80 protein-coding genes (2 of these 80 only partly in view) are annotated in these 115,343 nt (G+C 73.4%); 43 read left to right on the top strand and 37 right to left on the bottom strand.

Features of this window, described 5'->3' with window-relative positions:
• The 8 genes from ACIP82_RS04915 to ACIP82_RS04880 all read left to right on the top strand — a co-directional run.
• Positions 1–1,057: the 3' portion of a DUF885 domain-containing protein gene (locus tag ACIP82_RS04915; protein ID WP_400650910.1), read on the top strand. 656 nt of this gene lie to the left of the window's left edge; 1,057 of the gene's 1,713 nt are visible here — the last part of the coding sequence; its start codon lies off the left edge, out of view; the stop codon is at positions 1,055–1,057.
• A gap of 290 nt (positions 1,058–1,347) precedes the next feature.
• Positions 1,348–1,704: a DUF5132 domain-containing protein gene (locus ACIP82_RS04910; RefSeq protein WP_400650908.1), complete on the top strand. Its 357-nt coding sequence runs from the start codon at positions 1,348–1,350 to the stop codon at positions 1,702–1,704.
• Positions 1,705–1,896: 192 nt separating this feature from the next.
• The gene (locus tag ACIP82_RS04905) at positions 1,897–4,191 is read left to right on the top strand and encodes an ATP-binding cassette domain-containing protein (protein WP_400650905.1); all 2,295 of its coding nucleotides are present in this window, start codon (positions 1,897–1,899) and stop codon (positions 4,189–4,191) included.
• Between the two features lie 108 nt (positions 4,192–4,299).
• Positions 4,300–28,449 (top strand): non-ribosomal peptide synthase/polyketide synthase, encoded by a 24,150-nt coding sequence (locus ACIP82_RS04900; RefSeq protein ID WP_400650902.1) that lies wholly within the window; start codon positions 4,300–4,302, stop codon positions 28,447–28,449.
• 3 nt (positions 28,450–28,452) lie between these two features.
• Positions 28,453–28,668, top strand: a complete 216-nt coding sequence (locus ACIP82_RS04895) for an MbtH family protein (protein WP_400650899.1) — start codon at positions 28,453–28,455, stop codon at positions 28,666–28,668.
• Positions 28,669–28,678: 10 nt separating this feature from the next.
• Positions 28,679–29,959 (top strand): cytochrome P450, encoded by a 1,281-nt coding sequence (locus ACIP82_RS04890; protein WP_400650897.1) that lies wholly within the window; start codon positions 28,679–28,681, stop codon positions 29,957–29,959.
• Positions 29,960–29,991: 32 nt separating this feature from the next.
• On the top strand, positions 29,992–30,729 hold the full coding sequence (locus tag ACIP82_RS04885; protein WP_400650894.1) for an SRPBCC domain-containing protein: 738 nt from the start codon (positions 29,992–29,994) through the stop codon (positions 30,727–30,729).
• Between the two features lie 33 nt (positions 30,730–30,762).
• Positions 30,763–30,951 (top strand): hypothetical protein, encoded by a 189-nt coding sequence (locus ACIP82_RS04880; RefSeq protein ID WP_363612521.1) that lies wholly within the window; start codon positions 30,763–30,765, stop codon positions 30,949–30,951.
• Positions 30,952–31,022: 71 nt separating this feature from the next.
• Here the strand turns inward: ACIP82_RS04880 and ACIP82_RS04875 are convergent, their stop codons facing one another.
• On the bottom strand, positions 31,023–32,237 hold the full coding sequence (locus tag ACIP82_RS04875; RefSeq protein ID WP_400650891.1) for a Dyp-type peroxidase: 1,215 nt from the start codon (positions 32,235–32,237) through the stop codon (positions 31,023–31,025).
• A 70-nt stretch (positions 32,238–32,307) separates the two neighbouring features.
• Between ACIP82_RS04875 and ACIP82_RS04870 the strand changes: the two genes are divergently transcribed.
• Positions 32,308–33,654 carry a right-handed parallel beta-helix repeat-containing protein gene (locus tag ACIP82_RS04870; protein WP_400650889.1) on the top strand — a complete coding sequence of 449 codons (1,347 nt, stop codon included), beginning with the start codon at positions 32,308–32,310 and terminating at the stop codon, positions 33,652–33,654.
• Positions 33,655–33,802: 148 nt separating this feature from the next.
• On the opposite strand, the gene ACIP82_RS04865 is transcribed toward ACIP82_RS04870, so the two are convergent.
• The 5 genes from ACIP82_RS04865 to ACIP82_RS04845 form a co-directional block, all read right to left on the bottom strand.
• The gene (locus tag ACIP82_RS04865) at positions 33,803–34,597 is read right to left on the bottom strand and encodes a hypothetical protein (RefSeq protein ID WP_400650887.1); all 795 of its coding nucleotides are present in this window, start codon (positions 34,595–34,597) and stop codon (positions 33,803–33,805) included.
• A 124-nt stretch (positions 34,598–34,721) separates the two neighbouring features.
• Positions 34,722–37,511 carry an SdrD B-like domain-containing protein gene (locus tag ACIP82_RS04860; RefSeq protein ID WP_400650884.1) on the bottom strand — a complete coding sequence of 930 codons (2,790 nt, stop codon included), beginning with the start codon at positions 37,509–37,511 and terminating at the stop codon, positions 34,722–34,724.
• Between the two features lie 205 nt (positions 37,512–37,716).
• Positions 37,717–38,448, bottom strand: coding sequence for a PIG-L deacetylase family protein (locus ACIP82_RS04855; protein ID WP_400650882.1), 732 nt, complete (start codon positions 38,446–38,448; stop codon positions 37,717–37,719).
• 472 nt (positions 38,449–38,920) lie between these two features.
• Complete coding sequence (locus ACIP82_RS04850) at positions 38,921–39,232, bottom strand: hypothetical protein (RefSeq protein WP_400650881.1); 312 nt, start codon at positions 39,230–39,232, stop codon at positions 38,921–38,923.
• Complete coding sequence (locus ACIP82_RS04845) at positions 39,160–39,579, bottom strand: hypothetical protein (RefSeq protein ID WP_400650879.1); 420 nt, start codon at positions 39,577–39,579, stop codon at positions 39,160–39,162. The genes ACIP82_RS04850 and ACIP82_RS04845 overlap by 73 nt, the downstream gene beginning before the upstream one ends.
• A gap of 218 nt (positions 39,580–39,797) precedes the next feature.
• Here ACIP82_RS04845 and ACIP82_RS04840 point away from each other — a divergent pair, with 218 nt between their 5' ends.
• Complete coding sequence (locus tag ACIP82_RS04840) at positions 39,798–41,114, top strand: tetratricopeptide repeat protein (RefSeq protein WP_400650876.1); 1,317 nt, start codon at positions 39,798–39,800, stop codon at positions 41,112–41,114.
• A gap of 294 nt (positions 41,115–41,408) precedes the next feature.
• On the opposite strand, the gene ACIP82_RS04835 is transcribed toward ACIP82_RS04840, so the two are convergent.
• Positions 41,409–41,882 carry a GNAT family N-acetyltransferase gene (locus tag ACIP82_RS04835; protein ID WP_363608337.1) on the bottom strand — a complete coding sequence of 158 codons (474 nt, stop codon included), beginning with the start codon at positions 41,880–41,882 and terminating at the stop codon, positions 41,409–41,411.
• A gap of 81 nt (positions 41,883–41,963) precedes the next feature.
• Entirely contained in the window at positions 41,964–45,977 is a 4,014-nt protein-coding gene (locus ACIP82_RS04830; RefSeq protein ID WP_400650869.1) for an AAA domain-containing protein, read from the bottom strand.
• 222 nt (positions 45,978–46,199) lie between these two features.
• On the opposite strand from ACIP82_RS04830, the gene ACIP82_RS04825 reads away from it, so the two are divergent.
• The 4 genes from ACIP82_RS04825 (at position 46,200) to ACIP82_RS04810 (ending at position 49,251) form a co-directional block, all read left to right on the top strand.
• On the top strand, positions 46,200–46,466 hold the full coding sequence (locus tag ACIP82_RS04825; protein ID WP_400650866.1) for a hypothetical protein: 267 nt from the start codon (positions 46,200–46,202) through the stop codon (positions 46,464–46,466).
• A gap of 123 nt (positions 46,467–46,589) precedes the next feature.
• Positions 46,590–48,227, top strand: a complete 1,638-nt coding sequence (locus ACIP82_RS04820) for a phytoene desaturase family protein (RefSeq protein ID WP_400650864.1) — start codon at positions 46,590–46,592, stop codon at positions 48,225–48,227.
• A gap of 64 nt (positions 48,228–48,291) precedes the next feature.
• Positions 48,292–48,765: an SRPBCC family protein gene (locus ACIP82_RS04815; protein WP_400650861.1), complete on the top strand. Its 474-nt coding sequence runs from the start codon at positions 48,292–48,294 to the stop codon at positions 48,763–48,765.
• Positions 48,766–49,077: 312 nt separating this feature from the next.
• Positions 49,078–49,251 (top strand): CsbD family protein, encoded by a 174-nt coding sequence (locus ACIP82_RS04810; RefSeq protein ID WP_363608347.1) that lies wholly within the window; start codon positions 49,078–49,080, stop codon positions 49,249–49,251.
• A 227-nt stretch (positions 49,252–49,478) separates the two neighbouring features.
• Here the strand turns inward: ACIP82_RS04810 and ACIP82_RS04805 are convergent, their stop codons facing one another.
• The 3 genes from ACIP82_RS04805 to ACIP82_RS04795 form a co-directional block, all read right to left on the bottom strand.
• Entirely contained in the window at positions 49,479–50,033 is a 555-nt protein-coding gene (locus tag ACIP82_RS04805; protein WP_400650858.1) for a hypothetical protein, read from the bottom strand.
• An 83-nt stretch (positions 50,034–50,116) separates the two neighbouring features.
• Positions 50,117–50,671 (bottom strand): hypothetical protein, encoded by a 555-nt coding sequence (locus tag ACIP82_RS04800; protein ID WP_400650857.1) that lies wholly within the window; start codon positions 50,669–50,671, stop codon positions 50,117–50,119.
• 204 nt (positions 50,672–50,875) lie between these two features.
• Positions 50,876–51,928 (bottom strand): AI-2E family transporter, encoded by a 1,053-nt coding sequence (locus ACIP82_RS04795; RefSeq protein ID WP_363608353.1) that lies wholly within the window; start codon positions 51,926–51,928, stop codon positions 50,876–50,878.
• 365 nt (positions 51,929–52,293) lie between these two features.
• Between ACIP82_RS04795 and ACIP82_RS04790 the strand changes: the two genes are divergently transcribed.
• A complete protein-coding gene (locus ACIP82_RS04790; protein WP_400650855.1) occupies positions 52,294–52,434 on the top strand; it encodes a hypothetical protein in 141 nt (46 codons plus the stop codon).
• Positions 52,435–52,444: 10 nt separating this feature from the next.
• Positions 52,445–52,909 (top strand): ATP-binding protein, encoded by a 465-nt coding sequence (locus ACIP82_RS04785; protein ID WP_363608356.1) that lies wholly within the window; start codon positions 52,445–52,447, stop codon positions 52,907–52,909.
• A 312-nt stretch (positions 52,910–53,221) separates the two neighbouring features.
• Here the strand turns inward: ACIP82_RS04785 and ACIP82_RS04780 are convergent, their stop codons facing one another.
• Positions 53,222–53,545, bottom strand: coding sequence for a plasmid stabilization protein (locus ACIP82_RS04780; protein WP_400650853.1), 324 nt, complete (start codon positions 53,543–53,545; stop codon positions 53,222–53,224).
• Positions 53,546–53,817: 272 nt separating this feature from the next.
• Between ACIP82_RS04780 and ACIP82_RS04775 the strand changes: the two genes are divergently transcribed.
• The 3 genes from ACIP82_RS04775 (at position 53,818) to ACIP82_RS04765 (ending at position 56,135) form a co-directional block, all read left to right on the top strand.
• Positions 53,818–54,735: a SigB/SigF/SigG family RNA polymerase sigma factor gene (locus tag ACIP82_RS04775; RefSeq protein WP_400650850.1), complete on the top strand. Its 918-nt coding sequence runs from the start codon at positions 53,818–53,820 to the stop codon at positions 54,733–54,735.
• 93 nt (positions 54,736–54,828) lie between these two features.
• On the top strand, positions 54,829–55,143 hold the full coding sequence (locus ACIP82_RS04770) for a hypothetical protein (protein WP_400650848.1): 315 nt from the start codon (positions 54,829–54,831) through the stop codon (positions 55,141–55,143).
• Positions 55,140–56,135, top strand: coding sequence for an iron-containing redox enzyme family protein (locus ACIP82_RS04765; RefSeq protein ID WP_363608363.1), 996 nt, complete (start codon positions 55,140–55,142; stop codon positions 56,133–56,135). Before ACIP82_RS04770 ends, ACIP82_RS04765 begins: the two co-directional genes overlap by 4 nt.
• Here ACIP82_RS04765 and ACIP82_RS04760 read toward each other — a convergent pair.
• Positions 56,109–56,345 (bottom strand): CDGSH iron-sulfur domain-containing protein, encoded by a 237-nt coding sequence (locus tag ACIP82_RS04760; RefSeq protein ID WP_400650845.1) that lies wholly within the window; start codon positions 56,343–56,345, stop codon positions 56,109–56,111. The genes ACIP82_RS04765 and ACIP82_RS04760 overlap by 27 nt on opposite strands.
• Positions 56,329–56,985, bottom strand: coding sequence for a HemK2/MTQ2 family protein methyltransferase (locus ACIP82_RS04755; protein ID WP_363608365.1), 657 nt, complete (start codon positions 56,983–56,985; stop codon positions 56,329–56,331). The genes ACIP82_RS04760 and ACIP82_RS04755 overlap by 17 nt, the downstream gene beginning before the upstream one ends.
• A 204-nt stretch (positions 56,986–57,189) precedes the next feature.
• Between ACIP82_RS04755 and ACIP82_RS04750 the strand changes: the two genes are divergently transcribed.
• The 5 genes from ACIP82_RS04750 (at position 57,190) to ACIP82_RS04730 (ending at position 65,352) form a co-directional block, all read left to right on the top strand.
• On the top strand, positions 57,190–57,483 hold the full coding sequence (locus ACIP82_RS04750; protein WP_363608367.1) for a helix-turn-helix domain-containing protein: 294 nt from the start codon (positions 57,190–57,192) through the stop codon (positions 57,481–57,483).
• A gap of 149 nt (positions 57,484–57,632) precedes the next feature.
• On the top strand, positions 57,633–58,820 hold the full coding sequence (locus tag ACIP82_RS04745; protein WP_400650843.1) for a YbdK family carboxylate-amine ligase: 1,188 nt from the start codon (positions 57,633–57,635) through the stop codon (positions 58,818–58,820).
• Between the two features lie 1,167 nt (positions 58,821–59,987).
• On the top strand, positions 59,988–61,877 hold the full coding sequence (locus ACIP82_RS04740) for a stealth family protein (protein ID WP_400650841.1): 1,890 nt from the start codon (positions 59,988–59,990) through the stop codon (positions 61,875–61,877).
• 113 nt (positions 61,878–61,990) lie between these two features.
• The gene (locus ACIP82_RS04735; RefSeq protein ID WP_363608373.1) at positions 61,991–63,997 is read left to right on the top strand and encodes a hypothetical protein; all 2,007 of its coding nucleotides are present in this window, start codon (positions 61,991–61,993) and stop codon (positions 63,995–63,997) included.
• A 149-nt stretch (positions 63,998–64,146) separates the two neighbouring features.
• A complete protein-coding gene (locus ACIP82_RS04730) occupies positions 64,147–65,352 on the top strand; it encodes a sensor histidine kinase (protein WP_400650837.1) in 1,206 nt (401 codons plus the stop codon).
• Positions 65,353–65,421: 69 nt separating this feature from the next.
• Here the strand turns inward: ACIP82_RS04730 and kdpC are convergent, their stop codons facing one another.
• The 5 genes from kdpC to ACIP82_RS04705 all read right to left on the bottom strand — a co-directional run bounded on the left by kdpC (position 65,422) and on the right by ACIP82_RS04705 (position 70,258).
• Positions 65,422–66,060, bottom strand: coding sequence for a K(+)-transporting ATPase subunit C (gene kdpC, locus ACIP82_RS04725; protein WP_363608377.1), 639 nt, complete (start codon positions 66,058–66,060; stop codon positions 65,422–65,424).
• Positions 66,061–66,134: 74 nt separating this feature from the next.
• On the bottom strand, positions 66,135–68,264 hold the full coding sequence (kdpB, locus tag ACIP82_RS04720; protein WP_400650834.1) for a potassium-transporting ATPase subunit KdpB: 2,130 nt from the start codon (positions 68,262–68,264) through the stop codon (positions 66,135–66,137).
• Positions 68,264–69,925 carry a potassium-transporting ATPase subunit KdpA gene (gene kdpA / locus ACIP82_RS04715; RefSeq protein ID WP_400650831.1) on the bottom strand — a complete coding sequence of 554 codons (1,662 nt, stop codon included), beginning with the start codon at positions 69,923–69,925 and terminating at the stop codon, positions 68,264–68,266. The genes kdpB and kdpA overlap by 1 nt, the downstream gene beginning before the upstream one ends.
• Position 69,926: 1 nt before the next feature.
• Positions 69,927–70,016: a K(+)-transporting ATPase subunit F gene (gene kdpF / locus ACIP82_RS04710; RefSeq protein ID WP_363608383.1), complete on the bottom strand. Its 90-nt coding sequence runs from the start codon at positions 70,014–70,016 to the stop codon at positions 69,927–69,929.
• Positions 70,013–70,258 carry a hypothetical protein gene (locus ACIP82_RS04705; protein WP_400650827.1) on the bottom strand — a complete coding sequence of 82 codons (246 nt, stop codon included), beginning with the start codon at positions 70,256–70,258 and terminating at the stop codon, positions 70,013–70,015. The genes kdpF and ACIP82_RS04705 overlap by 4 nt, the downstream gene beginning before the upstream one ends.
• 199 nt (positions 70,259–70,457) lie before the next feature.
• Here ACIP82_RS04705 and ACIP82_RS04700 point away from each other — a divergent pair, with 199 nt between their 5' ends.
• Both ACIP82_RS04700 and ACIP82_RS04695 read left to right on the top strand, forming a co-directional pair.
• Complete coding sequence (locus tag ACIP82_RS04700; protein WP_363608387.1) at positions 70,458–71,648, top strand: AI-2E family transporter; 1,191 nt, start codon at positions 70,458–70,460, stop codon at positions 71,646–71,648.
• 235 nt (positions 71,649–71,883) lie between these two features.
• Complete coding sequence (locus ACIP82_RS04695) at positions 71,884–75,390, top strand: S8 family serine peptidase (protein ID WP_400650824.1); 3,507 nt, start codon at positions 71,884–71,886, stop codon at positions 75,388–75,390.
• A gap of 54 nt (positions 75,391–75,444) precedes the next feature.
• Here the strand turns inward: ACIP82_RS04695 and ACIP82_RS04690 are convergent, their stop codons facing one another.
• Positions 75,445–75,852 carry a DUF190 domain-containing protein gene (locus tag ACIP82_RS04690; RefSeq protein ID WP_363608391.1) on the bottom strand — a complete coding sequence of 136 codons (408 nt, stop codon included), beginning with the start codon at positions 75,850–75,852 and terminating at the stop codon, positions 75,445–75,447.
• Between the two features lie 321 nt (positions 75,853–76,173).
• Here ACIP82_RS04690 and ACIP82_RS04685 point away from each other — a divergent pair, with 321 nt between their 5' ends.
• The gene (locus ACIP82_RS04685; RefSeq protein ID WP_400650821.1) at positions 76,174–77,412 is read left to right on the top strand and encodes a styrene monooxygenase/indole monooxygenase family protein; all 1,239 of its coding nucleotides are present in this window, start codon (positions 76,174–76,176) and stop codon (positions 77,410–77,412) included.
• Positions 77,413–77,455: 43 nt separating this feature from the next.
• On the opposite strand, the gene ACIP82_RS04680 is transcribed toward ACIP82_RS04685, so the two are convergent.
• Both ACIP82_RS04680 and ACIP82_RS04675 read right to left on the bottom strand, forming a co-directional pair.
• A complete protein-coding gene (locus tag ACIP82_RS04680) occupies positions 77,456–78,316 on the bottom strand; it encodes a universal stress protein (RefSeq protein WP_363608395.1) in 861 nt (286 codons plus the stop codon).
• Between the two features lie 106 nt (positions 78,317–78,422).
• Positions 78,423–79,292, bottom strand: a complete 870-nt coding sequence (locus ACIP82_RS04675; RefSeq protein WP_363608397.1) for a universal stress protein — start codon at positions 79,290–79,292, stop codon at positions 78,423–78,425.
• Between the two features lie 288 nt (positions 79,293–79,580).
• Here ACIP82_RS04675 and ACIP82_RS04670 point away from each other — a divergent pair, with 288 nt between their 5' ends.
• Positions 79,581–79,709, top strand: coding sequence for a hypothetical protein (locus tag ACIP82_RS04670; RefSeq protein ID WP_400650817.1), 129 nt, complete (start codon positions 79,581–79,583; stop codon positions 79,707–79,709).
• A 72-nt stretch (positions 79,710–79,781) separates the two neighbouring features.
• Positions 79,782–80,255: a pyridoxamine 5'-phosphate oxidase family protein gene (locus tag ACIP82_RS04665; protein WP_400650815.1), complete on the top strand. Its 474-nt coding sequence runs from the start codon at positions 79,782–79,784 to the stop codon at positions 80,253–80,255.
• Between the two features lie 82 nt (positions 80,256–80,337).
• On the opposite strand, the gene ACIP82_RS04660 is transcribed toward ACIP82_RS04665, so the two are convergent.
• Positions 80,338–81,957 carry an MFS transporter gene (locus ACIP82_RS04660; RefSeq protein WP_363608401.1) on the bottom strand — a complete coding sequence of 540 codons (1,620 nt, stop codon included), beginning with the start codon at positions 81,955–81,957 and terminating at the stop codon, positions 80,338–80,340.
• A 242-nt stretch (positions 81,958–82,199) separates the two neighbouring features.
• Here ACIP82_RS04660 and ACIP82_RS04655 point away from each other — a divergent pair, with 242 nt between their 5' ends.
• Entirely contained in the window at positions 82,200–82,409 is a 210-nt protein-coding gene (locus ACIP82_RS04655; RefSeq protein ID WP_363608403.1) for a hypothetical protein, read from the top strand.
• 81 nt (positions 82,410–82,490) lie between these two features.
• Here ACIP82_RS04655 and ACIP82_RS04650 read toward each other — a convergent pair whose 3' ends face one another.
• The 9 genes from ACIP82_RS04650 to ACIP82_RS04610 form a co-directional block, all read right to left on the bottom strand.
• Entirely contained in the window at positions 82,491–83,465 is a 975-nt protein-coding gene (locus ACIP82_RS04650; RefSeq protein WP_363608405.1) for an SDR family NAD(P)-dependent oxidoreductase, read from the bottom strand.
• A gap of 477 nt (positions 83,466–83,942) precedes the next feature.
• Entirely contained in the window at positions 83,943–84,677 is a 735-nt protein-coding gene (locus tag ACIP82_RS04645; protein ID WP_363608407.1) for an alpha/beta hydrolase, read from the bottom strand.
• A 536-nt stretch (positions 84,678–85,213) separates the two neighbouring features.
• Entirely contained in the window at positions 85,214–86,728 is a 1,515-nt protein-coding gene (locus ACIP82_RS04640; protein WP_363608409.1) for an FGGY-family carbohydrate kinase, read from the bottom strand.
• Positions 86,725–88,383, bottom strand: coding sequence for a glycerol-3-phosphate dehydrogenase/oxidase (locus ACIP82_RS04635; RefSeq protein WP_400650809.1), 1,659 nt, complete (start codon positions 88,381–88,383; stop codon positions 86,725–86,727). Before ACIP82_RS04635 ends, ACIP82_RS04640 begins: the two co-directional genes overlap by 4 nt.
• A gap of 66 nt (positions 88,384–88,449) precedes the next feature.
• The gene (lsrF, locus tag ACIP82_RS04630; protein ID WP_363608413.1) at positions 88,450–89,337 is read right to left on the bottom strand and encodes a 3-hydroxy-5-phosphonooxypentane-2,4-dione thiolase; all 888 of its coding nucleotides are present in this window, start codon (positions 89,335–89,337) and stop codon (positions 88,450–88,452) included.
• Positions 89,338–89,388: 51 nt separating this feature from the next.
• Entirely contained in the window at positions 89,389–90,399 is a 1,011-nt protein-coding gene (locus ACIP82_RS04625) for an ABC transporter permease (protein ID WP_400650805.1), read from the bottom strand.
• The gene (locus ACIP82_RS04620) at positions 90,396–91,355 is read right to left on the bottom strand and encodes an ABC transporter permease (RefSeq protein WP_363608417.1); all 960 of its coding nucleotides are present in this window, start codon (positions 91,353–91,355) and stop codon (positions 90,396–90,398) included. The genes ACIP82_RS04625 and ACIP82_RS04620 overlap by 4 nt, the downstream gene beginning before the upstream one ends.
• Positions 91,348–92,967 carry a sugar ABC transporter ATP-binding protein gene (locus ACIP82_RS04615; RefSeq protein WP_363608419.1) on the bottom strand — a complete coding sequence of 540 codons (1,620 nt, stop codon included), beginning with the start codon at positions 92,965–92,967 and terminating at the stop codon, positions 91,348–91,350. Before ACIP82_RS04615 ends, ACIP82_RS04620 begins: the two co-directional genes overlap by 8 nt.
• A gap of 26 nt (positions 92,968–92,993) precedes the next feature.
• Entirely contained in the window at positions 92,994–94,112 is a 1,119-nt protein-coding gene (locus ACIP82_RS04610; protein WP_400650802.1) for an ABC transporter substrate-binding protein, read from the bottom strand.
• A gap of 274 nt (positions 94,113–94,386) precedes the next feature.
• On the opposite strand from ACIP82_RS04610, the gene ACIP82_RS04605 reads away from it, so the two are divergent.
• Complete coding sequence (locus tag ACIP82_RS04605; RefSeq protein ID WP_363608423.1) at positions 94,387–95,124, top strand: GntR family transcriptional regulator; 738 nt, start codon at positions 94,387–94,389, stop codon at positions 95,122–95,124.
• A 10-nt stretch (positions 95,125–95,134) separates the two neighbouring features.
• On the opposite strand, the gene ACIP82_RS04600 is transcribed toward ACIP82_RS04605, so the two are convergent.
• Together ACIP82_RS04600 and ACIP82_RS04595 are read right to left on the bottom strand one after the other, a co-directional pair.
• Positions 95,135–95,290 (bottom strand): hypothetical protein, encoded by a 156-nt coding sequence (locus tag ACIP82_RS04600; RefSeq protein ID WP_400650798.1) that lies wholly within the window; start codon positions 95,288–95,290, stop codon positions 95,135–95,137.
• Positions 95,291–95,409: 119 nt separating this feature from the next.
• Positions 95,410–97,752 carry a collagenase gene (locus tag ACIP82_RS04595; RefSeq protein ID WP_400650796.1) on the bottom strand — a complete coding sequence of 781 codons (2,343 nt, stop codon included), beginning with the start codon at positions 97,750–97,752 and terminating at the stop codon, positions 95,410–95,412.
• 654 nt (positions 97,753–98,406) lie between these two features.
• On the opposite strand from ACIP82_RS04595, the gene ACIP82_RS04590 reads away from it, so the two are divergent.
• The 6 genes from ACIP82_RS04590 to ACIP82_RS04565 all read left to right on the top strand — a co-directional run bounded on the left by ACIP82_RS04590 (position 98,407) and on the right by ACIP82_RS04565 (position 105,548).
• Positions 98,407–99,516: an aminotransferase class V-fold PLP-dependent enzyme gene (locus ACIP82_RS04590; protein ID WP_400650793.1), complete on the top strand. Its 1,110-nt coding sequence runs from the start codon at positions 98,407–98,409 to the stop codon at positions 99,514–99,516.
• 101 nt (positions 99,517–99,617) lie between these two features.
• The gene (locus tag ACIP82_RS04585) at positions 99,618–100,955 is read left to right on the top strand and encodes an ABC transporter substrate-binding protein (protein WP_400650790.1); all 1,338 of its coding nucleotides are present in this window, start codon (positions 99,618–99,620) and stop codon (positions 100,953–100,955) included.
• On the top strand, positions 100,952–101,878 hold the full coding sequence (locus ACIP82_RS04580) for a sugar ABC transporter permease (protein WP_363608431.1): 927 nt from the start codon (positions 100,952–100,954) through the stop codon (positions 101,876–101,878). The genes ACIP82_RS04585 and ACIP82_RS04580 overlap by 4 nt, the downstream gene beginning before the upstream one ends.
• Complete coding sequence (locus ACIP82_RS04575; RefSeq protein WP_363608432.1) at positions 101,875–102,708, top strand: carbohydrate ABC transporter permease; 834 nt, start codon at positions 101,875–101,877, stop codon at positions 102,706–102,708. Before ACIP82_RS04580 ends, ACIP82_RS04575 begins: the two co-directional genes overlap by 4 nt.
• 14 nt (positions 102,709–102,722) lie before the next feature.
• On the top strand, positions 102,723–104,474 hold the full coding sequence (locus ACIP82_RS04570; protein WP_400650786.1) for a glycoside hydrolase family 36 protein: 1,752 nt from the start codon (positions 102,723–102,725) through the stop codon (positions 104,472–104,474).
• 54 nt (positions 104,475–104,528) lie between these two features.
• Positions 104,529–105,548 (top strand): LacI family DNA-binding transcriptional regulator, encoded by a 1,020-nt coding sequence (locus ACIP82_RS04565; RefSeq protein ID WP_400650783.1) that lies wholly within the window; start codon positions 104,529–104,531, stop codon positions 105,546–105,548.
• A 56-nt stretch (positions 105,549–105,604) separates the two neighbouring features.
• Here ACIP82_RS04565 and ACIP82_RS04560 read toward each other — a convergent pair whose 3' ends face one another.
• On the bottom strand, positions 105,605–106,411 hold the full coding sequence (locus ACIP82_RS04560) for a DeoR/GlpR family DNA-binding transcription regulator (protein WP_400650780.1): 807 nt from the start codon (positions 106,409–106,411) through the stop codon (positions 105,605–105,607).
• Between the two features lie 185 nt (positions 106,412–106,596).
• Here ACIP82_RS04560 and galT point away from each other — a divergent pair, with 185 nt between their 5' ends.
• Positions 106,597–107,748 carry a galactose-1-phosphate uridylyltransferase gene (galT, locus tag ACIP82_RS04555; protein WP_363608439.1) on the top strand — a complete coding sequence of 384 codons (1,152 nt, stop codon included), beginning with the start codon at positions 106,597–106,599 and terminating at the stop codon, positions 107,746–107,748.
• A 55-nt stretch (positions 107,749–107,803) separates the two neighbouring features.
• Positions 107,804–108,934 carry a galactokinase gene (gene galK, locus ACIP82_RS04550; RefSeq protein WP_400650778.1) on the top strand — a complete coding sequence of 377 codons (1,131 nt, stop codon included), beginning with the start codon at positions 107,804–107,806 and terminating at the stop codon, positions 108,932–108,934.
• A gap of 60 nt (positions 108,935–108,994) precedes the next feature.
• Here galK and ACIP82_RS04545 read toward each other — a convergent pair whose 3' ends face one another.
• Positions 108,995–109,681 (bottom strand): ScbR family autoregulator-binding transcription factor, encoded by a 687-nt coding sequence (locus ACIP82_RS04545; RefSeq protein WP_363608443.1) that lies wholly within the window; start codon positions 109,679–109,681, stop codon positions 108,995–108,997.
• Positions 109,682–109,917: 236 nt separating this feature from the next.
• Here ACIP82_RS04545 and ACIP82_RS04540 point away from each other — a divergent pair, with 236 nt between their 5' ends.
• Both ACIP82_RS04540 and ACIP82_RS04535 read left to right on the top strand, forming a co-directional pair.
• Positions 109,918–111,000, top strand: coding sequence for a ScbA/BarX family gamma-butyrolactone biosynthesis protein (locus ACIP82_RS04540; protein ID WP_400650775.1), 1,083 nt, complete (start codon positions 109,918–109,920; stop codon positions 110,998–111,000).
• A gap of 417 nt (positions 111,001–111,417) precedes the next feature.
• Positions 111,418–112,092: an HAD family hydrolase gene (locus ACIP82_RS04535; protein ID WP_400650772.1), complete on the top strand. Its 675-nt coding sequence runs from the start codon at positions 111,418–111,420 to the stop codon at positions 112,090–112,092.
• 13 nt (positions 112,093–112,105) lie between these two features.
• On the opposite strand, the gene ACIP82_RS04530 is transcribed toward ACIP82_RS04535, so the two are convergent.
• On the bottom strand, positions 112,106–112,687 hold the full coding sequence (locus ACIP82_RS04530; RefSeq protein ID WP_400650769.1) for a TetR family transcriptional regulator: 582 nt from the start codon (positions 112,685–112,687) through the stop codon (positions 112,106–112,108).
• Positions 112,688–113,074: 387 nt separating this feature from the next.
• Here ACIP82_RS04530 and ACIP82_RS04525 point away from each other — a divergent pair, with 387 nt between their 5' ends.
• Positions 113,075–114,235: an IS701 family transposase gene (locus tag ACIP82_RS04525; protein WP_400650766.1), complete on the top strand. Its 1,161-nt coding sequence runs from the start codon at positions 113,075–113,077 to the stop codon at positions 114,233–114,235.
• Between the two features lie 289 nt (positions 114,236–114,524).
• Positions 114,525–115,343 carry the 5' portion of an acyl-CoA dehydrogenase family protein gene (locus tag ACIP82_RS04520; RefSeq protein WP_363608453.1) on the top strand. It continues 390 nt past the right edge of the window, so the window shows 819 of its 1,209 coding nt (coding positions 1–819); the start codon lies at positions 114,525–114,527; its stop codon lies beyond the right edge, outside the window.

Here is a 115,343-nt window from a genome sequence, read left to right as displayed (position 1 = left end):
CCTGCTCGCCGTCCTCGACGACCCGGCCCACCTGCGCGAGGCGCCGCAGGCCGTCGGCTGGGCGCAGTACGCGGGCGGGGAGGAGGCGTACCGGGAGTTCGTCCGGACTCACAGTGGGGGCGACACGCCGCCCGAGCGGCTCCACGAGCTCGGCCGCGAGCAGTGCCGGGAACTCGCCGAGCGGATGCGGGAGGTCCGCACGGCCCTCGGATTTCCGGGCCCCGAGGGCGAGTTCCACGAGCGGCTGCGCACCGAGCCCCGTCTGTACGCCCGGACCCCCGAGGAGGTCGAGGCCCGCTACCGCGGCCACCTCGACCGGCTCGCCCCGCTGCTGCCGCGCTGGTTCGCCGTGCTGCCGGCCGCGCCGTACGGACTGGCGCGGCTGGATCCGGCGCTGGAGGCGGGGATGACCTTCGGATACTACGAGCAGCCGACTCCGGACGTCCCGGTCGGACGCTACCGCTACAACGGTTCGGACGTGGATCGGCGCTCGCTCCTGGGCGCGGCGTCCTTGATCTACCACGAGCTGGCTCCCGGGCACCACTTCCACCTCGCCCGGCAGGCAGAGGACCTGGAACTGCCGCAACTGCGCCGCGAGGTAGCCGAGTTCACGGCTTTCAACGAGGGCTGGGCGGAGTACGCGGCCGGTCTGGGCTGGGAGATGGGCCTCTACGACGACCCGTGGGACGCGTACGGGCGCCTCGCGCAGGAGCGGTTCACCGCGCAGCGCCTCGTCGTCGACACCGGGCTCAACCTCGGGACGATGAGCCTGGCGCAGGCGCGGGACTTCATGCGCGCCAACTCCACCGAGGCGGACGACCAGATCGTCCCGGACCTGCTGCGCTACTCGACGGACCTGCCCGGGCAGGCGCTCTCCTACCGGGCGGGCTACCTGGAGTTCGGCCGGCTGCGGGCCCGGGCCGAGAGCGGGCTCGGAGCGGGCTTCGACGTACGGGCCTTCCACGAGGCGGTGCTGGGCGGGGGAGGGCTGCCGTTCCCGGCCCTTCGGCGGAGGGTGGCGCGCGAACTCGGCAATCCTCAGCAAGTAGGAAAATAGGCCCATAGGTTTGAATATGTAGGCGGCGGCCTTTACTGCTCAAGCAGGCCAAGATCACTCGCATGAGTGAAATCGGCCGGGACTGTTTGGTCTCGGTGGGCATGGCTCGACTACGGTGGCGAGAGAGTGGGCGGCGGACCCCGGCGATAAGGAATTCGGCCCAGTGGGCCCCGGCAGGGGAATAGTGAATTCCGGAAATGGGTACCTCTGTCCGCCCGGCTGTGCGCTGCTCCGGTGTTCGCAGTGCCCGGGATCCCTGTCATACGTATGCGTGAAGAGGATGGAGCATCATGCCGCCCGTAGTACCGCCCTTCCTGGTTGGCCTCATCGTCGCGCCACTGGCCAAGCGCCTGCTCAAACCGCTGGTGCGCGGTGTCGTCAAGACATCCGTCGGCCTTGCCATGGAGGTGAAGAAGGCGGCCCATGAGGCCGGAGAGAACATCCATGACCTCGCGGCCGAGGTGGCCGCCGAGATGGTGGCGGCGCAGATCGCCGCCGGTGACGTCGCGGCCCCCTCGGGGGACGGCCGGCGGGCCGCCGAGGCCGGCACCCCGAACGGTGAGAAGGACGACCCCGCCGACCGGACCGAGGGCGACGCGAGGACCTCGAAGATCCGTGCGACCGCCGGTGCCGGAAAGGCGCACTGACGGCCTGGCCTGCGGCCCGGGCCGCCGTGCGGGTGAGTATTTCTACCGGACCCGGAGAAATGCGCCTGCGCGGCGGCCGGCCGACGGCCTGTCGGCTGGACCATTCCCCCCTCCAGACTTTCCGATTCGTCATATGTTCCCCGTCCGATCCGTGACGGCTTCCGCGACTTCCGCAAACAGGTGATCGTACACATGCCATCTCTGCTGGGTGCCTCAGTCGGACATCGCTCCGTAGAGGTGGACGTGCGCCCGCGCTCGGTCATTCCGGGCCGTCAGCGCTGGGACGTCAAGCCGGTCCTCGGGCGACCCCAGGTGGCCGAAGTCCTCGTCGCGGCCCTGCGGCGCATCCCGGGGATCACCGAGGCACAGGCCAGCCCGATCACCGGAGGGGTCCTCGTCCGGCACGACGCGCGGGTGAAGGCCGCCGACGTCGGTCGGCTCGTCCGCGGAGCGGTCACCCTGGTCGTGGAGGGCACCGGCGGAAGGGCGCGGACGCCGCAGACCCGGCCCGCCGTCGAACCGGCCCCGCGGGCGGAACGCGGCGCCGGGGGCCCCGTGCTCGCCGTCGGGGGCGGCCTGGCGGCCGGAGTCGCCCTGATCCGGGGGTCGGCGGTGACCAGGCAACTGGTCGCGCTGGGCGGTGTGGCGACGGCGACCGTGACGGTCCTCCGGAAGGCCTGGCGCAGGACGGCCGACGAGACCCGGGAACTGACCGGGGACGGATCCGCCCGCCACCCCCTGCTGGAGATCGTCGGACCGCACCGCCGGCGGCTCTACCGCGCTGCCGCGCTCTCGGTCGCCTGCCAGGTCTCGGAGATGGCGCTCGGCACCTTCCTCGGCTGGACCGCGCTGGTGCTCATCAAGGGCCGGGCCGCGCCGCTGGTCGGCCTCGGCCTGACCACCGCCTCCGCCCAGCTCTGGGGCCTGGCGGGCCTGGTGTCCGTGGCCTGTGCCGCGGTGGCGGCCCTCTCGTACACCTCCAGCCTCCAGTGGCGCGGGCTCGGCCAGGACATCCAGCACGACTGGCGCAACCGGACGTACCAGCACGTGCAGCACCTCGAACTGCGGCACCTGGAGGGTGAGCGGACGACCCGGGTCGCCGGCACGCTCACGGAGGACGTCGGTCAGCTCGGCACCTTCTTCGCCACCTCCGCGAACGACGTGCTGCAACTGGGTACCAGCCTGGCCCTCCTGGTGCCGGCGTTCCTGCTGCTGGCACCGCAGATCGCCTGGATCGCCTTCCTGCCCATCCCGGTCATCGCCTGGCTGTCGTTCCACTACCAGGAGAAGGTGGCGGAGGACTACGCCGTTTCCGGCGAGCGCCGGGCCAGGCTGCACAGCCAGCTGGTCAACACGCTGGAGGCCGGAGCCACCGTCAAGAGCTTCTGCACCGAGGGCTACGAGGCGGATCGCATCGACCGGCTGAGCGAGGAGGCCCAGGAGAGCAGCCGGCAGACCGACCGGAGCGCGATCCGCCACGCCGAGATCGTCCGGGTCTGCACGACCAGCTCCATGGCCGGCACCCTGCTGCTCGGCGGCCTCTCGGTGCTCAACGGGACCCTGCGGTTCGAGGTGTTCAGCCCGCTGATCGGACTGCCCCAGATGGTGCTCCTGCGGATGAGCCGGCTCGGTGGCATCGCCGACCAGTACCAGCGCACGCTGGCCGCCTACGACCGGGTCAAGCGGCTGCGCGAGCTGCCCGTCGAGACCGACGGCACCGGCGGACCGCTCGACATGGAGAAGGTGCGCGGGGAGATCGTCCTCGACGAAGTGACCTTCGCCTACCCCGGCCGCCCCCCGGCGCTGGAGGACCTCTCGCTGACCATCCCCGCCGGGCGGACCACCGCCATCGTCGGCGCCACCGGCTCCGGCAAGACGACGATCGCCAAGCTGCTGATGCGCTTCCAGGACGCGGAGTCCGGCAGCGTGCTGCTCGACGGGCGGGACGTACGTGACCTGCCGCGGCGGGACCTGCGCGAAGCGATCGGGTTCGTCGCCCAGGACCCGTTCCTGTTCGACGGCAGCATCGCCGACAACATCCGCTACGGCAGCTTCGAGGCCTCCGACGAGGCCGTGGTCGAGGCGGCCGCGACGGCCGAGGCGCACACCTTCATCGCGACGCTGCCGGACGGCTACGACACGCTGATCGGCGAACGCGGCGCCGCGCTCTCGGGCGGCCAGCGGCAGCGGATCGCCCTGGCCCGGGCGATCCTCAAGGACTCGCCGGTCGTCATCCTGGACGAGGCCACCTCCGCCGTCGACAACGAGACCGAGGCCGCCATCCAGCGGACGCTCCGGAGCTTCGCCGTCGACCGGACGGTGATCGTGATCGCCCACCGGCTGTCCACCGTCCGCCACGCGGACCGGATCTTCGTCATGGACAAGGGCGGCGTCGTGGCCGAACAGGGCACCCACGACGAGCTGCTCGCACAGCACGGGCTCTACGCGTCCCTCTGGCACCTCCAGGCCGGCGAACTCGCCGCCTGACCGTAGGGAACAGCGCCACCCACGTCGCCGACCGCGTGACAGTACCGCGGTCGGCGCGACGCCGCGCGCCCTGCCACCAAGCCTGCTCACACCTTCGGAGGTACCCCCATGTCCCGTCGTGAGGGCGATGCCCTTCCCCTGACAGCGGCCCAGTACGAGATCTGGCTCGCCGAGCAACGTGCCCGGACGGCGATCCCGGCCTACCGCATCGGCGAGTACCTGGAGATCCACGGGCCGGTCGACCCGGAGCCGTTCGAGACCGCGCTGCGCCTGGTCGTCGACGAGGTCGACGCCCTGCACGTGGGCTTCGTCGAGGACGGCGAGGGCCCGCACCAGGTCGTCCGCGAGCACACGGAGTGGAAGCCCGCGCAGGTCGACGTCAGCGGGGAGGCCTCGCCGCTCGCGGCGGCGCGGGAGTGGATGGACCGGGACCGGCTCCGGCCGCTGGACCTCGCCCGCGACCCGCTCTTCAGTTACGCGCTGATCGCGCTGGCACCGGACCGGTTCGTCTTCTACCAGAGCTACCACCACCTGGTGATGGACGGGTTCGGGTACACCATCGTCGGACGTCGCGTGGCACAGGCGTACACGGCGCTCGTCGAGGGGCGGCCGGTGCCGCCGTCCCCGTTCGGCTCGCTGGACGAGCTGATCGCCGGCGACGCGGCATACCGCGGCTCGGAGCAGTACATCGCCGACCGCGCCTACTGGACCGGGCGGTTCGCCGACCGGCCGGCACCGGCCCGGCTGTCGGACCGCCTGCCGGGCGGTCCCTCCGCCCAGTTCCGGCGCACTCCGCCGGCCGGACCACTGCGCCCCGGGGCGCTGCGCGACGCGGCAGAACGGACGGGTGTCCGCTGGTCCCGCGTCGTGATCGCGGCGACGGCGCTGTACGCGCACCGGCTGACCGGGGCCCGGGACGTGGTGCTGGGCCTGCCCGTCACCGGCCGGGGCGCCGACCCGGTACTGGCGGCGACGCCCGGTGCGGTGTCGAACCTCGTGCCACTGCGGCTGTCGGTGCGGCCGGACCTGCCGTGGTCGGAACTGGTCGAGCAGGTGGACCGGGAGGTCGCCGCCGCGCTGGCGCACCAGCGGTACCGCAGCGAGGACCTGCTCCGGGAGCTGGGGCAGTCCGGCACGATCGAGACGGCGTTCCCGCTGATCGTCAACATCATGTCCTTCGGCTCCGAGCCGAGTTTCGCCGGGCGGCCCGCCACGGTGTACGCCCCCCTGGGTACCTCCGCCAACGACCTGGCGATCTGGGCCGTGGGCGGGCGCAACGAGTACGGTCCGAAAATCGAGCTCGGGGCCTACGCGGAGGTGTGCACGGCGAAGGAACTCATCGACCACCAGCGGCGGTTGCTCGCGCTGCTGGGCACCCTCGCGGACTGCGACCCGCAGGAGGCGGTCGGCCGCATCGGCCTGATCGGGGCCGACGAGCACGGCGAACTGCTGGCCCTCGGCACCGGCACGATGACGGAAGCCCCCGCGGCCCTGCTGCCCGAGCACTTCCGGGCACGGGTGCGCGAGACGCCGGACGCGGTCGCGGTGGTGTCCGGCGAGGAAACGCTGACGTACGCCGAACTCGACGCACGGGCCAACCGCCTGGCGCACGCCCTGATCGCCCGGGGCGCCGGGGCCGAGCGGTCGGTGGCGCTGGCCCTGCCGCGCTCGGCCGGGCTGGTGGTGGCGATCCTGGCCGTGCTGAAGACCGGGGCGGCCTGCCTCCCGGTGGATCCGGAGCACCCGGCCGCCCGGATCGCGTATCTGCTCGACGACGCCCGGCCGGTGCTGCTGGTGACCGACTCCCGCACCCGGGACCGGCTGCCCGGGGCCGGCCCCGTCGAGCGGCTGGTGCTCGACGACCCGGAGACGGCCGCCCTGCTCGCCGAAGGCCCGGCGGCGGACCCGGCGGTGGCCGTCGACCCGCGCCACACCGCCCAGCTCGTCTACACCTCCGGCTCCACCGGACGGCCCAAGGGCGTGGCGTCGACGTACGGCGGCCTGGCGAACCTCTTCGCCCACCAGTGGCGGGAGCTGTTCCAGCCGCTGCTCGGGGACCGGGCACGCGTGGCGCTGACCACCTCGACGGCGTTCGACGCCTCCTGGGACCAGCTGTTCGGCCTCTTCGCCGGACACGAACTGCACATCCTGGACCTGGAGACCTGGGCGGACCCGGACGCCTTCGTCGACTACGCCGTGCGGCACCGGATCGACTTCGTCAACGCCACCCCGTCGTACCTGCAAGTCCTGCTCTCCCACGGCCTGTTGAGCAACGGCGAACACCGCCCGGCGGTGGTCGTGGCGGGCGGGGAGGCCGTCCCCGACCGCCTGTGGGAGCAACTGCGGGAGGCCGACGGGGTGGCCTGCTTCAACTTCTACGGGCCTTCCGAGTGCACCGTCGACGCGGCCGTCGCGCCGGTGGCGTCGAGCCCGCGCCCGGTGATCGGCCGTCCGGTCGCGGGCGCCCGGCTGTACGTGCTGGACACCGCGCTCCGGCCGGTGCCCACCGGGGTGCCGGGCGAGCTGTACATCGCCGGTGCGGGCCTCGCCCGCGGCTACCTCGACCGGCCGGGCCTGACCGCAGGACGGTTCGTCGCCGACCCGTACGGACCGGCCGGTGCCCGCATGTACCGCACCGGCGACCGGGTGCGGTGGGGCGCGGACGGCCGGCTGGAGTTCCTCGGCAGGGTGGACGACCAGGTGAAGATCCGGGGCTTCCGGATCGAGCCGGGCGAGATCGAGGCCGCGCTCGCCGCCCATCCCCGGGTCGCGCAGACCGCCGTGGTGGCACGGACCGACGACGAGGTCCGGCTGGTCGCCTATGTCGTACCGGCCGCCGGGGCGGCCCCGCGCTCGGCCGAGCTGCGCGAATACCTGCGCGAACGGCTGCCGGAGCACCTGGTGCCCGGCGCGTTCGTGCTGCTGGACGGGCTCCCGCTGACGCCCACCGGAAAGCTCGACCGCCAGGCGCTCCCGGCCCCCGGTCCGGTGCCGGTGACCGCTGGGCGGGCCCCGCGCACCGCGGCCGAGCAGGTGCTCGCGGGCCTCTTCGCCGACGTCCTCGGCGTGTCCGGGGTCGGAGTGGACGACAGCTTCTTCGACCTCGGCGGGCACTCGCTGCTGGCCACCCGACTGATCGCCAGGGCCCGCTCGGTGCTCGGTGTGGAGCTGGCCCTGGCCGACCTGTTCGACGCACCGACCGTCGTGGGCCTGGCGGCGGCCGTGGACGGGGCCGGCCGGGCGCGGCCCGCGCTGGGGCGGCACGAGCGGCCCGACACGGTGCCGCTGTCCTTCGCACAGCGCCGGCTCTGGTTCCTGCACAGCATGGAGGGGCCCAGCGCCACCTACAACGTGCCGCTGGCACTGCGGCTCTCCGGGGATCTCGACCAGCGGGCCCTGGAAGCCGCGCTGGCCGACGTCGTCGAGCGGCACGAGAGCCTGCGCACCGTCTTCCCGGTGGCCGACGGCGAGCCGTGCCAGCGCGTGCTGGACCTCGACGACGCCCGGCCCCGGCTGCGCGTCACCGCGGCCGAAGCGGACGAACTGCCGGAGCGGCTGGCCGAGGCGGCCCGGCACGGCTTCGACCTGGCGGCCGAACCCCCGCTGCGGACCGAGCTGTTCGAGCTGGGCGCGGACGAGCACACCCTGTTGCTGGTGGTGCACCACATCGCCGGCGACGGCTGGTCGATGGGCCCGCTGGCGCGAGACCTGACCGCCGCGTACGCGGCACGGGCGGCGGGCGGGAAGCCGGAGTGGGCGCAACTGCCCGTCCAGTACGCCGACTACACCCTCTGGCAGCGGGAGCTGCTCGGCGAGGAGACCGACCCGGACAGCCTCCAGGGCCGACAGCTCGCCTACTGGTCGGACCGGCTCGCGGGACTGCCGGAGCAGACCGAGCTGCCCTTCGACCGGCCCAGGCCGGCCGCGATGTCCTTCCGGGGGGCGCAACTGCCGGTCCGGCTCGACGCCGAACTGCACCAGGGCCTGCGCGAGCTCGCCAGGGACGGCGGCGCCAGCCTGTTCATGGTGCTCCAGGCCGGGCTGGCCGCCCTGCTCGGCAAGCTCGGCGCCGGCACCGACGTGCCGATCGGCACACCGATCGCCGGGCGCACCGACGAGGCCGTGGACGACCTGGTCGGCTTCTTCGTCAACACGCTGGTGCTGCGCACCGACCTCTCCGGCGACCCGACCTTCACCGAACTGCTCGGCCGGGTACGGGCCGGCGCGCTGGCCGCGTACGCCCACCAGGACCTGCCCTTCGAGCAACTGGTGGAGGCGGTGAACCCGGCCCGGTCGCTGTCCCACCACCCGCTCTTCCAGACCATGCTCGCGCTGCAGAACGCGCCCACGGGCAGCTTCGACCTGCCGGAGCTCCGGGTGACCGGCGACCTGGTCGGCACCGGTACGGCCAAGTGCGACCTGACCTTCATCCTGACCGAACGGCCCGGCGAGGACGGCCTGTCGGGCGTGCTGGAGTACAGCACCGACCTGTTCGACGAAGCCACCGCGGCCGACCTCGTCGAGCGCTGGCTGCGGCTGCTCCGGGCCGTGGCCGCCGAACCGGACCGCCGGATCGGCCGGCTCGACGTGCTGTCGCCGGAGGAACTGCGCGAGCTGCTGCCGTCCGGTGCCGGTCCTGCCGATCACGCCCCGGAGAGCACCATCACCGCGCTCGTCGAGGAGCGGGTGCGGGCGAACCCGGCCGCGGTCGCGGTGGTGTGCGGCGACACCGCGTTGACCTACGGCGAGCTGAACGCCCGTGCCAACCGGCTCGCGCACGCGCTGATCGACCGGGGGGTGGGGCCGGAGCGGCTCGTCGCGCTGGCGCTGCCGCGCTCGGCCGAGCTGGTGGTCGCCGTCCTGGCCGTGCTCAAGGCCGGCGCCGCGTACCTGCCGGTGGACCCGCAGTACCCCGCGGCCCGGATCTCCTACCTGCTCCAGGACGCCTGCCCCGCCCTGCTGCTGACGACGAGTCAGATCAGTGAACTGCCCGGCGCGGAGTCCGTGGACCGGCTCCTGCTGGACACCGCCGACCTGGACGGGCTGCCGGACGAGGACCCCGGCATCGACGTCGGTCCGGGCCACCCCGCGTACGTCATCTACACCTCGGGGTCCACCGGCAACCCCAAGGGCGTGGTGGTCCCGCACCGGAACGTGGTGCGGCTGTTCGGTACCACCAGGGAGCTGTTCGCGTTCTCCGCCGAGGACGTCTGGACCCTCTTCCACTCCTACGCCTTCGACTTCTCGGTCTGGGAACTGTGGGGCCCGCTGCTGTACGGCGGCCGGCTGGTGGTCGTGGACTACGAGACCAGCCGCTCGCCCGGACGGTTCCTGGAACTCCTCGCCCGCGAGCGGGTGACGGTGCTGAACCAGACGCCGTCCGCCTTCTACCAGTTGATGCAGGCGGACGAGGAGGCGCCGGAGACCGGCCGGCTGCTCGCCCTGCGCACGGTGGTGTTCGGCGGCGAGGCGCTGGAGCCCGCCAGGCTGGCGGCCTGGTACGAACGGCACCCGGACGACGCGCCGCTGCTGGTCAACATGTACGGCATCACCGAGACCACCGTGCACGTCACCTACGCCGCGCTCGACCGGTCGGTCGCGACCGCGGGGGCGGCCAGTGTGGTCGGTGCCGCCATCCCCGACCTGCGCGCCTACGTGCTGGACGCCCGGCTGCGGCCGGTGGCCCCGGGCGTAGCGGGCGAACTGTACGTCGCGGGCGCCGGGCTGGCACGCGGCTATCTGAACCGGCCGGGCCTGACCGCCGGGCGGTTCGTCGCCGACCCGTACGGGCCGGCGGGCAGCCGCATGTACCGCAGCGGCGATGTGGTGCGCTGGGCCGGGGGAGGCAGCCTGCGGTTCGTCGGCCGGGCGGACCAGCAGGTGAAGGTGCGCGGCTTCCGGATCGAGCTCGGCGAGATCGAGGCGGCGCTGGCCGCGCACCCCGGCGTCGCCCAGGCCGCGGTCCTCGCCCGGCAGGACCGCGCCGACGACACCCGGCTGGTCGGATACCTGGTGCCGAGCGCGGGCCTCGCCCCGCGCTCGGCCGAGCTGCGCGAGTACCTGCGCGAGCGGCTTCCGGAGTACATGGTGCCCTCGGCGTTCGTGGAGCTGGACGCGCTGCCGCTGACCACCAACGGGAAACTGGACCGCCGGGCGCTGCCCGCACCGGAACTCGTCTCGGCGGGATCGGCGGGGGCCGGCCGCGCGCCGCGCACCCCGCAGGAGCAGATCCTCTGCGAGCTGTTCGCCGAGGTCCTCGGGGTGGCCGAGGCCGGGGTGGAGGACAGCTTCTTCGACCTCGGCGGGCACTCCCTGCTCGCCACCCGGCTGGCCGCCCGGGTCCGCGCGACCCTCGGCGTCGAGCTGGAGCTGCGCACCCTGTTCGAGTCCCCGACCCCGGCCACGCTGGCCGCCGCCCTCGCGGGCGCCCGCCGGGCCCAGCTGGCCCTGGCGCCGTACCTGCGGCCGGAGAGGACCCCGCTGTCGTTCGCCCAGCGCCGGCTGTGGTTCCTGCACCAGCTGGAGGGCGCCAGCGCCAACTACAACATCCCGCTGGCCTGGCGGCTGTCCGGACCGCTCGACCGCGAGGCCCTGAAGGCGGCGCTGGCGGACGTGGTGGCCCGGCACGAGAGCCTGCGGACGCTCTTCCCGGCGGTGGACGGCGTGCCGTACCAGCGGGTGCTGGACGTCGTGGCGGCCCGCCCCCGGCTGCACCTGAGCCGGACCACCGAGGCGGAGCTGGACGGCGTCCTGGCCACGGCGCTGGCCTGCCGGTTCGACCTGGAGACCGATCTGCCGCTGTACGCCGAGCTGTTCGAGCTGGCGCCGGACGAGCACGTCCTGCTGCTGGTGGTGCACCACATCGCGGGCGACGGCTGGTCGCTCGGCCCGCTGGCGCAGAACCTGACCGCCGCCTACGCGGCGCGCCGCCGTGGTGAGGAGCCGTCGTGGGAGGCGCCGGCGGTCCAGTACACGGACTACACGCTGTGGCAGCACGAACTGCTGGGCGACGCCGCCGACCGGGACAGCCTGTTCGCCCGGCAGGCGGGCTACTGGACCGGGCAGCTGGCCGGCCTGCCGGAGCAGATCCAGCTGCCCACCGACCGGCCCCGCCCCGCGGTGGCCTCGCACCGGGGCGACTTCGTGCGGACCGGGCTGGACGCGGAGCTGCACCGCGGCCTGCGCGAGCTCGCCCGCACGCACGGCACCAGCCTGTTCATGGTGCTCCAGGCGGGGCTCTCCGCCCTGCTCACCAAGCTGGGCGCGGGCGAGGACATCCCGGTCGGCAGCCTGATCGCGGGCCGCACCGACCAGGCGCTGGACGAGCTGGTCGGGTTCTTCGTCAACACGCTGGTGCTGCGCACCGACACGAGCGGCGACCCGACCTTCGCCGAACTGCTCGGCCGGGTCCGGGACACCTCGCTGGCCGCGTACGCCCACCAGGAGCTGCCGTTCGAGTACCTGGTCGAGGCCCTCAACCCGGCCCGGTCGCTGTCGCACCACCCGCTGTTCCAGGTCATGCTGGTGCTGCAGAACGCCCCGAGGGCCGACTTCACCCCGCCCGGGCTGGAGACCGGCGAGGTCAAACTGACCACGACCACCTCCAAGCTCGACCTGATCTTCTCGATGTCCGAGCGGCACGCCGAGGACGGTACCCCCGAGGGGATCGACGGATTCGTCGAGTACGCCTGCGACCTGTACGACCGGGCGACCGTCGAGACGGTGATCGAGCGCTGGGTGCGACTGCTCGGAGCGGCGGTCGCCGACCCGCGGCGGCGGCTCAGCCGTCTCGACCTGCTCTCCGCCGGGGAGCGGCGCGCACTGCTGCCGGGGCCGGTCCCCGCGGAGACGGCCGGCTCCACCGGTCTGCCCGCGTTGTTCGAGGCCCGGACGCGGGAACGGCCGGACGCGGTCGCCGTGGTGAGCGGTGACCGCACCCTCACCTACCGGGAGCTGAACAGCCGGGCCAACCGGCTGGCCCACGCGCTGATCGGGCGCGGGGTGGGGCCGGAGCAGCTGGTGGCGCTGGCCCTGCCGCGCTCGGCCGACCTGGTGGTGGCCGTCCTCGCGGTGCTCAAGACCGGCGCCGCGTACCTCCCGGTCGACCCGGACTACCCGGCCGCCCGGATCGCCCACCTGCTCGACGACGCCCGGCCCACGCTGCTCCTGACGGACCGCCGGACCGGTGACCTGCCGGGCGCGGAGGGGGTCGACCGGCTCGTCCTCCACACCGCCGACGGGTCGGACGGGTCGGACTGGCTGGATGGGCTGGACGGGCTGCCGGACGGCGACCCGGGTGTCGTGGTCGCGCCCGAGAGCGCCGCCTACGTCATCTACACCTCCGGCTCCACCGGGAAGCCCAAGGGCGTGGTGGTCCCGCACCGGAACGTGGTGCGGCTGTTCGGTACCACCAGGGAGCTGTTCGCGTTCTCCGCCGAGGACGTCTGGACCCTGTTCCACTCCTACGCCTTCGACTTCTCGGTGTGGGAGATCTGGGGCCCGCTGCTGCACGGCGGACGGCTGGTCGTGGTGCCGTTCGACATCACCCGCTCACCGGAGCGCTTCCTGCGCCTGCTGGCCGACGAGCGGGTGACGGTGCTGAACCAGACGCCGTCCGCCTTCTACCAGTTGATGCAGGCGGACGAGGAGGCGCCGGAGACCGGCCGGGTGCTCGCCCTGCGCACGGTGGTGTTCGGCGGCGAGGCGCTGGAGCCGGCCAGGCTGGCGGGCTGGTACCGGCGCCACCCGGACGACGCGCCGCGCCTGGTCAACATGTACGGCATCACCGAGACCACCGTGCACGTCACCTACGCGGAACTGGACGGCACGCACACCGCCGGCCCGGCGAGCGTCATCGGCACCCCGATCCCCGACCTGCGCGCCCAGGTGCTCGACGCGTACCTGCAGCCGGTGCCCCCCGGGGTCGTCGGCGAGCTGTACGTGGCCGGCCCCGGGCTGGCGCGCGGCTATCTGAACCGGCCTGGCCAGACCGCCGGGCGGTTCGTCGCCGACCCGTACGGGCTGCCGGGCACCCGCATGTACCGCAGCGGGGACCTCGTCCGCCGACGCGCGGACGGGGGACTGGAGTACGCCGGCCGGGCGGACGACCAGGTGAAGGTGCGCGGCTTCCGGATCGAGCTCGGCGAGATCGAGGCGGCCCTGGCGGAGCACCCGCAGGTCCGCCAGGTCGCGGTGATCGCCCGGCAGGACCGGGCGGACGACACACGCCTGGTCGCCTACCTGGTACCCACGGCCGGAGCGGACGCCGGGCCGGACGCGCTCCGCGCCCACCTGCGCGAGCGGCTGCCGGACCACATGGTGCCGGCCGCGTTCGTCGCCCTCGACGCCCTGCCACTGACCGTCAACGGCAAGCTCGACCGGCGCGCCCTTCCCGAGCCCGACACCACCGGGGCCCCGGTCGGCCGGGCACCGCGCACCCCGCAGGAACACGTCCTGGCCGGGCTGTTCGCGGAGGTGCTGGGGGTGGCCCGGGTCTTCGCCGACGACGACTTCTTCGACCTCGGCGGGCACTCCCTGCTCGCCACCCGGCTGGTCGCCCGCGTGCGCGCGACCCTGGGCGTGGAGCTGGAGCTGCGGAGCCTGTTCGAGACCCCGACGGTGGCCGGGCTGGCCGCCGGCCTGGGCGGGGCCGGCCGGGCGCGGCTCGCCCTGGGCCGCGCGGAGCGACCCGACCGCGTTCCGCTGTCGTACGCGCAGCGGCGGCTGTGGTTCGTCGACCAGTTGGAGGGGGCCGGCGGGATGTACCACATCCCGCTGGCCTGGCGGCTGACCGGCGATCTGGACCAGGACGCCCTGCGGGCGGCGCTCGGGGACGTCGTCGCCCGCCACGAGAGCCTGCGCACGGCCTTCCCCCAGGTCGACGGAGTGCCGTACCAGCTGGTCCTGGACGCCGGGACGGCCCGGCCGCTCCTGCCCGTCACACGGACCGACGAGGCGGGCCTGCCCGAGGCGCTGACCGAGGCGGTGGGACGCGGATTCGACCTGGCGGCCGAACCGCCCGTGCGCGCCGAGCTGTTCCGGCTGGCGCCGGACGAGTACGTGCTGCTGGTGGTGATCCACCACATCGCGGGCGACGCCTGGTCGCTGGGCCTGGTGTCCGCCGACCTGTCCACCGCGTACGCGGCGCGTCTGCGCGGCGAGGAACCGCGCTGGGCGGACCTGCCGGTGCAGTACGCCGACTACACCCTGTGGCACGACCGGCTGCTCGGTGACCGGACCGACCCCGAGAGCCTGTTCGCCCGGCAGGCGGGCTACTGGACCGGGCAGCTGGCCGGTCTGCCGGAGCAGATCCGGCTGCCCGCCGACCGGCCCCGCCCCGCGGCCATCTCCAGCCGGGGCGGACACCTCGCCGTCGAGCTGGACGCCGAGCTGCACGAAGCGCTCGTCCGCCTCGGCCGGGAGCGTGGCGCCAGCCTGTTCATGGTGCTCCAGGCGGGGCTCTCCGCCCTGCTCACCAAGCTGGGCGCGGGTGAGGACATCCCGGTCGGCAGCCTGATCGCGGGCCGGACCGACGAGGCGCTGGACGAGCTGGTCGGGTTCTTCGTCAACACGCTGGTGCTGCGCACCGACACGAGCGGCGACCCGACCTTCGCCGAACTGCTCGGCCGGGTCCGGGACACCTCGCTGGCCGCGTACGCCCACCAGGAGCTGCCGTTCGAGTACCTGGTCGAGGCCCTCAACCCGGCCCGGTCGCTCTCCCGCCAGCCGCTGTTCCAGACGCTGCTCGCGCTGCAGAACGCGCCGCGCTCCGCCTTCGACCTGCCCGGCCTCACCGCCGAGATCATGCTGGTGCAGTCGCCCACCGCGATGTTCGACCTCTCCTTCCACCTGGTGGAACGCGGCGGCACCGGCGGGGCGCCGGAGGGCGTCATCGGCCACATCGAGTACGCCACCGACCTGTTCGACCGGGCCACGGTGGAGGCACTGCTCGCCCGCTGGCTGCGGCTGCTCGCGGTGGCGGCGGCCGAGCCGGACCGGCCGCTGAGCCGGATCGACGTCCTCACCGCCGAGGAACGGCACGAGCTGCTGGTCGCGCGCAACGACACCGGGTGCCCGGCGCCCACGGCCGGCCTGCCCGCGCTGTTCGAGGCCTGGGCCCGGGCCACCCCGGACGCCGAGGCGGTGGTGTTCGAGGAGACCGTGCTCACGTACCGGGAGCTGAACGTCCGGGCCAACCGGCTGGCCCACGCGCTGATCGCGCGCGGGGTGGGGCCGGAGCAGATCGTCGCCCTGCGCCTGCCGCGCTCGGCGGAGCTGGTGGTGGCCGTCCTCGCGGTGCTCAAGACCGGCGCCGCGTACCTCCCGGTCGACCCGGACTACCCGGCCGCCCGGATCGACTACATGCTGACCGACGCGCGGCCGGCCGTCGTGCTCGACGACCTCGCGGCCGTCGACGCGCCCGGGGCGTACCCGGACACCGACCCGTCGGTGGTGCCGGACGCCCGACACCCGGCGTACGTCATCTACACCTCGGGCTCCACCGGCCGGCCCAAGGCCGTGGTGATGCCCTCCGGCGCCCTGGCGAACCTGCTGCACTGGCACCACCGCGCCGTCGGCGGCGAAGCGGGCACGCGGACCGCCCAGTTCACCGCGCTCAGCTTCGACGTCTCGGTGCAGGAGATGCTGTCCGCGCTGCTGTTCGGCAAGACCCTGGTGGTGCCGACCGACGAGCAGCGCCGCAGCGCCGAACTCCTGGTGCGGTGGCTGGAACGGCAGCGGGTGGCGGAGCTCTTCGCGCCGAACCTGGTGGTCGAGGCGCTGGCGGAGGCGGCCGAGGAACACGGGCGGGACCTGCCGGACCTGCGGCTGATCGCGCAGGCGGGCGAGGCGATGCGGCTGGGCGGCGGCCTTCGGCGCTTCCAGGCCCGCAGGCCCGGCCGCGTACTGCACAACCACTACGGCCCGGCCGAGACCCATGTGATCACCGCCTTCCCGCTGCCGGCCGACCCCGCCGACTGCCCGCTGCCGGTGCCGATCGGCCGCCCGATCGCCAACAGCCGGGTGTACGTGCTGGATCCGGCCCTGCGGCCGGTCGCCCCCGGCGTCACGGGCGAGCTGTACCTGGCCGGGGCCGGGCTGGCGCGCGGCTACCTGAACCGGCCGGGTCTGACGGCGGGGCGGTTCGTCGCCGATCCGTACGGGCCGGCGGGCACCCGCATGTACCGCACCGGGGACCTGGTCCGCTGGCGCGCCGACTGCGAGCTGGAGTTCGCCGGCCGGGCGGACCATCAGGTGAAGGTGCGCGGCTTCCGGGTCGAACCCGGCGAGATCGAGGCGGAGCTGGCCGCGCACCCCGGCGTGGCCCAGGTCGCGGTGCTCGCCCGCGAGGACCGGCCGGGCGACACCAGGATCGTCGCCTACGTCGTGCCCTCGGCCGAGACCGGGACCACGGCGCCGGCGCTGGCGTCGTACCTGCGCGAGCGGCTGCCGGACCACCTGGTGCCGTCGGCGTTCGTGGTGCTGGACGTGTTGCCGTTGACGCCGAACGGGAAGCTGGACCGGGTGGCGCTGCCGGCGCCGGAGGCGGGTGTGCCCGGGGGCGGTCGTGCGCCGCGGACGCCGCAGGAGCAGATCCTGTGCGAGCTGTTCGCGGAGGTGCTGGGCCGGCCGCAGGTCGGTGTCGACGACGACTTCTTCGGCCTGGGCGGGCACTCGCTGCTGGCCACCCGGCTGGTCTCCCGGGTCCGGGCGACCCTCGGGGTCGAGCTGGAGCTGCGCCGGCTGTTCCGGACGCCGACACCGGCCGGGCTCGCGGCCGGCCTGCACGACGCCGCCACCGCACGGCAGGCGCTGGTGCCCCGGCCGCGCCGGGAACCGCTGCCGCTGTCCTTCGCGCAGCGCCGCCTGTGGTTCCTGCACCAGTTCGGGGCGCCCAGCGCGACGTACCACATGCCGCTGGCGCTGCGGCTCTCCGGCGACCTCGACCGGGAGGCGCTGGGGGCGGCGCTGACGGACGTGGTGGCGCGGCACGAGAGCCTGCGCACGGTGTTCCCGCACACCGGCGGCGTCCCGCACCAGCGCGTGCTGAGCGCCGCGGAGGCCACGATCCGGGTGCCGGCGTGCCAGGCGAGCGAGGCGGAGCTGCCGGAGCTGCTGCGCGAGGCGGCGGTGCGCGCGTTCGACCTGACGGCGGACCTGCCCGTCCGGGCACAGCTGTTCACGCTCGCGCCGGACGAGCACGTCCTGCTGGTCGTCCTGCACCACATCGCCGGCGACGGCTGGTCCATGAGCCCGCTCTCCCGCGACCTCGCGACCGCGTACGCCGCACGCAGGCGTGGCGGCGCCCCGGGCTGGGCGCCGCTGCCGGTGAGCTACGCGGACTACACCGCCTGGCAGCACGAGATCCTCGGTGAGGAGTCCGACGCGGACAGCGTGTTCGCACGCCAGGTCGGGTACTGGACCGAAGCGCTCGCCGGGCTTCCCGAGCAGCTCCCGCTGCCGGCCGACCGGCAGCGGCCGGCGGTCATGACCTATGGCGGCGGGCTGCTGGACGTCCGGATGGACGCCGAACTGCACGCCGGACTGGCCGAGTTGGCCCGGCGTTCCGGCGCCAGTCTGTTCATGGTGCTCCAGGCGGGTCTGGCGGCGCTGTACACGCGGCTGGGCGCGGGGACGGACATCCCGATCGGGAGCCCGATCGCGGGCCGGACCGACGAGGCGCTGGACGACCTGGTCGGGTTCTTCGTCAACGCGCTGGTGCTGCGCACCGACACCAGCGGCGACCCGAGCTTCCTCGAACTGCTGGGCCGGGTGCGGGAGACGACGCTGTCGGCCTTCGCGAACCAGGACGTGCCGTTCGAGCACCTGGTGGAGGTGCTGAACCCGGCGCGGTCGATGTCGCTCCACCCGCTCTTCCAGACCGTGCTGGCCCTGCAGAACGCGCCGATGGGCGACTTCGAGCTGCCCGGGCTGGTGGTCTCCGGGGTGGCGGTGCAGACCGGGACCTCGCGGGTCGACCTGACCTTCGGCCTCGCGGAGAACCGCGGGCCCGACGGCACACCGGCCGGGCTGACCGGTGCGGTCGAGTACAGCACCGACCTGTTCGACCGGCGGACGGTCGAGACCCTGTTCGCCCGCTGGACCCGGTTGCTGGCCGCGGTCGCCGCCGCTCCCGACCGGCCGATCGGCTCGATCGACCTGCTGGACGGAGCGGAGCGCCGCGAACTCCTGCCCGCCGTCGAGGGCGAGGTGGCCGCCGCGAGCCTGCCGGATACCTTCGCGGCACAGGTGGCGGCGACGCCGGACGCGGTCGCCCTGGTCGACGGGCCGACCGAGCTGACCTACCGCCGGCTGAACGCGTGGGCCAACAGGTTCGCGCATGCCCTGATCGCGCGCGGGGTCGGGCCGGAGCGGACCGTGGCGGTGGCGCTGCCGCGGTCGGCGGAGTCCGTGGTCGCCTTCCTGGGCATCCTGAAGGCGGGCGCCGCCTACCTGCCGGTGGACCCGGCGTACCCCGCCTCCCGGATCTCGTACATGCTGGACGACGCGCGGCCGGTTCTGGTGGTCGACGATCCGGCGCTGGTGACGGAGACCGAGGGCTTCCCGGAGAGCGATCCGGTGGTGGCGCCGGATGTCCGGCACCCGGCCTACGTGATCTACACATCGGGGTCGACCGGTCGGCCCAAGGGCGTGGTGGTGAGCCACACCGGTGTGTCGGGCCTGGTGGCGGCGCAGGTCGAGCGGCTCGGCCTGGAGCCGGGCAGCCGCGTCCTCCAGTTCGCCTCGCCCAGCTTCGACGCGTCGTTCTGGGACCTGTGCAGCGCCCTGCTGACCGGTGCCACCCTCGTGCTGGCTCCGGCCGAGGCCCCGATGGAGGCCCTGACGGACCGCCGGCTCGACGTCACCCATGTGACCCTGCCGCCCTCGGCCCTGGCCGCGCTGGACGGTGACGACCTCACGGCCGGCACCCTGGTGGTGGCGGGTGAGGCCTGTTCGCCGGAGCTGGTGGCGCGCTGGGCGCCCGGGCGCCGGATGATCAACGCGTACGGTCCGACGGAGACGACGGTGTGCGCGACGATGAGCGACCCCCTCGCACCCGGGTCGGGCGTGCCGCCGATCGGCCGGCCGGTCGCGGGCTTTCGGGTGTACGTACTGGACGAGCGGCTGCGCCTGGTGCCGCCGGGCGTCGCGGGGGAGTTGTACGTCGCGGGCCCGGGGCTGGCCCGGGGCTATCTGAACCGGCCGGGTCTGACGGCGGGGCGGTTCGTCGCCGATCCGTACGGGCCGGCGGGCTCGCGGATGTACCGCACGGGAGACCTGGCCCGCTGGCGCGCCTGGGGGTCCCCCCGGTCGGTGGGGGCACCTCCCAGCCTCCCCCAGCCTTCGGCCGGGGGGACCCCCATGGCTGGGGGCGCGGGGGGAGGTGAGCTGGAGTACGTCGGCCGGGCGGACCATCAGGTGAAGGTGCGCGGCTTCCGGGTCGAACCCGGCGAGATCGAGGCGGCCCTGGCCGAGCACCCCGCCGTCGCCCGGGCCGCCGTCCTCGCCGACGGTGACCGGCTCGTCGGCTACGTGGCACCGCGCCCCGGAACTGTCGCCCGCCCGTCGGCGCTGGCGGGGTATCTGCGGGAGCGGTTGCCCGACTACCTGGTGCCGTCGGCGTTCGTGGTGCTGGACGTGTTGCCGTTGACGCCGAACGGGAAGCTGGACCGGGTGGCGCTGCCGGCGCCGGAGGCGGGTGTGCCCGGGGGCGGTCGTGCGCCGCGGACGCCGCAGGAGCAGATCCTGTGCGAGCTGTTCGCGGAGGTGCTGGGCCGGCCGCAGGTCGGTGTCGACGACGACTTCTTCGGCCTGGGCGGGCACTCGCTGCTGGCCACCCGGCTGGTCTCCCGGGTGCGTTCGGCCCTGGGGGCCGAGGTGGGGCTGCGCGCGCTCTTCGAGGCGCCGACGGCGGCCGGCCTGGCGGCGCGGCTCGCCGGGGCCGACCGGACCAGGCCCGCGCTGGCGCCGTACGAGCGACCGGAGTCGGTACCGCTGTCGTTCGCGCAGCGCCGCCTGTGGTTCCTGCACCGGATGGACGGGGCCGCCGCGGCCTACCACATCCCGCTGGCGCTCCGGCTGACCGGAGCGCTGGACCGGAAGGCGCTGGAGGACGCGCTGGCCGGGGTCGTGGCCCGGCACGAGAGCCTGCGGACGGTGTTCCCGGAGCTCGACGCCGTGCCGTGCCAGCGAGTCCTCGACCCCGAGGCGGCCCGGCCCCGGCTACGGGTGACCGAGGCCGGGGAGGACGATCTGCCACAACGGCTCGCCCGTGCGGCGCGGCTCCCGTTCGACCTCGCGGCGGAACCACCGCTGCGCGCCGAGCTGTTCGCGCTCGCGCCGGACGAGCACGTGCTGCTGCTGGTCGTGCACCACATCGCCGGTGACGGCTGGTCCACCGGCCCGCTCGCACGCGACCTCGCCGAGGCCTACGCCGCCCGGTGCCAGGGCCGCGAGCCGGACCGGGGCGCCCTGCCGGTGCAGTACGCCGACTACACGCTCTGGCAGCGCGAGCTGCTCGGCGACCCGGACGACCCGGACAGCCGGTTCGCCGGACAACTCCGCTACTGGACCGAGCAGCTGGAGAGCCTTCCGGAGCGGATCCCGCTGCCCGCCGACCGTCCGCGGCCGGCCGTCGCCGGCTACCGGGGAGACGCCCTCGGCCTCGAACTGTCCCCGGAACTGCACGCCGGACTGGCCGAGTTGGCCCGGCGTTCCGGCGCCAGTCTGTTCATGGTGCTCCAGGCGGGTCTGGCGGCGCTGTACACGCGGCTGGGCGCGGGGACGGACATCCCGATCGGGAGCCCGATCGCGGGCCGGACCGACGAGGCGCTGGACGACCTGGTCGGGTTCTTCGTCAACACGCTGGTGCTGCGCACCGACACCAGCGGCGACCCGGCCTTCGGCGAACTGCTGGGCCGGGTCCGGGAGACCGCGCTCGCCGCCTACGCCCACCAGGACGTGCCGTTCGAGCACCTGGTGGAGGTGCTGAACCCGTCCCGCTCGCTCTCGCACCACCCGCTCTTCCAGACGATCCTCGCCGTGCAGAACGCGCCGATGGGAGAGTTCGGGCTGCCCGGCCTCAGGGCGTCCACCTTCGCCGTGCCGACCGGAACGGCCAAGTTCGACCTCGGCTTCAACCTGAGCGAGCGGTTCCGCCCCGACGGCAGCCCGGACGGGATCGCCGGTGTGGTCGAGTACGCCACCGACCTGTTCGACCGGGACACGGTCGCCGCTCTCGCCCGGCGCTGGACGCTCCTGCTGGAGGCGGTCACCGCCGATCCGGACCGGACGATCGGGGGGATCGACCTCCTCGAATCCGAGGAGCGGAGCCGGCTGCTGGAGCGCGGCAACGCGACCGCTCGCGAGGTGGCCACCGTGCCGGTGCCGGAGGCGTTCGCGGCACAGGTGGCCGCGACACCGGACGCGCTCGCCCTGGTCTGCGGGGACACCGAGCTGACGTACCGGCAGCTGGATTCCCGGGCGAACCGGTTCGCGCACGCGCTGATCGCCAGGGGCGTCGGCCCGGAGCGACTCGTGGCGGTGGCGCTGCCCCGGTCGGTGGAGTCCGTGGTGGCCGTCCTCGGCGTCCTGAAGGCCGGTGCCGCGTACCTTCCGGTGGACCCCGCGTACCCGGCGGCGCGGATCGCGTTCATGCTGGAGGACGCCCGTCCGGCACTGGTGGTCGACGATCCGGCGATGGTGGCCGAGGTGTCCGAATGGCCGGACACCGATCCGAAGACCACCCTCGACGTCCGGCATCCGGCCTATGTGATCTACACCTCGGGCTCGACCGGCCGGCCCAAGGGCGTCGTGGTCGGCCACGGCGGCGTGGCCAGTCTGGTCGCCGCGCAGATCGAGCGGTTCGCGATCGAACCCGACAGCCGGGTGCTCCAGTTCGCCTCGCCCAGCTTCGACGCCTCGGTGTCGGAGATCTTCACCGCCCTGCTGCGCGGCGCGGCCCTGGTGCTGCCCCCCGCGGCGGAACCGGTCGCCGCGCTGACCGACCCCGGCCTCGCGGTCACCCACGTGACCGTGCCCCCGTCCGTCCTGGCGGCCCTGCCGGAGGGCGCGGTCACCGTGTCGACCCTGGTGGTGGCGGGTGAGGCCTGCCCGCCGGAGCTGGTGGCGCGCTGGGCGCCCGGGCACCGGATGATCAACGCGTACGGTCCGACGGAGACGACGGTGTGCGCGACGATGAGCGACCCCCTCGCACCCGGGTCGGGCGTGCCGCCGATCGGCCGGCCGATCGCCAACGCCCGGGTGTACGTGCTGGACGAGCGGCTGCGCCCGGTACCGCCCGGCGTACCGGGTGAGCTGTACGTCGCCGGCGCGGGCCTGGCCCGCGGCTACCTGAACCGGCCGGGCCTGACGGCCGGGCGGTTCGTCGCCTGCCCGTTCGGCACGGACGGCCACGGGCCCCACGCCCCCAGCCTGGCGGCCGGGAGGTGCCCCCAGCCCGATGGCGGGCAAGGAGGGAGGATGTACCGCACCGGCGACGTGGTGCGCTGGCGCGCCGACAGTCAGCTGGAGTACGTCGGCCGCGCCGACGACCAGGTGAAGGTGCGCGGCTTCCGGATCGAGCCCGGCGAGATCGAGACGGCCCTGGCCGAGCACCCCGCCGTCGCCCGGGCCGCCGTCCTCGCCCAGGACGACCGGCTCATCGGCTACGTCGTCCCGCGCCAGGACGCCGGCCGCGACGGCGGCCGCGAAGCCGACCACGTGGGCGAGTGGCGGGACATCTACGACGCCCTGCCCATCACCCCCGGGGAAACCGCCTTCGGCCAGAACTTCGTCGGCTGGAACAGCAGTTACGACGCGAGCCCGATCCCCGTCGAGCAGATGCGGGAATGGCGGGACGCCACCGTGGCCCGCATCCTGGCCCTGCGCCCCCGCCGGGTGCTGGAGGTCGGCGTCGGCACCGGCCTGCTCCTCTCCCAGATCGCCCCGCACTGCGAGTCCTACTGGGCGACCGACTTCTCCGCCACCGCGATCGACGCGCTGGCCGCCCAGGTCGCCCGGCAGGAGGAGCTGGCCGGACGCGTCGTGCTGCACACCCGCCCCGCGCACGACACCGACGGCCTGCCCGCCGGGCAGTTCGACACCATCGTGCTGAACTCGGTGATCCAGTACTTCCCGTCCGCCGACTACCTCACGGACGTGATCGACCGGCTGGTGCGGCTGCTCGCCCCCGGTGGCGCGCTCTTCGTCGGCGACATCCGCAACCTGCGGCTGCTGCGCCCGCTGGCCACCGCCGTCCAGCTGCACCGGGCCGGAGACGGCGCCGACCTGGCGACGGTGCGTCGGGCGGTGGAACAGTCCCTCCTGATGGAGAAGGAGCTCCTGGTCGACCCGGACTTCTTCACCGTCCTGCGGGACGGCGGCACCGACATCGGCGCGGTGACCGTGGAGGTCAAGCGGGGCCGGTACCACAACGAGCTGACCCGGTACCGCTACGACGTCACGCTGCGCAAGCAGCCTGCCGCCCCGGTGGAGGGCGACGCGACGGCCGAACTCGCCTGGGGCCGGGGCGTGACCGGGCTGCCGGAGCTGCGTGAGCTCCTCGACCGGCAGAACGGCCGCCCGGTCCGGATCACCGGCGCACCCAACCGCCGCGTGCTGCGCGAGGCGGCCCTGGCCCGGGCCGTGCAGGACGAGGACCTCCCGCTCGGGCCGCTGCTGGACCGGCTGCACGCCCCGGAGGAGGACGCGGCGCCCGATCCCGAGGACTTCCACGCCCTCGGGGACGAGCTCGGCCGCCCGGTGTCCGTCACCTGGTCGGCCACCGGCCCGGACGCCCTGGACATCGTCTTCGGCGGCGCACCCGGCGACGCCCCGGCCGAGGCGTACCGGCCCACCCGGGGCGCGGGCACGGCGCCGTCCCCGCTCACCAACCGCCCGGCCGGAAGCCGCGGTACCGCGGCCCTGGCCGCCGAACTCCGGGGCTGGCTGGGCGGCCGGCTGCCCGACTACCTGGTGCCGTCGGCGTTCGTGGTGCTGGACGCGCTGCCGCTGACCGCCAACGGCAAGCTCGACCGTCGCGCGCTGCCCGCCCCCGACCTTGGAACGGTCGCCGGCGGCCGGGCTCCGCGCACCCCGCAGGAGGAACTGCTCGCCGAACTCTTCGCCGACGTGCTCGGTCTGCCCCGGGTCGGCGTCGAGGACAGCTTCTTCGACCTCGGCGGCCACTCGCTGCTGGCGACCCGCCTGGCCTCCCGGGTCCGGGCGGTCTTCGGTGCCGAGCTGGAGGTCCGGACGCTCTTCGAGCACCCGACCGTGGCCGCCCTGGCGGGCCGCCTCGACGGCTCCGTCACGGAGCGGCCCGCGCTGACCGCCCGGCCGCGCCCCGAGCGCCTCCCGTTGTCCTTCGCCCAGCGCCGCCTGTGGTTCCTGCACCGCATGGACGGGCCGAGCGCCACCTACAACATGCCGCTGGCGCTGCGGCTCTCCGGCGCCCTCGACCGGGCGGCGCTGGGGGCGGCGCTGGCGGACGTGGTGGGACGGCACGAGAGCCTGCGGACCGTCCTGCGAGAAGCGGACGGCGTGCCCCACCAGCAGGTGCTGAGCGCGAGCGAGGCGTACCCGCTGCTGCCGGTGGTCGAGCTCGACGAGAGCCGGCTGCCGGAACGGCTCGCGCAGGCGGCCCGGCGCGGCTTCGACCTCGCCGCCGAACCGCCGATCCGGGCGGAGCTGTACGCGCTCGCCCCCGAACGGCACGTCCTGCTGGTCGTGGTGCACCACATCGCCGGCGACGGCTGGTCGATGGGCCCGCTCTCCCGCGACCTGGCCACGGCCTACGCGGCCCGCTGCCGGGGAGAGGAGCCGCACTGGCAGCCGCTGCCGGTCCAGTACGCCGACTACACCCTGTGGCAGCGCGACCTGCTCGGCGAGGCCGCCGACCAGGACAGCCTGTTCGCCCGGCAACTCGACTACTGGAAGGGCGAGCTGGCGGGCCTTCCGGACCAGGTCCGGCTACCCTCGGACCGGCCCCGGCCGGCCGAGGCCTCCCAGCGCGGCGGCCGGATCGAGGTCCGGCTCGACGCGGACCTGCATCAGAACCTGCGGGACCTGGCCACCGCGCACGGCGCCAGCATGTTCATGGTGCTCCAGTCCGGCCTCGCCGCCCTGCTCACCCGGCTCGGCGCCGGCACCGACATCCCGATCGGCAGCCCCATCGCCGGGCGGACCGACCAGGCGCTGGACGACCTCGTCGGGTTCTTCGTCAACACGCTCGTGCTGCGCACCGACACCGGCGGTGACCCGGGCTTCGCCGAACTGCTCGGCCGGGTACGGCAGAAGGCGCTGGCCGCCTACGCCCACCAGGACGTGCCGTTCGAGTACCTGGTCGAGGCCGTCAACCCCACCCGGTCGCTGGCCCACCACCCGCTGTTCCAGGTCATGCTGGCCCTCCAGAACGCCCCGGCCGGCGAGTTCATCCTGCCGGGACTGGAGACCGCCCACCTGGCGGCCCCGACCGGCACCGCCCGCGTCGACCTGACCGTCAGCCTGGCCGAGCGGTACGGCCCGGACGGTGTCCCGGCGGGCGTGCTCGGCGCGGTCGAGTACGCGACCGACCTGTTCGACCCGGCCACCGTGGAACGGCTGTTCGCCCGCTGGGTGCGGCTGCTGCGCGCGGCCACCGCCGAGCCGGACAAGCCGATCGGCCGACTCGACCTGCTGTCCGTCGAGGAGCGCCATGAGCTGCTGGTCGAGTTCAACCGGACCGCCGCCGAACTGCCCGAGGCCGGTCTGCCGGAGCTGTTCGCCCGCCGGGTGGCGGCCACACCGGAGGCGGTCGCGGTGGTCGCGGACGGTACCGAACTGACCTACCGGGAGCTCGACCTGCGGTCCAACCGTCTGGCGCGGGCGCTGATCGGGCAGGGCGTGCGGCCGGAGACCCCGGTCGCGGTCCTGCTGGAGCGCTCGGCGGAACTCGTCGTCGCGCTCCTGGCGATCGTCAAGGCAGGCGGCGCGTACGTCCCGCTCGACCCGCGGTTCCCGTCCTCCCGGATCGACCTGATCATCCGGGAAACCGGCGCGGTGCTGGTGCTCACCGAGGACGTGCTGACCGCGCTGAGCCAGGCCGAGTCCGACGATTCCGACCCGCACGTCACCTGTGATCCCCGGCAGCTGGCGTACGTGATGTACACCTCCGGCTCGACCGGCCGGCCGAAGGGGGTCGGTGTCACCCACCGCGACGTGGCGGCGCTCGCCCTCGCCCCGTGCTGGCGCGAGGGCGGCCACGAGCGGGTGCTGCTGCACTCGCCGACCGCCTTCGACGCCTCGACCTACGAGCTCTGGTCACCGCTGCTCGGCAGCGGCCGGGTCGTCGTCGCACCGCCCGGCCGGCTCGACCTCGACCTGCTCGCGGGAGCGGTCGCCGACCACGGGGTGACCGGACTGTGGCTGACGGCCGGCCTGTTCCGGCTGGTGGCCGAGGAACGGCCGGGCCTGCTCGCCGGGGTCCGCGAGGTGTGGACCGGCGGCGACGTGGTGCCGCCGTCGGCCGTCGCCCGCGTGCTGGCGGCCTGCCCGGGCACCGCCGTGGTCAACGGTTACGGCCCGACCGAGGCCACCACCTTCGCCGCCCACCACCGGGTCCGGACGCTTCCCGGGGCCGCCGCGAGCGTGCCGATCGGCCGGCCCATGGCGAACATGCGCGCCTACGTGCTCGACGCCGGGCTGCAGCCGGTGCCGACGGGTGTGGAAGGCGAGCTGTACCTCGCCGGGGCCGGCGTGGCCCGGGGCTACCTGGGCCGGCCGGGCCTCACCGCCGAGCGCTTCGTCGCGGACCCGTACGGGCCTGAAGGACAGCGGATGTACCGCACGGGCGACCTGGCCCGGTGGCTGCCCGGTGGTGCCCTGGAGTTCGTCGGACGCACCGACGAACAGGTCAAGTTGCGGGGCTTCCGGATCGAACCCGGCGAGGTCGAGGCCGTCCTCGCGGCCTGTCCCGGCATCGCCCAGGCGGCCGTCCTCGCCCGCGAGGACCAGCCCGGCGACCAGCGGCTGGTCGCCTACCTGGTGCCCGCCGCCGAGGGCGCGCCCGCGGCGGACGAACTCGCCCGCAGGCTCGGCCGCGAACTGCCCGAGTACATGGTGCCGTCGGCCTTCGTCACCCTCGACGAGCTGCCGCTGACCGCCAACGGCAAGCTGGACCGGGCGGCCCTGCCCGCACCCGGGTTCGAGGCGACGGGCGTCGGCCGCGGCCCGCGCACCCCGCAGGAGCAACTGCTGTGCGCCCTGTTCGCCGAGGTCCTCGGCCGGGAGCGGGTCCACCTCGACGACAGCTTCTTCGACCTCGGCGGGCACTCGCTGCTGGCCGCCCGCCTGGTCTCGCGCATCCGGGAGACACTGGGCGTCCCGGTGGGCCTGCGCACCCTGTTCGAGGCACCCACCGTGGCCGGTCTGACACACCGTCTGGCCATGAACGACCCCGAGGACGCCTTCGACGTGGTCCTGCCGCTGCGGTCGACGGGCAGCCGCCCGCCGTTGTTCTGCATCCACCCCGGCGGCGGCATCAGCTGGTCCTACTCCGGGCTCCTGAACCACCTCGGCCCGGAGTACCCGGTGTACGCGATCCAGGCGCGCGGCCTCGCGCGCCCCGAGACCCTGCCGACGTCCTACGAGGAGATGGCGGCCGACTACGCCGACCAGATCCGCAAGGTCCAGCCCGACGGCCCCTACCGGCTGCTCGGCTGGTCCGCCGGCGGGTTGATCGCCCACGCGATCGCCTGCGAGCTCCAGGCCCGCGGCGAACGCACCGAACTCCTGGCGGCCCTCGACGCCTACCCGGTCAAGGACGTGGTGCTCGACGAGTCCCCCGTGCCCACCGAGCGGGACGTGCTCGTCGGCATCCTCGACTGCGACCCCGCCGACCTGGGTGAGGGGCCGCTCTCCTACACCGAGGTCGCCGAGATCCTCCGCCGCCGGGGCAGCGCCCTGGCGCACCTGGACGAGCGGCGCATCGAGGCCGTCGTCCGGATCATGATCAACAACGCCGAGCTGGCGGCCACCCACGCCCCCGGCCGGTTCGAGGGGGACCTGCTGCTGTTCAACTCCACGATCGACCGCACCGAGGACTCGGCCGGCGCCGCCACCTGGCGGCCGTACGTCACCGGCCGGATCGACTCGCACGACATCACCACCCGCCACGACCGGATGACCCAGCCGGGCTCACTGGCCCAGATCGGACCGATCGTGGCCGCCCGCCTCGCCGAGGTCACCGGCGACACCGCCCTTTCCCACCAGGAGGACTGACCCATGACCAACCCGTTCGACGACCAGGACGGCACCTTCCTCGTGCTCGTCAACCAGGAGAACCAGCACTCGCTGTGGCCGCAGTTCGCGGACGTCCCCGAGGGCTGGACCGTCGTCCACGGCCCCGACACCCACGCCGCCTGTCTGGAGTACGTCGAGCAGTCCTGGACCGACATGCGGCCCAGGAGCCTTGCCGACGCCATGGACGCCCAGCGGTAGCGCGGCCGACGTGACCTCCACCGACACGCTCGGAGCCGACCCGCTCGGAGCCGACACCCCGGCCGGGGCCCGTGCCACCACGGGCCCGGCCGGGCTGTCCGGAGACCTCGCCGCGGCGCTGTACACGCCCGAGGCCCGCCGGGACCCGTATCCGTTCTACGCCCGGATGCGGCGCGAGAGCCCGGTCCACCGCAGCGACCAGGGCATCTGGTACCTCACCAGGTACGCCGACGTCGACGCCGCCCTGGGCGACCTGCGCCTGTCGAACGACCGGGACCGGATGACCAGGGCCCTCGGCGGTCTGGGCGGAAACCTGAAGGCCCTGAGCCGGCTCACCGACCGGCTCGGCCGGGTGATGACCAACACCGATCCACCGGACCACGCCCGGCTCCGCAAGCTGGTGAACCGGGCGTTCACCGCCCGGCGGGTCGAGGCCCTGCGGGACGGCATCCAGACGGTCGTCGACGACCTGATCGACCGGGCCGTGGCACAGGGGCCGGCCATGGACTTCATCGAGGCGGTCGCCTCCCCGCTGCCCCTGGCCGTCGCCTGCGAGCTGTTCGGCATCCCGCCCGAGGACCGCCCCCGGGTGAAGACCTGGTTCCGACGGCTCGGCAACCTCACCGCGGACATCGAGCAGGCCGAGGCCGCCGTCGACCAGTACGAGGAGTACCTGTCCGGGCTCATCCGGCAGCGCCGGAGCGAACCGGGCGACGACCTGATCAGCGCCCTGGTCACGACACAGGCCACGGACGACCGGCTCACCGACTCCGAACTGCTGTCCACCTGCTTCGTCCTCGTCACCGCCGGAGACGAGACCACCGCCAACCTGATCGGCAACGGCACCCTCGCCCTGCTGCGCCACCCCGACCAACTGGCCCGGCTGCGTGAGGACCCGGCGCTGATCCGCACCGCCGTCGAGGAGCTGGCCCGCTACGACACGCCGACCCAGGCGATCGTCCGGGTCGTCGCGGAGGACGTCGAGATCGGCGGGCAGGTGCTGCGCGAGGGCGAGCTGGTGTACCTGTTCCTCGGCGCGACCAACCGCGACCCGGACCGCTTCGAGGACCCCGACCGGCTCGACCTGGCGCGCACCCGCAACCGGCACCTGACCTTCGGCACGGGCCCGCACTTCTGCCTCGGCGGACCGCTCGCCAGGCTCCAGACCGAGCTGGCCGTCGGGACGCTGGTCCGCAGGCTCCCGCGCCTCGGGCTCGCGGACGAGGCGGCCCTCGAATGGCGGCCCAACCCGCTCCAGCGGCGGCTGTGCGCCCTGCCGCTCACCTACTGAACAACCCCATCGACCGCAAAGGAGAACCGACCATGGCCCGAGAGTTCCAGGTGCGTCGGGAGCAGGACCTGCCCGTCGCACCGGACAAGGTCTGGCAGGCGATCGCCACCGGTGCCGGCAACCTCAGCTGGCTGTACCCCATGGAGGTCGAGCCGCACGTCGGCGGGACGGTCTCCCGCGGCGGGGGCACCGTCGTGGCGTGGGAACCGCCGCACCACTTCGCCGTCCGGGCGACCAGGGACGGCGGCTTCTCGAACACGCTCAGCTACCACATCGAGCCGGCCGACGGCGGGTCGAGCCATCTGCGGATGGGGATCCACTGGGTGCACGAGGGTGTCGTCGACGACGGCTGGGACACCAGGGCGGACGCGGCCGAGAAGCACGTCGACTTCTACCAGCACAGCCTCGCCCAGTACCTGACGCACTTCGCCGACCGCGCCGCCGTCTACGTCAAGGCCGGCCGGCCCGGACCGACGGGCGACCCCGCCGACTTCGCCACGCTGCGCCGGCGCCTCGGCCTCCCCGACGACGCGGCCGTCGGCGACCGGCTCTCACTCGACCTCCCGGGCGCGGACGACGGCCCGGAGGAGGTGGTCGTGGACTACCTGAGCCCCGACTTCATCGGGCTGCGCGGCCCGGACGCGCTGTACCGGTTCTACAACGGCAGCTCCTGGAACTGGCCGATCTGGCTGGGCCACCACCTGTTCGCCGAGGGAGCGGACGAGCAGCAGGCCACCAAGGCGTGGAACGCCTGGCTCAACGGCTCCTGACCCCTCGTACCACAGACAACCGGAGGACCACTGGTGGAAACACTGCTCTACGCCGCCGAACTCGTCGAGGAGGGCGGCACGTACAAGCTCGTCGTGCAGGACGTGGTGCGGGACACGGTCCAGGTCACCCCCGTCCCCAAGACCGCGGTGGACAAGCTCCCGATCTTCCTGTCGGCGCTCAGCTCCAAGCTCAACTCCGCACCGGCGCGCGGCCGCCGGTAGCACACCTCACACCCGACGAGGCCGGTGCCGTCCGTCCGGAACGACTCCCGGACGGACGGCACCGGCCTCACTCACGCCCAGAGCTGTTCGCCGAGGGTCCCGCCCGGCGCGGCCCCGGGCAGCACGTAGGCCACGGCCGACGCCTGGTGTTCGACGAAGGGGGACAGCGCGTCGCGGGCGGCCAGGCGCTCCTGGACGCGGGTGAAGAGGGCGGGGTCGCGCATGAAGGCGCAGAACAGCAGGCCGCGGTCGTCCAGGCCGTCGTCGTAGCTGTAGCCGCGACGGAGCATCCGGGCGCCCCTGTCGAGGCGGGGGCTGCTGAGACGGATGTGGGAGGTCGCGGGGATGACGTAGGAGCCGTCCGGGTGTTTGGCGTAGATGTCCGGCTCGTCGTGCTCGGCGGTGCCGGTGAGCGGGACGCCGTCGCCGGAGCGGCGGCCGATCGTCATGTTCTGCCGGTCCTCGGGGAGTGCCGCGAAGCCGGCGACATCCATGCGGATCCTGCGGTAGACCAGGATGGTCCCGTTCTCGTGGGCTCCTGGCGGGCCCCAGACCCATTGCCGGGCGGCCTCGTCGTCGGGGTTGGCGGTGCCGTCCTTGAACCCGAACAGGTTTCGCGCGGTGGTGCCCGGGGGCGTGGGAGGCAGGAAACCGGACTGGGTCCAGCGCGGGACGGCGCCGGCGGCCCTCGCGGCGGTGGTGGCCAGCTCGGCGACGACGGTCAGCGTCCAGCGGTCGGCGGCGCACAGCTGGACCAGCACGTCGCCGTTGCCGCGTGCCGGGTCGAGGCGGTCGCCGGGGTACGGCGGCAGGTCGGTCAGCTCGCCCGGGACGTTCAGGCCGAGCCGGGAGGCGAGCACGGGGCCGACGCCGACCAGGGAGGTGAGCCGGGCCGGGTCGTCGGTCCGCAGCCGCAGGTCGGGCAGCGTACCGGCGGCAGCGGTGGAGAGCGTGCGGGTCAGCGCCTCCAGGACGGTGCGCAGGGTCTCCCGGTCCGCGGTGGCGGAGGTCGGCGGGAGGTCCAGGGAGAACAGCTGTGTGACGGGTAACTGAGGCGCAGTCAGGCCGGCCTGCCGGGCGCCGTGGAAGGAAATCGCCGCCGGGGGTGGCGGGGCGGCGCTGGAAGCGGCGCCACGGCGCGATGCCCGGACGCTGCTCACCACCCCCTCCGCCGCCGTGCCGATCCCGGCGGCCAGCACCGCTCCGGCAGTGAGGAGGCTCCGGCGGTCCAAACCGGTTGCGGCGATTCGTGCCGGCTCCTGCGCATTTCCCGGTTCGGTGTGCATGGGCGATATTGGAGACGATAGAACACCTGTCATGCAAATCCTGCCTCCTCATGGTCTGTTGAATCGTTCGGTGCCCGGGCCTGCCGTGTCCCGGGCACCGGCGCCGCGGTACCTGCCGCGGTACCTGACGGCGCTGGTCGTCGCGGTCGCGGCGGCGGCCACGGGTTGCTCGTCGGCCGATTCGAAGCCGTCCGCCGATCAGCACCCGGCCGGGAACGTCCTTCGCGTACCGGAGGACTTCCGCACGGTGCAGCAGGCGGTGGACATCGCTCGTGACGGGGACACGGTGCTGGTTCACCCCGGCGTGTACCGGGAGAGCGTGCGGGTCACCGTCCCGCGGGTGGTGGTGCGCGGATCGGACCGGAACGCGGTGGTCTTCGACGGAGGGCAGCGGCTCACCAACGGCATCACCGTCTCCGGTGCCGGCTCGGTGGTGGAGAACCTCACCGTCCACGGCTACCTCGCCAACGGCGTGCTGTTCACCGGCGTCACCGACGAGAAGCTGCAGTACCGCGGCGCCGGCGGGTCGGCCTACGACCCGCTGGACACCGTCCGGTTCCCGCCGGTGCAGGGGTTCCGGGCCTCCAGGGTGACGGCGTACAACAACGGGCTCTACGGCATCTACGCCTTCGACGCGCGCAGTGGTGTCATCGAGGACTCCTACGCCTCCGGAGGGGCCGACTCCGGCATCTACGTCGGCCAGTGCAAGCCCTGCGACACGCTGGTGCGCGGCAACACGGTGGAGCGCAACGCGGTCGGCATCGAGATCACCAACGCCTCGGACGGCTTGACGGTGCTCGGCAACCGCGTCGTCGGCAACCGCGTCGGGGTGACGGTGAACTCCAACGACCTGGAGGCACTCGCCCCGCAGCACGGCGCGGTGATCGCCGGCAACGTGATCACCGACAACAACGCCGCGGACTCGCCCGAGCAGGCCGACGGGGGCTTCGGCATCGGCATCGGGATCGGTGGCGGCACGGAGAACCACATCGCGCGCAACCTCGTCCGGGGCAACCGCGCGGCCGGGGTCGTCGTCACCGACCTCCCGGGGCACCCGGCCGTCGGCAACCGCATCGAAGGCAACAGCGTCACGGCCAACGGCGCCGACCTGGTGATGGCCGCGGCCGACCCCGGCAACTGCTTCAGCGGCAACTCGCCCGCGACGCAGAGCCCGAACGGCCTGGAGGGCCTTGCCGGTTGCGGTGTCACACCGCGGCAGGCCGTCCCGGCCGGCCGGTCCGTGCCCGTCCAGCCGCCGCCCGGTACGCCCTTCAACTCCGTGCCCGTCCCGCCCGCCCAGCCGTCGATGCCGGACCCGGCGGAACCCGGCCGACCGGCGACGGACCTCCCCGGCCCGGTCGACCCGGACCGCTACCCCCTGCCGACCGACGCCACCGTCATGCCGCGGCCGAGCTGAGCCCGGTCGGCGCGCTCCGGCCCGGGACACGGCCGACGGGGCTCCCCGGAAGGCGAGTCGAGCTGCCGGAAGGCCCGCTCGGCCGCCGGGGAGCCCCGTCGGTACCGCTTTCGGTACCGATCGCGGTGCCTCTTTCGGGGCGGTCGCGTCAGCCCGCGGCCCACGGTGCCTCGGGCAGCCGCGCGCCGTCGTCACGCCCGGTGATCTCCACGGTCGTCGGGGTGCCCAGGCCCGGCATCCGCATCGTCACCCGCCGCAGACCGCCGTCGCCGTCGATCCAGTACGTCAGCGGCGACAACTCGCCGTCCGGCCCCGCCCCGTGCGTGGCGTCGCGGGAGCGCGGTCCGGAGAACCTGTCGTAGTTCCGGCCGTCGATCCGGTCGGTTCCCAGCCATCGCGGCCCGGACTGCGCGAGCAGCAGCGGATTGTCGGGCCGGTCCGCGCCGAGCTGGATCAGCAACTGGAGCCCGGCGTCCAGGGGGTCCGTCGTGTAGGCGCGCGGTGACCAGCCCGGGCGGGGAACGTGCTCGGCCCGCTGCCACGGCGGGCCGCCGGCGCCCTCCGGCTCCGGTGCCAGCCCCAGACCGCGGCTGTCCCACACGATCAGACCGTGGTCGAGCTGCCCGGTGGCCCCGGTCGCCTGGTAGCTGCCCACGGCCCGGTGATTGCGGTAGTCCACGACCCCGTCGACCCGGATCACCACGCCGCCGCCCTCGGCGGCGGTGAGGGTCACCGCGACCGGACTGGCCTGGTACAGGGTCAGGCGCGACAGTGCGATGCGGGCCGCCTCGTCGGACGTCACCGCCCTGCTCGTGGTGGGCCCGGAGCCGTTCTGGTAGACGGCCAGGCCACCCGCCGTGGCCGCGCACACCGTGACCGCTGTCAGCGTCCTGAACCAGAAGGTCCGACGCGGCGTACGGCCGCTGGTCTTCTTCCGGGCCATGCAGATGCCTTCTCTCACGTCGGTCGAACACGAGGGCGGGTTCGCGGACCACCGGTCCGCGAACCCGCCCGATCCACTCCTGCCGGCAGCCGGCGCACCGGGCGCCGGCCACCGAGCCCGGATGCTACCGGTGCTGGGCCCTGCGCCTGCGGACCAGCACGAGCAGCGCCCCGCCGAGAGCCGTCAACATCGCGGCGGCCAGGGCCATCGGCATGAGCTGGCCCGTGCCGGTGCTCGCCAGGGGCGAGCCGGGCACGGCGCCCGGTGCGGCAGGCACGTTCGGCGGGTTCGGCGCGGCCGGTGCGCTGGGCGTGTCCGGCGTCGGTGGCGCCGGTGTGGGTGTCGGCGTTGCCGACGGGGTGGGTGTGGGGGTGGCCAGCAGCCGGTTGACCGCGGTCGTGGAGAGTCCGGCGTCGAGGTTCCCGGCGTTCAGCACCAGCGGGCCGAGCACCGTAACGTCCGGAGCGGCGTAGCCCTCGGGCGGGCTGACCTCCTGCCAGTAGTACGTCCCCGGTACGCCGGTGCCCTGACAGATGCCGTCGGGCCCGGTCGTGCAGGGCTCACCGACCGGCGTGTCGGGCTTCGCCCCGGTGGTCTGCAAGCCGTCGGTGCCGTTCGTCTCCTTCCACAGCTGGAACTTCGCCCCCGCCAGCGGTTTGCCGTCCTGGTCGTTCTTGACCAGGCGCAGCGCGCCCTCCTGCTGACGGAACCCGAAGTCGAAGGTGTGGTCGTTCTCGCCCGGTCCGCCGGTGGTCAGCGCCCGTTCCGGGAACTTCCCGCCGGCCGGGACGATGCCCTTGGAGTCGACGAAGTGGTTGTCGCCGACGTCCGCGTCGGTGGGCACCCACTGGTACAGCGGGCCGTCCTTGGCGTAGTCGGCCGGGTTGTCGAGCCGGATGGTGTACTTCGTCTTCGGCTTCAGACCGCCGGGCACGTCCGAGTCGTCGAAGTAGTACTCACCGCGCGGTGTTGTCTTCGTCGTGCCGACGAGTTTCCCCGACTCGTCGTAGAGGTTGACGGTGGCACCGGGGACCGGGCGCTGGCCCGGGCTCTGGACGCCCTTGCGCTCGGGGTCGTACCAGACCCGGTTGCCGATCTGCAACGGTGCCTGGTCGCAGAGCACCTCCAGGTCGCCCATCGAGGCGCCCTTCCCGAAGGCGGCGTTGCCCGGGTTCAGGCGCAGGCCGGAACCGTGCTCCCGCGTTCCGTCGCGCTTGGTGAACATCGTGCCGGCGCCGTAGGCCGTGTCATTGGGGTCCACGCCGGAGGTCGCGATGTAGTCCTCCACCTTCGACAGCGCCAGGCCGGCGTAGGCCGAGTTCGCGTGGATACCCCCCATGCTGGACACGTTGAAGAACCTGGTGCCGCGCGGCGTCAGCCCGCAGCCGGTGTTCGTGTCCATCACGTACACGCCGCCGGCCAGGCACGCCTTGTTCAGGTCGCCGCCGGCCACGATCACCCGGTAGGTCGAGGTGTCCCCGGGCCGCGCATACGCCGTCGACTGGTCGGCGAACCGGTCGCGGAACGCCAGCAGCATGGAGCCGTCGGTCTCGAAGGCGATATCGGCCAGCTCCGGCTCGGGGTTGGACATGGACCCGCCGCACGCCTGGCCGTTCTGCTGGGTGGGGTACGTGTCCGTCCAGGGGAACCAGCCCGACCCGGCGCAGGGACCGGCCCCACCGAGCGTGGACAGGCGCGGGTAGTCCAGGGGCTGCTCCAGCACCGCCTTGCCGAAGGTCCCCGTCGCCGGGTCGAACGGCAGGACCACCGCGCGCAGGTCCGAGACCTTCCCGGTCGACTCGCCCGAACAGACACCGCCGACGTAGCCGACGCCGTCCTGCAGGCCCAGGCCGAACGGACGCCAGTCTCCCGGCGCGGGACAGCCCGGGTCCGGGATGGCGTGGACGGACTCGGGAGCCGCCGCGGTCGGCAGGGTGGCGTTGTAGTGGTACAGCTTGCGGTTGTTGAGGTTGACGACGAAGAGGTCGCGGCCGTCCTCGGAGATCTCCAGGTCGCCCAGGCTCTCCTTGCCCGTCGCGGAGAGGAAGGCGTCGTCGGCGGTGCCGGCGCCGTGCGCCGACGCTCCGGAGTCCGGGACGGTGGTGAACAGCGACGTGGTCTTGTTCGTCATGTCGGTGACGTAGATCGCGCCGGCGCCGCCGGGGCCGTACGTCGTGTCCCGCTTGGCCAGCGCCGAGCTGAACAGCCGCTTCCCGGGCTTGCTCCACCCGATTCCGTAGAGGGTGCCGGTCTCGGCGTTCGTGGCCAGGTCGGTCGTGTCCGTGTTGAGTCCGCGCGCGTTGTACGGGAACGTCACCAGCGTTCGCTGGGACTGCGGTTCATTGCTCGCGGGCTGGCACGCCGTGACCAGCGGCGCGTTCTTCTGGCAGTAGTCGCCGGGGCTCCACAGCCCCGTGGTGTACGCCACGTGCTTGCCGCCGCCGAGGTCGACGAACTCCTCGTTGCTGCTCAGCTGGTTCGGCGCGCCGTCCAGGCCCTGCCGCGACGCGAACGCCGGGAACAGCACGCCCGGCTTCGGGTTCACGACCTGGACCCGGTACTTGCCGCTGGCCGTCCGGGCCGTACCGGGTGCCAGGGTGAGCGTGCCGTCGGCGGCCGTCACCCCGGTGATCCCGACGCCGTCGTCGTTGGTGAGTGTCACCGTGACGCCGCCGATGCCCGGTTCCAGGGCCGGGCTCCACACGCCGGTCGCGTCCACGGCCCGCACCACCCGGACCGTCACCGATCCGTCGTCCGCCTGCGGATACGCCGCCGGTGCCACCGCCAGTGAGCAACTGGCGATTCCCACGGCGAGGGCCGCGGAGCGGGCTATGGTGCGGCGGCCGGGCAGACCCGACCACCGCCGGCCCGGTCCGTGCGCGGCGCCGTTCGTCTGTTCACTTCTAGGTGTCATTCCTGCTCTCATCGTGGAGAAGGGGCTGGTGCCCCGACCTCGTGAAGGAGTCCATAGAGCGGCGGTGATCCGCCTTCTTAACGGAAGTTTAAAGAGGGTGTAAGCAAGCATGTGACAGAATGGCAATTTTGACGTCAGGTCAATTCGCTTCGGTGCCCGGCCCCGGCCTTCCGCGAGCGAGCCGCCCGGGCCGGGGATCCCGTGGTCAGGTCGACAGGCGGATGAAGTGCTCGGTCGCGAGGATTCGGTGCCGGACGTCGTCGGGCAGGCGGGACAGGACGCCGGGAAGAGGACGCTCGCCGTCGACCTGGCTCCGGTGTGCCGTGATCGCGGCCCACTTCTGCCCCAGCCAGGGGCGGACGTCGCGTGTCACGTCGGCCAGGGCGTCCGGGACGCTGAGCACGGACTTGCCGACCCGCGTCAGCAGGGGGCCGAGGTCCGCGACCGCCGAGTGGGGATGGGTGGCCATGTGCACGGTGCCGGGCCGCCAGGGCGCCCCGGCACCCGGGTAGAGGTGTTCGAGCCCTGCGGCGGCCGCGGCCAGCAGGGTGGCGCGGTGGGTCTGCCGGTGGTCCGGATGGCCTGTCAGCTGCCCGTAGGCGTCGTGGGTGAGCACGATCTCGGGCCTCACCTCGCGGATGTGGCGCACGATGTCCTCCACCACGCGATCGAGAGGTGCCTCGCACAGCCGCGGCCGCCCGGGGGCGGAGTCCGGGGCACGGTGGTCGGCGTAGCCGAGCATCCGCGGCTCGCCCGCGCCCAGGATCCGGAGGGCCTCGGCGAGTTCGGCGGCGCGGTGGGTGCCCGGCGCCCAGGTGACGGTGACGACCGCTGTCCGTGCTCCGGAAGCGGCGTGCTGGGCGAGCACCCCGCCGACGAGGAGCGACTCGTCGTCCGGGTGCCCGACCACGGCGAGCAGCGAGGGCAGTGGCGGCATGCGAATCTCCATCATCGGTGTGCCGGGAACGGTCGGCGGAGCGGCAAGGGGGGCTTCACCGGCTGCTGCTGCCCTGGTCGTGGTGGGACGGTTCACGCGGTTGGTCCGGTGCGGTGTCGGTGCTGTGGTGGTGCCGGTCGGATGTGGGGTCCGCGCCTCGATGAGCACTGGGCCCTGTGGGGACGCGCGATTCCACGCCCGATGGGCACTCGTTCTGTCGGTGTTGCGTGAGCAATCGGCGCGCTCCAAGCGTCGGCGTGGTAACCGTGTGTAGGGACAGCGCTGGGGGCGCATCGTCATCATGTGAACGCACGCCCGGCGATTCATCCAAGTCGCTTTCAGGCGTTCCTGGACGACGTTCCGTCAGTCCTGGCCGGTCGAGTCCTGGTCGAACGCTTCCCAGGGAGTTCACTCGAAAGAGTGAACCCCCTGGGGTTCGCGGTCGGCGCCGGATGCTGAGGGGTGCCCGGGGTCAGATCCAGGTGTAGTTCTGGTCCGTGATCGGCTCCAGTTCGAACCTGTGCACCGTGGCGGTGGGGCTGTCGAGTTCGGCGATCTGCTTGCCGATCGGCGGGAAGAGCGGCAGGCCGTCCACCTTGCGGTAGTCGTGCCACTCGATGGTGCCGACCTCGTGGCTGCCGTCGGGGAGTTCGTCGAACTCCTGGGTGGCGAGCTGGGCACGGACCTCGGGGGTGACGTGGATCCGGTAGATCAGGTGGAACTTGCGGGGCGGCGGGGCAGGTAGACGGCCACGTCGAACGTGGCGAACACCCTGCTGGCCCACAGCGCGAGCGTGGCCGTGAGGTAGGGGCCGCCAGCCAGGCCGAAGGCGATGGTTCGGTCCGCGTAGCCGTCCTGGATGATCACGGCGCCGGCAGGCCGGGGCGGGTCGACGCGGACCAGGAGCCCGTCGAGCGCGTACCCTCCGACCAGGAACGCAGCCGTGATGGCACTGCTCTCGGCCTGCCGGACCAGCGGGAGCCGCTTGAGCAGCGGCTCGACGGGGTGGTGCTCGGCGAGCATCCCGCGATGCCGCACCGCGGTGACTTCCCGGGCTTCGAGGGTCTTGATCAGAGTGGTGACCAGGGTGGTCTTGCCCGACATGTCCAGTCCGTCGACGAGGATGCGCACGGCGTGCCTCCTGAACCTCGATGGGGTAGGGCTCGGGCCGCCGCACGGGCCGGTCGAGCCCGTGCGCGTGGGCGGTTCGGGGAGGGGAATGAACGTCCTCGCCGACCGCGAGTGGCTGACTCTCAGTCAACGGCCGTGCACGCAGCAGCAGAAGCTGCCAGGGTGTAGGCCAGTCGTCGGCCAGTTGTCGGCCACTGTCGGCCAGGGAGAGGGGTGCCGTGTCAGCGGATACCGCACCGATCGGGACGCTGATCAGAGATGCCAGGAAGAAGAAGGGCTGGTCGCAGCCCCGGCTCGGCCGGGAACTCGGCAAGGCCGAGGGCAAGGGGGCCGACGGGCCGGGGCGTGATCAGGTGTCGCGGTGGGAACTCGGTGGACGTGTCCCGAAGTACTGGCTGCCGTACCTGATCGAGGTTCTGGACCTGCGGCCACCAGATCCGGGCGGCAGTTCGCCAACCGGTCCGGAAGATCCGGTGTCGGGCGATACCGTGGATTCCGTCATCGAGCTGAGCCGGAGGGACGTGGTGGATCGCCGGGGATTCGTGGCCGCCTCCAGTGCGTACGCGCTAGCGGCCCTGGGGCTGCCCGATCCGGAGAGCCTTCTCCGCCGTGTCCGCCTGAAGGCCGGAGGGAAAGTCCAGGTCGGCCGGGGCGAAGTCGCGGCCGTCCGCCAGATGACCAAGTCCCTCGGCGACGCGGCGGCCGAACTCGGCGGCGGACACGCCCGCCACCTCGCCGTCCGCTACCTCCACGAGGACGTCTCCAAGTGGCTGGACGGCACGTGGACCGAAGCCGTCGGCCGCGAATTGTTCGCCGTGACCGCCCAACTCGTCCACCTGGCCGGCTGGATGGCCCAGGACGAGGGCAACCAGGACGCCGCCCAGCAGTACTACGCGCACTCCTTCCGGCTGGCCTCCGAGGCCGGCGACGCCGAACTCGCCGCCACCGCCCTGCGTGGCCTGGCAGTCCAGGCCATCGACCTCGGCTTCCGCGCGACCGCCGTGCGGATAGCCGAGGACTGCGTCAACCAGGCCAAGAACCTGGACGACCCCCGCGCGGTGGCGTACTACCAGGCCACCTTGGCCAACGCCGCAGCCCTGGACGGCGACCGGCCGACCGCCACCCGATCCCTCACCACCTCGCAGACGTCCATCGAACGCGCCCCCGGCGCCCCCGGCGACTCGTGGGCCTCGCACTACAGCATCGGCCGGTGGGCCCACGAGGCCGGCATGATCCTGGCTCAGCTCGGTGACTTCACGAGCGCACAGGACCACCTGCACCACGCGCTCGACATCCACGGCCTCGACCGTCGGCGCACCCGCGCCATCGTCCTGGCCGACCTCGGCACCGTCCGGCTCCGCCAGGACGACGTGGACGGCGCCCTCGCCTCCTGGACCGACTTCCTCGACTGCGCGGACGGCATCCGCTCCATCAAGGTGCGGGACGCCATCCACGACATGCGAGCCCGCCTGTACCGGCTGCGTGACGTCCCCGGCGTCGAGGAACTGGACGAACGAGCGTCAGCCCTCGAATAGAGAAGACACACGGCAGAGGACCTGACCGAGCGGTACGGGCCACTCGCAGGCAGCGGAAGTGCAGACGAAGGGGGTCACTGACTTCCTTGCCCTACAGATATCCAGCCGTTGCGACAACCGATGGTAGGCCGAGGTTCACACCGCTGGGTAGGGCCGCCAAGGGCAGTGTGCTCGTGGTGCTGAACGGGTCGGTCTTCGAAGAACGTGGCCGCGTCTCCTGGCGGGGCGGTGAAGTACGGCACCGTCTCGACCTCGGATCCGCACTCCTCGCAGACCCGGGTCCCGACTGTCTGGTCAGCGCACCCACCCGTCAGGGCCGGGACGCAGCGTCATGTAGCCGTCCACGGGCCCGAAGCCGAGGTCGCGGTAGAGCGGGGCGCCGGCCTCGGTGGCGCGCAGCTCGATCGAGCCGCAGCCGGCGTCCTGGAGCGCCTCGACCAGGGCGGTGGTGACGGCACGGGCGTGGCCGCGCCGCCGGTGCGCGGGGTCCGTGGCCACCGTGTGGATCCGGCCCCAGCGGCCGGTGGGAAAGGCCGGGCCGAGGTAGCCGCGGTAGATGATGCCGATGGCGCACGCCGCGAGCCCGCCGTCGGTGGGGACGACGTAGGCGAGCAGGTTCGGGTCGCTGCCGAGGCGGGCGCGCATGTCGTCACGGAAGGTCGAGCGCCACTCGTCGGTGGGCTGGGCGCCGTCCAGGACGGCGACGCGCAGGCGCAGCAGTTCGTCGGCGTCCTCGGGCCGGGCCGGACGGGCGGTGGTGGCGGTCATCGGCTGGTCTCCTTCGCACGGGGGTCGGGGTCGGGGTCGGTGGTGAGGAGGAGGCGGATCCGGCGGGCAGGACGGCGGCGCTCAGGAGCACGCCGGCTCCGCTTCCCCCTGCGGCCACGCGTCGCGGTCGCGGCGGTGGTCGAACTCCTCGGCCTCGGCGGCCAGGACGTCGAAGTGGGGGAGCGGGGCCCAGAGGCTTCGTTCGCCGATGACGTAGAGGCGGCGCTTGGCGCGGCTGGCGGCGACGTTGAGCAGGTGCGGGGTGCCGGCGGCCCACGCGCGGGCGCCGGGCCGGCCTCCGCCGAGTACGAGGATGACCACGTCGGCCTCCTTGCCCTGGGCCTTGTGGACGGTGGCGCAGCGTTCGTCGAGGAGATCAGGGGACCAGCCGGTGCGCTCGCGGCAGATCTTCCTGCACTCGTCGACGAGGGCGCGGAACGGGGCGATGATGCGCAGGCGTTCGAGGTCGACGCCGTGCTGGTGGAGGCGGTCGAGGACGAAGGTGAAGGCGCGGCGGTCGCGTTCGCCCCAGGGGGCGTCGGGTGGGCGGTTGGGGTCGTCGGTGTTGAGCCAGCGGCTGGGCAGCAGGCCGTCGCGGGCGGTGTCGGGGAAGGGCCTGGGGTGGGTGCCGTAGACCATGAGGCCGCCGTACGCGACCTCGTTGCTGACGGTGAACATCGGTTCTTCGCAGCGGCGGTGGACACGCAGGGGCGAGCCGACCCAGACGTACTCGTCGTCACCGCCGGGGGAGGGCAGGTAGGTGCCGTAGCGGTTGACACGGTCGGCGACGGCCTGCGCGGAGGTGGCGGAGGGCAGCCACTCCTCGTCCACTCCGTAGGCGCGCAGCAGGCGGCGCTGGAGGCTGGTGGGCATGGTGACGACGGGTTCGAGCTGGAGAGGGTCGCCGACCAGGACGGCGCGGCGGGCCCGCCACAGGGCGCCGACGGCGGCCTGCGGGGTGGCCTGGCCGGCCTCGTCGACGAGGACCCAGCCGACCGAGCCCTGTCCGAGGCGGGCGAACATGCTGCCGATGGAGGAGAAGGTGGTGGAGACCACCGGCACGAGGAGGAAGAGGGTCTGCCAGGCGTGCTGGACCTCCTCGTCGGGGACGGGGCCGTTGGTGCCGGCCATCAGCTCCATCAGGACCTGGAGGTTGCCGCGGACCTTCTTGGCGGTGCCCGCGACGAGGGCGCGGTGCAGGTCGAGGGCGCGCAGGAACAGATCGCTGCGGGCGGTGGACCAGGCCTCGTCGGACCAGGGTGAGCCGAGTTCCTGGTCGCGCTCGTCGAGGTGGAGCCAGCCGAGCGGCAGGGCGGGCAGCGTGCTGGCGGCCTCCCGCAACTGGTGGTGGAGGGCGTCGAGTTCGGCGACGGCGGAGTCGAGGTCGCGCCGGGCGGTGGCCGTCGCGTCCCGGGCGCGCCGGAGTGCGTCGTCGGCCGCGTCCTCCTCGGCGCGGGCCGCGTCCTCGCGGGCCTGGGCGGCGGCGACGGCGGAGGCGGCCTCGGCCACCGCGCCGCCGCTGCGGGCGTGGAGGTCGGCGGCCAGGGCCTCGGTGCGTACGGCGGCGGCGACCTGCGCCATGGCGCTGTCCAGGTCGGTGCGCTGCTGGACGAGCAGGTGCAGGATCTCGGCCTGGGTGCGGTCGCGGTGCTGTTCGGCGGCCTGCCGGTCGGCGGAGGTCTGCAGCAGGCGGCGCAGTCCGCCGCGCACGCCCCGTTCGGTGGTCGGGGGCGCCTCGTGACGGGCGGTCAGCGTGTCCACGTACTGCCGGTGGTGTGCGGCCAGTTCGCGGGCGGCCGACAGGTCCGCGCGGGCGGTGGCCAGCTGCCGGCGGGTCTGGGGAACGCCTTCGCCGGCCAGCCGGTGTGCCGTCTCGGCTGCCCGGGTGGCGGCCTGGGCGGTGGCGGTCGCCGCGGTGGCGGTGTCGAGGCGGGCCGCGGCGGCGACCGCCCGCTCGTCGGCGCGGTGGACGTCGGCTCGCAGTGTCTCGATCCGCTGTCCGGCCCGCGGTGACTCGACGCCCTCCAACCTGGCGGCCAGTCGGCGGCGTTGCTCGCGCAGGCGCTCGACCTCGGCCTGCGCGGCGCGGAAGTCGGCGACGGCCTGCGTCCAGGACGGCACCGGCCGGGCCGGACCGGCCGGTGGGGCGGTGCTCGGGCCGGCGGAGCCCTCGGCCCGGCCGCGGGCCGGGGCCGGGGTGCGGGGCGGGATCCAGTCACTCAGGAGGGCCTGCATGCCGCGCAGCGCGGGGAGCCCCGCGGCGGTGCGGGCGACGGCCTCCTTCTCGGGCAGCCGCCCCCACCAGAAGCGCTCCCCGAACTCCCTGCGGTTGGCCTTGTTACCGAGTACGGCCGCGACGAGCCCCCACGCGGGCGCGCCCCCGAGGAGCGCGGAGGCGAGGTCGGCAAAGTGGTCCGGGTCGTCGTGCCAGTGTTCGTCGAGCGCGTCGAGGCCGGGGAGTTCGGCGGTGATGTTCTCCACCGCGCCGTTGTTGGAGGAGGTGACCACGATCTCGAAGCCGGTCAGCCGCGGGTCGAGCCCGGAGACGAAGCGCGCGTGAGCGCCCTGGCGGTCCTTGCCCTGCCACGGTCGGCCGGTGAACGCCTGTGCGGGCCGGTCGAAGTCGGCCATCGCCGCGGCCCGTTCGACCACGAGTGCGGCGACCAGATCGCGCAGCATCGTCGTCTTGCCCGTTCCCGGCGGGCCGTTGACCGAGAACAGCCCGCCGTCGGTGCCCGCCCGGTCGGCCAGCATGCGGTCGACCGCGAACTGCTGGCTCAGCGCGAGGGGGAACCGCGCCGGTGCCGGCCACCGGCCGGCCGGCACCAGGTCCGGAGCGACACCGGCCAGGACGACCTCGCGGTCCTGCCGGACATCCGTCCTCGCGCCGGTGTCGATGGCGCCGTGCTCGGTCAGGTAGGCGTCCAGGGCCGGGCCGAGGCCCTCGCCGGCGGCCGCGCGCACCCGGGCGAGGTCCGGCGGAAGCAGGCTGTTGAGGAACGGCTGGGCGGCGGTGACCTTGGTCCTCGGATCGCGCGGGCGGTGAACCAGCAGGCTGCGCACCCGGACGACCCTCGGCCGCAGGTGCTCCTGGACACCGCACAGGTCGGCGATCTGCGCGGTCAGGGCCACCAGGTCGGCGAACGCGACCGGGCGCGGACCGGCATCGGCCTCGCGGCCGGGCACCGCAGCCACGTCCGCCGGGTCGGTGGGCGATGCCTCGGAGGCGGCGTCCGGGCCGCTGTCGGCTTCGGCCGCGCGGCCCTCCTCCACGGTGCCGCGAGCGGAGTGGCGGGCCGCAGCCCAGTCGGCGGCGCGACGTACCAGGGGCTCCGTCGCACCCTGCAACGCGACGCCGGCGATCTCGCCGAACAGCGCGCCGACCGCGGCCACCGCGGCGCCGCCCAGAATTTCGGCGAGCAGCTGCTGCCAGCCGCGAGTACCGGCCACGGGTTCCGGTGCCGCCGTCCCATCGGGCCGCCGGACCGCTTCCCGGACCGTGGATCCGGGCGATCGGGGGGAAGTGGCGTACGGGTTCGCGGCAGCGGTCAGCTCGCCGACCGCCACGGCGAACGCCTCGCTCAGTTCCTCGAAGCCGTCCAGCCACCCGGGAACGGACGGGCCCGGGTCGAACAGCCGCCCCGCCGCCCAGCCGCACGCGGAGACCACGGACGTGTCCTCGATCGGGCGCCCCTGGTCGTCCAGGACGAGCGCGAACATCGCGCTCTGACCGGACAGCACCAGCTCCTCCTGCGGCACCCCCGGATCCGGGTCGGTGCCCTCGGGCAGCACCGCGATCATCGCCTGGCGCAACAGCTCCAGGTCGAAGACCCCGCCGTACACCTCGTGGCGCCACACCTTCCCGTACGGCGCCCGGTCTGCGGCCGTCACCGGATGGTCCGGCGCCCACGGCAGCGGCGGCAGTGCCTGGCCCGCCGTCGGCGTCAGATCCACGACGTGCTTGTCCGCGGTGCCGGCCCGGCCCGCGCGGCGCCGGCTCGCCGCCGGGATGGTCGGCGGGCTGAACAGCTCGACGGCCCGCCAGCATTCCAGCAGAGCCTCCTGGCGCCGGCCCTCCCCATGTGCGGTCCGCACCCACTGCCCCCGTGTCGAACGTGCGGCGCACGGCCGCTTTCTGTGCTGATCAGCTGTCCGCAGAATCTACCCGACCAGGTCCGGGTGAGCGGAGTGGGTTGCACGGGTGCCTGGCGGGGCGCGGTGCGCACACGGCAGGGCCGGGACTGCGCCCGATCGGTGGATCAGCCCTCGCCCGCTGTCGGGTGGCGTGCCTGCGGCGGGGAGGCGAGCATCGAGACCATGGCCGACCGCGACATCCCCTTGAGTCACGACGCGTTCTACCTGGACGCCACGGCCCGTATGTTCGGGTGGAACGTCACGCGGGAGGCGGACGAGAGTCTGATGATGTCGCTGTTCGAGCGGACGGTGCGGGTGGTCTTCTGGCACGACGGCGGGTTCCGGTACGCGTGGGCCACAGGCCCGGGCAACGAGGCCATGGAACTGGCACTGCCGGAGGTGCTCGACGTGCTGGAGGAGTACGGCAGCGCGACGCCGCCGGCGCCGTAATGGAGGAGGAGGCCTGATCGGCAGCGTGTGTCACCGGGCGTTGCCCCGGATCCTCCGGCGGGCCGCGCCGCACTGGCGCGGGTAGCGTCTTGTCCTGGGGAGCCCGGCAGCGCGAGGAGACTCATGTCCGATGCCATCGTGATCGGCGCGGGCCCCAACGGGCTGGTGGCCGCCAACGTCCTGGCGGACGCCGGCTGGCAGGTCGATGTCCTGGAAGGCCAGGCGGAGCCCGGCGGGGCGGTCCGTAGCGACCGGGGCGTCCACCCCGGCTATGTCCACGACGTGTTCAGCTCCTTCTACCCGCTCGCCATGGCCTCGCCCGCCATCGGAGCACTGGACCTGGAGAAGCACGGTCTGCGCTGGAGCCACGCACCCACCGTCCTGGCCCACCCCCTGCCCGACGGGCGCTGCGCCACGCTGCACCGGGGCGCCGCCGCGACCTGCGCAGGCCTGGAGAGCACGTTCGGCGGGGCGGACGCCGGGGCGTGGCAGCGGCTCTCGCAGCTGTGGGACGAGCTGGACCCCCACCTCCTGCGGACGCTCTTCACTCCTTTTCCGCCGGTCAAGGCCGGTGCGGCGACGGCGGCCCGGATACGGGCGGCGGGCGGTCTGCGGGCGTTGCGCTTCCTGACCCTGCCGGTGCGCCGCCTGGCGCAGGAGGAGTTCACCCAACCGGGTGCCGGTCTGCTGCTCGCCGGGTGCGCGCTGCACGCCGACATGCTGCCCGAGGGCGTCGGCAGCGCGGCCTTCGGCTGGCTGATGGCGATGCTCGGACAGCAGGTCGGCTGGCCCGTCCCGGTGGGCGGCGCCTCCGCCCTGACGGGCGCGCTGGTGCGCCGCCTGGAGTCCCTGGGCGGCAGGGTGCACTGCGGGGCCCCGGTCGTGGAGGTGATCGTGCGCGGCGGCCGCGCGCTGGGAGTGCGTACCGTCGACGGCCGGGCGTACCGGGCCCATCGCGCGGTCCTCGCGGACGTGCCCGCCCCCGCCCTCTACGGTTCACTCGTGGGGTGGGAGCACCTGCCGCCCCGGACGGCGGAGGACCTGCGCCGCTTCCAGTGGGATTTCTCCACCCTCAAGGTCGACTGGGCTCTGGACGGCGCGATCCCCTGGGCCGCACCAGCGGCGGCGGACGCGGGAACCGTGCACCTGGGCGCCGACCTGGACGAGCTCAGCGACTACGCCCTGCAGCTGACCACCGGGCGGCTCCCGCGCCGCCCGTTCGCCCTCCTGGGGCAGATGACCACCGCTGACCCCGCCCGCTCCCCGGCCGGAACCGAATCGGCCTGGGCCTACACCCACGTCCCGCAGAAGATCAAGGACGATCTGGGCCCCGACGCCATCACCGGACGCTGGGACACCCGCGAGGCACACGCCATGGCGGAGCGCGTCGAGGACCAGGTGGAACGCTTCGCGCCGGGCTTCAAGGACAGGATCGTCGCCCGGCGCATCCTCACCCCGCCGATCCTGCAGTCCCTCAATCCCAGCCTGGTCGGCGGTGCCATCAACGGCGGCACCACCGCCCTGCACCAGCAACTCGTCTTCCGCCCCGTGCCGGGCACCGGCCGGCCCGAGACACCCGTCACCGGGCTCTACCTGGCTTCCTCCTCCGCGCACCCGGGCGGCGGCGTCCACGGCGCCTGCGGAGCCAACGCCGCCCGCGCGGCCCTGCGCTCGCACCGGCTTCTGGCCGGCCGCATTCTCTCACCCGGCCTGGCCGCCGCCCAACGGCTGCTGTCGGGCCCACGCGAGAAACACATCTGACGATCACCGCACCGGCCCCGCCGGGCAGCAGACCGCGTGGCGGGGAACACGGAGGAGGAACCGCATGGCACGGCGCCAGCAATTCATCGAGTGCCCACCGCAGCAGGTGTGGGCCGTCCTGGCGGACGGCCACAGCTACGCCCAGTGGGTCGTCGGCACCCAGCACATCGGCCACGTCGACCCGCGCTGGCCCGCTGTCGGTGCCGTCCTGCGCTACCAGGCCGGCCTCGGACCGTTCAACATCCACGACATGACCGTGGTGAGGATCTGCGAGCCCGGCACCCGCCTGGAACTCGAGGCGAAGGCCCACCCGTTCGGCGCCGCCCGCATCGCCCTCACCCTCATCCCCTGGGGAGACAACACCCTGGTCCTCCTCGACGAGCACCCCCTGACCGGTGCCGGCGCGCGGCTCCAGGGACCGGCCAGCGAACTGCTGCTCCACCTGCGCAACCGCCGGTTGCTCGGCAACCTGGCCCGGGTAGCGGTCGGGGAACAGCATCAGGACACGGCCTCGGGCTCCGCCCCGCACCATTGGTGAGCGCGATCGCCTCTGTCACCGATGACGGGGCGGCGCCGATGACGACACAGCGCCGTTCGCTGACAGGCCTTCTCCGCGACAACGGCACGGCGTGAAGCAGTCGCCTGGTCGGCCGGACAAGTCTTGGCAGCCAAAAGGTAGTTCGGGGCGCCCGGCCGCTTGTTGCCCACCCTGATCGTTCTTCACGCCGGGAAGCCGACCTTCAGGCTCGACGTACCCGTGCATCAGGGCGACCCAGGAGACCCCCGGCGTTATCGTGGAAGGAGTGGCGGGCCCGCGATCGGGGCCATAACTCACGAAAGGCAACCAGCCATGGCTATCGGGAAGAAGGCCGCCCACAAGGCCGAAGCGGTCAAGGGCGGCGCGAAGAAGACCGCCGGTCGCGCGACCGGTGACCGCAAGCTCGAGGCAGAGGGCCGCGGCGACCAGATCAAGGGCAACATCAAACAGGCAGGCGCCAAGATCAAGGACGCCTTCAAGCACTGACCGTCCGGCCGCGGCGGCGCTCGGCCTGTATTCCCGCGCGGCCGCGGCCCGGCGTATCGGACACCCTGGCGGCGCGCCGCCCCACGTCCAGCATGTCCGCCGCCGATCCGATGGCCGCACTGACAGGTCGTCACCTGCGCTACGACCGGCACGACCCCGCGATCCCGGCCAACGGCGATCTGGTCTTCTCCAGGGGCCGCGGGGGCGTGTGTCTTCTGCCGCGTTGCTCAGGTGCTGAGCAGGCGGTTGAAGAACGAGCGGTAGCGCCGGAGCGCGATGCGCAGTTCTTCGGTCGGCACCTCGTCGCCGCGGTGCCATTGGCCTTCGAGGTCCTGCTTGTGTGCGGCGAAGGTGGTGGCGAGTGCCTGCATCGCTTCGGCGACCAGTGTGTCGGCCGCGTGTACGGCGTTGCGCGGGTCGTCGACGAAATCGCTCTGGATCTTCTGCCACCGTGAGCGGAACTCCTCCTGCTCCGCCCCCAACAGGGGTTCGCTCTCGTCGGCGGCTTCCTGGTCTTCGGCGGGCTCGGATGCCCGGGCGTCACCTTTCTCCCGGTCTTCTTTCTCCCGGTCTTCGGCTTTCTCCCGGTCTTCGGCCCGGTCTTCGGCCGTGGACTCCTGCCCGCGGCCCTCCCGCTCGGTGGCGGTGGCTTCCCCGGGGAACGCCGGTGGCGAATCCGCCCAGGAAGTACCGCTCTGTTCGTCGGTGTCCTGTCGGGCGCCGGCCAGGTCCTGCGTGGACAGGCCGCCCTCGCCCGGCTCGGGTGTCTCTTGGCTGCGCATCTCTTCACTTCCGTTTCGGCAGTTACGGTCGGCTGCGGCCGCCGACGGGTGCGCCCTGCCGGCTCAACTCGCCGGTCCAGGGCTCACGTACGGCTGTCCCGCGGCCGGTCGCCGTTGTGGAGCAGTTCCTCGAACAGGGTGCGGTAGTGCACCATCGCGCCCCGCAGCTCTTCCGTGGTCGCCTGGTGGCGGCTGCTGCGGTCGTTGACCTCGTGGGCGGACCGGAAGTGCGTCAGCACGTTCCCGTGTTCGACGGAGAGGTCCTTGAGCTGCTGTTCGTACCCCTCGGTCGGGTATCCGCGTTCGCTCATGAGCGTGGTGACGAGCCGGTCCGCCTCGTGCACCGCGTCGTCGGGCCGATCGACGAACCGTTCCTGCACCCGGGCCCAGTCCTCGGCGTACCGGTCCCGGACGCCTGGTGGCAGCGGCTTGATGTTCAGCGCGTCGTGGCGTGCCTCGCGTTCGCGCAGCTCGCGGTCGGCCGCCAGACGGCCGTCCTTCGCCTCCGCGGTCCGGTCGTACTCCGGCCCGAACCGCTCCCGCAAGTGGCGGCGGCGTGTGACGAACCACGCCACCAGCGCGCACACGATCAGCAGGACCACGACGACACCGATGATGATGAGGGTTCCTGTTGACATTGGGTCCTCCGCTTGTAGCCCACTGAACCCCCAAGACCGCGCCTTCCCTTGACTGCTGATCCGAAACGCGGACAAACCAGGCCGAACTTTCGCCACCTGGCGGCCTCCGAAGACCGGCCCCCGCTGAGGGCGTACGTCTCCGGCCGTCGTGGGGCCGGCGCCCGGCAGCGGTTCGCTCGAATCGCTCGACTTCGTGGAGCGCCATCAGCCCGAGGGCGCCGGTCGGGTCGGCGGCCCGTGGTCCCGGAGCTCGCCGATCACCGCCCAGGCCACCGACACCACCGGCACCGCCACCACCGCGCCCAGGAGGCCGGCCAGGACGGCGCCGCCGGTCACGGACAGGGCCACCGCGACCGGGTGGATCCGGACCGACCAGCTCATGACCAGCGGGTGCAGCAGATGGCCCTCGATCTGGCCGATGACCACGATCAGCCCGAGCACCAGCAGCGCGACCAGCGGACCACGGGCGGCCAGGGCGACCAGCGCGGCGACGGCCAGCGCGATGGGGGAGCCGATCAGCGGGACGAGCGCCGCGACGAACTCCAGCACCGTCAGCGGCAGTACGAGCGGCACCCGCAGCACGGCCAGGGCGATACCGACCAGCATCGCGTTGGTCGCCGCCACGATCAGCACCCCTCGGGTGTAACCGGCGAAGGTGTGCCACGCGGCGCGCCCCGCCCGGCCCCACACCGGACGCGCCCGGGCGGGGAGCTGGTGCTGCGCCCAGCACCACATCCGGTCGCCGGAGTGGAGGAAGAACACCGAGCAGAACACCGCGAGCGCCAGCCCGGTGAGCAGTTCGACGGCCCGGCTCGCGCCGCTGAGCGCGGTGCTGAGCAGCGCGGAGCGGTGGGCGGCGACGAACTCGCCGATCTTGGCCCGCAGGCCGGTGACGGTGCCGGGCCGCAGGTGGAAGGGGGCACCGGTGAGCCAGTGGTCGATCCGGCCGAGGCCGCCGCGCAGTTCGGTGCCCAGCCGGCTCCAGTCACCGGCGACGGTCGTCCCCACCAGGGTGAGAACGCCGGCCACGACCACGAGGGCGCAGACGACGGCCAGCAGGACGGCGAGCGGGCGGGGCAGCGTCCGCGCCAGCAGGTCGACGAGCGGCCGCAGGACGGAGGTGATGACCAGCGCCAGGAACACGGCGATGACCGGAAGTTCGAGCTGGGTGAGGACGGAGACGGCCAGATAGGCGGCCACGCCCAGCAGGACCAGCCGCCAGGTGTACCCGGCGGCGGTCCGCAGCCCGGAGGGCACGCGGTCCCCGGAGGGCACGCGGTCCCGGGACGCCGGGGGACGGACCCGGGGCGGGTTCACCCTGGTCCGGCGGCTGCCGGGCGGGCGGGGTCGCCGGGCCGCTCTGACGCCGTTCACTCGCACGGGCGGCCTCCCTGACGTCGGCCGGGTTTCGTCCGGTCCCGTGCGGCTACCCCGGCGGGTGGGCCGGAAACGGTCGCGGCCACGGCGGCGTGGCGACCGCGGCCGGCAGGACCACGAGGCCCACGGCCGGTCACGCCACGTGGTCGCCGGGCAGTCCGGAGTGGGGGCGGTGCGGGGGGGCAGGACGGTCTCTCCTGCGCCCGCGCCCGTGTAGCCGCCGCGGAGCCGGGCAAACGCGGGGCGTGGACGAGGAGCAGGTGGTGAGTCCGGCCCTGCCCGGGACGGCGATCTCCCCGGCCCCGGTCGTCCGCGCGACCCGGCGCGCCGCCCGGCGCACGACGGCCGCAGACCCGCCGCCGGGCACCTCCGACGACGTGGAGTGAGGAGCCCGGCATGAAGCGCCCAGGCGAAGGCCCCGCGCCAAAGGGCTCCGACCGGACCAGGCGGCTCGTGCTGGACGGCGGCGAAGGCGCGGTGCAGCGTTCCCGGGACTTCAGCCGCCGGTCCCTGGTGTCCTGGCATTGGCTGCCCACCTCGGACGCCGGGCAGCTGGCGGTGGCGGGGGACGTCCTGCTGATGGTCTCGGAGCTGGTCACCAACGCGTGCCTGTACGCGCCCGGCGGCCCTCGGGAACTGCGGCTGAGCTGGGACGGCGAGCGGCTGCGGGTGGAGGTTTCGGACGCCAGCCCGGTCCCGCCGCGGCTGCGCCCGTTCGCCGACCCCGGTCGTCCTGGTGGCTACGGTCTGCGGGTGGTGGACCGGTTGGCGCGCGACTGGGGCTGTCTGCCCGAGGGCGAGGGGAAGCTGGTGTGGCTGGAGGTTCCGTCCCCGATGGACCACGGCGCCCGTCGGCGCTGACCCGCTGAGACCCGCTGACCCTCGGGCTCGGCACTACCAGGTCTGCCCCCTCGGTACAGCCAGGTCTGCCCCCGGAGGCCGGCGCGGTCAGGCCTGCGCGGTCAGGTCCGCCCGGGGTGTGGCCTGGGCGGCGGTGCCGGATCGGGGCCCGGGAAGGGGCCGGGATTCGGGAAGGGCGGGATCGGCGGCGGAACCGGGTCGGGGTCCTTGCCCGGCTTCGGCGCAGGGTCGGGGCGGGGGATCGGCTCGGTGTCCGGGCCCGGGGGAGGCGGGATGGTCATCACGGCCGGGACGGTCTTCACGACGGCCTCCTCAACGGCCCAGCGCGTGCGCCAGCTCGCGCTTGTTCATCTTCGAACGGCCCTTGATGTCGCGGTGCTTGGCCTCGTTGTACAACTGCTCGTAGGTCGGGCCCTGGGCCCCCTTGTGCGAGCGCTGCCCACCGCGGCGGCTGGAGGACATGTCCTGGAGGGAACTGCGGCTCGCGGTCTTCGACTCGCCGTGCCGGGCGCGTTCCTTGTTCACCGTCCGGGCGGCGATCTCCTTCGCCCGCTTCTCGCTCTCGCCCCGGTCGAGCGCGCTCTCCTTGATGTGCTCGTACTGGCGCTCCCGCTTGGGGCTGGATCCTCGCGGCATGGCGGTCGCTCCTCTCTCGGCCGAGGTTGTTGCCCGAGCGCGTATACCCGGAGAAAAAGCAACAAACCACCCAAAACATGAATTGGATGTCGTGTGTCGGGTAGAAAAACCCATGACGCGGCCCAGACGCACAGCCGGCCGCGTCAGCACCCCCGCCGGGTGCCACCGGGACCGTCGCTTGAAGACGGGCACAGGTCCTCCGGAAAGCAGCCCGCCGCGCTTGAGCGCGAGCCGCTCGCGGCGTTCGCCCCGATGCCCAGGAGAAAACCACCGTGTTCACCACACTGGAAACCGGTCACTCCACCGACCGGACGGCCGCCCCGCCGTCCGGTCTCCCGCCCGACCTGCCACCGCGTCCGACCGACGCGCAACTGCGTGCGATGGACAAGTCCGAGGCACGCGAACTCAGCGACGCGCTGTTCGAGCGCCTGGCCGGACTCGGCCGCGAGACGCGCGCGTACAGCTACGTGCGCGGCACCATCATCGAACTCAACATGCCGCTGGTGCGTTTCATCGCCGCCCGCTTCCGGTACCGCGCCGAGGACATGGACGACATCCTCCAGGTCGGTACGATCGGTCTGATCAAGGCCGTCGACGGCTACGACCCGCAGCGCGGCGTCGAGTTCGTCACCTACGCCATCCCCACCATCGCGGGCGCGATCAAGCGGTTCTTCCGCGACACCTCCTGGCCGGTCCGGGTCCCGCGCAGCATGCAGGAGCTGTACCTGACCGTCGCCCGCGGCTCCGACCTGCTGGAGCAGGATCTCGGCCGCCTCCCGCACCCCGACGAGATCGCCGAGGGCCTCGACCTGACGGAGGCCCAGGTCATCGAGGGCCTGGTCGCCGGCCGGGTCTACCACCCCGACTCGCTGGACGCGTTGCGTGACCAGGATGCCGACGAAACCGGCAGCGCCCTGCTGGACCGGCTCGGTGACTGCGATCCGGGCATCGAGCTCGCCGAGTTCCGCATCGCCGTGCGCCCGCTGCTCGCCCGACTGCCGCGCCGCGATCAGACCGTGCTCAAGCTCCGCTTCTGGGACGGCTGGACGCAGTCCGAGATCGCCGAGCGGATCGGCGTCTCCCAGATGCACGTCTCCCGGCTGCTCACCGCCACCCTGGTCCGCCTGCGCGAGCAACTGGAGGACCGCGAGGCCCCCGGCTGGACCGACCGGCCCGGCCAGGAGGACTGAGGCGGAGCCGTCGCCGTGGACCGGCCGGGTCGGTCCGGGCGCGACCGGGGGCCGCTCGGCGGCGAGAACGGCGACCGCGAGGAGGCGGGCACGATGGATCAGCAGGACCAGCAGGACCAGACGGCACCGCTCGGAAGCGGGACCGAGACGCGCCGCGACCGCGAGCCGGACGCGCTGCTGCGCAGGTTCGGCCTCGGGTTGCGAAGCCGGGCCTGGGAGGTGATGCGCGGCGTACGGCCCCGTACGGTGCTGGTGCTGGGCCTGCTCTCCCTGGGCCTGCTGATGGGCGGGCTGCGGACCTCCCCGGCGGCCGTGTTCTGGGCGATCACCGGCTGCTGGGCCCTGGCGCTGGGCGTCGGGTTCGCCGTACTGTGCGCCTTCGCCGAGGGCCGCCGGAGCGGGCGGTGAACCGGCTCCCGGGCCCGCGCGGCCCGCTGTCCGAGGCGGTGCTGAGCCTGGTGACCTCCGGCCCGCCGGGCGCGGGCCGGCTCCTCGTGCCGCCCGTCCCGGGCACCGACCCGTGGGGCGAGGACCACCAGCTCGCCCTCCACCTCTGCTACGAACTCCACGACCGCGGCCTGCCCGGCGTCCACCCCGGCTGGGAGTGGGAGCCCGAACTGCTCTCGTTCAGAGGAGAATTGGAACGGCCGTTCCTCGCCGCCGTGCGCGCCGGGGCGGAGCCCGTCCGGCCGCTGCGCCAGGCCCTGGAACGGTTGCTGACGGAGCCCGCCGAGGGGACCGGGCCGTCGCACTTCCTGCTCGCCGAGGGTGCGCGGTGGCACGCGCGCGAGTATCTGGTGCACCGCTCGGTCTACCACCTGAAAGAGGCCGACCCGCAGCTGTGGATGCTGCCGCGGATCCACGGCCCCGCCCAGGCGGTGCTGATGACGGTGGCGTACGACGAGTACGGCGCAGGTCGGCCCGACCGGGCCCACTCACTGCTGTTCGCCCGGATGATGGCCGACTTCGGCCTCGACGCGGAGTACGGGCACTACCTCGGCCTCGTCCCCGCGCCCGCGCTCGCGGTGGTCAACCTGATGACGCTGTTCGGCCTGCACCGCGTGCTGCGCGGCGCCGCCGTCGGACACTTCGCCACTGTCGAGATCACCTCCTCGCCCGGCTCCGCCCGCCTGGCCGCAGCCCTGGAACGCCTCGGCGCAGGGCCGGACGGCACGCTGTTCTACCGCGAGCACGTCGAGGCGGACGCCGTCCACGAGCAACTGGTCCGGCGTGGGGTGATCGATGAACTGATCAGCGCCGAGCCCGGGTTGGAGGACGATATCGCGTTCGGTATCGCGGCCGCCGAAGTCGTCGACGGCCGGTTCGCGGACCACCTGCTCGGCCAGTGGCGGGCCGGCCGCAGCTCGCTTCGCTCATTCCTGCCCGACGGCCGGGGCTGAAGCCCGCCCCGGCCGGGCGCGGCGCCGGTGGCTGGTGTCGCAGAACGGATAGCGACGGCTGCGCCGGCAGGCGCACAGTGCCACCACCGGGCGGTCGGAGACGTGGACCGTCCCGTCCGGCAGGACAACCTCCACCGGGCCCTCGACCAGCAGCGGCCCGCCCGGCACGACGGTCACCCGGGTCGCGGCCCGGTCAGCGCTCCCGGACACCGCGCACCACCACCAGTTCCTCCTCGCGCTCGCCGGGCCGGATCAGCCCCCGCCGCTCGAACAGTCCGGCGCGCGCCGTCATCACCGGCCCGAAAGGCTGCCTGCGACGGGTCGCCACCGCCACCCGTAGCCCGGCCGACCGCAGCGTGGCCAGTGTCGCCGGGACATCGGCCAGCGAGGACTGCACCAGCAGTAACACCCCGCCCCTGGCCAGCAGTTGCGGCGCCTCCCGGCAGATCCGGTCCAGCAGCAGCCGCCCGTCCGCCCCGGCGTCCCAGGCCAGCGTGCGCCTGGGGCGGGGCCGCGCCACGTCTTCGCAGGTGGGGACGTACGGCGGGTTGGCGGTGATCAGGTCGAAGCGCTGTCCGGCGACCGGGGCCGCCAGGTCGCCCCGGAGCAGGCGCACCCTGCGGCGGTTCAGCCTCGCGTTCAGCCAGGCGGTCGCCACCGCCCGGGCGGAGAGGTCCACGGCGGTGACCCGCGCGCCGGACCCGGCGGCGGCGAGGGCCACCACACCGGTCCCGGTGCCGAGGTCCAGCACCCGGCTGGCGGCGTCCAGCGACTCCTGGCGCAGGCAGGAGAGCAGGAGCTCGGTGTCGCCCTGGGGCGGGTAGACGCCCGGTGGTCTGATCAACAGCATGCCGGGCGGCTGCCCAGGTCGGCGGCGCCTACACCTCGGACGCCGACCTGCGCCGTGCCGTGGCTGCCGCGACGGTCCGCGGCCTGCCGGCGCGCGTCCGGGCAACTCCCTCACTCACCGTTGACCTCGTAGCGCATTTCGTGTCAAGGAATGCGCGAATTCCACTTCATGTCTTGTTCAGCGTGATCGTCCTATCCTGAAGAGGTGGAAGAGCAGCAGGCGGTCGGGCGTCAGTGGACGTTTCTGACCAACCACGCGCGCGTCCTGGTGCAGATCGCCCGGGACCCGGGCATCAGGGTGCGGGACATCGCGGCCCGCTGCCTGCTGACCGAGCGAGCGGTCCAGCGGATCATCGCCGACCTCGAAGCGGCGGGCTATCTCAGCCACCACCGCGTCGGACGCGCCAACATCTACCGCGTCATCGACGGCAAACAGCTGCGCCACCCCGCCGACAGCGGCCCGACGCTGGCGGAACTGCTGGCTGTCCTGCTGCGCTGACCGTCGGCCTCGGCCGCGCCCGGGCCCTCGCCCTTCCGCGGCAGGGGCGTGTGTTTCCGGCTGCCCGTTCGGGAAACACGCCGGATGACAACACCTTGCCCGGAGCGGAGCACCATGACAGGGAATCCTTCCCGCACGGGAGCGCGGCCGTGACCGGCCCCGGCGTGTTCAGGTTCGGCGTCGAGGAGGAGTTCCTGCTGGTCGATCCGGCCACGCGGCTCACCGTTCCCCGAGCCCACCGCGTAGTGCCGGGGGCCGCCCGAACACTGGGCGGCCGGGCCCAGCACGAGTTCCTGGCCACCCAGGTCGAGGTGTGCACCCGCCCCGTCGTGACGGCCGCCGACCTGTGCAGGGAACTGGCGGCGGCACGCCATGCGATGGCCGCCGCGGCGGAGGACACCGGGTGCCTGCTGGTGGCCTCCGGTACCGCCGTGCTGCCCAGCCACCACCCGCTGCCGCTCACGCCGACGGACCGCTACCGGCGCGTCGCCGACCACGTGGGCCGGATCGCCGACCAGCGGGGCGGCGAACTCTGCGGCTGCCACGTCCACCTCGGTGACCTCAGCCGGTCCGAGGCCCTCGCGCTCAGCGCGCACCTGCGCCCCTGGCTGCCGGTCCTGCAGGCGCTCTGTGTCAACTCGCCGTTCTGCGAGGGCCGGGACGGCGGTGCCGCGAGCAGCCGGGCCGGCCACTACGAGGCGTGGCCGACCTGCGGACCCGCCCCGGTCCTGGATCCGAGAGAGTACGAGGAGACGATGCGGCGGCTGATCGCCCACCGCGTGATCCTCGACCGGAAGATGGTCTACTGGTACGCCCGGCCGTCGGAACACCTGCCGACCCTGGAGGTGCGGATCGCCGACACCAACGCGGATGCGGGCGTCCCGCTCCTGCTGGCCGTCCTGCTGCGCGGCCTCGCCCAGGTGCTCCTTGCCGCGCACCGCGACGGTGCCCCACCCCCGCGCATGGCCCCGGCGGTTCTGCGGGACGCCCACCGGCGAGCCGCACTCGGCGGTCTCGCCGCCGTCGGTACGGACCCGTCCACCGGACTCCGCCGACCCGTGTCCGGGCTGGTCGACGAGGTGCTCGAACTGGCCGCTCCCGGCCTGGCGAGGGCAGGGGACCTGGAACTCGCCCGCATTCTCCTCCACCGCCAGCTGACCTGCGGCACGGGCGCCGACCGGCAGCGGGCCGTGTTCGCCCGCCGCCGCTCGCTGACGGATGTCGTCGACCACCTCGCCCGCCTCACCGCGGGCCCGGGGATCGCGCCGCTTCCGGTCCTCGCGTCCGGCGGCACCACGTCCTCCCGCCGAGCCGGCGGCACCGCCGCCCCGTTCTGACAGCCAAGGGCGGGGAGGGGGCGGAGGCCCGATCGACCGGCCTCCGAGTCCGCCCGTTCTGTGGACGATCCTTGCCGCAAACATCTTGAGCGTGAACGTTTCTGACTGTCTGTCACTTGACTTTGCGCTTCGGCTGCAGTCGCCTGAGCCAGGTCTGGCGCAGCACGGTGCGATGGGGTGGGGGGAGACGTGCGCGAGGGCGTGATGGTCGCGGGCCGCCTCGATGGAGTGCCCTGCCCGTGAGGCGGTGTCCGACTCCGCTCCGCCTCGGAGCTGATCCCGGGGCGGGGTCTGCGGTGGCCGGGCCCGGCAGGCGGCTCTTCGCCCGTAATTCGCCCGCATTTGTCGTGCCCGTGGCAGGAGCGGCCCAAAGTGGCCCTTTCTTCCGCAGGCGTATGCATGGCAGGCGAAGCGTGGACAAATCAACCGGGGGAATCGGGTGGGGGCGAGGGCTTCCGGGCGCGAGCCCGGGCGAAGGTGGTGCGTCAACGTCGTTCTCCCGGTGGGTATTCGGCCGGGCGGCGGCCTTCGCGGTGCGGGTGGGAATCGCGAGGCGCGTGGCCGCCCTCCCCTGCCGTCCCGTGCCTGGTTCCGGGGGCGGGCCCTGCGGTGGCAGGGTCGTTCGGGCCGTGACCTCCTCGGTGGAGCCGCCCGGAGATGTGCCGGAGGCAAGAGCGACACTTGCCGCAGATCGGTCGCCGGCCCGGCCGCCCCTGAATTCGGTTGAGACCTTGGCGATATGAGGTCGTTACGAATAACGGGCAATGGGCGAGTCAAAGATGCGTATGATCGCCTACTGTGCGCCAGCGGCCTTGGCGTTATTAATGCGGCATCCAGTTGACCTGCGGGATTCTCAATGAATGCGATGATTCTTCGGCGATGTTCCGCTGCTGCCCGGCTTCCGCATGGGCATGCCGGATTCTGCGGGCTGTAGCCACCGGGATTGTCCGGGGACCGATCCGGGCGACCCGCCGGGGTCCGTACCCCGGCGAACTCCGCAGGACGGACCGCCGGGTGGTTGGCCCGACCGCCGCAGGACCACCCCGCCCCGTCCCGTCGAGGCGTACCACCCACCGCCCGACGGGCGAACCCGTTGACACACCGGCCCTGACACGGCATCTCCGGGCGCTGCCCCGGATTGGCCGACGTTCTCTCTCGGAGTCCCCCATGCCCAGTACCCACGTGGCCGCCATCCTTCGGAAGCGCCTGCTCGGAATCGTCGGCGCCAAGGCGCCTCAGCCTCCCGCTCCCGTCCCCGCCCAACCCGCGCCGCCCGCCGCACCCGTCGCGCCCGCCGAACCCGCCCCCGACCCGCTGGCCGAACGGGAGGCGCAGCTGGCCGAGGAGCTGTCCACCGTGGTGCGCCACGGCGATCGCCTGGCGTACCCGGGTGGCGACTACTGGCCGGCGCAGGCCTGGGACGAGAACCTGGAGGAGGCCGCCGCCGCGCTGCGGGCCGCCGGCCTGGCCTTCGCGCTCGTGCCGGACCCCGAGTTCCGGCACCGCCTGGCCATCCGCCCCGGCGACCGGGCCGCGGTACTCGACGCCTGCGCGACCGCCTTCGCCGGTCAGGCCGTCTACGCGGATCTGCTGGAGCACGGCAGGACGCTGCGCACCGTCCTGGCGGAACAACTTCCCGTGGCCGTCGCACAGTTCGAGGCGCCGGCCGACGAGTTGCCGACGGAGCGCGGCGCACAGGACGAGCGCGACGCGGAGGACCCGGCGGAGCAGGAGCAGGAGCAGGAGCAGGAGCAGGTTCGGGACCGGGTCAAGGGCATCCGTCTCTACCGTCCCCGCCTCACGCAGGGACCGCAGTACTACGGCGCCGACTACGGCTGTGACCTGGAGTTCTGGGACTCCGCCGAGCCCGGTCCCGGAGCGATCGCCTCCATCGCGGAAACGAGCTTCGGCTGGTGGCTCCCCTCCTTGGAGGCGACGGCCGACCTGCGGATACGTGGCCGAAACTACCCGGTGCTGGACGCCCTGGCCGCGACCTTCCCCGACGACGTCGGCTTCCCCGTCGACGTGGTCATCACCTGGGTCGACGACTCGGACCCCGAATGGCAGCAGCGCCGCACCGCGACCCGCGCCCGCGTCCTCGCGGGCCTCGCGGGCCACGCACCCGACCGGGACGGCACCGAACTGCCCGGAGACGCCGACCACCGCTACCACAACCGGGACGAACTGCGGTACTGCCTGCGGTCGATCGCCGCCCACGCCCCGTGGGTGCGGCACGTCTTCCTCGTCACCGACGACCAGACCCCGGCCTGGCTCGACTCCTCGCAGCCCGGGCTCACCGTCGTCTCCCACCGGGAGCTGTTCGCCGGCACCGACGCCCTGCCCGTGTTCAACTCGCACGCCATCGAAACCCGGCTCCACCTGATTCCCGGCCTCGCCGAGCACTTCCTGTACATCAACGACGACGTGTTCCTCGGCCGGCCCGTGCGCCCGCAGGCGTTCTTCCTCGGCAACGGGCTCTCGAAGATCTTCCGCGACACACGCGTCATCCCGCCGGACGTGAACGACCCGGACGCCGCCGTCCACGACGAGGAGAACCCGGACGACGCCGTCTACGTCGCGGCCCAGAAGAACACCCGCGCCGTCCTGGAGCGGGAGTGCGGACGAACGTACCCGCTGGTCCTCGCCCATGTGCCGCAGCCGCTGCGCCGCAGTGTGATGGACGAGGCCTCCGAGCGGTTCGCGGACGGCCTGGCCGCCACCACCCGGTCCGCGTTCCGCTCCGCCACGGACCTGGCTCCGGTGACCCTCGTCACCAACTTCGCGCACGCCTCCGGTCGCGCGGTCGACGGCCACCTCTACCACGGCTACTTCGCCGCCGACAGCGCCGAAGACCTCGAACGGCTGGACGACTTGACGCGGGAGCGCTGGGCCGACGTGTTCTGTCTGGCGGACGGGGCCCGTCATGCCGTCGGGCCGCAGGAACAGGACCGCGCCGTCCGCGACTTCCTGCAGGAGTACTTCCCCGTGCCGTCCCGCTTCGAGCACCACGGGGCCGACCGTCCCGCGGCACAGCGGGACGGGGCGTTCACCGCGTAGCACCCCGCCCTCCGCCCCCGCCCGCGCGGGTATCACCGCTGTTCAGGTGCCCGGGATCCGCTTGGTAGGCTCTGCGAGCCGCAGGACCGGGAGGGGCATTGAGGAAGCGATCCGTGGGCGCGCTCGCGTTGGTGCTGGCGGTGTTCCCGGTGTGGCACGCGCCCCAGGCGGTGCCCGGGGTGCGCCCCGGCAAGATCGTCCAGATCGTCGCGCACCAGGACGACGACCTGCTGTTCATGAACCCCGATGTGTCGAGCTCGATCCGCCGCGGGTTTCCCGTCGTGACCGTCTTCATCACGGCGGGGGACGCCAACCGCGGTCCGGCCTACGCCAGGGACCGGCAGAGGGGCGTGCGGCGGGCCTACGCGCAGATGGCCGGTGTGCGTGGCTGCGGCGACGACGGCAGCGGCTGCTGGATGAGGGAGGTGTACCGGCCGGTCGAAGGCGGTCCGGCCGTGGAGCGTGACACGCTCAGGAGCGCCACGTACACGCGGGTGGTCTTCCTCAACCTGCCCGAGTGGACCGACCGGGACGCGGCCTACCTCGGCGGCGAGGCACTCGACCGGCTGTGGCGGGACCCGGCTCTCTCCAGCAGCACCCTGGACATGGACGGCGCCGGCGGGGTGTGGCCCCAGCGCTACGACCGGGCGGCCCTGATCGGCGTCCTGAACGGCCTGCTGGCAGCCGAGGAGGCCACGCTGGTCCGGGTCCAGGACCCGGCCCCGGACCCCTCCCTCGCCGCGGACCACGGCGACCACATACGGGCGGCCTGGTTCGGGCAGGCGGCCGTGGACCGTTACTCCGCCACCGGCCGGCGGCGGGTGGTCGTGGAGCACTACCGCGACTACAACACCCGCAACTCGCCCGCCAACCTGGCCTCGGCCGAGAGCGCCGGCAAACACGCCACCTTCGAGGGCGCCTACGCGCCCACCGACGACGAACTGGCCGACGAACTGACCCCGGGCGTCTGCGCGGACCAGAAGCGGTACCGGTGCTGGCAGTCCCGGCAGTACCCGCGCTCACCCCGGTCGACGCAGGTGGTCACCGCCGACCGCGACGGCGCGCTGCACGCCTTCGTCGTGGAGAGCGGCAGGCTCTACGAGTGGTACGAGGACGCGGACAAGGCCTGGCGAGGCCCGAACATGCTCGGGACGCCCGGCGGCCCGCTGGTCGCGGGCCTGTCCGTGGGGCGCGACCAGGACGGCCGGCCGGCGGTCTTCGGCCAGCGTGCGGACACCGGCGAGATCGTCTCCTGCCGTCAGGACGGGACGGGGGGCTGGACGTGGCAGCCGCTCGGCAGCCCGAACGAAATCGCCCAGGCCGCAGGCCCGTTGGGCAATGCCGCGCTTCAGGTCAGCACCCCGGTCGTGGCGTCCAACGGGGACGGGCGGCTCCAGCTCTTCGTGCGCAACCGGGACGGCGGTCTGAGCACCCGCTGGCAGCGGGAGGGCGACGGCGCCTGGAGCGGCTGGGCCGACCTGGGGCAGCACGACCTCCAGGGGCCGCCCACCGCCGTCACCACGCGGGACGGCCGGATCGAGGTGTTCGCGCTCTCCGTCACGGGCGGGCGTTCGACCGTCCGGCACTGGTACCAGCCCGCGCCCGGCGCGCTGCCGGTCATCGACCCCGGCTTTCCCGTGATCGCCCCCACCAGCACCGTCAGCGCGGCGGTGGGCCCCGATGGGCGGCTGGAACTGTACTACCGCAGTATCGATGCCGCCGATCCGCTGGACCAGTACGCGAGTTCCTCCACCGCCGTCCTGACCGAGGCCGCCGAGGGAGGCGCATGGAGCCCGCAGGGCCGCGCGCTCAACGGCACCGCGGACGACGGCGGCAGCGGCGAGGCGGCCATCGCCACCCCGGGACCGGTGGTCGGCCGCCGCACGGTCGTGGCCGTACGCAACCGCGACGGCGCCGTCAGCGTCAGCACCCGCGACGACAGCGGCTCGTTCGGGGCCTGGACCCACCTGGGCGGCTACATCGTCGGTGTCCCCGCCGCGGGCATCGACCGCGACGGCCTGACCGACCTGGTGACCATCGGCATCGACGGGCGGCTCTACGACAACCGGCAGAAGGCGGACGGCTCGTTCGCCGGCTGGCTCCCGATGGGCGACTCCTGACGCGACGTGAGCCGGCCGCGCTGCCGGAGAACACCGGCGCCGCCGGGGAGTTGCCCGCGGCCGCGGCCACCGGTGTGCGACCTGAGGAGGAGGGGAGGATCACCCCTGCGGCTTAGCCGCGGGGAACCTCGTATTTCTACTCTGGACTGATGACGCGCCTCGATGTCTGGCTCCGTGAGCACCCCCTGGCGGTCGACGGCGCCTGGGCGTTCGCCGTGTTCTGCCTCGCCGCGCTCTCCCGGCTCGACGGTCACGGCGCGTGGCAGGGAGGCCTGCGCGCGGAGGACGCCGTCGCCCTGGTCCTGTGCGGCCTGATGGTGGTCCGGCGCCGCCGGCCGGACGCGGTGGTGGCGGGCGCACTGGTGCTCGGCCTCGCCCAGGCGTGTCTGGACATGCACCCGGACGGCGAGGGCATCGCCTACCTGGTCTTCGCGTACACCGGCGCGACCTTCGGCTCGGTGTGGATCTCACGGCTGGCCCTGGTCGGCTGCCTGCTGACCGGCCTGCTCGCCTTTGGCCTGATCACCAGGCACCCGGCGCCCGACCACGCGGTCCTGTGGGCCGTCCTGCTCTCCAGCCCCTTCCTCCTCTGCTGGGCCTGGGGGCGGCTGATCCGCACGCGCCGTGCCTATCTGATCTCGCTGGAGGAGCGGGCGGTGCGGCTGGAGCAGGAACGCGACGCGAACGCCCGGGTGGCCGTGGCGGACGAGCGGGCCAGGATCGCCCGGGAACTGCACGACGTGGTGGCCCACAACGTCTCCCTCATGGCGGTCCAGGCGGGCGGCGCCGCGTGCGTGGTGGAGACCTCCCCGGCGCTGGCCAGGGAGGCGCTGGGCACCATCGCCTCCACCGGCCGGAAGACGCTGGCCGAGATGCGCAGCCTGCTGGGCGTGCTGCGCGCCGCGGGCACGGCCGAGGAGTATGTGCCGCAGCCGCGTGTCGAGGATCTGCCGGAGCTGCTGGAGCAGGTGCGGACCGCCGGTCTGCCGGTGGAGTTCTCCGTCTCCGGGGAGTCGCGCGAGCTGCCGCGCGGGGTCGAACTGGCCGTCTACCGGATCGTCCAGGAGGCGCTGGCCAATGTGCGCAAGCACGGGGGGCCCGACCCCACGGCCCGGGTGACGGTGGATTTCGGCGACCGCAGGCTGGGGGTGCTGATCGAGGACGACGGCCGTGGCGGTACCGGCCGGTCGCTGGCGTGGGGCGCCGGCGGTACGGGGCACGGTCTGATCGGCATGCGTGAGCGGGTGGCCATGGTCGGCGGCAGACTGGAGGTCGGGCCGCGGCCCGGCGGCGGCTTCCGTGTCAGGGTCGTCCTGCCGCTGGCCGCCACCGGGCTTCCGCGCGCCGACTGGTGACACGCCGGCTGGTGACACACGTCGGCTGATGACACGCCGACTGATGACGGTCCGGCGCGACGCCCCGGGTCAGCCGAGCCGGGCGAGGGCCAGGTTGAGGGCGAGGACGTTCACCCTCGGCTCGCCGAGGAACCCGAGGGTGCGGCCCCGGACGTGGGCCTCGACGAGCCGCCGGACCGTGCCGCGGTCCAGGCCGCGGGCCCTCGCCACCCGGTCGACCTGCTCCTGCGCGTAGGCGGGGGAGATGTCCGGGTCGAGGCCGGAGCCGCCGGCGGTCACCGCGTCGGGAGGGACCAGGGCCGCGTCGACACCGTCGAAGACGGCGGTCGCCGCGCGGCGCTCCTGGACGGTCCTGGTCAGGCCCGCGTCGTTCGGACCGAGGTTGGAGGCCCCCGAGGCGGTGGGGTCGTAGCCGGCCGCGCCGGCCGCGGACGGGCGCGGCTGGAACCAGCGCGGGTCCGGCCGGGCCTGCCCGTCGGGGCCGGCGGGGTCCTTCCCCGGCAGGGTGAAGTTCTGGCCGAGCAGGCCGGAGCCGACCACCCGGCCCCGCTCCCTGACCAGCGAGCCGTTGGCCCGGTGCGAGAGGGCGGCCTGCGAGATCCCGACGACGAGCAGCGGGTAGGCCAGACCGCAGAGCACCGTGAAGACCAGCAGGACGCGCAGGCCCGTCAGATGCAGCCGGACCGGGGTCGGCAGGTGCGTGGCCACCGGGGACTCCTTCGCGGGGGCTGGGGGATCGGCTGGGGGCTCGGGGGGCTCGGCGGGGATCCGGGAGGCCGCGGCTAGTAGATGAACCGCACCACCAGGTCGATGAGTTTGATGCCGACGAACGGGAGGATCAGGCCGCCGACCCCGTACACGGCGAGGTTGCGGCGCAGCAGGCCGGAGGCCGACGAGGGCTTGTAGCGCACGCCGCGCAGGGCGAGCGGGATGAGCACGACGATGATCAGGGCGTTGAAGACGATCGCGGAGGTGATCGCCGAGGTCGGGCTGTGCAGGTGCATGATGTTGACCTTGCCCAGGCCGGGGTGGACCGAGGCGAACATGGCCGGGATGATCGCGAAGTACTTGGCGACGTCGTTGGCGATGGAGAAGGTGGTCAGCGCGCCGCGGGTGATCAGCAGTTGCTTGCCGATCTCGACGATGTCGATCAGCTTGGTGGGGCTGGAGTCCAGGTCCACCATGTTCCCGGCCTCCTTCGCGGCCGAGGTGCCGGTGTTCATCGCCACACCGACGTCGGCCTGGGCGAGGGCCGGGGCGTCGTTCGTCCCGTCCCCGGTCATCGCGACCAGCTTCCCGTCGGCCTGCTCCCGCCGGATCAGGGCCATCTTGTCCTCGGGGGTGGCCTCGGCGAGGAAGTCGTCGACGCCCGCCTCCTCCGCGATCGCCCTGGCGGTGAGCGGGTTGTCACCCGTGATCATGACGGTCCTGATGCCCATCGTGCGCAGCTCCTCGAACCGCTCGCGGATGCCGCGCTTGACCACGTCCTTCAGGTGGATGACCCCGAGCACCCGGGCCGGCTCCCCCGGGTGGTGGACCGCCACGACCAACGGCGTACCGCCGGCCGCCGAGATGCCCTCGACGACGGTGCTCACCTCGGGGCCGACGGTGCCGCCGTTCCGCTCCACGAAGGCACTCACCGAGGCCGCCGAGCCCTTGCGGATCCGCCGGGCCGCGCCGTTCCCGGTGAGGTCGACGCCGCTCATCCGGGTCTGCGCGGTGAACCCGATCCAGTCGGCGCGGCCGAGCTCGCCCTGGGTACGGGAGCGCAGGCCGTACTTCTCCTTGGCCAGCACCACGATGGAACGGCCTTCGGGGGTCTCGTCGGCGAGGCTGGACAGCTGCGCCGCGTCGGCGAGTTCGGCCACCCCGCTGCCGCCGACCGGGGTGAAGCCGGCGGCCTGCCGGTTGCCGAAGGTGATCGTTCCGGTCTTGTCGAGCAGCAGGGTGGACACGTCCCCGGCGGCCTCGACGGCGCGGCCGGACATGGCGAGGACGTTGCGCTGCACCAGCCGGTCCATGCCGGCGATGCCGATGGCCGACAGGAGCGCGCCGATGGTGGTCGGGATCAGGGCGACGAGCAGGGCGATCAGGACCACGAGGGGCTGTTCGGCGCCCGCGTAGGCGGCCATCGGCTGCAGGGTCACGACGGCGAGCAGGAAGATGATGGTCAGTGAGGCGAGCAGGATGTCGAGGGCGATCTCGTTGGGCGTCTTCTGCCGGGCGGCGCCTTCCACCAGGGCGATCATGCGGTCGATGAAGGTCCTGCCGGGCTCGGAGGTGATCCTGACGACGATGCGGTCGGAGAGGACCTTGGTGCCGCCGGTGACGGCCGAGCGGTCGCCGCCGGATTCGCGGATCACCGGTGCCGACTCGCCGGTGATGGCGGACTCGTCGACGCTCGCGATTCCCTCGACGACGTCACCGTCGCCCGGGATGATCTGCCCGGCCTCCACGATCACCTGGTCGCCGAGGCCCAGCCGCGCGGCCGGGACCACCTCCTCGGCGGCCACCGCAGCGCCGGGCCGCCAGTCGCCGACGATGCGCCGGGCCACCGTCTCGGTCCTGGTCCGGCGCAGGGTCGCGGCCTGCGCCTTGCCCCGGCCCTCGGCGACGGCCTCGGCCAGGTTGGCGAAGACGACGGTCAGCCAGAGCCAGACGGCGATCACCCAGGCGAAGACACTGGGGTGGCGGATCGCCGAGACGGTGGTCAGCAGCGAGCCGACCTCGACCACGAACATGACCGGATGCCTGACCATCACCCGTGGGTCGAGCTTGCGCAGTGCGTCCGGGAGGGAGGAAACCAGTTGCCGGGGGTCGAGCAGACCACCGGAGACCCGGCGCGCCCCGCGCCCGGCGGGCCCGGCCGCGTCGGCAGGGTCGACGGGGCTGGGCGGAACGGGCGGGTCCATCAGCGGAGTCCTTCCGCGAGCGGTCCGAGCGCCAGGGCGGGGAAGTAGGTGAGGCCGACGACGATCAGCACCACGCCGGAGAGCATGCCGACGAAGAGCGGCCGGTGCGTCGGCAGCGTCCCCGCCGTGGCGGGGACCGGCTGCTGCCGGGCCAGCGAGCCGGCCAGGGCGAGGACGAAGACCATCGGCAGCAGCCGGCCGAACAGCATGGCCAGGCCCAGCGCGGTGTTCCACCAGGTGCTGGTGGCCGTCAGGCCGGCGAAGGCGGAGCCGTTGTTGTTGGCCGCCGAGGTGAAGGCGTAGAGGACCTCGGAGAAGCCGTGCGGGCCGGAGTTGAGGGCGGCGGACCGCACGCCCTCGAACGTCATCGCCGTGCCCGTGCCGATCAGTACGACGGCCGGGGTGGTGAGGAGGTAGAGGGAGGCGAACTTCATCTCCCGGCCGCCGAGCTTCTTGCCCAGGTACTCCGGGGTGCGGCCGACCATCAGCCCGGCGACGAAGACCGTGACGACGGCCAGGACGAGCATCCCGTACAGGCCGGAGCCGGTGCCGCCGGGGGCGATCTCGCCGAGCATCATGTCGAGCAGGGTCAGGCCGCCGCCGAACGGCGAGTACGAGTCGTGGGCGGAGTTGACCGCGCCGGTGGAGGTCAGCGTGGTCGAGGCGGCGAAGAGCGTGGACCCGGCGATGCCGAAGCGGACCTCCTTGCCTTCCATCGCCGCTCCGGCCGCCTGGAGCGCGGTGCCGTGATGCCGCCATTCGAAGACGGTCATCAGGGCCGCGGAGGCGATCCAGAACAGGGCCATCACGGTGACGATGGCATGGCCCTGGCGGCGGTCGCCGACCATCGTCCCGAAGGTGCGCGGCAGCGAGAACGCGATCACCAGCATCAGGTAGAGCTGGAGCCAGTTGGTGAGCGGGCCGGGATTCTCGAAGGGGTGCGCGGAGTTGGCGTTGTAGAAGCCGCCGCCGTTGGTGCCCAGCTCCTTGATGACCTCCTGCGAGGCCACCGGCCCGCCGGGGACCGACTGGGTGTCGCCCGTCAGGGTGGTGATCTGCTGCGCGGCGTGCAGGTTCTCCACCACGCCGCCGGCCACGAAGACGACCGCGAACACGACCGAGACGGGCAGCAGCAGCCGCAGGGTGATCCGGGTGAGGTCCACCCAGAAGTTGCCGACCCGGTCGGTGCGGTCGCGCGCGAAGCCGCGGATCAGCGCGGCCACCACGGCGATGCCCACCGCGGCCGAGAGGAAGTTCTGTACGGCCAGCCCCGCCATCTGCACCAGGTGGCCCATGGTCGACTCACCCGAGTACGACTGCCAGTTCGTGTTGGTGACGAACGACGCCGCCGTGTTGAAGGCGGTGGCCGGGCCCACCGGGGGGAGGCCGAGCGAGAGCCAGAGGTGGTTCTGCAGGCGCTGGAAGGCGTACAGGAAGAGCACCGAAACCGCGGAGAACGCGAGCACGCTGCGCAGATAGGCCGTCCACGACTGGTCCTGGTCACCGTTGACACCGATCAGCCGGTAGACACCCCGTTCCCCGGGCAGGTGTGTCCGGCTGGTCAGGACGTGCGCCAGGTAGTCGCCCACCGGGCGGTGCGACAGACCCAGCGCGGCCACCAGCGCCAGCGCTTGCAGGAGGCCCGCGAGGGTGGGGCTCACCTCAGAACCGGTCCGGGTGGAGCAGCGCCAGGAGCAGGTAGATCACGAGGGCGGTCGCGACGATGAGCCCGACGATGTTATCCGCGGTCACAGCCGTTCCACCGCCTTGGCGATCAGAGCGAGGACGGCGAACACGAGAACCGTGACGCCGACGAAGGCCAGGTCGGTCATGAGGGCTCCACCGGGGCTGTCGGGACCGGGCGCCGAGCGGCTGTCCGATCGGTCCAGTCGATTGTCGGACGGCTGGGGTGACAATCCGTGGTTATCCGCGTCCGTCAGGGTGACGGCGGCCGGCGGGGCGGCGTGCCGGTGGTGCGGGAGCGGCGGGTCCACGGACCGGGCGGTCCGTACCGCCGCCCGCGAACTCACCGCCGCCGCCCGCACGTTCCTCCGGTGAGCCGTCAGGACACCGGTGCCGGTGAACTCGTCGGCCCGGCCTTCGGCACCGACCGGCCTTCACGGCCTGACCGACCGGCCCGCACCGCCGAACCGACCGGCCTTCACCGCCGGCCAGAGCGCAGGAGAACCTCCGATGTCTTCCGAACCGCCGACGCCCGACACCACGCCGCGGAACCCCGACCGCCGACGCGACGACGACCGGGCACTGCCCCGCTGGCTGCCCAGGGCGATGATGCTCGCCCTGCTGCTCGCGGGGGCGTTCCAGCTCGCGAACTGGGCCTTCCATCAGCTCATCGACCTCCTGGTGATGCTGCTGATCTCCTTCTTCCTCTCCCTCGCCATGGAGCCGGCGGTCGACCGGATGGCCGCCCGCGGCATCCGGCGCGGCGTCGGCACGTTCCTCGTCTTCATCGCCCTCGCGGCGGCCATGGCCGGCTTCGTCACCGCACTGGGCACGCTGCTCGTCGACCAGGTGGCCCAGCTGTCCGAGCGGCTGCCCGGCACCCTGCAGAACGGGATCGACTGGATCAACTCGAACTTCCACCAGAGCCTCTCGCTGGACGGCATCCGGAAGAAGTTCTTCGCCGACGGAGCGGTGGAGAAGTACGCGCAGCAACTGGCCGGGAACCTCTGGGGGGTGTCCAGCACGGTGATCGGAGGCCTGTTCCAGGCGTTCACCGTGGGCCTGTTCACGTTCTACTTCACCGCCGAGGGGCCGCGGGTGCGGCGGCTGGTGTGCTCGATGCTGCCGCCCGCCCGGCAGGCCGAGCTCCTGCGGGCCTGGGACATCGCCCTGACCAAGACCGGGGGCTACCTCTACTCCCGGGCCCTGCTGGCGGCCGTCTCGACCCTCGCGCACTGGGTCGCCTTCGAGATCGTCGGGCTGCCCTACGCCGCCGCCCTCGCGGTGTGGGCCGGGGTGGTGTCCCAGTTCGTCCCCACCGTCGGCACCTACATCGCCAACGCGCTGCCCATTCTGGTCGCGTTGACCGGCGAACCGTCCGACGCCCTCTGGGTCCTGGGCTTCGTCCTCGTCTACCAGCAGATCGAGAACTACCTCCTCCACCCCCGGATCACGGCACGGACCGTCGACATCCACGCCGCGATCGCCTTCGCCGCGGTCATCGTCGGCGCCGCCCTGCTCGGGGCCGTCGGCGCGCTCATCGCCATCCCCGCCGCGGCCACGCTCCAGGGTTTCCTCAGCACCTACATGCCCCGCTACGAAGTCGTCGGCGACCTCCGCTTCGACCGGCACCGCCGCCCCCGGCGCCACGGCATACGCGGGCTGCTCTCCAGCGTCGCGAGCCGGTGGCCGGGGCGCTGACGGGGCACTGACGGGGCGTTGACGGCATGTGAGGGCATGTGAGGGTGAATTTCCGTCTCCTTTTTACTTTCTGATGACTTCCTTATGGGACTAACCGCCTTGTTCCAGTGGTGTCAAGTGCGTTGGAATGCGAGGGCTGTCGGGACGCGCGTTCCAGAGGCATCCACGCGTCCGACCCGGATCCGCGTGCACTGGGCCACCGCAGCCTGACGTCGCATCAGACGAAAGGATGTCCATGATCGGCTGGCGGAAATCCCAGCTAGCAATCGCCGTCGCGGTCACCGCCGCGTCCATGTTCCTGGCCGGCGGGGCAGGCGCGAGCGCCGCCCCCGCGCCCGACCCCACGACCGCCCAGGCGGCCGCGGCGGGCGGAACCCCGGTACCGGTGATCGTGATTCTCAAGGACCAGATCGCCGACGCCCCGGCGGACGCCGGGCACCTGGGCGCGCGCAGGCAGAAGGCCGCGTCCGCCCAGGCGCCGCTGCTGGAGCGGGTCAGGGCCGGTGGCGGCACCGGGATCAAGAGTTTCGTGGTCGGAAACGCGTTCTCCGCCACGGTCGGCCCGGCACTGCGGGCGGCGCTCCAGGCCGACCCGGCGGTCGCCTCGGTGGTGGCGGACGGACAGGTCGCCGTCGCCCCGCCGATCGGCGGCAAGGACGCGGACCCCGCGACCGCCCCCGCCGCGAAGGCCCCGAAGTCCGCCGCGGCCGCCCCCGAGGCCGCCCGGGGAGACAAGGCCGGCAAGGGCGGCGCGGGCGGCGAGGAGAACGCGACCAACACGGTCTGTCCGTCCGACCCGGCCCATCCGCTGCTGGAGCCGGAGGCGCTGTACTCCACGCACACGGTCGCGACCGCCGGCTCGCCCGGCGCCCAGGACCTGGCCACCGGCAAGGGCGTGAAGGTGGCCTACATCGCGGACGGACTCGACCCGGACAACCCGGACTTCATCCGGGCCGACGGCTCGCACGCGGTCGTCGACTACCAGGACTTCTCGGGCGAGGGCACGGACGCGCCGACCGGCGGCGCGGAGGCCTTCGGCGACGCCTCGGCGATGATCGCGCAGGGCCGTCAGGTCTACGACGTCGCGCAGTTCGTCAACCCCTCGCACCCGCTGCCGGCCGGCTGCACCATCCGTGTCCGGGGCATCGCCCCCGACGCCTCGCTGGTGGCGCTGCGGGCCGGCGGCGAGATCATGTCGAACTCCTCGATCCTGCAGTCCATCGACTACGCGGTCTCGGTCGCCCACGTCGACGTGCTGAACGAGTCCTTCGGCGGCAACGTCACCCCCGACAGCGGTGCGCGCGACACCATCTCGCTCTTCAACGACCAGGCCGTCGCAGCCGGTGTGACCGTCGCCGTGTCCACCGGCGACGCCGGGATCAGCGGCACCGTCGGCACCCCGTCCACCGACCCGAACGTGATCGCGGTCGGCGCTTCCACCGACAACCAGAACTACCAGCAGACCGGTTACGCGGCGGCCCAGTTCTCCAACGGCACCTGGGACGACAACCGGATCTCCGCGCTGTCCTCGGGCGGTTTCACCCAGGCCGGCCGGACGCTGGACCTGGTCGCCCCCGGTGAGTCGGACTGGGCGCTCTGCTCGCCCGACCTGTCCAAGTACACCGACTGCGCCGGCTTCAGCGGCAACGGCTCCCCGATCCAGTCGTTCGGCGGGACCAGCCAGTCCGCGCCGTTGACCGCCGGTGCCGCGGCCGTGGTCATCCAGGCCTACCGCGACACCCACAAGGGCGCCTCGCCGGCTCCCGCACTGGTGAAGAAGCTCCTCACCGGCACCGCCCAGGACCTGGGCCTGCCGGCCGAGGAGCAGGGCGCGGGCCTGCTGAACGTCCGCGCGGCCGTGGAGGCCGCCCGGGGCTACCAGAACGGCTCCGGCGCCCAGGACGGCAACACCGTCGTGGTGACCTCCGGCCAGGTCGACATCGCCGGCACCCCGGGCTCGGCCCACACCGCCGACATCACGGTCACCAACACCGGCGCCACCCCGCAGACGGTCAGCGGCGCCACCCGCAGCTTCGCCCCGCTCTCCGACGCCCAGCAGAGCATCCGGCTGAGCTCCTCCTCCGACCAGACCTTCAAGTACGCCACCAACGGCGCCACCTGGGTCCAGCAGCAGGTCAGGTTCAGCGTTCCGGCCGGCGCCGACCGCCTCGCGGCGTCGATCGCCTGGCAGGGGGCGGCCAGTCCGGTCGGCAACGGCCCGGTGGTCCGGCTGACGCTGCTCGACCCGTCCGGCCGGTTCGAGACCAACACCCGCCCGCAGGGCGGTGCCACCGTGGCCGACTTCGGCCTGGTGGACGTCCCGCACCCGGTGGCCGGCGACTGGACCGCGATCCTGTACACCCCGGCCGGCAAGAGCGGCTACACCGGCCAGGTCCTGCTGGACACCGCCACCCAGCGCGCGGTGCCGGCGGGCGCCGTGAGCCCGCAGGTGGCCGAGCTGGCGCCGGGCGCCAGCAAGACCCTGCACGTCCGGCTCACCACCCCGCAGACCGGCGGCGACTCCAGCGAGTCGGTCACCGTCTCCAGCTCCAACGGCCGCACCACCAGCGTGCCGGTGGTGCTGCGCAGCCTGGTGGCGATCGGCCAGGGCACCGGCGGTTTCACCGGCACCATCACCGGCGGCAACGCCCGCAGCGCCTCGCCCACGCAGACCTTCGGCTACGCCTTCGACGTCCCGAAGGGCCAGCACGACCTGCGGGTCGGCGTGACGGTCGCCAAGGACCCGAACCTGCTCCTGCAGGGCGTCCTGGTCAGCCCGAACGGCACGCCGGTCGACGCCGAGGGCAACGCGGTCCTCGACGCGCGGGGCAACCTCACCGGCACCACCGCCGGGGTCTCCGCCACCACGGTCGACCCGGCCGCGGGCCGCTGGCGGTTCGTCCTGGTCGTGCTCGGCCCGGTCAGCGGTGCGCAGGTCAGCCAGGAGTTCACCGGCACGGTCGGCCTCAACCTCGACCGCGCCACCGCCGCCGGTCTGCCGAACGACCCGCGTACCAGGCTGGCGGCCGGCAAACCGGTGACGGTGGCGGTGGACTACACCAACAACACCGTCGCCACCCAGCAGGTCGCCGCGGACGCCCGGCTCGACGGCCGGGTCGACCTGCCGCTGGTGCCGCAGGGCAGCTCGGCGACGGTCGGCCTGCCGCTGACCACCGACGCGACCACCCCGTCCTTCCTGGTCCCGCCGGGCACCGACCGGCTGACCGCCGTGTCGGCCTCCTCCGTCCCGGCCCACCTGGAGATCAGCGCCGTCACCGGCTCGCCCGACCTGTTCGGTGATCTGAAGAAGGCCCAGAACAGCTCGACGATCTCGGCCGCGACCGCCGCCGGCAGCCCCGCGCAGCCGGTCGTCCCGGGCAGGTGGACCACCTTCGTGCAGCAGATCGGCCCGTTCGGCACCTCCGGCGCCCCGGCCGGTACGGCCACCGTCACCGCGAGCGCGCACACCCGGGCGTTCGACCCGGCGCTGACCTCCAGCACCGGCGACCCGTTCGCCGCCGCGGTCGACGCCGCGGCCCCCGCCGCCACCCCCGTGACCGTCCAGCCGGGCGCCACGGGCACGTTGCGGGTCACCCTCACCCCGACCGGCCCGAAGGGCGGTACCGTGCACGGCGTGCTGTACCTGGTCTCCGGACCGACCGGTCTGGCCACCGCCAACAACTCGCTCGGCACCACCGGTTCGGTGCTGGCGGCGATCCCGTACAGCTACACGGTGAACTGACACCACGCCACAACGGCCGAGGCCGCCCCGGCTGCCGGGGCGGCCTCTCGGCGGTCAGAAACGCGGCTCGTCGGGCCGCGGCGGCACGGCCTCGACCGGGTCGAGCGTGATCAGGCTCCGGGGGGCGACCTCGCGCAGCTCCGGCAGGAAGCCGCGGATCCGCTCCTCGCTGTCCACGATCACGACGGCGACCGGGAGGTCCTCGGTCAGGTCCAGGAGCCGGGAGGTGTGAATGAGCGAGCCCGCGCCGAACCCCTCGACGCCGTGGAAGACACTGGCCCCGGCGAGGCCGGCCCGGCGCGCGCGGTGCACGATCTCGGAGAACACCGGGTGGTGCCGGTACCGGTCCGACTCGCCGAGGTAGACCGTCGCCCGCAGGGCCGGTCCCGTCGGCAGCTCGCGCGGCGGCGGCGGGGGTTCGGCGTCCCGGTCGTCGTGGTGGCGGTGCAGGTGCGGGCTCATCGCCACCCTCCTCCGGCCGTCGGCGTACGGTGCGGCCGCGGCGGGCCCCGCCGTCCTCAGGTCCACGATACCGGCGCGCCGGTACCTCCGCCCTCCTCGCGGCGGTCCCGCCCGGTCGCCGACCGCGCCGACCGCACCGACCGCCTCGGTCCGGCGGTGCGGCGCCCGCGATCGCGGCCGATGGGGCCGGGGCGCGACGGGTGATCGCGGAGCGGAGCGGGGCGTCGTCCCTCTGGCGCCGTCCTCCTGGCGCGCCCGACGGCTGTGCCGGCACGGTGCGCTGACGTAGCATCAGAGGCTTGTCCCCACCGGGAGGTTGTCATGCGTCGGATCGCCGTTGTCGGAGCGGGCCAGGCGGGTCTTCAGCTCGCGCTCGGGCTGGTGGCGGGCGGGTACGAGGTGACGCTGGTGGCCGCCCGGACCCCGGCGGAGCTGCGGTGCGGACCGGTGCTGTCGACGCAGGCGATGTTCGGCCCGGCGCTGCGGATCGAGCGTGCGGCCCGGCTGGACCTGTGGGCCGACGAGGCGCCGGCGGTCAGGTCGGTCGATTCGGTGCTCGTGACGCCCCCCGGGGTGCGGGCGCTGGAGTTCACCATGACGCTGGACGAGCCGGCCCAGTCGGTCGACCAGCGGATGAAGCTGGCGCGCTGGCTGGAACTGCTGGCCGCGCGCGGCGGCCGGGTGGAGTACCGCACGCTGGACCGCGCGGGCCTGCGGAAGCTCGCCGAGCGGCACGAGCTGACGGTCGTCGCGGCCGGCCGGGGCGAGCTCGCCGGGATCTTCGAACGGGACGGGGACCGCTCGCCGTTCGACGCGCCGCAGCGGGCGCTCTCGTGTCTCTATGTGCACGGGGTCGGCTCGCCCGACCCGGCGGCCGGGCCGAGGGCGCGGATGCACGCGCTCCCCGGGGCCGGCGAGCTGTACCTGCAGCCGGCCCTCACCCTCTCCGGGCCGTGCGCGATCCTGCTCTGGGAGGCGCTCCCCGGCGGCCCGCTGGACTGCTTCGCCGACCGTCCTTCCCCCGTCGCGCAGTTGGCCCGGATCCGCGAGCTGCTGCACACGTACCTGCCGTGGGAGGCGGAGCTGTGGGCCGCCGCCGAGCCGACCGACGCGGGAGCCGGCCTGTACGGGGCGGTGACCCCGACGGTCCGCCGGCCGGTGGCCCGGCTGGACGGCGGTGCCGGGGAGGTCCATGTGCTCGGCCTCGGCGACGCACTGGTGGTGAACGACCCGATCACCGGCCAGGGCGCCAACAGCGCGGCACGGGCCGCGGACGCCTATCTGCGGGCGATCACCGAGCACGGCGACGCCCCGTTCACCCCCGCCTGGATGCGCGACACCTTCGAACGGTTCTGGCGGCAACACGCGCGCCACACCGTCGACTTCACCGCCACGATGCTCACCGTGCCGGACCACCTCCAGGGCGTTTTCGCCGCCGCCGCACAGCACGACGACGTCGCCCGGCGCCTCGCCAACACCTACGCCGAGCCGAGCGACCACGCCGCCTGGCTCGCCGCGCCGGAGTCGACCGAGGCCTACCTGGCCTCGGTCGGCCGGTAGGGCACGCCCCGGGCCGGCGACCGGTCCTGCCCCGGCAGCGGTGTCAGCCGTACGGGACGACCGCGACCGGGCAGCGGACATGGTGGATCGCGGCGTGCGCCACCGAGCCGAGGCGCGTGCCGATCGGCGCCCGGCGGGCGCGGCGGCCGACTACGGCGAGGCCGGCCGCCGCGGTGGCCTCGACCAGCGCGACGGAGGCGTTCCCGCGGACCAGGTCCGCGGTCACGGCCACCCGCGGGTGACGGGCCCGCCACGGCGCCAGGACGTCTGTGAGCTGCTGCTTCTCGACGGCGGACAGCTCCTCGTCCACGCTCCCGATCGCGGCGAACGCCATGTACGCGCTGCCGGTCGGCGGGTCCCAGGCGTGGACGGCCCGGAGCGGGGCCGAGCGCAGCTCGGCGGCCTCGAAGGCGAAGGCGAGGACCTCGTCGAAGGGGCGCCGCAGGTCCAGCCCGACCACGACCTCGTGGTTCCCGGCGTCCGTCGCGGAGTCTTCCTCGGCCGCCCGGACCAGTACCACCGGGCACGGCGCCCGCCGCAGCACCTCCTGGCTCACCGAACCGACCAGGAAGCCGCGCAGGGCGCCCAGCCCACGTGAGCCGAGGACGAGCATGGCCGCCCGCCGGCCTGCCGCCTCCAGCGCGTCGGCCGGGTCATGGGGGACGTGGGCGGAGGTCACCTCCACCCCGGTGAGCAGGGCCCGCAGCCTCGCCTCCTCGGCGGCCAGCTGCTGCCGGCTCCAGGTGACGGCGTCGGATGTGCCGAGCACATCGGTCTTCGGCCACGGCCAGGCCTGGAGCAGTTCGAGCGGCAGGGCGCGGAGCAGCGCCTCACGGCCGGCCCAGCCGGCCGCGGCGACGCTCTCCGGCGAGCCGTCGAAGCCCGCGACGATCGGTGTGGTCATGCTGCCCTCCGGTACCGGGGCGGTCGGTGGTGCGGCGCCCGGGCTCCGGGCACCGCGGCCAGTATCGACCGGTGTCCGGCCTCGTGCCCGCCGAGCGGCCCCCGGGTCAGTGCGGGGAGGCGGGCACCGTGACGATCGGGCAGTGGGCGCGGTGCAGCAGGCCGTGCGGGACGGACCCGAGCCGCATGCCGGTGAAGCCGCCGCGCCCCCGGCGGCCCACGACGACGGCGAGGGCGTGTTCGGATGCGAGGGCGAGCCCCTCGACGGGGTGGTCCCGGAGGACCTCGTGGGTGAGCGTCACCTCGGGGTGGCGGTCGCGCCGGCCGGCCGTGCTCTCGTACAGCAGGCGCCGGAGCGTCTGCTCGACCTCCTGCTCGTCGGAGCGGCCGAACAGACGGATCTGCCAGACCCAGAGGGCGCGCAGCGCGGCCCGGCGGCTCGCGGCGAGACCGAAGGCGAAGTCGAGGGCGGCCGCCGACGCCGGGCTGCCGTCCACACCGACCACCACGTACGGCGGCTCCTGGGTGACGTGCTCGGGTTCGCGGACGACCACCACCGGGCAGTGGGCCTGGGCGCTCACCGGGACGGTCACCGAGTAGGTGCTCAGCATCTCCTCCAGCCGGTTCAGCCGGCGTGAACCGAGGACCACGAGGCCGGCGTGCGCGGACTCCCGGCACAGCACCAGGGCGGGCACGTCCTCGGCGACGGCGGTGGTCACCGGCAGTCCCGGGTGCCGTTCGCGGGCGACGCCGGCGGCCCGGTCCAGGGCCTCGTCGCCGCGCTCGCGCAGCGCTTTGTGGTACCGGCCCTCGTCGAACGCGCGCAGCTCGTGGACCGGCGTCGGAATCGCGTGGACCAGCCGCAGCGGCAGCCCGCGGCGGTCGGCCTCGTCGGCGGCCCAGGCGGTGGTCATCGCACCCGTGGTGACGGCATCGACGCCCAGCACGACCGGCCGGCGCTCGCTGGCGGATGTCATGGCTCCTCCATGGGGCAGGGCGGGGTGGGACACCGGGCTCCGGCCCTGTTTCCACGCTAAGGACGCGGCGCGCCCGATGCCAGGGCTCGGGCCGGCCGGCTGCGGAGCCGGGTCCCGGCCCCACCGGCCCCCGTGGCGGCCACCGGTCGCAGGGGGAACGCTGGGGGAGAGGGCCGGCCCGGCCCGGACGGGCGGCAGGACGCGTACGACGTCCGCACCGGCACCCTCACGGTCGCGCTCGTCCGGGCGTGGCGACAGGCACAGGTACCGGCGAGCCGAGGAGCCACCGTGGACCACGACCCCGACCTCGAGGACGCCCGGCGGGCGGACCCCGCCGCCGTCGCCCGGCGGATCACCGAGCGCCGCGATCTGCTCGGCCTGAGCGAGCAGATGCTGGCGTCCCGGGCGGCGATGTAGCCGCGCTATCTCCAGTACCTGCTGGAGGCCGGGCCGGCCTTCGACCCGGCCGGCCTCGCGCGGATCGCCGCCGTGCTGCGGACGACGTACCGGGAGCTGCTGGAGGGCCGTGCCGACGCGCCGCCGGGGCAGCGTGAGGCAGGCGCGCGCCCGCTGCTCTTCCACCTGACCGCGTCCGAGTGCTGGGAGCGGATCGGTACCCACGGCATCGGCCGGATCGGCCTTCCGGTCCAGCCCGCCCCGGCGGTCTTCCCGGTCAACTACGCGGTGGACGCCAGGACGATCGTCTACCGGACGGCCGCCTTGGGCCCGACGGACCCGGCCGACGGTTCGTCCGTCTCGTTCCAGGTCGACCGCATCGACGAGCAGCTGAGCCAGGGCTGGAGCGTGCTCCTCCTCGGCCGGGTCGAGCACGTCGACGACCCCGCGGAGGCCGACCGCCTACGGGGACTGCCCGGAACCGCCCCCTGGGCCGGTGGCGCCCGCGCGGTCTGGGTGCGGATCCGGCCGGACGAGATCACCGGCCGTCGGATCGGCGGCGGGTGAGCCCATGGCCCGGCGGGGCGATCCGGACCGTGCCGTCCCCGGCGTGCCTCACCCGGCTCTGTGCCTTACCCGGGCGCGGGCCTCACCCGGGTGCGGGGGAGCGGGGCGGTTCGGTCGGGATCCGGTGGACGAAGAAGAGCGCGACCAGCCCGCTGAGGGCGAGGACGGCGAGGGCGGCGCGCAGTCCCTCGATCCGCGCGGCGGCGTTCGCGTCGAGCGCGGCCCGGGCCGCCGCGGACTCCGCGCCGGCCTGCTCGAGGGCGGCCGTCAGCTGTGCGTCGGACAGGAACGGCACGCCGGCCGAGAGCTCCACCCCGGCCCGGTTCCTGACCTCGTCCGGGATCGCCGGGCTCTGCTCGATGGTGGTGAGGAACGACGTGGTCAGGACGGCGATGAGGATCGACCCGGCGAGCGCGGTGCCGATCGACGCGCCGAGGTTGGTGACGGTGTTCTGCACGCCGCCGACCTCGGCGCTCCGCTCGTCCGGCACCGCGGACACGGTGACCGCGCCGAGCTGGGAGGCGAGCGCCCCCATGCCGAGCCCGATCAGCAGCAGCGGGACGGTGACCACCTCCGCGCCCGTGCCCGCGTCGAGACCGGCCATCAGGACGACCGCGCCCAGGACCATCGAGACGATCCCCAGCCGTACCACCCGCCGTGGTGAGACGTCCGGGAGCAGCCGGGGGATCGCGAGCGCGGCGACCAGCAGGGTGAGGGAGAGCGGCAGGATGCGCACCCCGGTGGCGAGCGCGGAGAGCCCGAGCGCGACGGACAGGTACAGTGGCACGACGAAGAAGACGCCCATCTGCACCAGGAACTGGAAGAAGAAGACGACCAGGCCGCCGGTGAGCTGACGGTTCGTCAGTAGTGCCGGGTCCACCAGCGGTTCCTCGCCCTGCTCCGCGAGGCGGGCCTCCCAGCGGAAGAACAGCCAGATCAGGAGCACCCCCGCGAGCGTCAGCCAGACCACCGGTGAGAGGCCGAACCAGGCGGCGGTGTCGGACTTGGGCCGGAACCAGCCCCAGGTGGCCGAGCGGAGCACACCGAGGACGAAGAGCCCGATGCCCAGCGCGGAGAGGACGGCGCCCAGCAGGTCGATCCGCGGGCGGGTGCCGGGCGGCGCGTCGGCGACCCGTCGGGCCAGCAGCAGGATGCCCAGCACCAGCACGGTCTCGGCGGCGAACACCCAGCGCCAGGAGAAGAAGGTCGTCGCGGCGCCGCCGATGAGCGGGCCGAGGGCGATCGCCACCGCGCCCGCGGCCGTGACCAGGCCGTAGGCCGCCGGGCGCCGCTCCGCAGGGAAGTTCCCGGCGACCAGCGCGACGATCGCGGGCAGGATCAGGGCGGCCCCGACCCCTTCGAGCAGCGACCAGCCGAGCAGCAGCACGGTCAGGTTCGGGGAGAGCGCCGTGGTCAGGGAGCCGCAGCCGTAGACGACGCAGCCGATCATGAACGCGCGCCTGCGACCGATGAGGGCGCCCACCTTGCCGCCGGAGACCATGAGCATCGCCATGACGAGCGTGTAGGCCGTGATGGCTCCTTGCAGGCCGCTCACCGTGGTGCCCACGTCGTTGGCCACGGTCGCGATCGAGACGTTCATGACGGAGCTGTCGAGCGCCATCAGGAACTGTCCGGTCGCCAGCGTCAGGAGTACGAGTGTCGCGGCCGCGGCCTGCCGGGAGGTGCCTTCACTGCCTGCCATGGGCGTAGCGTTCCACGGCCTCGCCCGGCGGCTCCCCGACCCGCCGGAGGGGTCAGCCGGTCGGCGGGGGCGGGCGCCCGGAGGCACCCTCATCCGGACCGGCACCGAGCCCTACCGCTTCCAGGCCACCCAGGTGAACTGCCTCGGCAGCCGCACCAGCCACCACGCCCTTCAACAACTGCACGACGGCGCGGACTGGCGCGTCCTGGCGACCGCTCTCATCCGGCTGGCGGACCATCTCGATGCCCATCGACTACCACCGTCGCCGCGTGCTCGACTACACAGGCCTCCTGCCCGAGGAGTTGTGGGAGCAGGTGAGTCGCCGCAGCGGTATCCACCCGGGCCACAACCTCCGCCGGAAGCTGGCCCGCGCCGTCCTGTACACGCCCTACAACCCTGTTCCGGTCTCTGATGGCGAGGTGATGTCGGATTCTCACTGCGTCGTGCCCTGAGGGGCTGTCCTTGGACGGTGAAGCCAGTCGCCCTTGACCGATCTCATTCAATCGAGTCGTTCACTCAGCGGACCCAGTCGTTCAGCCTTCCGTCTCGGTGAACCTGGTCGTACGGGCAGACGTCGGGTCGACACCGGTCAGGGCACAGCTGGCCGTCCAGAGGTGCGCCGCGGTCGTGGTGTCGGCCAGGTGGTTCCAGAGGGGTTCGCTCCTGGGCCTGCCGCGCAGCCCGAACACCCGGGGGCCCCACATCTGGCGGCCGCGCACGTCTGGGTCGAGCACGGCGCGTACGGTGGGCCAAGCGCCGGCTTCCTTGCCCTGGACGAGAAGGCCGAGCGGCAGGCCGAGCAGCCGCTCGCCGGTGGTCCGGACCTGAACCGGCGGCCGCGAGGGGGTGAGGGAGTCGAGCGCGCCGCCGGGGTGGGCGACCACGCTCAGCGTCGTGCTGCCGGCGGCGTCCAGGCGGCGGTCGAGCTCGAAGGCGAAGAACATCTGGGCCAGCTTCGACCGCGCATAGGCGCGCTTGGGCTGGTAGTCGTGCGTGCTCTGGAGATCGTCGAGGTCCAGGCGTTCGGACTTGGCCGCGAAGCTGCCCGTGGTGACGATCCGACTCGCTGGGGCTGCCATGAGCAGGGGGGCCAGCCAGTGGGTGAGTGCGAAGTGACCCAGGTGGTTGGTCGCGAACATCAGCTCGTGGCCGTCCTTGGTCTCACGGCGCGGCGGCTGGTCGAGCGCCACGCCGGCGTTGTAGACGACCGCGTCGAGGCGGTCCAGTTCGAGCGCGTCCACGGACGTCCTGAGCGATGCGAGGTCGGCCAGGTCCAGAGGCAGATGCCGCACCTGGGCGCCGGGGACACGTGAACTGATCGAAGCGATCGCGGCTTTGGCCTTCGTCTCGGCCCGGCTGCCGAGGACGACCGTGGCCCCGGTGCCGGCGAGCTGCTCGGCGACGAAGTACCCGATGCCCGCGTTGCCGCCGGTGACCAGGAAATTCCTGCCCTCGGCGCGAGGCAGCCGGTGAACGTCCCACACTGGGGCCTTGGGTACGGAGGGCATGGCGGGCTCCCGGAGCTTGGAGTGATCTGGAGGCGGGCGGAGCCGCACCTTCACCACCGGTCCCACCCAGCCCCTACGGTCCCGGTGGTAACTCACATCCCACCGACAGGTCGCTGTCGCCACTGACAGCCGACCGGCATCGCGTGGGCCCGTCATCCGTCGCGGCCGATCTCCGTACCCGACACATGTGTGTCTCATCCGACCGAGTCGGCACAGGTCAGCGGGATCCCCGGCGACTGAATTCCTTGCGAACGGTCAGCCCTGTCATCCAATCGAGGCGGTTGACACCGAACCTGGGCGTCCACACCCTCACGCCGCCCCGACCGGCCGGTACCAGCGGTGGCCGGTACCGTCGCGATCGGGGCGGTTGTGCATCTGCCGGCCACCGCCATCGAGGAGGGCCAGGGCCTGTCCTTGATGAGCGGCTGGCCGGTACCGCCTACCGTCTACTGCCCCGGCGGTGGGGCCGGCCCGTGGCTAGCGCAGATGCCGAGCGAAGAACCCGGCCGCGCCCTCCCCTGCGAACTGCGGGACGCCCGTGTGCCCGCCCATATTGGCGTGCAGGGACTTCTCCTTGGAGCCGAAGGCGTCGAACAGGTCCAGCGCCGCCTGCCGGTCGTTGCCTTCGTCGTCCCACTGCAGCAGGACGTGCAGCGGAATGGTGACCTGGCGGGCCTCCTCGAACATGGCGCGAGGCACGAAACTCCCGGCGAAGAAGCCGGCGGCCACGATGCGCGGCTCGACCACCGCAAGGCGAACGCCGATGGAGATCACTCCTCCCGAGTACCCGACCGGGCCGCCGATCTCGGGCAGCGACAGGAGGGCGTCCAGGGCGGCCTGCCATTCCGGGACCGACTTTTCGACCAGCGGGAGGACGAGGGCGTCGATGATCTCGCCGCTGACCGGCTCGCCGGCCTCCATGGCCCGGCGCAGGTCGGCGCGGGCCTGCTCGGCGGCGGGCCAACGGGGCCGGTCACCACTCCCCGGGAGCTCGATGGTGGCCGTGGCGAAGCCATCCGCCGCGGCGTGCCGGGCCCGCGCCACCAGTCGGGGGTACATCTTGCGCAGCCCGAGGGGAGGGTGGCCGAGCAGGATCAGCGGCGCCGGTGCGGATGCGGATCCGGGCGTCCACAGGATGCCGGGGATCTCACCGAGGGTGAATTCGCGCTCGAGGACGCCGTCATCGAGGCGCTGCTCAGAAATGAAATGCATGGTCGTGCCTTTCGGGAGTGCACTGGAACGGCGCTCCCGGACGACGACCTATCGCCCGACCGTGACCCCGGAGGAGAGCACCCATGTCGATACGGTCACGGGTACCACCTCCTTGTTCTCTCGCACGGCCTCCGGCAAAGCTAGCAATGGTCACCGAGGTTCGCCAAACGGGTTCTTGCGGAGGCTCCGTGACCGGATGCCGGAGACTGCCCGTCCTCGGCGGCACCCTGACGCTCGGATTCGCCCCTGACACCTGGCAGCCGACGCCCGGGCAGGCCGCCGACTGCCAGGAGAGCCTGGAACAGGGCTTCGGGCCCGGCCCCGATCCGCAGGTCCACCTTGCGCGGCTGCTCAGGCCTCTCATCAGCGGTCAGGCGGTGTTCCGGGCCCGGTTGACACCACCCCCGGGTCGTCCGATCGGCAGGGGCAACAGTCATGCCGGGCCCGGAGGCCAGGAGCCCCGTTCCAGGACCACCACGAAGGAGGTGACGGCGTGGCGGTGCCGGACGGCGTCCCCGGGGGTGGGCGCGGAGGGGCTACGCGGTCGCGGTCCGGTACTGGTCGACGTTCTGCCAGGTGACCGGCAGGGACGCCAGGCACCGGTCGAAGACCTCGGCCTGGCGCAGGTAGGCGGCACGGTCGGGACCGGGGCGCACGCAGAGGTCGTCCGCGTCGCCCACCGACCACGGCTGGAGCCCGTGGGAGAGCGCGGCAGGCAGCAGGGAGGCCACTCCCCGTGCCCCCAGCTCGCTGGTGAGCTGGCGTCGGACGGGGCGGCCCAGCACGTCGGCGAAGATCTGCGCCCAGACCTCGGAGCGGGCGCCTCCGCCCGCGATCCGCCAGGGGCGGTCGGCCACGTCCGCCCCGCTGGCCACGAGCCGGTCGAGCTGTACGCGGTGGTACTGGGCGACGCCCTCGATGACCGCGCGGGTCAGGTGGCCGCGCCGGTGCACACCGGAGATGCCCAGGAAGGTCCCGGACGCGGCGGGATGCTCGGGCGCGCCGTTCACGAAGGGCAGGAACAGCAGGCCGTCCGCGCCCGGCCGGACCCCGGCCGCCTCTCGCAGCAGTTCCGTCGGCGGCACCCGGTCGGCCCGGTCGTGCGGCACCGCGGCGGCGGCCAGCCACTCCAGGTTGGCGGCCGAGGTCGGGGCCACCTCCATCGCGAGCATCCGGCTGGGGTCCGGCAGCAGGGCACTGAGGGTGACCTTGGGCGCCGGGGTCCGGGCCGGCACCACCGCGCCGTTGATCGCCCAGGTGCCCACGATGACCGTGACGTCGCCCAGTTCGTGGCCTCCCGTGCCCAGGGTGGCCGCCACGCAGTCCATGGCGCCCGCGATGACCGGCAGCCCCTCGGCCAGGCCCGTGCGGGCCGCTGCCCGCGCGGTCAGCCCGGCGACCACCTCACCGGAGGGCCGCAGCGCGGGGAAGCGGTCCAGGTCCGCGGCCGGCAGGCCGACCAGGTCCAGCGCGGTGGTGGTGTACCGGCGGGTGTCCAGGACGACCATGCCGAAGGCGCTGGCGTCGCTGTAGTCGGCGCTGGCGACCCCGGTGAGCTGGGAGGTCACCCAGTCCTTGCAGGACAGCGCCCATCGGGTGGCCCGGTAGGCCTGTGGCTCGTGGTCGCGCAGCCACCGCAGCAGCACCGCGGGCTGGGCCGCCCACGGGATGGAACCGGTCTCCGCGGCGAGCCGGGCGGCCGCCTCGGGGGAGATCGCGTCCACGATCCGCTGCGCCCGGGTGTCGGAGGAGGCGATGGCGGGGCCCACCGGCCGCAGCTCGGCGTCGACCGGGTAGAGGCCGTTGCCGTGCGCCGCGACGCCGAGGCCGGCCGGGGTCCAGCCGTCGGCCGTCAGCTTCGCGTTCAGCTCGGCCAGCAGCGACAGCACCGTGTCGGCCAGCAGGACCATGTCCACGTCGTGGCGGTGCGCGGTGACGCAGGTGCGCGGTGTCCGGGCGGTGACGACGTACAGCTCACGGCCCTGTGCGTCGAAGGCGGCGGCCTTCGTCGCGGTCAGCCCGACGTCGACACCGATGTAGCAGGTGGTCACTGTGGTCTCCTGTCGCCGGTCGCGGCGGTCGCCGGGGTCTTCAGGCCCCGGGGACGGAAGCGCCGCAGCTCCGTGTCATAGGCCGCGATCTCCGCGGCGATCCGTTCGTCGTCCCAGCCCAGGTACCGCGCGGCGATCCCGGCGCAGCGGGCGGCCGCGGCGCGGCCCATGTCGCCGCCCAGGCCGACGAGGGTACGCCGCAGCATGATGTCCCCCAGGGTGACGGCTCCCTCGTCGACGACCGCGACGGCCACCTCGGCGGCGATCGCCCCCGATTCCTCGTCGACGACCTCCAGCAGCCCGGGGTCGGCCTCGGCGAGCGCCAGCACCCGTCGGGCCCGTACGCCGTAGACGTCGAGCAGCCGGCGTCGCTGGGCCGGGGTGAGTACCGGGGAGCTGAGGAAGTCCTCGCGGAACGCCTCCCACTGCGCGGTGTCCGCGCCGGGGAACGGGCGGGTGCGGGTGGTGCAGCGCCGTGGGGCGCGTCCCATGACCTTGAGCGCCTTGTCGGTGACGTCCTCGGCGAGCGCGCGGTGGGTGGTGAGTTTGCCTCCGATGACGGTGAGCAGGCCGGGGTGGGCCGGGGCGTGGTCCAGTACCGTGTGGCCGCGGCTGATCTTGGCGTTGTCGGTGACGTCGGCGGCGTAGGGCAGGGGGCGGATGCCGGACACGCTGTAGAGCACGTCGTCGGGGGTGAGCCCGGCGCCGGGGAAGATCCGGTTGGTCTCGTCGAGCAGGTAGTCGATCTCCGCCTCGCTGGCCACGACCTCGTCCAGGTCGCCCTCGTAGGTGAGGTCGGTGCTGCCCAGCATGTAGCGGCCTTCCCAGGGAAGGACGAAGATCGGCCGCTGGTCGGCCGCGGCTTCGAAGAAGATGCAGGTCTTCGGGGCCCCCGGGAAGGGGTCCACGATGACATGGCTGCCCTTGGTGCCGCCGTTGAGCCGCTTGGAGGCGATCTGCCCTTCGAGGACGTGGTCGATCCACGGGCCGGCGGCGTTCACGGTGAGGCGGGCCCGGATCTCCTGTTCCTCGCCGGTCCGGTTGTCGCGGGTCCGCAGGCCGGTCACGCGCGCGCCGTCCCGGATGAGCCCGGTGACGGTGGTGTAGGTCAGGACCCGGGCGCCGAGGTGGCGGGCGTCCAGGAACAGTTCGACGCAGAGCCGCTCCGCCCACGGGACCTGCGCGTCGTGGAAGAGCGCCGCACCCCGCAGGCCCTTTCTGGACAGGTGCGGCCAGCGCTGGGCCACCCGGTGGTTGGTCACGGTGCGGCTGAGGCCGCGCCCCCGGCGCGCCGCCAGGGCGTCGAACACGGCGAGGCCGAGCCGGATCAGGATCCCGGGCCTGCTGTTGCCGGCGTAGAAGGGGATGAGCATGGGGTAGTCGCGGACCAGGTGCGGGGCGCTGCGGAACAGCAGGTGGCGTTCCCGGATGGACTCGTGGACCAGGGTGAAGTCGTAGCGTTCGAGGTACTTCAGGCCGCCGTGGATGAGCCGGCTGGACGTGCTGGTGGTGCCGGAGCCGACATCGGCGCGGTCGACCACGACGACGCGCAGGCCGCGGGCCGTAGCGTCGCGGGCGATGGCCAGCCCGTTGATCCCGGCTCCGACGACGGCGAGGTCGACGATGTCCTCGCCGTTGGAGGGATGGTGCGACATGGGAGCTCCCGGAGGTGAGGGGTGCCGGTCCCGGTGGTTCGCACCGGGACCGGCACCCGTGCAGGGTCAGGCGGAGGCGGAGCCGGCGGACTGTTCCCGGAACAGCTCGTACGCCTCTTCGGGCTTGACCTCGTCGTGCACGACGGCCCGGACGGCCGCGAGCATGGCGGCCGGGTGCTCGCTCTGGAAGATGTTGCGGCCCATGTCCACACCGGCCGCGCCCTCCTGGACGGAGCGGTAGGCCATGGTCAGGGCGTCCAGCTCGGGCAGCTTCTTGCCGCCCGCCACGATGATCGGCACCGGGCAGGCCGCGGTGACCGTCTCGAAGCCCTGCTCCACGTAGTAGGTCTTGACGACGTGCGCGCCCATCTCGGCGCTGATCCGGGTGGCCAGCCGGAAGTAGCGGGCGTCGCGGACCATGTCCTTGCCGACCGCGGTGACGCCGAGGACGGCGATGCCGTGCCGCTGACCGGCGTCCACCAGGGCGGCCAGGTTGCGCACCGAGCGCGACTCGTGCTCGGCGCCGATGAAGACCTGGGTGGCCACGGCGGCGGCGTTCAGCCGGACCGCGTCCTCCATGTCCAGGGCGATGTGCTCGTCCGAGAGGTCACGCAGCACGCTCGGGCCGCCGCTGGCGCGCAGCACGATCCCTGCCTCACTGTGCGAGGGGATGCTGGTGCGCAGCGCACCCCGGGTCATCATGATCGCGTCCGCGTCGGGGACGAGCGGGGCGATGTTGGTGTCCAGGCGTTCCAGGCCGGCCATCGGGCCGAGGAAGTAGCCGTGGTCGAACGCGAGCATCACCGTGCGGCCGGTGTCCCGGCGGAAGATCCGGGAGAGCCGGTTCTGCAGGCCCCAGTCCTGGGCGTGGGCGCCCTTGACGTGGAAGGTGCCCGCGGCGGCCTGGGCCCCGCCGAAGTCGCGGGCCTCGATCAAGGCGTCGGTGTCAGCCATGGGTGTGTACTCCTGTACGTGTCTGGGTTGTCGGGGGTCAGTTGTCGGAGGTCAGTTGTCGGGGTTGGTCGGGGTGGCGGACGCGCCCGGGACGGGTGGTCGGTGCCCGGTGCGGCGAAGGGGGGTGCGGCCGGTGCGGCCTCCCCCGCCCGCCAGGAAGAGGACGAAGAGGACGAGGGAGCCCTTGAGCAGGTTCTGCGCGGCGGTGCTCCAGCCGACCAGGTTGACCAGGCCGTCCAGCAGGATGAAGAACAGTGCGCCGCCCCAGATGCCGACCGGCACCGCCCGGCCGCCGGAGATGAGCGTCCCGCCGATGACCACGACCGCGATCGAGTCCAGCAGGTAGCGGGTCCCCAGGTCGGGGGCGGGCGCGATGTAGGTGGCCAGCAGGGCTCCGGCGAGCCCGGCCAGCGCGCCGCTGGCCAGGTAGGTCGCGGCGAGCACCCGGGTGACGGGGATACCGGCCCGCTCGGCGGCGCGGGCGCTCTGGCCGATCGCGGTCAGCGACCGGCCGTACGTGGTTCCGCGCAGCAGCAGCACGATCAGCACGGTCAGCACCGCGACGGCGACGGCCGTCAGCGGCACGCCCGCCGGGCGCAGGTTGAGCAGCCGGCGCAGCCCTGAGTCGGGTACCGCGGTGAAGCCTTCGGCCATGACCAGCGTGCAGGACGAGGCCATCAGGCCGGTGGCCAGGGTGGCGATGATCGGCGGCATCGAGAGGCCGAGGATCCCCGTCGCACTGACGGTGGCCACCGCGAGGCCCGCCGCGATCCCGGCGAGGATGCCGAGCGTCACCGAGCCGGTGGTGGAGGCGGCCGCGACGGAGACGAACCCGGCCAGCGAGATGACCGGCCCCACCGACACGTCGATGTTGCCCGGCCCGGCGGTGACCACGAGCATCTGACCGACGCCGACGAGGACGAGGTACGGCGCCAGCGACAGCGCGAGGGAGACCGTCTGGCCGCCGCCCTGGCCGGAGACCGCCAGGATGACCAGCCAGACCAGCAGGGCCGCGAGGAATCCCCAGATCCAGGGGCGGGTGAAGAGCGCACGGAGGTTCATCGCAGCACCCTCCCGATCACGGCCCGGCCGGCGAGGACGGCCAGCACGATGCCGCCCTGGACGGCCGACTGCATGTTGGACGGCACGTTGAGCAGGCTGAGCGTGACGCTGACCAGGCCGAGGGTGACGCCACCGATGGCCACGCCCCACGGCACGGCGCTCCCACCGCGGAAGCTTCCGCCGCCGAGGATCACCGCGGCCACGGTGACCAGGGTGTAGCTGGAGGCCGACGAGACATCGCCGCCGCCGGTCTGCGAGGCCAGCAGCAGCCCGGACAGCACCCCGAGGACGCCCGCCACGGCGTAGACGGCCACCCGGGAGGTCAGCGGGCTCAGCCCGGCGCGCTCCAGCGCGGTGGTGTTGCTGCCCAGGGCGCGGATGCGCACGCCCACCGAGCTGCGCCCGGTCAGCAGGTACGTCAGCGCGGCGACCGCGATGATCGGCAGCAGCGGTGCGGGGAACCCGCTCGGCTGCCAGGCGCCGAACCGCGCCAGCCACTCGGGGGTGGTCCCGCCCGGGGTGGGCAGCAGGAACAGCCCCAGGCCCAGCCAGATGAACGAGGCGCCGAGCGTGGCGATCAGCGAGGGCACCCGGCGCAGGTGGATGAGCGCGCCCAGCACGGCGTACCCGGCCACCAGCGCCAGCAGCATCAGCGCTCCGACCAGGGGAGAGGTGACCAGCCGGGTGGCGGCGACGACGGTGACCAGGCCGACGAAGGAGCCGATCCCGAGGTCGATGTCGCCGACCGACATCAGCATCATCTGGGCCTGGGCCGCGAAGACCAGGGGCACGGTCGCGGACAGCACCAGCGTGAGCCCCGGGACGGTCAGCACCCCGGACTGGAGGGAGGCGCAGACCCCGATCATGGCGGCCAGGGCGATGGCGCTGACCGCGGCCGGTGCGGCTCTGTGCAGCCCGGCTCTGGTCGGCAGGGCCGACGTGAGGACATCAGTCATGGCGGTGTGCTCCGGCTGGGCTCCCGGCCGCCTGAGGGGCGGCCGTCGGGTGGGGGGCGGGCGGCGGCTCGGGCGCCGGGTGGGGGGCGGACTCGTCGAAGGAGACGGCGATGATCCGTTCTTCGGATATCTCGGCCCCGGCCAGTTCGGCGACGACCCGGCCGGCCCGGAAGACGTAGACCCGGTCGCAGTGCGCCATCTCGGCGTTCTCGCTGGAGTACCAGACGACGCTGCGCCCCTGGGCCGCCTCGGTTCGGATCAGGCTGTACAGGTCGGTCTTGGTGTGCACGTCGACGCCCCGGAAGGGGTCGTCCAGCAGCACCAGGTCGGCCGAGGAGGCGAAGGCGCGGGCGACGATCACCTTCTGCTGGTTGCCGCCGCTCAGCGCGGTCATCGCGGCGTCGGCGCCGCCCCGGATCGACAGCTTCCCGACCCAGTCCTGGACGACGGCGCGTTCCTCGGCGGTCCGGCGGAGCCCGTACCGGGCGAGGGAGCGCATGCCCGAGACGATGAGGTTGTCCGCGACGGTCCACAGCGGCAGGACGCCGGAGCGCTGCCGGTCGCCCGGGACGAACGCCCGGGTGCCGTGCACCTTGGTGTCGCGGCGTACCGGGTGCCAGAGGCGTTCGAGTACCTGTTGCTGGCCCTGCCCGGCCAGCCCGGCCAGGCCCACCACTTCGCCCTTGGCGACGCGCAGGCTGACGCCGTGCAGGCCGGGTCCGGTGGCGTCGCGCAGTTGGGCCACCACGGGGCCGTCGGCCGCGGGCGCCGCCCCGGTGGCCGGGCCCGTCCCCCGGGCCGCGCCGCGGGGTGCCACGTCGGCGCCCATGAGGGCCAGCACGTCGTCCTCGCGGAGTCCGGCCGCCGGGCGGTCCTCGGCGACGGCGCCGTCGCGCAGCACCGCGACCCGGTCGGCCACCGACAGCACCTCGCGGATGCGGTGCGAGATGAGCAGGACGGCGGTGCCGCGGGCGGTGAGGGTGCGGACGTACGCGTACAGCGACTGCGCGGCGTCCGGGCCGAGCGACTCGGTCGGCTCGTCGAGGATCAGCAGGTTCAGCGGATGGGCCAGGCCGGCCCGCGTGATCTCGACCATCTGCCGCTGGGCGAGCGTGAGGTCCTCGACCCGGTCGCGGGGTGACACGCCGTGGCCGGGGAACATCTCGTCCAGCCGCTGCCGCACCGCCTCGGCGGCGGCCCGCCGCGGGCGGGTCCGGGGCAGGCAGTGGCGCGAGGAGAGCCAGATGTTCTCCGCCACGGTGAGGTCGGGGCAGAGCGAGGTCTCCTGGTACGCCATCCGGACGGTGCGGAAGTCCTGTTCGCGGGGCCGGGTTCCGCCGGGGACCTGTCGGTCCAGGACGGTGACCGTGCCCTGGTCGCAGCCCTCCAGACCGGCGAGAACCCGCATGAGGGTGCTCTTGCCGGCGCCGTTGTGGCCGACCAGGCCGAGCACCTCGCCGGCGTGGACCGCGAGGTCCACCCCGTTGAGCGCGCGGGTGGGACCGTAGCTCTTGGTGACGCCGCGTGCGGCGACCACGGTCACGGCGCGGGGGTCCTGGTTCTTCCCCGGCGGGACGGCGGATGGTCCCGCCGGCAGCTTGTCGACGTGCATGCCTCGCTCCTGGTGTGGTCGTCCGGTCAGCCGGCGGTCGTCGGGACCGGGGGCTGCACCGGGGCGCCGCCGCTCTTCGAGGCCTCCACCTGCTTCTGGAACAGCTCGCGGGTCCACGGCCAGGCCGCGTACTGGTCGGGCTTGAGCACGGCGGCCCAGGCGTCGCGGTCCTTCTGCTCCACCAGGACGATCGGCAGGGTCATGTGCTGCGGGACGTTCTTGCCGTCCAGCAGGTCCAGTGCCGCCCACAGGGCGGCCACCGACTGGCCCGGGTCGGACATGACGGCGACCGAGCCGTTGTCGAGCTTGGTGTCCTTCCAGTAGTTGAGCGCGCGGCCGTTGGTCTCGAAGGTGACCGCCGGGACGGGCTTGCCGGCCGTGGTGAAGGCCTGGGCCACGCCGTAGCCGTCGCCGCAGCCGATGACGCCGTCCACCGTGGGCACGCTGGAGAGCACGCCGAGCACGGCCTTCTGCGCGGTCGCGCCGTCGCACATGCCGTTCACGGTCGCGGCGGTCTTGACGTCCGGGTACTTGGCGAGGATCTCCTCGGTGGCCTTGTGCATCTCGGCCTCGGGCTGGGAGCCCACCACACCGCGGCTGACGATGACGTTGCCCTTGCCGCCGATGCCGTCGAGGAGGGGCTTGGCCGCGTCGGTGGCCCAGTCGGTGAAGCTGTTCTGGATCACATGGGCGCACGGGGCGTCGATCGCGGAGTCGAAGACGACCACCTTGACGCCGGCGGTGCAGGCCTGCTGGATGACGGGCTTCAGCGCGGTGGGCGAGGCCGGGTCGATCAGCAGCGCGTCGGGCTTCTGCAGCAGCAGGCTCTTGATCTGGGCGATCTGTTCCGTCGCCGAGTTGTCGCCGGGCGCGTTGACGGTCTGGTACTTGCCGATCAGCCCGTCCGCCTGGGCCTGCTTGGCGGCGGTCTCGAACGAGGCGACCATGGTCTGCCGCCAGCCGTTGCCGATGAAGCCGTTGCTCAGGGCGATGAACGGCTTGCCCGGTCTCTTGGCGGATGTTCCGGCGTCGCCGCCGGCCGAGCCGGAGCCGGAGCCGCAGGCCGTGGCCAGGAGCGCGACGGCGGTGGCGAGCGAGGCCGCGGCTGCGGCACGACGGCGCGGGGAGGTCGAGGGGATGCGCATGGTGCCTCCTGGGAAGCAGGACCGCTGAGGGTGGGGGTGGGGCGGCGGTGGGGGTCAGTGCCCGGTTCCGACGCAGTGAGTAGTCATTACAGGCCTGTAATGACAGGTTGGCCAGAGGGTGGGAGCTAATGTGTTGTAGGTCACACTTGTGGCCGCAGTGGCGGAAAATCTCCCCGCTGGGGGATCTCTTGTTCCCTACCTGTCATGACAGCATCGATGCCGTGGCATGATTTGAGGACACAGTCGTACCGCCACCGAGGGGGATGGTCAGACCATGGCGCATCAGCGGTTGAACCGCGATTCCAGCGAGCCGCTCTGGATGCAGCTGATGACGGCGCTACGCGCCCAGATCGAGGCCGGCCGCCTGGCACCCGACCAACCCCTGCCCTCCGAGGCGGAGCTGACGGACCTCTACGGCGTCTCCCGCACCGTGGTCCGCGAGGCGCTGGGCGAACTCGTCCAGCAGCGGCTGATCTACAAGGTCAAAGGGCGCGGCGCATTCGTCGCCCCGCGCAAGACCGAGCTGCGGTTCGTCGGCTCCGTCTCCGGCTCCGCCGACGACCTGCGCGAGTCCGGACGCCGCGTCACCACCCAGACCATCCACCAGGAACTGGCCGAGGCCGACGAACGCGAGGCCGCACTGCTGCGCATCCCCATCGGCGAACAGGTGGTGAGGACGCGCCGGCTCCGGCGGGTGGACGGCCAGCCCTGGCTCCTGGTCGACACCACCCTGCCCGCCCGCCTGGTCCCCGGCCTGGAGAAGGCCGTCCTGGAGAACCAGTCGCTCTACGACGTGCTGCGCCGTCGCTACGGCATCGAACCCGACGGGGCCGACCGCTGGATCGAGGCCGTCTTCCCCAACGAGCAGGACGCGGCCGTCCTGGAGGTCTCCACCTCCACACCGCTGCTCGGCATCGAATCCGTGTCCTGGCTGCCCGACCGGACCCGCTTCGAGGCCTACTACGCCCTCCACCGCAGCGACCAGACCCGCTTCTACGTCGGCATCCGCTGACGGGCAGTCACTATTCGGCGGCCCCAGGGGATATGACGAGGGTGGCGTCGATGTCCAGGGCCGGGCCGGGCAGTTCGCACCTGCCCGCGGGGGAGGCGGGTATCCCGCCGGGGGTCTCGTCGGCGTACGGCCGGGCGATCCCGCCCAGGCCGCCCTTTGACCGCAACCGGGTACGGTCCTGGGGACGGTCGTCAAACTCCCGCCTGCGTAGTGGTGTTGGGGCAACGCCGCCACGCCGCCCGCCCGGAGGGCGGACGGCGTGGGTTCGACGACAGGCCCCGGCGGCTAGCGGCGCAGCGGGCCCTCGCAGGTGTAGTCGGCGCTGCCGGCCTGGCCGGCGGGCCAGACGTCGACCTTGCCGAACCAGCAGTTCATGTCGGCCATGTTGTTGCTCGCGGCGCCGCCGCGGCCGAGGAGGAAGTGGTCGACGGTGTCGGCCATGTCCTTGCGGACCCGGCCGCTGTCGGCAGGGTTGCCGAGGTTGGCGGTGATGCGCCCGGTGCAGGTGAAGCGCATCTTGTTGTCCCAGTCGCCGTTGTCCTTGCAGACGGGGGCGTTCTCGGTCGCCTTGGCGAACGCCGCCTGCACCTCGGGGGCCAGGGCGGAGGCGAGCCGGCCGTTGGGGGTGTAGGTGGTGTCGGGGACGAACAGCTCGTCGGCGAGCGGCACCTCGGCGTCGAGGTAGGCGGTGTAGTCGCGCTGGAGGGCGGCGTCCCGGCCGAGGCGGTCCCGCCAGGCGTCGTAGCCGGTGCGGTCGTCGGCACGCAGCAGGCGGTACATCTCGGCGAGCTGGTCGGGGTGCCGCTCGCCGAGGAGGTTGAAGAAGGTCGCGGCGTAGGGGTAGGCGCGGAAGCCCTCGCCCGCCCAGGTGGCGTGCAGGATCTGGTCGACGGTCAGGCGGGGGGTGCCGGCCTGGTCGTCCCAGCCGACCTGGCGGACCATGTACTTGCGGGCCTTGACGCCGTCGTCGCGGGTGGCGCCGGCGAAGTACTCGGCGGTGCCCTCGTTCATCGCGAAGGTGGCGTCGCCGGGCCAGCGGGTGGTGTAGCCGGACTCGGGGATCGCCCAGCGGGCGTTGAGGTAGTGCGTGTACTCGTGCCGGAACAGCTCTTCGAGGCTGAAGTACGACTCGGCGGTGGTGCGCTGGTAGGTGTAGAAGGTGGACTGCTCCTCCATGAACATGCCGCCGTTGTTGACGTCGCCGATGCCGAACAGCAGGCTCTGGAAGGACTGGTAGTTGGTCTTGGTGTCGTAGAGCTGGACGGTGAGCGCCGGGTGGGTGTCGTCCGCGAGCGGCTGGTCGGTGCCGATGACGCGGAAGAACTGCGCCTTGACCTGCTTGGTGGCGTAGTAGAGCTGGTCGGCGGTGGCCCGGTCGAGGGCGGTGCGTACGATCAGGGTGCCGTTGTCGTACGTGTAGGTGTTGGGGAAGAGCTGCTTCTCGATGTCGGCGCGGCAGACGCCGTACTGGGCGCAGAGACCGAGGTCGTTGACCGGGCCGACGAGGTTGGCCCAGGGCCTGCTCATCCGGCCGAAGGTCGCGGCGGCGAGCTCCAGTTCGGGGCCGATCCGGCTGGTCAGCTCGGGCTTGAGGGCGCCGATCTGGGCGAAGCGCCCGTACTCCAGCATGGCGTCGGCGGCGGCCCACTCGCTGGCGGTGCCCCTGAGGTGGGCGTAGCCGGCGAAGACCCGGAAGGTCTCGCGGTAGTCGGCGTCGGCGGCGACGGCGGCGCGGAAGAGGCCCTGCGGGTCGTCCGCGACATTGGAGATGCCCTGGAAGTTGATCTGGAGGGCGCCGAGGGCGGCCCAGTTCCAGCCGCTGTCGCCGATCGCCCTGCCGCCGGGCGCGAACATCCGCAGGACCTGCTTGATCAGCGGGATCCGGGCCTGCCGCAACTGCGGGGTGGAGCCGGCCTGGAACAGCTCGCCCAGGGTGTTGCCGTTGGTGGTGGTCGGCTCGAACACCCGCGGGTTGGCGGTGTAGGCGGCGATGGCGCGGTCGACGGCGGCCACGGTGACGGCGTCGCCGCCGTCGATCTCGGAGTGGCTGAAGTCGAAGTAGGCGACGCTGTGCAGGTAGTACCAGAGTTCCTGCTGGTTCAGGTTGTTGGCGCTGTCGAAGGAGGGCGCCAGGGTGCTGATCCGGTCGGCGACGGCCTGCACGTGGGCGGGGGTCATCACCTTGGCGAGCTGGGGGTTCCAGGTGAGCAGCAGCGGCCGCAGGCAGGCCTCGTAGGTGTGGCCGCGGTCGGCGAGGAAGTCGGCCAGCGCGCTCGGGCCGAGCGCCGTGAACTCCTCGGGGGTGCAGGCGGCCTGCCGCGCGGCGACGCCGCGGGCGGCGGCCGGCGGAGCGGTGGCCGGTTCGCCGGGCTGGGGGCCGCCGGTGGTCGGCTGGAGCGCAGCGGTGCCGGGGAAGCCCTGCGGGCCGGACCGGACGGCGGCGCCCGGAGCGCCCTGGTGCGCCACCTGGTCGCCGGCGGTCGGCCGCGCGGTGGCGGAGGCCGCCTGGGTGGTGGCTGCCCCAAGGGGGCCGGCGACGGCCTGGGCGCTGTGCAGCAGCGGCACGGCGAGGGCGGTGGCCAGGGCGGCTGAGAGCAGGGTGTTGCGCACGGATGCGGTTGAGGGCACCGGATCTCCTCGATGGGGGTACGTGTGGGGGGTGGTGCGGGGGTGCTCGCCGGGGGAGGAGGGAGGCGGCGGGCGCCCCTGATACCGGGACTTGGGGTGGTGCCGGTATCGGGATACAGCGATGTCGGCGTGGAGCCGGACCCGTACGGGGCCGCCGCGGAAGCGGATCGGATCGGCGGCCCCGTACGGGGGTTCGGTGGGGCTGCGGGGGAGGGCGTGGGGTCCGTGTCGTGGACCTCACGCCCTGGCGCGGCCGAGGTGGGTGAGATGCGGTCAGGACCGGCCGGGTCGAGAGTCGAGTGCCAGGAGAATCACCGCTGTTGAGGGCAGCGAGGAGATTCCCGGCGACCCGGTCGGGTCACTGGGTGAGGGCGGCGGCCGGGTGGCCGCCCTGCATAACATAGTAATGTGACATGGCACTCGACAAGAGGGTGCAGCCCCGTTATTCATCCGTGTCCGAGCGGATCCCGGCCGTGTCGACCCCCGGCGGGAGGGGTGCCGTGGAAGGTCACGGAAGGGTTTCGAAGTGGCGCGGCGTCGCACGGAGGCCTTGACGCGGTCCGGGGTGCGGCGTTTGCTGTGACCCGCTCGTTTAATTCTGTTTGTATCTGGTCTGTTATGTGTTTTTGAACGTTCAAATCGAAGGAGCGCGACATGGGCGCGATCGCTGGGGCGGCGGAGTACCTCCGGCAGTTCGACGAGCCCGTCGGCTACCTCGACTTCGCGCGCTTCGGGCCGGTGTCGGCCCGGGTGCGCGACGTCCTCGGCCGGGCCGCCACCGCGATCCACGGCCAGGGCTGGGAGGCGCTGGCCGGTCTCGACGCGGCGGGGGAGGAGGCGGCCCGGGCCGCCGCGGACCTGCTCGGCTGCGCGGCGCACGAGATCGCCTTCGTCAGCTCGACCTCGCACGGCATGTTCGCGGCGGCCCACGCGCTGCGGGGCCCCGGTACGGTGCTGGTCGGCCGGTCGGACTTCCCCGGCGCGGTCTACCCCTGGCTGCGCGCCGAGGGGAGCGGAGGCCTGACGGTCCGTCTGATCGACGGGCCGGTCACGGCGGACGCCGTCCGGGCCCACCTGGACGACCGGGTGCGGGCGGTCTCGGTCTGCGCGGTGGACGCCGCGACCGGCCACCGGGCGCCGCTGGCCGCCCTCAAGGAGCTGATCGGCCCGCGGCGCGTCCTGGTCGTCGACGCCGTCCAGGCCCTCGGCGCGGTCGGGATCGCCGCCGACGCCGCGGACATCCTCGCCTCCGGCGGCCAGAAGTGGCTGCGCGCGGGGTGGGGGGCGGCGCTCCTCCTGGTGCGCGACCGGGTGGCCGGCCTGCTCCGGCCCGGGCTCGGCGGCTGGTCGGGCGTGGTCGACCCGATCGACCGCGACGACCACCCGCGCCCGGCCCGGCCCGGCGCCGTCGCGCACACGCTCACCAACCCGGACGGCCCGGCCGTCGCCGCGCTCGGCGCGGCACTCGCGCTGGTCCGGGAGACCGGCGTCGAGCGGATCAACGCCCTGATCGGCGAGGCGCTCGACGGCCTGCTCGACGCTGCCCGGTCGGCCGGTGCCGAAACGGCCGGCGGTACGGGCAGCGGGATCGCCCGGTTCCGGCTGCCCGGAGCCGATCCGGCCGCGGTCCATCACGCACTGACCGGCGCCGGGCTCGCCACCACGCTGCGCGGCGGCTGGATCCGGCTGTCGCCGCACGCCTCCAGCGGGCCGGAGGCGGCCGCCCGGCTGGCCGGGGCGCTGCACGCCCTGCGGGCCTCCTGACCACTCCGGACCCCGGCCCGCCGGGAGCGTCCGCCACCCGGTCGGCCAAATCCCGGCCGGGTGCCCACAGGTGACGCCACCACATTTTCGAGAGGAATGCAATGTCACACCTTTCCCGTCGCGCCCTGCTGCGCGCCTCCGGAGCCGGCCTGCTCGGCCTGACGGCACTCCCCGCGCTCTCCGCCTGCTCCGGCTCCGGCTCGGCCCCGGGCGGGGACGCGGCCACCGGCACCGTCACCGTCTGGTCCTGGACCTCGGCGGCCGAGGCGTTGCGCGCCGTCGTCCCGGCCTTCGAGAAGGACAACCCGGGCATCAAGGTCGACGTCCAGGACATCGGCGAGCCGGCGATCTGGGACAAGATCACCGTCGGTCTGGCGGCCGGCGGCCAGGGCCTCGGCGACGTGCTCCACATCGGCTGCGACTACCTGCCGGGCTACCTGGAGAAGTTCCCCGGCGGCCTGGCCGACCTCTCGGCCCTCGGCGCCGACGCGCACAAGGAAGCGTTCGCCCAGGGGCTCTGGCCGGTGGTCAGCGGCAAGGACGGGCACGCCTACGCGCTGCCGTGGGAGGTCAACCCGTTCGGCTTCTTCTACCGCAAGGACCTGTTCGACAAGGCCGGCCTCGACCCGGAGTCCTTCCGGACCTGGGACGACGTGATCGCCGCCGCCGGCCCCTTCAAGGCGGCCAACCCGGGTGTCGCCCTGATCGGCCTCAACAAGCCGGGCACCCCCGACGCCGACCCCAACTTCCTGCAGGCGCTGATGCAGCTCCAGGGCGCGTTCTACTTCGACCTCAAGGGTGCCATCACCATGGGCTCCCCCGAGGCGGTCCGGGCCCTGACCGTCATCAGGAGCCTCGACCAGGCCGGGCTGGTCGCGGACTCCTCCGGCGACCACGGCTGGTCCAACCTGGTGAAGGCGGGAAAGGTCGCCGCCGCCCCGCTGGCAGCCTGGGCCGCGCACTACCTGGAGACCAAGTTCCCGGACCAGAGCGGCAACTGGCGCCTCGCCCGGCCCGCGGCCGTCACCGCCGGCGGCAAGCGCGCCGCCATCGTGAACTCCACCCACCTCGCCGTCTCGGCCACCAGCCCCCGCCGCGTCGCCGCCTGGAAGTTCGTCGAGTACGCCCTGACCAGGCCCGCCTCGGTGAACGCCATGTTCACCGCCGGCGGCGTCTTCCCCGCCCTGACGGCGGCCCACACGGACCCGATGTACGCCGCGCCCAGCGCCTTCTACGGCGGCCAGCCCGTCCTGAAGACCTTCGCCGACCTGCTCGCCGAGGGCGCGGACGCCACCAACTACTCCGGCGACTACGCCCGCGCGCTCAAGCTCGCCGGCGACGCGCAGGTGAAGGTCTTCCTCAAGGGCGCCGACCCGGCGGCCGTCCTCAAGGACGCCGCCAAGCAACTCGCCCAGCAGACCGGGCGCACGATCGCATGACCGCCACCGCCCGACCCGCCGCCCCGGCCCCGGCCGTGGCGGCGGCGCCCCGCCGCCGGGCGGCCGTGCTCCGCCGCCGGGCCCTGCCCTACCTGCTGCTCGCCCCGGCCCTGATCACCTTCACGGTGTTCAAGGCCTACCCGATCATCTCCTCCCTGCTGCTCTCGCTGACCACCGGCTCCGGCGCCGCCACCCACAACGCGGGCCTCGCCAACTACCGCCGGCTGCTGAACGATCCGCTGTTCTGGACGGCCTTGCGCAACACCGGCGAGATCCTCGTCGTGCAGGTCCCGCTGATGCTCCTGCTGGCCCTCGGCCTGGCCGTCGGCATCAACTCGGCCGTCGTCCGCTGGCGCGCCGTCTGGCGGCTCGGCGTCTTCATGCCGGCCGTCACCGGGCTGGTCGCCACCGGTGTGATGTTCGCCTTCCTGCTGAACACCGACCACGGCGCGGTGAACTGGCTCCTCGACGCCGTCGGCCTGCCCACGGTCGACTGGCTCGGCAGCCCGTTCTGGTCGCGGATGTCCGTCGTCCTCGTCCTGACCTGGCACTACACCGGCTACAACGCCGTCATCTACCTGGCCGGCCTGCAGGGCATCCCCAAGGAGCTCTACGAGGCCGCGATGATGGACGGCGCCGGACCGCTGCGCCGCTTCCGGTCGATCACCGTACCGGCCCTGCGCCCCGTCCTGCTCTTCACGGTGGTGCTCTCGACCATCGGCACGCTGCAACTCTTCGACGAGCCCTACGTGCTGACCCACGGCGGACCGGACAACGCCACCCTGACCGTCTCGATGTACCTGTACGTCAACGGTTTCCGCTACTTCGACTTCGGCTACGCCTCCGCCATCGCCTACGCGCTCACGCTGCTCGTATCGGTGCTCGGAGCAGTCCAGACGCGCCTGATGGGAGAGCGCGAATGAGCACCAGGTCCGCGCGGCCGCGCGGTTGGCCCCTGACCCTCGTCCTGGCCGGTGTCGCCGGGCTCTCGGTCGGCCCGTTCTACTGGCTGGTGGTGTCCGCCACCCAGAAGGACGGCGACATCTTCGACTGGCCGCCCAGACTGCTGCCCGGCGGCAGCCTCGGCGACAACCTCGACCACCTCCAGGCCAAGATCGGCCTGCTTCGCGTGGTCGGCAACTCGCTGCTCGTGGCCGGGCTGCAGACGGCGGGGGCACTGGTCGTCGCGCTGCTGGCCGGCTACGCCTTCGCCAAGTTCCGGTTCCGGGGCCGTACCGTGCTGTTCGCCCTGCTGCTGTCGACCCTGGTCGTGCCGGAGCAGGTGATGCTGGTGCCGCTGTTCAAGATGATGATGTCCTTCGGCCTGCTCGACAGCTACCAGGCCATGGTCCTGCCGGGCCTCTGTGTGCCGTTCGCGATCTTCCTGATGCGGCAGGCGCTGAGCGGGATGCCGGACGAACTCCTGGACGCCGCGCGGGTCGACGGCGCGGGGGAGTTCCGGGTGCTGTGGAGCGTGGTCGTCCCGGTCATGCGCCCGGTGCTGGCCGCCCTGTCGATCTTCCTCTTCCTGGGCTCGTGGAACCAGTTCGTCTGGCCGCTGATCGCGCTGCGCAGCCCCGAGATGCACACCCTGCCGGTGGCCCTCGCCACGCTCCACGGCAACGAGAGCAACACCGACTACGGCGCGATCCTCGCCGGGACCGCGCTGTCCACCCTGCCGATGATGGTCCTCTTCCTGGTCCTCCAGCGGCAGTTCATCTCCGGCCTGCTGGCCGGCGCCACGAAAGGCTGACCGTGGAGGAAACCGTGGAGGAAACCGTGGAGGAGACCGTGGAAGAGATCTGGGAGCCGCACGCCCCCACCGCGTCCGGCCGTCCCCGGCCGCTGACCGTCGAGGGCCTGGACCTCCTGGTCACCGGCACCGCGACGGCGCGCACGACGGACGAGGGGGTCGTCGAGGTCACCGCGGACGGCGAGGGCGAGGTACGGATCGAGTGGCGCCTCCCGTGCGTCGACGCGACCGCCTTCTGGACCCCCGACCCCAAGGGCACCGGCTGGCTGCCGGCCGCCTGGAGCGCCCCCCGCCGGGTGACCCTGGCGCGCGGCGCCCCGGTCGCCGCCCTGGTCGGCACCGGCGACATCGCGATCTGCGCCTTCGCCGCCGACCGCCCCGACGTCCTGGCCGGGGCCGGAGTCCTGGAGGAGACCGGCGAGTTCCGCTTCTGGGTGCAGGCGACCGGGCGGCTGACCGTCCGGATCGACACCTCCCGCCGGCACTTCGCCCGCTGCCTGGCCGCCATCGCCGGCTGGTGGTGGGCCGACCGCGAGGCGTCCGTCCCCGAGGCCGCCCGGCTGCCCGCCTACTCGACCTGGTACTCGCTGCACCAGGACATCAGCCCCGAGGCGGTGGAGACCCAGGCCGCGCTCGGCAAGGAGCTCGGGCTGGACAGCATCATCGTCGACGACGGCTGGATGACCGCCGACCGCACCCGGGGCTACGGCCACTGCGGCGACTGGGAACCGGTCTCGCTGCCCGACACCGCCGCCCACGTCCGGCGCGTCCACGACCTCGGGGTGCGGTACCTGCTCTGGTACGCCCTGCCGTTCATCGGCCGGGACAGTGCCGCCTGGGAGCGGCTCGGCCGGTACGCGCTCGCCGACGCCGCCCACATGGGCGCGATCGTCGCCGACCCGCGCTACCCGGTGGTGCGCGAGCACCTCACCGAGCGGCTCGCCCGGGCCGTGGAGGAGTGGGGGATGGACGGGCTGAAGATCGACTTCGTGGACTGGTTCGGCGTCGAGAACCCACCAGCCGCCGGCCCGGAGGCGGACTGCGGGACGGTCGCCGAAGGCCTCGAACTGCTCCTCGCCGAGATCCGCCGGCGGATCACCGCCGTCCGGCCGCAGGCCATGATCGAGTTCCGGCAGCCGTACGTCAGCCCCGGCCTCTGGCCCTACGTCACGATGATCCGGGCCACCGACTGCCCGCTCAGCCCGGCCGAGAACCGGCAGCGCACCATCGACACCCGGCTGGTGGCCGGCCCGATCGCGGTCCACGCCGACATGCTCATGTGGCACCCGGCCGAACCCCCCGAGCAGATCGCCTGCCACCTCATCAACGTGCTGTTCTCCGTGCCGCAGATCTCGGTGGACCTGGCGGTCCAGACCCCGGAGCAGCGGGAGGCGATCGCCTTCTGGCTCGGCGTCTTCCGCGAGCACCTGGGGACGCTGCAACTCGGCGAACTGCGCCCGGCCCGGCCCGACCTGGGCTACCCCCTGGTGACCGCCGTCGGCGGCGACACCGTGGCGGTCGCGCGCTACGCCCCGTGGCCCGTCCGGATCGGCTCGGATCCGTGGCGCACCCTCCTGGTCGCGAACGCGGACGCGGACCCGGAGGTCCGACTGGTCGGCGGCGGGGGACTGGCGGAGGCCGTCGTCCACGACGCTCGCGGACGGCAGGTCCGGCAGGGCACCATCGACCTGGCCGGCGGTGCGGTCGTCCCCGTGCCGCGCGGGGGGCTGCTGACCCTGCGCCGGGCGGAGCCGGGCCGAGGGTGAGGCCGCCGTCCACCGGTCACCACTGATGAGCCCGATCCAGCCAGCGGAGAGCAGATGAGCCAGGGACCACGTCGGCCGCGGGGCGGCGCCACCACCATCGAGGACGTCGCCCGCGCGGTCGGCGTGTCCCGGCAGACCGTCTCCAACGCCCTCAACGCGCCGCACCGGGTCCGCCCGGACACCCTGGAGCGGGTGACTGCGGCGATCGAGCGGCTCGGCTACCGGCCGGACCAGTCGGCCCGGTCGCTGCGCACCGGCGCCCGGCGCACCCTCGGCTACCTCGCGCCGACGGACGACCCGTTCGACCCCAATCCGCTGATGGCGGGTTTTCTGGAGGCCCTGGTCGACGCGGCCGGGGCCGAGGGGTACCGGGTGCTGCTCTTCCGGCCGCCGCCCGGTACGGCGGACCCGCGGCCGACGATCGACGAGGTGGTCGCCGCCCGGCAGGTGGACGGGCTCGTCCTGGCGGACGTGCTCCACGACGATCCGCGGGTCGGCCACGTCGCCGCGGCGGGGATCCCGTTCGCGGCCTTCGGCCGGATCGGCGAGGGCGGTCCGCGGCACTGGGTCGACATCGACAACGGGGCGGCGATGGCGGAGGTCGTCCGGCACCTGGCGGAGCGCGGCCACCGGCGGATCGGCTTCGCCGGGCCCCCGGCGGGCCTGCCCTGGATGGCGGCGCGGCGGGAGGGCTTCCGGGCGGAGGCGGTCCGGCAGGGGCTGGAGGTCTCCGAGCCGGTGGCGCCGGCGGCCGTCGGGGAGATCAGGGCGCTGCTGCGGGGGCCGGACCGGCCGACGGCGGTCGCGGCCGGCAGCGACCTGCTGGCGCTGGACGTCTACGAGGCGATCCGGGCCGAAGGCCTGGTCGTCGGCCGTGATGTCGCGGTGGTCGGGTTCTACGACACCCCGATCTGCCGGCACCTGCATCCCGCGCTGACGTCCGTCCGGCTGCCGCTGCGGGCCATCGCCTCGGCGCTGGTCCGGCTGCTGCTGGCCCAGCTCCGCGGCGAACCGCAGCCGGAGGCCGGGCTGTTGCTGCCGACCGAGCTCGTCGTGCGCGACAGCTCCCGGTGACCGGCCGGCCGAGCCGGCGGTGCCGCCCGGCCCTGCGGCCGGTGGGCCGGGCGAGGTCAGGACGCGGGGACGACGATCAGCTCGCCGACGAGGCGGGCGGCGGCCTCGCGGTCCTCGTCGGGCAGGGCGTCGTCGGTGACCAGGACGTCGATCTGGTCCAGCGTGGCGAACGAGGCGAGGCCGACGGCGTTCCACTTGGTGTGGTCGGCGGCGACCACGACCCGGCGGGCCGACTGGAGGAAGGTGCGGTTGGTCTCCGCCTCGGCGAGGTTCGGCGTGGTCAGTCCCGTGGCCGGCGAGAGGCCGTGGCAGCCGAGGATGAGCACATTGACGTGCAGGGACCGGATGGCCTGGTCCGCCACCGGGCCGACCAGGCCGTCCGACGGGGTGCGGACGCCGCCGGTGCGGATGACCGCGGCGGAGGGCGGGGTGCCGTCCTCCGCGGGCTGTTCGAGCACGTCGGCGATCCGCAGCGAGTTGGTGACGACGGTCAGGCCCTCGACCGCGCGCAGGTGGCGGGCCACCGCGTGGGTGGTGGTGCCGGCCGCCAGGCCGACCGCCGAGCCGGGCGGCACCAGCCCGGCGGCGGCCCGCGCGATCGCCTCCTTGGCGGGCAGCTGCCAGGACGCCTTCGTCTCGAACCCCGGCTCGCCGCTGAGCGGGGCGTCCACCTTCACGGCGCCGCCGTGGACCTTGTGGATCAGACCCCGGCGGGCGAGCGCGTCCAGATCCCGGCGGACGGTCATGTCGGAGACCCCGAGGTCCCGGACGAGTTCGGTGACCCGGACGCCGCCCTGCGCGCGGACCAGGTCGAGGATCTGGACGCGCCGCTGTCCGGCGAGCGGTTGGGCACTGTCGCGCATCGGGCGGCCTCCTGGCGGCGCGGTGATCGGTGAAGAGTGATCGATGAAGGTGGTCAACGCCATGATGGCAGGTCGTGGCGGGGCGCGCCCACCAATTCTGTTGCTTTTTGTTGGATGTTGTTTGATTATGATGTTGCCTGGCCGGGCCCACCGGCCGGCCGCCGGAACGCCTTCGGGAGGAAGACATGGCCAGGACCGTGACCGAGCCGACGGCGCCGCCGTCGGCGGCGGGGACGGAGAGGACGGTGACCAGGCTGGCGGACGGCCGGGAACTCGTCTACTTCCACACCGGGGCCGCCCCCCGCCCGGCCACCGACCGGCGCCCGCTGGAACCCGCGGCCGACCGCCCCGAGGTGCGCCTCGACCCGGCCACCGGCGACTGGGTCACCATCGCCGCGCACCGCCAGGTCCGCACCTACCGGCCGCCGGCCGACGAATGCCCGCTCTGCCCGTCCCGGGACGGGCGGCTCAGCGAGATCCCCGCCGGGGACTACCAGGTCGCCGTCTTCGAGAACCGCTTCCCCTCGCTCGCCGGAGCGCCCGGCGCGCCGTCCGCCGATGCCACCGATCCCGCCGAGGGCGGGCTGCACACCGCCCGGCCCGGCTCCGGCCGGTGCGAGGTGGTCTGCTTCACCGCCGACCACGGAGCCTCCTTCGCCGACCTCGACGAGGCCGGCGCGCGGCTGGTGCTGGACGCCTGGACCGACCGCACCGCCGAACTCTCCGCCCGGCCCGGCGTCGCGCAGGTGTACTGCTTCGAGAACCGCGGCACCGAGATCGGCGTCACCCTCGCCCACCCGCACGGCCAGATCTACGCGCTGCCCTTCACCACCCCCCGCACCGCCCGGATGGCCGGACAGGCCGGCCGCCACCGCGCCGCCACCGGCCGCAACCTCTTCGAGGACCTGCTCGCCGCCGAACGCGCCACCCCCGAACGGCTGGTGCTCACCGGAACGCACTGGACGGCCTTCGTCCCGTTCGCCGCCCGCTGGCCCTACGAGGTCCACCTCTACCCCCACCGCCGCGTCCCGGACCTCACCCGCCTCACCGAGGACGAACGCGCCGAGTTCCCCGGGCTCTACCTCGAACTGCTGCGCCGCTTCGACCGGCTCTTCGGCACCCCGGAGGCCCCCGTGCGCACGCCCTACATCTCCGCCTGGCACCAGGCGCCGCGCGAGGGCGGCGCCGAACTCGCCCTGCACCTGGAGCTGTTCACCATCCGGCGGGCCGCCGACAAGCTCAAGTACCTGGCCGGGGTCGAGTCCGGCATGGACGCCTTCGTCAACGACATCGCCCCGGAGGCGGCCGCCCGGCGGCTGCGGGAGGTCGCCTCGTGACCGGGCCCGCGAGCAGCGCCACCACCCCGTCCCTCCACCCGGGAGAGCAGACACCATGACCACCTTCCACGAGCTCTTCGGCCACGCCCCGACCGGGGAGTGGGCGGCACCGGGCCGGGTGAACCTGATCGGTGAACACACCGACTACAACCTCGGGTTCGTCCTGCCGATCGCCCTGCCGCAGACCGTCCGCGCCCGGGCCCGCCGACGCGACGACGGCCGGCTGCGGCTCTACAGCGCCCAGGGCGACGCCCGGGTCGCCGAGCTGGCCGTCGCCGACCTCGCCCCCGGCACGGTGGCGGGCTGGGCGGGCTATCCCGCCGCCGTGGTCTGGGCCCTGCGGCAGGCCGGCCACCCGGTCGGCGGCGCCGACCTGCTCCTCGACAGCGACGTGCCGACCGGCGCGGGCCTCTCCTCCTCCGCCGCGCTGGAGTGCGCGGTCGCCTCCGCCTACAACGACCTGTACGGCCTCGGCCTCGCCGCACAGGACCTCGCGGTCGTCGCACAGCAGGCCGAGAACCGGTTCGTCGGCGTACCCTGCGGCGTGATGGACCAGATGGCGTCGATGTGCGGCCGCGCGGGAACCGCGCTCCACCTGGACGCCCGCGACCTGTCCATCCGGCACGTGCCGTTCGACCTGGCGAGCGCGGGCCTGCGGCTGCTGGTCATCGACACCCGGACCAGGCACGACCTCGCCGACGGTGCGTACGCGGCGCTGCGCGCCGGCTGCGAGCGGGCCGCGGCGCTGCTCGACCTGCCCGCCCTGCGCGACGTTCCGCCGTCCGGCCTCGATCCCGCGCTCGGCCGGCTGCCCGCCGAACTGCGGCCGCTGGTACGGCACGTGGTGACCGAGAACGAGCGGGTGCGCCGGGCCGTCGCCCTGCTCGACGCCGGTGACCCGGCCGGGCTCGGGCCGGTCCTCACCGCCGGGCACGCCTCGCTGCGCGACGACTACCGGGTCTCCTGCCCGGAGACGGACCTGGCGGTCGAGGCCGCCCTGTCCGCCGGGGCGCTCGGCGCCCGGATGACCGGCGGCGGCTTCGGCGGCTCGGTGATCGCCCTGGTGGCCGTGGGCGCCGCCGACGAGACGGCGGCCGCGGTGGCGGCGGCCTTCCGGCGGGCCGGGTACCCCGAGCCGGGCCTCGTCCACGCGATCGCGTCCGCCGGGGCCCGTCGGGTGTCCTGACGGACCCCGGCAGGGGGGCGGCCGGTCCGCGTGTTCCGTCCCCGCCCCGCTGACCGGGCGTCACGACTCCAGGACGGAGAGCGGTTCGGGGAGCGCGCTCTCGGCGCACGGGATGACGGTCCTGATGATCTCCATGGTCCGCTCGGTGAGGTCGGCCCGGTTGCCGAGCACCCAGGAGATGTGCTGGGCGCCGAAGAAGGCGGAGACCAGCACCTTGGCGAGGACGGCGGGCGTGGTCGAGCGGGCGAGCTCGCCGCGCTCGGCCCCGTGCTCCAGCCAGGAGCAGATCAGCGCGGTGTAACCCTGGTAGGGCAGCGGGAGTTCGGCCTCGATCGCCGCCCGCTCGATCTGCAGCCGGGCGCCGGCCTGCATCACGGTGTCGTCGCGCAGGGCCGCCGCCGTGCGCAGCAGCAGTTCGGCGACGGAGGCGATCGGCGGCAGGCCGAGCTGCTCCACCCGGCCCGCGATGGCCGCGATGCGGCGGTAGAACTCGTCGGCGATGCTGAGGGCGAGGGCTTCCTTGTTGGCGTAGTGGAAGTACACCGCGCCCTTCGTCATCCCGGACAGCTGGGCGACGTCGAGGATGGTGACGGCGGGGAAGCCGTTCTCGGCGAAGGCCTGGGCGGCGGCGTGCAGGATCCGCTCCTGGGTGCGGACGGCCCGTTCCTGTTTGAGTTCCTTGCCCCGGGCCGTCTGCGGCGGGGTGGTGGTGGGCCCGGGGAGGCGTTGTCCCTGCGGCGCTCTCATGATCGGCCTCTCTCGGACGCGGTGGACGGGGGTGCGGCGGACGCTGGTGCCACACGACGTAACAGTGAACGGCCGGCCCTTGAAACAAACCTTCGTAAAGGTAGATTTGAGAGCGCTGGCGGGCCGGGCCCGTAAGGGCTCGCCCACGACCTCTGGGGGGAGAACATGCGGCAATACCATGTGCGACGTGCGGTCCGGAGAACGGTGACGCGGCGGGTGACCCGGCGGCCGGGACCGTGACGGCCGCCCCGGTCCTGGCCGGCCCCACCCTGCCAGGAGCCCGACTGACGTTCGACCGGACGATACCCCGGCACCTCGTCCACCGTGCGGCCGTCGCCGAGGTGTTCGTGACGGACGCGGTCGCGCTCGGCGGCGACCGCTTCCTGGTCGGCGCGCAGTGGCCGAGGGACCACGCGCTCTACCACCCGGACCCGCAGGGGGTGAGTGATCCGCTGCTCTTCGCGGAGACCATCCGTCAGGCGCTGGTCTGTCTCGCGCACTGGCACTACGGAGTGCCGCTGACCCACCGGTTCGTGGGCAGCGACATGGACTTCGAGATCACCGACCCCGGGGCGCTGCGGGTCGGCACGGAGCCGCTGCGGGCCGAACTCCTGGCGCGGTGGCACTGGGTGGACAACCGGCCGCCGCGACGGTTCGGGATGCGGCTGGAGGTGGTGCTCAGCATCGCGGGCCGCGAGTGCGGCCGTGGCGGTCTGCGGGTCGTCGCCCTCGACGAGCGGACCTACCGGGTGCTGCGCGGGCGCCGCTCCGAGGCCGGTCCCGGCCCGGCCGGGCCGGTTGCCGGGGGGACCGTCGCGCCGGAGGCGGCGCGCCGGAGGGTCCGGCCGTGGCGGGTGGGCAGGCTGCGGGGCAAGGACAGTGTGCTCGTCCCGGGCCCGTCGCCGCGCGAGTGGCGGATGCTGGTCGACCTCGACCACGCCATCCTCTTCGACCACCCCACCGACCATGTGCCGCTGATGGCCCTGCTGGAGGGCGTCCGGCAGTTGGGGCACCTGCTGGTCCACGACCCCGCGGCGGGACCGCCCGTCGTCGGCCCGCGGGCCCTTGGCCCGCAGGTCCTCCTCGCCCTGACGACACGCTGCCTGGCCTTCGCGGAGCTGGACGAGCCCCTTCTCCTCGCGGTGCGGGGCGGGGTGACGAGGGCGTCCGGCCGGGGGCGGCTGGCGATCGACGTGCTCCAGGGAAACACGGTGCTCATGACATCGGAGACGGACTGGGGCGGGGCCGGTCCGGGTGATGCGATGGCGAACCATGGACTCCGACCTCCCTTTTTCGTGACCGCCGACAGGCACCCTTAGAAATACCGTCGGGAAGGAATGGGAGCAACGGGATCATCCTTTCCTTGAAGATCCCTTTACCGTGAGCCGGGGTGCCGGCCGCACTTCGGGGCGTTCCCGGGTGGGGGCCGGCCGCCGGTCCGGTTCGGCGGCCGGTGGCCGGAGTGACAACTGACTGCTCGTCATAATTCCTTGCAGGTAGGGGAAGTGTGTCCATCAGTGCGCGCCGGTCCGGCCGGGACCGGCGGTCGGGCGGTGGCGTGGTCCGGCCCGCACGGCCGCACCACCGGCCGTGCGGGCCCGGTGAATCGTCCTTCACCAAACCTTCCATCGTCGTTCTCCTCCCGCGGCGCCGGCCGTCGCCCCGTCGAACCGCGCGTCCCTCGTTCCGCGTCCACTCTCCCGCCCGTGCCCCCCGCTCCGTACCGGAGGAACCGCATGGCCGTCCCAGAGCCCACCCGGCTGGTGTTCAGCGACGTCGACGAGACGCTGCTCACCCGCAAGAGCCTGTTCGACTTCCTGGACTACTACTTCACCCGCCGCTACGGTGCCGCCGGTGCGCGGCACGTCGACCAGACGCGCCGCTGCCTGACGGCCCTGGCGGCGGCCGGCGCCCCGCGGGAGCGCGGAAACCTGGCCTACTACCGGGCGTGGGAGGGTCAGCACGAAGCCTCGGTCGCCGAGTCGGCGCGGCGCTGGTTCGTCGCGGCCAGCGCCGAGAAGGGCTTCTACCGGGCGCGGACCCGCGCCGAACTGCGGCGGCACCAGGCCGAGGGCGGCCTCCTGGTGCTGGTGTCGGGCGGGTTCCCGGCCCTCCTGGAGCCCGTCGCCGCGGACATCGGCGCACGGCACCTGGTGTGCACCAATCCCGAGGTCCGCGAAGGCCGTTACACCGGCGGGGTGGTCGGCGACCCGGTCATCGGCGTGGGCAAGGGGGCCGCCGTGCGCCACCTCATCGGCGCCTACCCGCACCTCGGGCCGCAGGAGTGCTACGGCTACGGCGACCACGTCTCCGACCTGCCGATGCTGGCCGAGGTCGGCCACCCGGTGGTGGTGGGCGCGGACCCGGCCCTGCTGGCCGCGCTGCCCGCTGCGCGGGTCCTGCCGGACTGACGCCCGCGGCCGGTCAGGCCGCGGGCGGCAGGACGAGCCGCCAGATCTCCTGGACCTGTGCGGGGAAGGTGTCCAGCCGGCACGCGGAGGTGGCGGTGTAGTAGGTGCCGAAGACGGAGGCGATCACGAACCCGCTGAGCGCCGAGGGTTCGTGACCGCCCTCCAGTTCGCCGAGCCGCTGGGCATCCCGGACCAGACGGGTCATCACCAGGGACAGGTCCGTGATCACGTCCGGGGTCTGGCTGCGGGACTGGGCCTCCTCGACGACCAGGTGGAGCCCGGCCCGGAAGCGCAGACAGGTGTGGAGCAGACCGACGAGGCCGAAGGTGATCTGACGCAGCACCCCGAGCGGGTGCCGGTCGGATTCCTCGACCTGGTCGAGGACGCCGCGCCAGGCATGGTCGAAGGGGGCGGTGAGCGCCGCGGCGAGTTTCTCCTTCGAGGAGAAGTGCGCGTACAGCGCGCCTTTGGTCATTCCCGTCCGGACCGCTATGCGTTGCAGGTTCGCTCCGGCGTACCCGTGCCGGACGAACTCGTCGGCAGAGGCGTCGAGGAGCAGCTCATGCGTCCTCCACGCCCGTTCCTGCTTGATCACGATGCCTCTCAGCCGTTGTCGGCGAACGTGGCCGGCGAAACGCCGGAACCGTCTTCTGTGAATCTTTTACCGCGGGCGGGTCCGGCAACAAGGGCGGTGCGGCGGGCGGTGGACGATTGAGCCATCTTCGGCCGGTCGCCGGAGCGGTGTGCGGCGGCCGTGCGCGGTCGCGGGCGCCGTGTGCGCGGGCGTGTGCGCAGGTCGGGGCGGGAGGTTGCAAAGTCGTCGACCGCTCCGTCAAAACTGACGTTCGAGAAGGTATTTTTGTCTGCGGTCGATCGCGCAGACGCATCATCGGTGCACCATACAAGGGGGAGTGAACGTCACATGCGGTCAGACGACATTCAGGACGTGGCGCCGGCCGGAAGACCCCTCCTACAGACGTTCATGGAGGAGGTCTTCGACTCGCTGCACCGTGCCGATCAGCGTCGCTGGGCCCGGGCGTACCTGGGCGGGCTGCTCAGCGTCCCCGGCAAGAAGACGCTGCAGCAGCTGGCGCGGACGGTCGCGCCGACCTCGGCCGCCGTCCACGGGCTGCAGCAGTTCATCAACGCCAGCCCGTGGGACTGGGGGCCGGTGCGCCAGGCACTGGCCCGGACGGTGGCCGAGAGCGCGGTGCCGCGCGCCTGGAGCGTGGCGGAACTGACCATCCCCAAGCGCGGCGACCACTCGGTGGGGGTCCACCGGCGCTTCGACGCGGCATCCGGACGAACCGTCAACTGCCAGCAGGCGAGCGGCTCCTTCCTGGTCACGGACACCCACTGCGTCTCGGTGGACTGGCGGCTGCTGCTCTGCGAGGCCTGGTGCGAGGACGAGCGGCGCCGCCGGCGGGCCCGGATCCCGGACGGGGTCGCGGCCCGGCCCTCCTGGACCCACGTCCTGGACTTCGCGACCGCGGTCGCCGCCCACCCCCGGCTGGCCTCCGTGCCCTGGGTGCTGGACCTGCGGCACGAGCCCGACATCGCACCGGTGGCCGCCGGACTCGCCCAGCTGGGCATGGACTTCGTCTGCGAGGTGGGCCCCGGGCAGCCGGTGCGGCCCCCCGCCCGCACACCGTCCCCGCCGGTGGGGATCGGGGCGCTGATGGCGCGCAGCCAGACCCGCCAGCCGCATCTGGTGGTCCGTCAGTTGCCGTCCGGCCGGCCCGAACCGTTCACCGTCCACTCGGGGCTGGTCCGGCTGCCCCGGACGGAGGCCTCCGGCGCCGCGCCCCGGCGCACCTACCGGGTGCTGGTCAGGCCCGCCCCGAGCGGGCAGCACCCCGCCCGGTACTGGATCACCAGCCTGACCGAACGCCGGGTGGAGGACGTGCTGGCGCTCGCCCGGGCCGTCCCGGCGGCCGAGCGCGCCATGGCCGACCTGGCGGAGAACTTCGGGGTCCTGGACTTCGAGGGCCGCTCCTACCCGGGCTGGCACCACCACATGACGATGGCCTCGGCGGCCGCCGCCTACAGCCGGCTGCACACCGGCCCCGCCGGCGCGCGGGCCCCGCTCACCGCCCGGGTGCCCGCGCACCGGGCGGCCGGGCCGGAGCGCCGCTCCGCCTGACCGTCGGCCGGGCTCCGCGGGCGCCGGCCGGGGCCCGCGGAGCCCTGCGACTTCCGGAGGTCGCGCTTGTCCGGAGGCGGCCGCGCGCCCGAGAATGGAACCGGCGCGGGAATCCCCGGAGCCGTTTTCCGGAAAGGCCGCGGAAATCGCGGGCCGCCCCGCCGCAATTCCCTGTTCCGTTCGGTGACACCGGTACGCCTTGGCGCTGCCGGTCCGCTGTGCCTGCATTGTGCCTGCGTTGTGCCGGGTCGCATACCGGTAATCGCCGAAATCAAGCGAAGGATCGAGGATGACTGTCGCGAATTCAGCTCCGGCCGAGGGGCGACTGCTCCGGGCCGGTTATTCGGACGAGACCCGGGAATGGCTGGCGCGGGTGGAGAAGATCGCCCCGCTGGTCGAGGAGAACCGCGAGCGCGGCGACCGGGAGCGGGTCACCCCGCGCCCGGTCTTCGAGGCGCTGCGCGACGCCGGGATCCCGCGGATGTGGGTGTCACGGCAGCTCGGCGGCGGGCAGGTGAGCATCGAGACGGGTTCGGCGGTGATCCAGGCCCTGGCGCAGCTGGACCCGTCCGTCGCCTGGCAGATGGGCGTCCAGGGTGCCATCGGCCGGCTCTCGGACTACCTCCCCGAGCCCACCGCGCGCCGCCTGTTCGAGGAGCACACCGGTTTGGTGGTCGGCGGCGTCAACCCGTCCGGATTCGCCGAGGCCACCGACGGCGGCTTCACCCTCAACGGCGAATGGGCGTTCGCCAGCGGGTCCGCCCACGCCGACTGGCTGGTCTGCGCGGCCTGGGTGACCGAGGGCGGGGAGGTGCGCCGCACCGAGGCCGGCCCGGAGCTGCGCCAGCTCTTCGTCCGCGCCTCGGACGTCGAGATCCGCGACACCTGGCACACGGTCGGCCTGCGCGCGACCGGCAGCAACCACTACCGGGTGGAGAACGTGCGCGTGCCGGTGGAGTACACCGTCGCGGGCGCGGAGATGTACCGCCCGCCGGCGCCGAGGGCGTCCCGGGCCTACGACATCAGCTACTACGACTTCGGCCCGTTCACCTCGGCCTCGACGGCCCTGGGGATCGCGCAGAACGCCGTCGACTCCTTCAAGGAGCTC

It is taken from the genome of Kitasatospora sp. NPDC088548, from assembly GCF_044753005.1.
GTDB lineage: Bacteria > Actinomycetota > Actinomycetes > Streptomycetales > Streptomycetaceae > Kitasatospora.
Note: the sequence above shows the minus strand (reverse complement) of the source record. Positions and strands in the feature narration are given on the sequence as shown.

Coding starts and splice junctions, on each gene's coding strand:
- ACIP82_RS04605 (WP_363608423.1), top strand. CDS start 94,387: ATGGCGCATCAGCGGTTGAACCGCGATTCCAGCGAGCCGCTCTGGATG.
- ACIP82_RS04615 (WP_363608419.1), bottom strand. CDS start 92,967: ATGCACGTCGACAAGCTGCCGGCGGGACCATCCGCCGTCCCGCCGGGG.
- ACIP82_RS04730 (WP_400650837.1), top strand. CDS start 64,147: ATGACGCGCCTCGATGTCTGGCTCCGTGAGCACCCCCTGGCGGTCGAC.
- ACIP82_RS04625 (WP_400650805.1), bottom strand. CDS start 90,399: ATGAACCTCCGTGCGCTCTTCACCCGCCCCTGGATCTGGGGATTCCTC.
- ACIP82_RS04575 (WP_363608432.1), top strand. CDS start 101,875: ATGAGCACCAGGTCCGCGCGGCCGCGCGGTTGGCCCCTGACCCTCGTC.
- ACIP82_RS04875 (WP_400650891.1), bottom strand. CDS start 32,237: ATGCACACCGAACCGGGAAATGCGCAGGAGCCGGCACGAATCGCCGCA.
- ACIP82_RS04565 (WP_400650783.1), top strand. CDS start 104,529: ATGAGCCAGGGACCACGTCGGCCGCGGGGCGGCGCCACCACCATCGAG.
- ACIP82_RS04865 (WP_400650887.1), bottom strand. CDS start 34,597: ATGGCCCGGAAGAAGACCAGCGGCCGTACGCCGCGTCGGACCTTCTGG.
- ACIP82_RS04695 (WP_400650824.1), top strand. CDS start 71,884: ATGATCGGCTGGCGGAAATCCCAGCTAGCAATCGCCGTCGCGGTCACC.
- ACIP82_RS04805 (WP_400650858.1), bottom strand. CDS start 50,033: ATGCGCAGCCAAGAGACACCCGAGCCGGGCGAGGGCGGCCTGTCCACG.
- ACIP82_RS04785 (WP_363608356.1), top strand. CDS start 52,445: ATGAAGCGCCCAGGCGAAGGCCCCGCGCCAAAGGGCTCCGACCGGACC.
- lsrF (WP_363608413.1), bottom strand. CDS start 89,337: ATGGCTGACACCGACGCCTTGATCGAGGCCCGCGACTTCGGCGGGGCC.
- ACIP82_RS04675 (WP_363608397.1), bottom strand. CDS start 79,292: ATGACATCCGCCAGCGAGCGCCGGCCGGTCGTGCTGGGCGTCGATGCC.
- ACIP82_RS04825 (WP_400650866.1), top strand. CDS start 46,200: ATGGCCGACCGCGACATCCCCTTGAGTCACGACGCGTTCTACCTGGAC.
- galT (WP_363608439.1), top strand. CDS start 106,597: ATGGCCAGGACCGTGACCGAGCCGACGGCGCCGCCGTCGGCGGCGGGG.
- ACIP82_RS04780 (WP_400650853.1), bottom strand. CDS start 53,545: ATGCCGCGAGGATCCAGCCCCAAGCGGGAGCGCCAGTACGAGCACATC.
- ACIP82_RS04895 (WP_400650899.1), top strand. CDS start 28,453: ATGACCAACCCGTTCGACGACCAGGACGGCACCTTCCTCGTGCTCGTC.
- ACIP82_RS04855 (WP_400650882.1), bottom strand. CDS start 38,448: ATGCCGCCACTGCCCTCGCTGCTCGCCGTGGTCGGGCACCCGGACGAC.
- kdpB (WP_400650834.1), bottom strand. CDS start 68,264: ATGGACCCGCCCGTTCCGCCCAGCCCCGTCGACCCTGCCGACGCGGCC.
- ACIP82_RS04885 (WP_400650894.1), top strand. CDS start 29,992: ATGGCCCGAGAGTTCCAGGTGCGTCGGGAGCAGGACCTGCCCGTCGCA.
- ACIP82_RS04680 (WP_363608395.1), bottom strand. CDS start 78,316: ATGACCACACCGATCGTCGCGGGCTTCGACGGCTCGCCGGAGAGCGTC.
- ACIP82_RS04545 (WP_363608443.1), bottom strand. CDS start 109,681: ATGAGAGCGCCGCAGGGACAACGCCTCCCCGGGCCCACCACCACCCCG.
- ACIP82_RS04650 (WP_363608405.1), bottom strand. CDS start 83,465: ATGCCCTCCGTACCCAAGGCCCCAGTGTGGGACGTTCACCGGCTGCCT.
- ACIP82_RS04590 (WP_400650793.1), top strand. CDS start 98,407: ATGGGCGCGATCGCTGGGGCGGCGGAGTACCTCCGGCAGTTCGACGAG.
- ACIP82_RS04900 (WP_400650902.1), top strand. CDS start 4,300: ATGTCCCGTCGTGAGGGCGATGCCCTTCCCCTGACAGCGGCCCAGTAC.
- ACIP82_RS04610 (WP_400650802.1), bottom strand. CDS start 94,112: ATGCGCATCCCCTCGACCTCCCCGCGCCGTCGTGCCGCAGCCGCGGCC.
- ACIP82_RS04810 (WP_363608347.1), top strand. CDS start 49,078: ATGGCTATCGGGAAGAAGGCCGCCCACAAGGCCGAAGCGGTCAAGGGC.
- ACIP82_RS04905 (WP_400650905.1), top strand. CDS start 1,897: ATGCCATCTCTGCTGGGTGCCTCAGTCGGACATCGCTCCGTAGAGGTG.
- ACIP82_RS04645 (WP_363608407.1), bottom strand. CDS start 84,677: ATGCATTTCATTTCTGAGCAGCGCCTCGATGACGGCGTCCTCGAGCGC.
- ACIP82_RS04800 (WP_400650857.1), bottom strand. CDS start 50,671: ATGTCAACAGGAACCCTCATCATCATCGGTGTCGTCGTGGTCCTGCTG.
- ACIP82_RS04910 (WP_400650908.1), top strand. CDS start 1,348: ATGCCGCCCGTAGTACCGCCCTTCCTGGTTGGCCTCATCGTCGCGCCA.
- ACIP82_RS04560 (WP_400650780.1), bottom strand. CDS start 106,411: ATGCGCGACAGTGCCCAACCGCTCGCCGGACAGCGGCGCGTCCAGATC.
- ACIP82_RS04755 (WP_363608365.1), bottom strand. CDS start 56,985: ATGCTGTTGATCAGACCACCGGGCGTCTACCCGCCCCAGGGCGACACC.
- ACIP82_RS04770 (WP_400650848.1), top strand. CDS start 54,829: ATGGATCAGCAGGACCAGCAGGACCAGACGGCACCGCTCGGAAGCGGG.
- ACIP82_RS04620 (WP_363608417.1), bottom strand. CDS start 91,355: ATGACTGATGTCCTCACGTCGGCCCTGCCGACCAGAGCCGGGCTGCAC.
- ACIP82_RS04700 (WP_363608387.1), top strand. CDS start 70,458: ATGTCTTCCGAACCGCCGACGCCCGACACCACGCCGCGGAACCCCGAC.
- ACIP82_RS04860 (WP_400650884.1), bottom strand. CDS start 37,511: ATGACACCTAGAAGTGAACAGACGAACGGCGCCGCGCACGGACCGGGC.
- ACIP82_RS04685 (WP_400650821.1), top strand. CDS start 76,174: ATGCGTCGGATCGCCGTTGTCGGAGCGGGCCAGGCGGGTCTTCAGCTC.
- galK (WP_400650778.1), top strand. CDS start 107,804: ATGACCACCTTCCACGAGCTCTTCGGCCACGCCCCGACCGGGGAGTGG.
- ACIP82_RS04835 (WP_363608337.1), bottom strand. CDS start 41,882: ATGACCGCCACCACCGCCCGTCCGGCCCGGCCCGAGGACGCCGACGAA.
- ACIP82_RS04635 (WP_400650809.1), bottom strand. CDS start 88,383: ATGTCGCACCATCCCTCCAACGGCGAGGACATCGTCGACCTCGCCGTC.
- ACIP82_RS04535 (WP_400650772.1), top strand. CDS start 111,418: ATGGCCGTCCCAGAGCCCACCCGGCTGGTGTTCAGCGACGTCGACGAG.
- ACIP82_RS04820 (WP_400650864.1), top strand. CDS start 46,590: ATGTCCGATGCCATCGTGATCGGCGCGGGCCCCAACGGGCTGGTGGCC.
- ACIP82_RS04690 (WP_363608391.1), bottom strand. CDS start 75,852: ATGAGCCCGCACCTGCACCGCCACCACGACGACCGGGACGCCGAACCC.
- ACIP82_RS04660 (WP_363608401.1), bottom strand. CDS start 81,957: ATGGCAGGCAGTGAAGGCACCTCCCGGCAGGCCGCGGCCGCGACACTC.
- ACIP82_RS04655 (WP_363608403.1), top strand. CDS start 82,200: ATGCCCATCGACTACCACCGTCGCCGCGTGCTCGACTACACAGGCCTC.
- ACIP82_RS04580 (WP_363608431.1), top strand. CDS start 100,952: ATGACCGCCACCGCCCGACCCGCCGCCCCGGCCCCGGCCGTGGCGGCG.
- ACIP82_RS04525 (WP_400650766.1), top strand. CDS start 113,075: ATGGAGGAGGTCTTCGACTCGCTGCACCGTGCCGATCAGCGTCGCTGG.
- ACIP82_RS04585 (WP_400650790.1), top strand. CDS start 99,618: ATGTCACACCTTTCCCGTCGCGCCCTGCTGCGCGCCTCCGGAGCCGGC.
- ACIP82_RS04815 (WP_400650861.1), top strand. CDS start 48,292: ATGGCACGGCGCCAGCAATTCATCGAGTGCCCACCGCAGCAGGTGTGG.
- ACIP82_RS04740 (WP_400650841.1), top strand. CDS start 59,988: ATGCCCAGTACCCACGTGGCCGCCATCCTTCGGAAGCGCCTGCTCGGA.